This window comes from Butyrivibrio sp. MB2005, from assembly GCF_000424285.1.
Classification (GTDB): Bacteria; Bacillota; Clostridia; order Lachnospirales; family Lachnospiraceae; genus Butyrivibrio.
In genome coordinates this window covers 1-115343 of the sequence record NZ_AUJP01000010.1, presented here as the reverse complement: position 1 = coordinate 115343, position 115343 = coordinate 1, and the positions used below count along the sequence as shown (strand labels likewise).

Genomic DNA, 115343 nt, shown 5'->3' with positions numbered 1-115343 from the left:
TGGGCTCAAGTACTGCAATAAAAGCATACATTTTGCGCTGTGTTTCCTCGGCATAGCGGTTGGCAATCTGCTTCATTACGACATCCATGGAGCCGGTGGTGAAACCGATGGAAACCATTCTGGAGTAGAAGCGGTTAAGGATTCCGGATGCCTGCAGTGCCTCAGGAAAGCTGCTGCCGTTTGCTATGAGGGAACGACAGGTATCTATTTTGGCGCTCATTGACTCAGAATCAACAAGGTTACTTACAAGCCTTAAGCCTTCGTAGGTATCCATGCCGCTGGAAAGTGTCAAAACCATGCCGTTGGCAAATCTTGTGGTTGCCACCTCGTCATAGAGTTTTCTGATGGGCGGAATATGCATTCCTATTTTATGGAAAACTTCACGGCCCTTATTGGTTTTAACAAAGAATACGCACAGGGCTGCATTTAATGCCAGAACGATTATGAAAACAGCGGAATAGTTTTTTAGGGTAACTCCGATACTGAGAAGGGAGTTGGAAAAACTGTTCATGCTGGTTCCAAGCTGCGCAAAAACCTGACCGAATACAGGGAGTACACGGGTGATCAGAACAATGATAACCACAAGCATCATACCGATCATGATAAGAGGATAGGAGATTGCTCCTATGATGTTCTGTCTGATGGTATCTTCACGCTCGTAGTAATCTGCAAGGGAGTCCATGACAAGATCAAGATCTCCGGACTCTTCGCCTATCGTGACCATATGGATCACATAGCCGGGGAAAGCTCCTGACATCTGCAAAGCGATGTGGAATTTTTCGCCGGAATGAAGTATCTGCAAAATGGTCTTAAGGATCGAATCATCACCCTCAAACTTAAAGTCCTGAAGCATGATCTCGATGCTTTCTGCAGGGGCTATTCCTGCTTTTATAAGAAGAGCCATCTGTCTGCAAAAAACTGATATTTCATATTCTGAGAATTTCTTTGAAGAGGCTTTCATATCGTGTCTCCCTAATAAATATATTTTGTCTTGTAATTTTCTCCATCGCCGATGAAGTTGGCCAGTTTCTTGGTATCTGTGGTTGAAGCAAAGGTGGGATCCATAAGTGACCACTCTTTACCGTCAAATTGGATCATTCCGTTTATCCAGCCGATGTCCTTTATATAAGTGCTGAGCCATGCATGGTATGCAGTTCCTGCGTAGCCGACCTCCATTCTGGTGGGGATTTTCTGGCTCCTTAACATGGCTGTCATCAGAACTGCGTAGTCGATACAGATTCCTTTTCCTGTGGTGAGAACTTCGTCGATCTCAGGAAGATATCCGCTTTCAACGGTTTCTGCTTCGTGATAGTCGTAGGTCATGCTGGTGATAAGTGCGTTATAAACATTGGACACCACATCGAGATCGGTATTGGCGCTATAAGCCAGGTACTCGGCATAATCTATAGCCTGATTGTCCGCATTAAAGGTTACGTACTGATTGGGATAGAGGAAGGGTAAAAACTCATCATCCAGCGTAGCCTCTATCTCCTGGGTAAATACGGTTGCGTACTGGAGACCTTCGATGTTCTCAAATACTGATATCAGATAGGTTCCGTTACCTGCCTGAAGAGGGAATACCTCATCTTTTCCGCCATCCGTCGCCATATCGTAGGTGTAGGTGATCTCATCCGGGCCCGTGATCCTCAGCTTAACTTTTCCTGATTCTCCGGTGTAATGAATGATTACGTAGCCCTGATTAGTGTTGGATGCATCTACATGAGCATATTGATTCTCGTAGACTTCTTTGCCATCAGCTGTTGGAACAAGACAGAGAGGAGTATTGTCGCGGCTTCCTTTGACCAGAAGTGAAGTGTCGTAATTAGTGGAATCCGCCATAACCTCGGCTGCGTGTTTCCTGTCGATGTCAAGGGCGTGTCCTTCAGGAAGAGCAAAAAGCAGGATCGGTGAAGTGAGGATAAGTATCAGCATGGAAAGGCATAAGCAGATACAAAAATCCATAGTATCCATTCTGGATTTAAGAGATTTGTCATACACTGCGCCATCAAAGGAGAGCAGAAAGTGCGTGTCTTTACCCTGGGAGCCTATCACCTCTGCAAGAGCGCCGATGACGTCTTCTTCTTTTATATGAAATTTGTGTTTGCGATTTTTCTCATATTTCATTCTGTGCCATTATCTGCTTCATGAAGCTGTAGTATATGATTCCTTGCGCTCAAAAGATGGTTTTTTACAAGGTTTTTGCTGACGCCGAGAGCGTTAGCTATAGCTTTTTCATCAAGCTCTCTTATGTCATATAAAAAAATGATCTGCTGTTCTAAAAAGGGAAGGGATGAAAAATCATCGGGATTGAACAGCTCGTAGACTTCACTGCTGCATCCGTTCATGGTTTTTCTGTAGCATACATCAAAGGATATCCTTCGAAGCCATGCGCTGAATAAAGAAGGATCCTTTAGTGATAATATGTCATTTAAGACATTTTCATATATTTCCGTAACGGATTCAAGGGCTTCCTTGTCATCACCGAAAACATGCCTGCAGTAATTGAAGGTGTCATCCACGGTGAGACAGTAGAGCTTTGCAAAGCTCTCGGTATCGTCATTCCACATGTCCATTACGAGCTTTTGTAATTCTCCGGAATGGTCTTTGCTAAACATAAATGCTCCTAGTCAAGAACCTTTGAGTCTGATTCGTATTTTCTGTAAACTGCTGCGATGAGCACATAGAAATGCTCAGGAGAGATCTCATCCCCAAGAATCTGTGAATATCTCAGGCGAATGGGAATCTCGGAATTTAGGGTATTGTGGTTGTGAAGTCTTTTGCCCAGCAATTCCAAAAATGAATCGATGGATGTCTGGGTGCAGTTTTCAATCACAACTATGAATTCATTACCACTGTTTCTGCCGATTAGGCCGTATTGCATGCCCACAGATTCAAGTATGGTGCAGAAGGTGGAGATTGCTTTATCACCGCCTGCGCGTCCGTTTTTGTCGTTCAGCTCCTTCAGGTTGTCAAGTTGCATCAGCACGCAGCCAAGGTGAAGAAGCTTTTCCGGAGAATCGTATTTTGATGAGATTCTGTCGATACTGAATCTGTTGGGGAGACTGGTGAGCTTATCAAGGAAGGACAGGTCACTTAAGTCTTTTACAAAATCTATATTTTTCTTCATCAAAATAAAATCCATTAGAATCGCAAGGAAGCCGATTATAAGGCATAGCCATGTGATTATGAATGTGATCATAAAGATTATGTCGCCTGTGACAGAAGCCCTGAATTCGGAATTTAAAATCAGGATCAGAAGATATGAGATGCTAAGTATTATTAAAATCGCCATCATTATGATCTTGGCGAGTCGTATTTTTTTTATCATGCTGCGTTTGTAAGGCATTTGCGCTCCCTTCAAAAGCCGATAATAGCATATTTTCTTATTTAAATATTATAAAGGATAGGCAGTTTAATGAAAATGCGAAACCATTAACTATTGCTAAAGATATTTTAAATTATTCGGAAAATCATGCATGTAATAGATGTTTTACAGTATAATGTCAAAAAGAGGTGACATGATGATATTATACGCGGTGATTGTGGCATTACTGATACCGGCAGGTATTTTTGTATACAGGTATGTGGTAATGTGCGGGAAAATAAAGAAAAGATTGAAAGCTCTTGGCACAGCGCAGAAACAGCTTACTTTCCCAAAGAGCCTGCATCTGATACAGCTACAGGACATGCTCTATGAGAAAGAAACTGAGATGGCAGAGGAGTACTTCATAACAAAGTTCTAAGACTTAAAGTTTGATGAACTCCTGCTTTCTTTGACTGAACTTTGCATAGTGAGTAAAGCCGCAGGCTTTAACCATTTCTGTGGCTACATCGAAACAGCCTGCAATATGCTCCGGAACATGGGCATCAGAACCAAAGGTGATGATATCACCGCCAAGCTCACGGTAGCGAATAAGAATATCCTTTGAAGGATTTGGATTTGCAAGTGCATTTTTTGAGTACAGGGACTTGGTGTTTACATCAAGTCCTTTTCCGTTTTCTATAAGGTGCTTTAAGATTGCATCGAGAATATCTGCATAATCTGCGTATCTGTAGTTTTTATCAAAGGATGGCGCATAGCGGACAATATAATCAAGGTGCCCCAGAACGTCATAATTATTGAACTTTTCAAGGTTTTCCAGGGTGGACTCAAAAAACTCAAGGAATGCCTCTTTTTCAGATCTTCCTTCATAAAAAGAAGGATAGTAGGGATCTTTTCTGTGGCATACATGATTTGACGCAATGACAAAATCAAAGGGATAGGAATTTATATAGTCATTGTTTTTATCTGAAAGGTGCGGCTGCATACCAATCTCTATGCCCCAGTTAAGCTCGATTTTTCCTTCATAGGCAGGCTTTAAGGAAAGGAATTCCTGACGGTAAGCCTCCGTATTTACCTCAAAACCATCAGGCGGATTGTCAGGCATATCAGGGTAGTCAAAATCGTTGTGCTCTGTAAAGCATATAGCAGAAAGTCCTTTCTGAATGGCGCTTTCAATCATGTCCTTCATGGGAGCATCGCTGTCCCCTGAATTGTGTGTGTGCATATGAAAATCTGCTGGAAGTGAATTTATCATTATAATTCTCCGTGGGTGTGAATCTTTTTTGCCAAAACACATTATACAGCATTAGGCATTATGATACAGAGAAAAATCCATAAGTTTGCAAGGATCATACATGTGGCAGATGTTTATGATGCGCTGACATCTAAGCGTGCATACAAGGATTCCATGAATCCCGCCGATGCAATAGAGTACATAATGGCAAACGTTAAGCTGGATAGCGGCACAGTTGTAGATCTTATGAATAAACTTGATATTACAATTTTGCAAATATTGAACACTTGATGATTTATTTGCGTTTTTGCCTAAAGATTACTTGAAAAATCTGATAAAGTCAGATAAAATATATTTGCTGTCAAATTTTTGACAATCACATGTAAAGAATTAGTAACAGCAAATAATTTTAATATCATTTTAGGAGGACTTAAAATGGCAGTAAAGGTAGCAATTAATGGTTTTGGCCGTATCGGTCGTCTTGCATTCAGACAGATGTTTGAGCACGAGGGAACAGAGATCGTAGCAATCAACGATCTTACAGATCCTAAGATGCTTGCACACCTTCTCAAGTATGATTCTTCTCAGGGTAAGTATAAGTACGCTGACAAGGTATCATTCAGCGATCACTCAATCACAGTAAATGGTAAAGAGATCGAGATCTACAAGGAGGCTGATGCTAATAACCTTCCTTGGGGCAAGATTGGTGTAGACGTAGTTCTTGAGTGTACAGGTTTCTACACATCAAAGGATAAGGCTCAGGCACATATCAACGCTGGTGCTAAGAAGGTTGTTATTTCTGCTCCTGCAGGAAATGATCTTCCTACTATCGTATATAACGTTAACCACGAGACACTTACAGCTGATGATAACATCATCTCTGCAGCTTCTTGTACAACAAACTGCCTTGCACCTATGGCAAAGGCTCTTAACGACTATGCACCTATCCAGTCTGGTATCATGGCAACAATCCATGCTTACACAGGTGATCAGATGATCCTTGACGGACCTCAGAGAAAGGGTGACCTTAGAAGAGCTCGTGCAGGCGCTGTTAACATCGTTCCTAACAGCACAGGTGCTGCAAAGGCTATCGGCCTTGTTATTCCTGAACTCAATGGCAAGCTCATCGGCGCTGCTCAGAGAGTACCGGTTCCGACAGGTTCAACAACACTTCTTTTCGCTGTAGTTAAGAGCAGCACAGAAGTTACTAAGGACAGCATCAACGAGGCTATGAAGAAGGCTTCAGATCCTGAGACATTCGGTTACAACGAGGATGAGATCGTATCTTCTGATATCGTTGGAATGACTTATGGTTCACTCTTCGATGCTACACAGACAATGGTTACAAAGATTGGTGACGATCTCTATGAAGTTCAGGTTGTTTCATGGTATGACAACGAGAACTCATACACATCTCAGATGGTTCGTACAATCAAGTACTTCGAGAAGTTCGTTAAGTAATTTTTGTCTGAACTTTTAGAGAGATCTTATGTGAGGTCCGGTCCACTAGGACCGGACCTTGTTTGTTTCATTATTAAAATTCCAGGAGGAAAAAACAAATGGCACTTAATAAGAAATCTGTTGATGATTTCAGCGCAAAGGGCAGAAGAGTACTTGTTCGTTGTGACTTCAACGTACCTCTTAAGAATGGCGAGATCACAGACGAGACACGTATCAACGCTGCACTTCCTACAATCAAGAAGCTTATCGCAGATGGCGGCAAGGTTATCCTTTGCTCACATCTTGGTAAGGTTAAGAATGGCCCCAACGAGGGCGAGTCTCTTGCTCCTGTAGCAAAGAGTCTTTCTGCTAAGCTTGGCAAGGATGTTAAGTTCGTTGGCGATTACAACGTAACAGGTGCTGATGCAACTGCTGCTGTTGAGGCTATGGGTGAGGGTGATGTTGTTCTTCTTCAGAATACACGTTTCCGTGGCAAGGAAGAGACAAAGCCTTCAGATGCAGGCGAAGCTTTCGCAAAAGAGCTTGCAGATCTTTGTGATGATTATGTATGTGACGCTTTTGGTTCTGCTCACAGAGCACACGCTTCTGTAGCTGTTGTTACAAAGTATGTTCGTGAGAAGGGTGGCAACTGTGCAGTTGGTTACCTTATGCAGAAGGAAATCGACTTCCTCGGCAACGCTGTTGAGAACCCTGTACGTCCTTTCGTAGCAATCCTTGGTGGTGCTAAAGTTGCTGATAAGCTCAATGTTATCAATAACCTCCTTGAGAAGTGCGATACACTTATCATCGGTGGTGGTATGGCTTACACATTCCTTAAGGCTAAGGGATATGAAGTAGGTCTTTCTCTTGTTGATAACGAGAAGATCGATTACTGTAAGGAAATGATGGAGAAGGCTGAGAAGAACGGCAAGCAGCTTCTTCTTCCCGTTGATACAGTAGTATCAGGCGGATTCCCGGATCCTATCGACAATCCTGACATCGAGACAGCTATCGTTGAGTCCAATGCAATTCCTGCTGATAAGGAAGGCCTTGATATTGGCGTTAAGACAAGAGAGCTTTTCGCAGATGCTGTAAAGAATGCAAAGACTGTTGTTTGGAACGGACCTATGGGTGTATTCGAGAACCCTGTACTTGCTGAAGGTACAAAGGCTGTTGCTAAGGCTCTTGCTGATACAGATGCTACAACCATCATCGGTGGTGGTGACAGTGCAGCAGCAGTTAACCAGCTTGGTTTCGCAGACAAGATGAGCCACATTTCAACAGGTGGTGGCGCTTCACTCGAGTTCCTTGAGGGTAAGGAGCTTCCCGGCGTAGTTGCAGCGGACGATAAGTAATCACCTGGCGAGGTATTTTCGAGCCTGGTGTACTACTTAGTTCGATCGAGCGTGAGCGAGAGTCGAACTTCCTTGTGAATAATAAATTTGTATTTGAAGCCTAAATAAGTCTTGAGAGAGGAAAACAAAATGGCACGTAGAAGAATAATTGCCGGTAACTGGAAGATGAACAAGACTCCCAGTGAGGCTGTAGCTCTTTGTGCAGAGCTTAAAGATCTTGTAAAAAATGATGACGTTGACGTAGTTTACTGCGTTCCGGCTATCGATATCGTACCCGTAGTTGAGGCTGTTAAGGGTACAAACGTACATGTAGGAGCAGAGAACTTCTACATCGTTGACAGCGGTGCTTTCACAGGCGAGATTTCAGCTCCCATGCTGAAGGATGCAGGTGTTGAGTACGTTATCATCGGTCACTCAGAGAGAAGAGATATCTTTGGTGAGAATGATATTCTTATCAACCAGAAGGTTAAGAAGGCATTTGCTTCAGGTCTTACACCTATCCTTTGCTGCGGTGAGTCCCTTGCACTTCGTAAGGCTGACACCTACAAGGAGTGGATCGAGAGACAGATCACATGGGATCTTGATGGTGTAACAGCTGATCAGGTTAAGAAGCTTGTTATCGCTTACGAGCCTATCTGGGCTATCGGAACAGGCGAGACAGCTACAGCTGATCAGGCTGAGGAAGTTTGCGGACTTATCCGTGAGCTTATCGCTAAGCTTTATGATCAGGCTACAGCTGATGAAGTTCGTATTCAGTACGGCGGATCAATGAATGCCGGCAATGCTGCTGAACTTCTTTCAAAGCCCAACATCGATGGTGGTCTTATCGGCGGCGCTTCACTTAAGCCCGACTTCGGCAAGATCGTTAACGCTTAATAAAATAAGCTGATTAAGATTTATGAAACGGATTCAATTTGGAGCCAATTTCAAATTGAATCCGTTTTTAGCAGTAATCAGGAGAGTATTATGAAAAAAGATAACATTATCTTAATTGGAATGCCCACATCGGGTAAAAGCACAGTGGGCGTCATTCTGGCAAAGGTTCTTGGCTATAATTTTATAGATTCGGATATTGTGATTCAGGAAAAAGAGGGCCGCAGGCTTTCCGAAATTATTGAAGCGGAAGGCGTTGATGGCTTTATAGATATTGAAAATAGAGTAAATGCCGGCATTGAAGCTGAAAAGACTGTCATCTCAACCGGCGGCAGCGTGGTTTATGGTGAGGCCGCCATGCTGCATTACAAGGATATCGGAAAAGTGGTATATCTGAAGATAGATATGGAGGTTCTTACAAAGCGCCTGAGAGATGTGAAGCAAAGAGGCGTTGTAATGAAGGAAGGACAGACCATATCGTCCCTGTACGACGAGCGTTGTGAACTTTATGAAAAATATGCTGACATTATCATAGATGAGAAGAACAACACCATGGAAGAGGTGCTGTCCGATGTTTTGGCGGCGCTGTTCTGATATGGCCTGGAGGAGATGAAATGGAAAGAAGAAAAATAGTAGCCGGAAACTGGAAAATGAACATGACACCTGCCAAGGCAGTTGAGCTTATTGCAACACTTAGACCCCTTGTAGAGTCAAGCGATGTTGATGTTGTTTTCTGCGTGCCGGCAATTGATATAGTTCCTGCACTTACAGCAACCCGTGGAACAAACATTGAAATCGGTGCTCAGAATATGTACTTTGAGGAGAGCGGTGCATATACAGGTGAGATTTCACCTGAGATGCTTGAAGGAGCAGGTGTTAAGTATGTCATTCTTGGTCACTCAGAAAGACGTGAGTACTTCCATGAGACAGATGAAGAACTTAATAAAAAGGTAAAGAAAGCCTTTGAACACGGTCTTACTCCTATTCTTTGCTGCGGTGAGACTCTTTCGCAGAGAGAGATGGGCGTAACTTTGGACTGGATCAGAATGCAGATAAAATCAGATCTTGCAGGTGTCGATGCAGCTGATGTTGCTAAAATGGTTATTGCATATGAACCGATCTGGGCAATTGGTACAGGTAAGACAGCAACAACGGAGCAGGCTCAGGAGGTTTGCAAAGCTATCCGTGACTGTATTGCAGATATTTATAATGATTCTACAGCGCAGAGCGTGCGCATCCAGTATGGCGGATCTGTTAACACAGGAAATGCGTCGCAGCTTTTTGCGCAGCCTGATATCGATGGCGGACTTGTAGGCGGAGCATCCCTTAAGCCTGAATTTGGAAAAATAGTGAACTGTAAATAAACCATACTTCGCTTATTAGTGCGCATATTGAGTTATAATGTTTTAGCATTCTTTTAATGATTATTTAATAGATTTAGATGCGATAAGTCGTATATTATTAATATGATTTATTGCATTTAAATCTTTTTTTATTATGGAGGCAAAAGAGAATGGCTAAGAATGATGCATCTGAAAAGGTAAAGAGTAATATCAGTTTTAAAGACAGCATTAAGACCAAGCTGATAACGGTAATGATTCTGGCAGCTGCTATTCCATTGATAGTAGCAGTAATAGTAAGCTATAAGACATCAACTGATAAGGCCATGGAAGATGCCCAGGCTTCTCTGGAGTGGCAGGCAAGGTATTTATCCGGTAAATTTGTGAATATTTTGGATGCAAATATGAACATGATTAGGAGTATTGCAGGTAACCCTACAATTATTAATTATGTAACAGGAGAGGCAGGTATACCTGAAGATGCTGTAATTGCTACACTGTCTGAATGTGATGCAATTCTTGATGATGGAGATACTACTGTAATCACAGGTGCAGACGGCCAGCAGCTTGCCAGAGCAAAAGGTGATCTGGTCAATGTAGCTGACAGAGAATATTTCCAGAAAGCAATTGCAGGATCAATATATGTTTCTAATATTCAGATCAGTAAGACTACAGGAAAACGTATTATAACCTTTGCAGTTCCTATAAAGAATGGCGATTCAATAATTGGTATTGTTCAAAGAAACTTCGATTTGAATAATTTCCATGAAATGCTGGAAGCTGAAGCGGAAGATGCTTTCCTTGTTGACAGAGAAGGTATGGTAGCTGCTCACTCTCAGTATGAGATTGGTGAAGGCGCTCATGAAGAAGAAAGCAGAGCTCAGTCAGAATTCATGACATCCGGCAAGACCAGCGGTTTCTACTTAGATGATACAGGAAAAGGATATGTGGCTTATGTAGTAGAGCCTAAATCAGAGTACCGTGTTTGCTCAGCAACTAATTCCGATAAGGTTCTTTCCGCTGCAAGAAAATCAGCTACGATAGTGATAATTGTTGGTGTGATTCTTCTTGTAATGGCAATTGCCGTTTCCTTTATGATGGCAAATAGTTTTACCAGTCCGATAGCAGCTGTTGGTGCTTCACTTAAAGCGCTGGCAGATGGCAGATTTACTAAGGTGGATAAATTCGATGCCAGAAAGGATGAGTTCGGAGAAATTTCAAGAGATATGAACTCAGTTATAGAAACACTGGATGATATTGTTTCAAATATTAAGGAATCTGCATCCGGTGTAGGCACATCATCACAAGAGCTGGCTGATATGGCTAATCAGATTTCCCAGACAGCAGAGGATGTATCCAATGCGGTTCAGGAGATTGCATCAGGTGCTACACAGCAGGCTGATGAGATTCAGAGTGCTTCTGAGAACGTAGGCAGAATCGGTGACGCTGTATCCGATGTGCAGAATTCTACAGGAAACCTTTCAACCCTTGCTCAGAAGATGAAGGAAGCATCAGAAGTTTCCAGTAGATCCCTTGCATCCTTGCAGGATTCTTCATCTGATATGACTAATAAGATCGATGATATTTCCAATACTATTTCCGCTACACAGGAAGCAGTATCCAATATCAATGACAAGGTAGAAGGAATTGCATCTATCGCGACGCAGACCAACCTCCTTTCACTTAACGCTTCAATTGAGGCTGCAAGAGCAGGCGAAGCAGGTAAGGGCTTTGCGGTTGTTGCTGAAGAGATCGGTAAGCTGGCTGATGATTCCAAACAGATGGCTGATGACATCAGACGTGAGATGGATATACTTCTGGAACAGAGTAATGCGGCTGTTTCTGCAGCAGCAGATGTTAAGCAGGGGAACATGGATCAGCAGATTGCTCTTGGAGAGACCCTTGAAGCTGTTAACGGAATGCTGGAGGATATTGGCAGTACTGTCGGCGGCGTAGACCTTATCTCTCAGGGTGCTGATACCTGTGATTCTTCTAAGAATGCTGTTGTAGATACTATGAGTGCTCTTTCAGCTATCTCTGAAGAAAATGCAGCATCCTCAGAGGAGACCGGTGCTTCCATGCAGGAGCTCTCTGCAACAGTTACAACTCTTGCATCCTCTGCTGACGGACTTAAGAGTATTGCTGAGAAGCTCAACGAAGATATGAAGTTCTTCAAATAATTTGATTAATAAAAAATAGATGTATATATAGCTGCTCCCGATCACAAGGTCGGGAGCAGTTTTTGTAAAAACGTCATGTGAGAATGCTCTGTAAAATCCTTTCGAATAATACTTTCCAATAATGTGATAAACCTCTTTTCTGAAAGCTTAAATTATGCTATATTTTTATTGTTTTGGAGACATTGTTTTTATGGAGGAGACTAAACATGTTGGAAAAAGTTTTTAAACTCGAGGAGCATAATACTACGGTCAAAACCGAGATTATTGCCGGCCTCACCACGTTCCTTTCAATGGCCTACATTCTGGCCGTTAACCCCAGTATTCTTGGTGCAGTAATGAATGCAAACGGTGTATTTGTTGCAACTGCAATTGCTTCTGCAATCGCAACATTCTGTATGGCATTCCTTGCTAACTATCCTATCGCTCTTTCAGCAGGACTTGGACTTAATGCTTACTTTGCATTTACAGTTTGCCTTGGAGAGCTTGGCGGAGAGCCCGGTGCATTCAAGATTGCTCTTACAGCAGTATTTGTTGAAGGTATTATCTTCATCATCCTTTCAGTTTTCAAATTCCGTGAGCAGATTATCAACAGCATACCTCAGAACCTTAAGTATGGTATTTCTGCAGGTATCGGTCTTTTCATCGCATTTATTGGCCTTAAGGGTGCAAACATCATCGTAGCTGATGAGTCTACTACAGTAGCTCTTGGCAGCTTCTCAAACGCTGAGGTGGTTCTTGCTCTCGTTGGTCTTATTATTATCATCGTTCTTGAGCATTATCGTGTAACAGGTTCAGTTCTCATTGGAATCATCGCTACATGGATTCTTGGTATGATCGCTCAGGCAACAGGCTGGTATACAGCTGGTAACGTATTCCCTGATTTCTCAGCAGGTCTTCAGCTTGGTGCTGTTTCTGAGACTGCATTTAAGTTTGACTTCGGTTGGGCTGCATCACATCTTGTTCAGTTCATTGCTATCGTATTCAGCTTCCTTTATGTAGATCTGTTCGATACAGTTGGAACAGTAGTAGGTGTTGCTGACAAGGCAGGCCTTCTTGATGAGGATGGCAACCTTCCCAGAGTAGGTAGCGTATTCATGTCAGATGCTATCGGTACAGTTTGCGGTTCATGCCTTGGTACTTCTACAGTAACAAGTTTCGTTGAGTCAAGTGCAGGTGTTGCTGCAGGCGGACGTACAGGTCTTACAGCTCTTGTAACAGGTATCATGTTCCTTGTATCACTTGTACTTAGCCCTATTTTCCTTGCAATTCCCGGATTTGCAACAGCTCCGGCTCTTATCTATGTTGGTATGCTTATGGTAGCAAGTGCTAAGAACATCACATTTGATGGTGATGTAGCTGATACACTTGGTGCTTACATGGCACTTGTAATGATGCCTCTTTCATACTCAATCGCTACAGGTATCATGTTTGCAGTTCTTGCATGGGTAATCGTTAAGGTCCTCATCGGCAAGGCAAAGGACGTATCTCCTGTTATGTGGTTTGTATTCGTACTGTTTGCTCTGAGAGTAGTAGTACTTGTTACAAACTTCCAGTAATATAGGATTGATATTTACTCCCCGTCACTTCTAAGTGACGGGGATTTTTTGTGCCTTTGCATATCAGTTTTGGATTTCTGTTTCACATTATTGCGTCATTATTGTAATAAAATATCAGACAAAAGAATGAATTGTCAGATAATAAGAAAAGTGGTATAATCAATATAGGAATTTATGTGATGGGGAGACAAGGAGGTTGCGTTATGGCAGATATCACGATTAAAGCCGCTAACAGCGGTGCGATAAATGCCGCAAGACAATCAGTGTCTATCACGGCTAATAGGATAGGAAATGTCAAAAGCAAAGCATCAGATTCCGGAAGTAAACGAAAGGAATCTGCAAAATCCCGCAAGGATTTGATTTCCGTTTCACAAGATGGAGATACTGCTCACGCCAGCGATAAGGCAAAGCATAAGCTTGTTGAACAAAGCAAAGAGAATACTGCTTTGATACAGGCAAGAGCCAAAGCAGAGAGAACAGTTAATAATCTTTATATGAATATAGCCGGCGAGGAGATGGCAGATGACCTTACCGGTGATGCTACTGTTGAAGTGTCCAAGGTTCATCAGAAGGAACCTAATCGCTATATCGAGGAAATAAAGCGTGAGTTAAAGCGCGAAATAGTGGAAGCCAGTAATGATATTGGCGTAGAAGTAGAGACAGAAATAGCAGAGCCCATAGAGGTGCAAAGTCAGCCTGTTATACCGGATACCACGAGGCTTGAGACACTGGCTGCAACTATTGATACTGAGGGCACTAAATACGAACCACAGATCACATCATTTAAAGGATATTCGGACCAGCAACTTCGGCAGATGTATCTCAGCGGTACGATATCCAGATATGCCTATGATACTGAGATGACATCACGTACTGAAGAAGATCGTGAATTCTCAGACAGAGAGCAGGTTTTCAGAGAAGGAATAGTAAGGAATCTGGCAAACCGCGGAGCTCTTGATAGAAACTCTGATTCCATCGAGGAAGCTTTTTCCGATGAAGCGTCAGATACACTTACGGGAGAGCAGAGAATGGCAATTTTTAATGCAGCTGATTCCAGGGGCGAACAAGTAGAGCCGGATAAGGAAATGCAGCTTAGTATTTAAGATTGTACATGGTATTTTTCATAAAAATATGGAGCGTCCGCTACCTGGTTAAAGAACCGGGAGGCGGACACTTTTTTGATATATGCAGGCTTAAAGCCATTGACAGAAATAACTCTAAACACTAATATTATAACGTATGATATTCTAAGGAGGAAAAATCAGTATGTCACGCAAGGCAACTATTACACAGGAAGAAATCGTAAATGCTGCTTTTAAAATTACCGTTAAGGAAGGTTTTGACCAGATAACATCCAGAAAGCTCGCAGGTGCTGCAGGATGCTCAACACAGCCTATTTTCCGTATTTATGACAATATGGATGAGCTCAAGAAGGATGTTTTAGATAAAGCAATTAAGTATTTTGAAGATTTTTGCAGAGGAAGAGAGAAGAAGCACGATACTCCCTTTGTTGATCTTGGAATCAGTTATATAAGTTTTGCTCAGCAACACTCTAATCTCTTTAAGCTTCTCTTTGTATCAAGCGATGTAAAAGAGGCTAAGAGCATGTATGATATCGTAAACGGCGATGAGGAGAATATTGTTCGTGAAGTTTCCCGTGCAAGAGAGAAGGGCGTTCAGAACGCAGAACATCTTTTCATGAAGATGTGGATCTTTATTCATGGCGCAGGCTGCATGGCTGTTACAGGAGACTATGACCTCGAGGAGGCTGACTCTGTAGCAATGCTTGAGTCTGCTTACGAAGCTTTCAGTAAGGCGTAAGGTATACGGAGTTAGTTTTTCGAATGAAGAATGTTGTTGTTATCGGATGCGGGGCTGCAGGAATGATGGCGGCGATAGCTGCTGCGGAAGCTGGCGCATCCGTTATTATTTTTGAAAAAAATGAAAAGCCCGGGAAGAAGATTTATATCACCGGTAAGGGCAGATGCAATGTGACAAATGCCTGCGATATCAGTGAGTATTTTGATAAGATTCCTCATGGCTCAAAGTTTTTATACAGCGCTCTCTATGGCTATGACAATACGAGAGTTATGGAGCTTTTGCAGAATAACGGCTGCAAGCTGAAAACAGAGCGTGGAGACAGAGTTTTCCCGGTATCAGATCATTCGTCTGACATCATAAGTACCCTTGTGAAAATCCTTAAAAAGCTCAAGGTTGAGATCAGATATCAGGACGAAGTTACATGGATTCAGACAGATTCCGAGAACAGAGTAAAAGCGGTTGTTTCATCGGATTCCGGAATAACAGAAGCTGACGCTGTGATCATGTGTACAGGAGGACTGTCCTATCCTTCAACAGGCTCCACGGGAACAGGCCACAAGATTGCCAGAGAGCTGGGACATAAGGTTACAGAGATGAAGCCTTCACTTGTTCCTTTTGAGATAAAAGAGGACTGGTGCAAAGAGCTTCAGGGCTTGTCGCTTAAGAACGTGGCGGTTAAGCTTGAACAGCTCCCGCCTGCTGTGAAGGAAGCTGCAGGATCAGAAGGTGCATCCGGTGGCAAGAAGAAAAAGAAAATAGTCTATGATGGCTTTGGAGAGATGCTGTTTACTCACTTTGGTGTGAGCGGACCCCTTATCCTTACATCCAGCTGCTATTACGAGGAGAAGGATAAAAAGGGTAATCCCTTAGAATACGTGATTCACCTTGATTTAAAGCCGGCACTTACCATTGAACAGCTTGATAAAAGAGTTCAGAGGGAATTCGAGGTATCAAGAAACAGGCAGTTTAAGAACAGTCTGAATGGTCTTTTTCCTTCAAAGCTCATTCCTGTAATGATAAAGCTTTCAGGAATTGATCCCGAGAAGCCGCTTAATTCCATTACTAAAAAGGAACGTGCGGATTTTGTGGCACTTATAAAGGATTTACGGCTTACAGTTACAGGCACAAGGAATTTTAACGAGGCTATTATCACAAGAGGCGGCATATCAACAAGCGATATAAATCCCTCCACCATGGAATCCAAGAAGATAGGTGGGCTGTATTTTGCAGGTGAGATAATAGACGTTGATGCCCAGACCGGCGGATTTAATCTGCAGATTGCCTGGTCAACGGGACACCTTGCAGGAGAGAGTGCGGTGTCTGAGTGAGACCTGTGCAGTGTGGCTACGGCTGCACTTTAAGAAAATATTTTTATTAAGGAGAAACAAAAATGGGAAAGAGTATTGCAATAGATGGACCTGCAGGTGCAGGCAAAAGCACAATCGCTAAGATTGTTTCAAAGAAGCTTGGTTTTATTTATATAGACACAGGTGCGATGTACCGCGCTATGGCAGTTCATATGACAAGAAACGGCGTTTCCGGTGATGATGCCGCCGAGATAGAGAAAAATGTGGATTCTGCTGATATTTCTATCGGTCATGAGAATGGCGAGCAGGTAGTTTATCTTAACGGCGAGAATGTAAACAGTTTCCTTAGGACTGAGGAAGTAAGCGCTATGGCATCTAAGACCAGTGCAAATGCTAAAGTCAGAGAAAAGCTTGTTGAGCTTCAGCAGAAGCAGGCTAAGACCACTGATGTTGTAATGGACGGAAGAGATATCGGAACAGTGGTACTTCCTGATGCGGAGCTTAAGGTTTATCTTACAGCCAGCAGCAGAGTCCGCGCTGAGAGACGTTATAAGGAAATGGTTGAGAAGGGCGTAGAATGCGATCTTGACACCATCGAGGCGGAGATTAAAGAGCGTGACCACAGAGATATGACTAGAGAGAACTCACCTCTTAAAAAGGCAGATGATGCTGTTGAGGTAGATTCTTCATACATGACCATTGAGGAAGTAGCTGATAAGATCATCAGTCTCTATGAGGCTAAATAATTAACGAGGTAAACAGATGGAAGTAATACTTGCCGAACATGCAGGCTTTTGTTTTGGAGTAACAAGAGCTGTTGATGTGGTTTACGAGCAGATTGAAAAAAACAGCGGTAAACAGATTTACACCTATGGCCCCATTATTCATAATGAGACCGTTGTTTCCGATCTTGAGAAAAAGGGTGTAAAGGTTATCGAATCCTGCGAAGAACTGAAAAATATTAACGATGGAATTTTGATAATCAGATCCCACGGTATCAGAAAAGAAATTTATGAGATCATCGAGAAGCAGGGACTTGAACATATCGACGCCACATGTCCTTTTGTAAAACGTATACATAATATCGTTGAAAAAGAGAGCGCCGCCGGCAAAACAATTATTGTAGTCGGAAGTGCCAAACACCCGGAAGTAGACGGCATTGTAAGCTATGCGTCGGGCCCTGTTTACGTAGTAGAGACGCCTGAGGACGTTGACAACTTGAAGCTTCAAGAGGGAACTGAGATTTGTATCGTATCCCAAACTACATTTAATACAAATAAATTTCAAGAAACCGTTGATAAATTTTCTAATTCGCGCTACAATGTTAATGTTGTGAACACTATTTGTAGTGCAACCGAAGAACGTCAGACAGAGGCAGAGAAAATTGCCGGTCAGGTTGACGCTATGATAGTGATTGGCGGAGCGCACAGTTCAAATTCACGTAAGCTGTATGAGATATGCAGCAGGAAATGTGCTAATACATATTTCATCCAGACTATTGATGATTTGAATATGGATATTCCTAAAGACATCAAAGTAGTGGGAATTACCGCCGGGGCGTCCACCCCAAAGAACATTATCGAGGAGGTTCAGAAACATGTCAGAACAATCATTTGAACAGATGCTCAATGAGTCGTTCAAAACAATTCATACGGGGGAGGTCGTTGAAGGCACTGTCATTTCTGTTAAGCCTGAAGAGATTATTCTTAACATTGGCTACAAATCAGATGGCATTCTCACAAAGAATGAGTACAGTAATGATAACAGCATCGATCTGACTCAGGTGGTTAAAGAAGGCGACAAAATGGATGTCAAGGTTCTTAAGACCAATGATGCAGACGGTCAGGTTATCCTTTCATATAAGCGTCTTGCCCTTGACAGAGGAAACAAGCGTATCGAGGAAGCATTCAACAATCAGGAAGTACTTACAGCTAAGGTTGTTCAGGTACTTGATGGCGGACTTACTGTTGTAGTTGATGAGGTTCGTATCTTCATCCCTGCAAGTCTTGTTTCAGACACATACGAGAAGGATCTTTCCAAGTATGAAGGACAGGAGATCCAGTTTGTAGTAACAGAGTACAATCCGAAGCGTAGAAGATACATCGGTAACAGAAAGACTCTTATCACAGCTGAGAAGGCTGAGCAGGCTAAGAAGCTCTTTGAGACAATCGGTGTTGGCGACATCGTTGATGGTGTTGTTAAGAATGTTACAGACTTCGGTGCATTCATTGATCTTGGTGGAGCAGACGGACTTCTTCACATCTCAGAGATGTCATGGGGCCGTGTTGAGAATCCTAAGAAGACATTCAAGGTTGGCGATACTGTTAAGGTTCAGATTAAGGGAATCGATGGCAGCAAGATCGCTCTTTCAAGAAAGTTTGATGATGAGAACCCTTGGAAGGATGCAGAGACAAAGTATGCAGTTGGTAACGAAGTAACAGGTAAGGTTGCCAGAATGACAGACTTTGGTGCATTCATCGAGCTTGAGCCCGGCATTGATGCACTTCTTCATGTATCTCAGATCGCTAGAGAGCACATCGAGAAGCCTTCAGATGTACTTAGCATCGGCCAGGAAGTTACAGCAAGAATCGTAGACTTCAACGAAGCAGATCGTAAGATCAGCCTTAGCATTAAGGCTCTTACAGCTCCTGAGAAGGAAGATGAAGCTGCTGATGATGCAGATGTTGCAAGCGTTGATATCGACAAGGTTATCGCTGAGCAGGATGCAGAATAATAATTGATTTAAATAGCGAATAATTAATGGGACTGTAAAAGATGATTTATCATTTTTTACAGTCTTTTTTTGTTTAATAGGAAATTGCGCCTTGGCGGCGCAACCTTGAATTAAAAGGCCCGGCAAGACCGGGCCACGCAAAGCGGAGGTATGCTGATTGTTATTATCAGTCTACCTCATCAAAGAATTCATCATCTTCGTGCATAAAGTAATCCATATCGAGAAGGTCTTCATCGTCCATCTCACGGATTTCATCCGCCGACATGCCTTCCGGCGGGCATTGCATGTATTTCTCTCTAAGCTTTGCTATTAGTGCCTTATCAACCATGATCTATCCTCCTGTCATGCCTCATTTTAGCATGCCAGGGAATTGGTTTGAACAGGGGCGCGACATTTGGGACGGCATTTTCCCATTACCTTTTCATATAAGTCTTCGAGAGAAACACGTTTGTGATTGTAGTATAGTTCGAGGAATTTCATGGTGCTGTTACACTTTGGACACTTTAATGGATCATATCCGAAAGCAGATAAAATTCCTGAACGCCACTGCAGGAATGATTTATAGAAGGGCCTTTTTGAAGCATGAATCAGACGGCTTAGCTTTTTGTCTGATTCCCTATGACGACCATAAACGCCATAGTAACGGATCATCTTAAAGTCTTTTTCAGGTATGTGCTGTATGAGACGCTTGATGAATTCAATGGCTGGTATGGTCTCAGTTACAAGAACTTCATCTTCATGCCGATTGTAGTGGAAAGTGATAGTATCCTTTTCTTTATCATAGGAATCTATTCTTGAAAGCCCTATTACAGGGCGACCAAGGTAACGGCCTATATACTTGGCTACAGTATTCTTATCAGCAAGTGTTGGCTTTGCATAGATGTAGAAGCCATCCTTCTGATTTTTGTAAGAGAGTGCTTTTTCTCTTTTGAACTGAGCTTTCTTTTGAGGATCAGTGATGCGGTTTTCCATAAGGCTTAGAAGAGCTGTTTGGAAAGCATGGCGCATGTATTTGAAACTGAAGAAATCGACCTTGCGCCAGAAACCTGTATCACCTACTCCACCTTCGGAGATGAGGCAGTGTATATGAGGATTCCACTCAAGCGGCCTGCCAAATGTATGCAGTACAAGGATATAACCGGGAGTGAAGTTTTGTGATTTGTTCATCTTGTAAAACATCTGGTGAATCACACTACTTGCAGCGTCAAATAAGCAATTAAGAAGGTCTCTGTCTTCAAGAAAGTAGTGACGGAGTTCTTTGGAAATGGTGAATACACAGTGACGATGCTGGCAGTTTATCAGTTTGAATGACATAGCTTGGGCACGTTTCTGAGAATATAAAGCGCCACAAGTAGGGCAGAACCTTGAATGACAGCGGAAAGGGATGAACTTGAGAGTACCACATTCAGCACAACCATACATGGCACCACCATAAGATGGATCGCCACAATTGATCATTTTATCAATGTTTTCCATCTCGGTCTTTCTGGGATGGAGTGTATATTGAATTTCTTCATAGTGATCTCGAAACAATTCCTGTAGTGTATTACGTTTCATAGATATTATTATGAAGGACTTAGGGCAAAAAACAACCCCAACCCCTCATGAGTGAGGGGCAGGGGAGTTGAGGTGCCGTAGGCACTTTTTTACGTGCTAAACCATAGCATATCTAAATAGAAACCGCTTAGACATATAAAACGACCGCTTAGACATAAAGCATTGATGCAAAGGGAATGGAACATATAATATGGACGTACAAAACAAATCAGCGATGAAATATGATTGTGAATTTGCGTAATATACGATGTGAAATGAATCAGGACATATCGGGGTAATATCTTGGTATTTCTGGATGAAAGGCAGGTAAGTTCTATGAAGAAGAGAAACGTATTATTAGTTGCATTTTCTATTATTGTATCAATGATAATTACTTTTAACAGCGCTTGTCTGGAGGTGGCGGCAGCGGCAACTGCTTGTGGCAACGATCATGCTAGTTCTTATCAGATACGAGTGATTGAACGGACGCTGGATAAGCATACAATCAGGTCGTTCTGCCCTGTATGTAACAAATTGTTAGATGGAACAAATGGAACATATGATACGTTGCTAGAGCAATCTCACACTTTAACAAGCAGGACTTATACTCCTTCTAATGCAACTTCACATAACATAAATAGCATATGTGAAGTCTGCGGTTCATTTATTATCTCTGAAGAGCATACCTTTAATTCGAAAGGCGTGTGTACAAAATGTAACTATGATAAGAATAATCCAGACGGTGGTTCGACAAGTGGTTCAGGTGGTGAAGGCAATTCTTCAGGAGAAAATGGCGGCGGCTCCGGTGGAACAGGTACCGGAGAAGGCGGTGGAAATGGTGGCTCCGGTGGCGGAGGTGGCGCAGGTGCTATGACCGGAGAAAAAATAGCTCAGATACCGGAAGGTCAGACTCTTGTTTACAATGGTAAGAAACAGACAGGAGTAGCAGAAGGCACAGGTTATACCGTTACAGGTAATAAACAGAAAAATGCTGGAACATACAAAGCCACTGCAAAGCTGGCAAAAGGATATAAGTGGTCTGATGGGACAACAAAAGCCAAGACCATTAAATGGAAGATAAACAAAGCAAAGAATCCCGGAGTGCTGAAATTCAGGAAGAATCCTACAGTTAAGTATAAAAAGCTGAAGAAAACTAAACAAACGATCAAATCTTCAAAACTGTTCAAGCTTTCTAAGGCAGTGGGCAAAGTATCATATTCGATGGAAAAAGCTAATGTGAAGATTGGAGTCAATAGAAAGACCGGTGATCTGGTAATCAAGCCTGGGCTTCCTAAAGGAACCTACAATGTAACAGTTAAGGTTTCTGCAGCAGGAGATAAGAATTACAAGAAAGGTACTGCGACAGTAACACTTAAGCTTACAGTTAAGTAATCAGAAATGGCAGATAGGAAAGGAGCTTAGAATGGAGTGTAAAACTAATAAGTCAAGGTTAATTATGGTTACATTGTTTATTGTGGCGTTGTTTATGCTTTATCCTTCCCGTATTGTAAAGGCAAGCGATTATTACAATCTATGGGTGGGGGAGACACAGGTATCTTCAGATAATGCGGGAAATATTCTTGGAAATGGTACTGCCTCGTATAATCCCGATACTAATACCCTTACGCTCGAAGGTTCTAATATTACAAGCTCATATTCAAAAAATGGCAATACATACGGTATATATTCTGAATTAGACAGCCTTACTGTGAGTGGATATGGTAGCATAAGTAGCATAACAAATTCCTCAATTGGTATAGGAAGTAATCAGAACAACGCTACTTTAACGGTGAATGGTACAGGCACTGGAATAAATATCAGTACGGTCGCGTGCGGTATCTGTACAAATTATCAATCAGAAACTCTTAATCTTAAAGGTAAGATAACCACTGAGGCAACTGGTGGGTCTTCCAGAGGCATCTTCTCAGCGGGCACTGTAAACATCGTAGATGGAACTCTTTTTGCTAAAGGTAGTTGGGGAATAGAAACGGGATTTTTTTCTGATGGAAGTAAAGATATAAATATAGGCGCAAATGTCACCAAAGTAACGGCGACAATTTACCGTGAAGATTCTGTTTATTATCCATTAAGAACCTTTGGCAATATCAATATAAATCCGGCTCTTGCTATAACGACTCCGGCGGGAGGATACGTTGGTATGGGTGATTCCAATACCAAGGTAATATTAGCATCGGATGGCTCATATCCGAAAACAGTAGTAATAGAGCCTGTAGGAAATAACAACAATGGTAACAATAATAACAACACTAACAACAATAATGATACCGACAATAGCCATAACTCCGATACCACCAATAATGAAACAACCAAGCCTGCAACAATTCCTTCATTTAGGCTTAATACATCGTCAGTAGTCATTCAGAAGGGTAAGACTCTTAAGACTGTTAAAGCAACTCTTACAAATGATGAAATAAAATCAGTGGAATCTGCAAATAGCAAGATAGCGACAGTATCTTATAGCGGAACGACTCTTTCTATAAAAGGCATAAAGAAGGGTTCTACCAAGATTACGGTAACCACTAAATCGGGACTGTCATGTAAGCTGAATGTTAAAGTACAAACCGGAGAAGTTAAAACCACAAAGCTTAAGGTTTCGAAGAAATCAGTGAATCTTGCTTCAAAAGGAAGTATTGCAACTGTAAAAGCAACAGCTTCACCAGACTATGTATCTACAAAGGAAAAAATCACAGTCAAATCAAGTAATAAAAAGATCGCGACTGCGAAGATTGATCAGGAAACCGGCGAGATAACCATTACTGCCAAGAAAAAGGGCAGCTGCAAGATTACTGTAAAAGCCGGCAAGAAGACTGTAACAATAAAAGTAAAGGTGAAGAAATAATTTAAATGAATACTTTGGGGGACTTGTTAATAAGAAGATTGCCACTATCACAAATAATGGTGTGATAACCGGTAAAAAGAATGGGAAAGCCAAAATAACCGTAACTACCAAAGATAAAAAGAAGAAGTGTGTTATCACTTTGAAGGTTGTTAAGAAGGTTGCTGTAAAAGAGGTAAAACTTGACTATACATCTGTTGACTTGAAAGTAGGTGAGAGCAAGTCAGTTACTGCGACGGTTTTACCGCTGACGGCTGGGGGTCAGAAACGATGATAAGCCTTAGATCTGTTTATTATGGTGGAACAGCAGATCAACTTAGAACATTAATAGGGTATTCTACGGATGGATTTAATGGCAATAATTACAGACATATATTTGATGATCCTGTTGCTCAGGAAACCACAGGATTTACATATAATTATCCGTATTGTCAATGAAGTATGAAGTGTTTTTACCGCAGTTGTACTTGTTGAAAACATCCTTAAGTAAATAATAAAGTTATCCTACATTCCTCATGCAAAGAATCCTCACAATTTGTTACAATGGTATTGTCTGTTGTAATTGATGGTGATCTTGGATTTTTCGCATGAGGAATTGATGGCTAATGGATGAGAAAATTAGCATTCGTCTTGAGATTGATTCTGGATATGATAAGCCTCAGGTGGTGATCAGGGCATCTGAGAAGACAGAATTAGTTGAGAGGATAATTGAGAGCGTAAAACAATGCGCTGCAGATGATTCAGATAAAAAAATTGCGGTGCGCAAAGAGGACATGGACATTCTGCTTAATAAGAAGGATATTGTCCGTGTTTATACAGAGAGCCGTAAGCTTAAGGTGTGTACTGATTCAGATGAGTATGAAGTAAGGATTCCGCTGAAGGAATTAGAGAATGTACTGAGGTCAGATGCGTTTGTCAGAATCAGCCGGGGTGAGATAGTAAATCTTAAGAAGGTTTCCAGCTTTGATATGAGTATAGCGGGGACTATTAAGGTTATTTTTGTTAATGGTACACAGACCTGGGTAGCAAGGCGTTTTATGAAGCATATCCAGGAGAGGCTGGCCGTTCTGAGGAAAGGTGGTGATAAGCATGAGTAGAATAATGAAAAGAGCTCTCATCTTAGGCATCATCGGATTCTGGATAGGTATCCTTATAGGACTTACAGTATGGTATCTGTCAAGCCAGGGAGAACCCGGAGAGCTTACACTATCAGTACATTCGGTTCTGGAACTATTGGCCGGAGGATTATATGGTGCTATCAGTATGGGATCCTCTGCGGTATACGATGTAGATCGTTGGAGCATTTTGCGAGTTACATTTACTCATTTTATTATATCCTTCTCAGGTTTTTGGGTGCTGGCCGCGATTCAGGGATGGCTATTAATTAATAATCCATTTTTCTGGCTTGGTGTTATGCTGTTTATATGGGCTTACATTACAATATGGTTTGTGAATTTTCTTATTTACAGCCAAAAAGTTAAGGAGATAAATAATGCCCTTGAGGATATCAAGGATTTGAAGAATACAGATGAAAATGGATAAGACTAGGAATTTTACCGAAGGCCCGATTTTGGGACCGCTTTTAAGTTTTGCAATACCGGTGCTTTTCTTGTAAGGATTCCGGTTTCTTATTTTATGAGCAAAAGAGAGCCTGTATCACTTTTTCATATAGGTCTGGCTACTCCCTGCTCTACGCTGGTGCAGATTGTCCTATGTTTTATCTGCATGTTTTATCTTACAAAGAAGCTTAAGAAGTCGTGATACAATGAATGTTATATAATCATAATTTTGTTTATATATATTTAATTTTACACTCATGTATTTAGTGGGCTATACTAAAATCAGTAGTTATCATGGTAGGAATTATCCTATAAATTCTTGATTAGGGGGATTTAAAGATGGCTGTTGATTACGAATGGTTCAAAGGCGAAGTATATAAGCTTACAAAGATTGATCTTAATGCGTACAAAGAAAAGCAGATGAAGCGCAGGATCGATACACTTATCAGTAAGACTGAGTGTAAGGGCTATGATCAGTACATGGATCTCATTAAGAAGGATCAGACTGCCAGAGAGACATTTATCACTTATCTGACCATAAACGTATCTGAGTTCTACAGAAATATTGATCAGTGGAATCTTATGGATAAGCAGATGGTTCCTGAGCTTATCAATAAATTTGGTAAGAATCTTAAGATATGGAGTGCTGCCTGCTCTACAGGTGATGAGCCATATACTATAGTTATGCTGTTATCTAACCATATTCCGCTTAACCAGATAAGTGTTACGGCATGGGATATCGATACTGTTGCCCTTGCAAAAGCAAGAGCAGGCGTATATGATGACAAGGAAGTTAAGGCTGTTCCTGCAGAGATGAAGAAGAAATATCTCACACAGGAAGCCGGTGGTAAATGGCGCGTAGCAGATGACGTTAAGAAGAGAGTAAACTTCAAGCAGGCTGATCTGTTAAGAGAGCCCTATCCGAAGGATTATCATCTTATCGTATGCAGAAACGTGCTTATCTACTTTACAGAAGAAGCTAAGGACGAGATTTTCAGAAAGTATTATGATTCTCTCGCACCGGGCGGAGTTCTGTTTATCGGTAGTACCGAACAGATTATCAATTACAAGGAAATAGGCTTTATCAGAAAGAGCTCGTTCTACTACGAGAAACCTATGTAACAACGGAGGGAGTATGAAAGGTTTTTGGGGAAAAACACTAATTGGAATTACGATTATTTTAGGATGCAGTCTGTTTGTGCCACAGAGCAGCGTACAGGCTGCATCTTTGCGCGGTAAAAACAATGAGGAAAAGATTTTTTATTACCTCATGGAGAACATGGATTTTAACAATGCCGCAAGTGCCGGTGTTCTTGCTAACATCGAGAAAGAATCCAGCTTTAGGACAAATGCGGAAAGTGATAACGGAACAAGTTACGGGATATGTCAGTGGCATGGTGCGAGATACGAGAATCTGAAAAGATATTGTCGCAGAGAGGGCTATGATTACAAGGAGCTTGAGGGACAGCTTGAGTATCTGAAATCTGAGCTTGAGGGTGACTATTATTACAGAAACAGTGTGCTTGAGCCTCTAAAGGGTGTAAGCAACGATAAAAAGGGTGCTTACAATGCGGGCTACAGATGGTGCTATTACTTCGAGATTCCTGCTGATAAGGAGACCAGGGCAGAGCAGAGAGGCGACCTGGCAAAGACAGTTTATTATCCCAGATATAAGGATATAGTTCTTAAGCTGACTCCGGGACAGAAGTATAAGACAGATGAAGGAACCTTCATAGCTCTTACTGAGAATACATTCTGTTTTAAGAAGGTAGCAGATAAAAAGGCTGCGGTACTGAATATTCCAAACACAGTAACTATCGGTGATATCAAGGCCAAGGTTACTGAGATTGCATCAGGTGCCTGCAAGGGCAATAAAAAACTCACTACCGTTACCATCGGTAAGAATGTAACAAAGATTGGGAAGAATGCATTTTATAAATGCAAGAATCTCACATCCATAAACATTAAGTCCAAGAAGATTGCAGAGTTTGGCCCGGGATGTTTTGCAAAGATAAACAAAAAAGCAGTATTTAAGATCAATAAGAAGGTGATCAAGACTTACAAGTCTGTTCTGAAGGAAATGACACCGGATGGAGTAAAGTTCAAGAAGAGCTGATTGTTTAATCGCCAGAGAGTTTTCTTATCGAATGTGCTTTTGAGTGAGAGATTATTCGTGACTGCAGAGGGGGATGTTCATGAAGCATAATCTTATCTATCTTATTTATACGCTGGTTCTGTTCCTTGTGGGACTTGGCTTTTTCATAGTCGGAGAGTTTAACAGGGTTGAAAAGCCTGTGCTTAAGGATCCCGACATGATTGGCAGGGAGGAAGAAACTGAACCTGAGCCTCAGGGTGTGTCAGAACTGTCGGGAGATGAGGTTGAAATGCCGGTTCCCGAGCCGGAAGAAACCACCCTTGAGGATATTTCCCTGGACAATGAGCCTGAACATGATGAAACTGATGAATCAGGAGAAGAGGGTGAGGGCGAAGAGGAAGAAGAACCTGAAGAACCTATTTATGATGGCCATGAAGAGGAGAGAATAGAGCTTATTAAGGAGAACTACATAGAGACTGAAAAATATGACAGCAACAGATGGACTATTTATTTCAGCGTGGTTTTCTGGGTACTTTCTCTTGTTTGTGCAATACTGTATTTTACTTCATGATGGTGGATAGGATTTTGTTCTTTGAAAATGTAGATTTACTGATAATATGAAAAAAGGCTGGCCATAGCGCCAGCCTTTAATTATTCTAAGGAATTTATGCTTTCTTTGGAACCCAGGTTATCTCGTAGATACTTTCCATTATCTTGCGGAGTTCATCCTTCATTTTGAGACATGCACTGTTCTCGTCAGAAAATTTCATGAGACCGATTTTTTCCTTGTGATCCATGAAATACAGTTCCCAGATCTCGCCAACCTTGGTGAGACAGATCCTGCCATCATGCCCTTTCCCAAAAGTATAGAGCTTTGAAGGAACGAGATGTTCTTTAAAAAAACTCTGCAATTCTTTAACTGTCATATTCTCCTCCGTTCCGGCCGGTCGTTACACGAATCTGCCTACATGTAGTTTTCGATACTACATAGAATATACCACAAAACTACATGACGCTCAAGATGTCAATTACAAATTATTTTGTTGGAAAAAGAAACGATATTGCTTAAAATATATATGTGCATTTTTATAAATGGAGGGAGAATTCTTATGGGCAAATCAAAGGTATATTTTACTGACTTCAGAACTCATATTGGCGTGAGCCAGGGCGTTAAGCTTCAAAAACTGCTAAAAGTAGCGGGGATAGATACGATTGATTTTGAGGGTAAGTTTGTAGCTATTAAAATGCATTTTGGCGAGCTTGGCAACTTTTCATATCTTAGACCTAACTATGTGAAGGCAGTTGCTGACCTGATAAAGGAGCTTGGGGGAAAGCCTTTCCTTACGGATTGCAATACCCTTTATCCAGGAAGTCGTAAAAATGCTGTGGATCATCTCTATAATGCAGAGGTAAACGGATTTAACAGTGTTACCACAGGATGCTATGTAATCATCGCTGACGGTCTTAAGGGAACCGATGAGATAAGCGTTCCTGTACCAAACGGCGAATATTGTAAGGAAGCTATAATCGGTCACGCTCTCTATGATGCGGACATAATCATTTCACTGTCTCATTTTAAGGGGCATGAGATGACGGGCTTTGGCGGAGCTATCAAGAATATAGGAATGGGCGGAGGAAGCCGCGCAGGAAAAATGCTTCAGCATAACGACGGAAAACCTTCCGTAAATCCTGATATGTGTAAGAGTTGTAAGCAGTGCGCTAAGGAGTGCGGATCTGATGCTATTTCCTATGAGACAGGAAAAGCTGTGATAGATCAGGATCTGTGTAAGGGCTGCGGAAGATGTATCGGCGCCTGCGTTTTTGATGCAATCCATCCCAACAATGATTCAGCAAAAGAGTCTCTTTGCTGCAAAATGGCTGAATATACCGCAGCTATCGTGAATGATAAGCCCTCATTCCATATAAGCCTTATCATGGATGTATCGCCTAACTGCGACTGTCATGGTGAGAATGATGCGCCTATCCTTCCCAATATCGGAATGTTTGCATCCTTCGATCCTGTTGCTATAGATCAGGCTTGTGCAGATATGTGCCTTGCGGCAGAACCTGTAAGAAACAGTCAGCTTGGAGATAATCTCGCTAAAATGGACTGGCATCGTCATGATGACAATTTTCTTGATAACAATCCAAATGTAAAATGGAAGGAAACTCTGGCTCACGGCGAGAAAATAGGCCTCGGAAGCAGAGATTACGAACTTGTAAAAATCTGAAAATCAGAACCGGATGAGATAGTATCAACTCTGGTTCATTTGTGCTATGATTCATTATTGAAGCTATTTATTATTTTTATGAGGAGAATGGTATGGGAAAAAAGAACTTTTTAAAGAAACCGCCTATGGGGTGGAACAGCTATGATTATTACGATACTACCGTAACTGAGGAGCAGGTTAAAGCCAATGCCAAATATATGGCTGAAAATCTGAAGGAATTCGGTTATGAGTACGTGGTTGTAGACATTGAGTGGTATTCAAAGGATGCAGGCGCAAGACGTGCGGATTTCCAGTATATTCCCTTTGGAAATGATGAGATGGATCAGTTCGGAAGGCTCCAGCCTGCCGTAAACAGATTCCCTTCATCCGCTGATGGAAGTGGTTTTACACATCTTGCGCAGTACGTGCACGACCTGGGGCTTAAATTCGGTATTCACATCATGAGAGGAATCGCAAGACAGGCAGCTCACGATAAGTGCCCTATTCACGGAACACAGTTCACTGCAGATATGGCTGCCGATGCATGGTCTATCTGCGGATGGAATCCTGATATGTACGGTGTAAGGGCAGGTGAAGCAGGACAGGCATACTACGATGATCTTATTAAAATGTATGCTGACTGGGGCGTTGATTTTATTAAGTGTGATGATATCTGCGACAGCTTCCTGTATCCTGACAGCGGCAGAATAAAATTCAGTGGCTATGAAGAGACAAAGATGATTCACAGAGCCATAGAGAAGTGCGGAAGAGATATAGTACTTTCACTTTCTCCCGGACCTGCTCATGTGGACAGAAACTTCTTCTATGAAGAAAATGCCAATATGTGGCGTATTACAGATGACTTCTGGGATGACTGGCGTCTTCTCAAGGAGATGTTCTGGAGATGTGAGACCTGGAATGGCAGAACCTCCAAGGGCAACTATCCTGATTGCGATATGCTTCCTCTTGGACAGCTTGGCTACGGCTTTGGCCAGGAGAGAACTTCTAACCTTACCTTTGACGAAGTAAGAACCATGATGAGCCTTTGGTGCCTGTTCGGATCTCCTCTTATGATAGGTGCAGAACTCACTAAGCTTGATGACGTAAACAAAGCGCAGCTCACCAACAAAGAACTCCTTCGAGTAATGGACGGCAAACACAAAGGCTTCCAGTTCAGAAGAAGCGACGACGAAGCCATCTGGCTCAACATTGACGAAGATGGTACCGAGTTGTTCATCGGTATGTTCAATCTTACTGACAGCGAGAAAGAAGTAACCTGTGATACCGCCCAATTTACAACCGGCGCAGCCATCATCCATTCAGCCTCCAACATAAAGGACGTCTGGACCGGCAAAACCAATGACTGGGATTCTAATGAGCAGAGCATAATATCAGCAAAAATCCCCGCTCACGGCGTAGTAGTCTACAGGTTGTTCTAAACGTAGATTAAAAACATATTGTCTGCTCATTAGCAGCATATATAGGAATATATGACCTACGCATGATGTTATAACTCACAAACTATTTAAGTAAATTTTGAAATACATCTCCTGCCAGCTATTAAACATATATGTTCCACGAAGCTGCGTATAAAAACGTCGGTACTTGGATGGCGTTTTTTGCCATCTTAGTACCGTTACGTTTTTAACCGAGCGAGAGCGTCAGCAGAGAGGAATATATATGTTTATAAAGCAGGCAGGAGGCCCATTCACAAACTCCTTGACATAGTCAGGGAGTTTATTTTATTATGGAATTGCAACCGGTTTCAAATTTCATGAAAGCGTGTGAAATTATGGGAGCCATAGAGAATAAAAGTATCACAATATATGATATTGCCCGTGAGGCTGGTGTTTCACCGGCCACCGTGTCGCGCGTTATGACAAACAGCGCCAACGTACGTGCAGAGAAAAGAAACCGGGTTTTGCAGATAATCGAAAAGTATAACTTTAAGCCCAATGCACTCGCAAAGGGATTATCCGAAACCTCGACCAAATCAATAGGAATAATTGTGGCAGACGTAAGAAACCCTTTCTACGCCCAGCTTTTTGTTGCCTGTGAATCGGCAGCTCAGAAGGCTGGTTACACGGTTTCACTGTACAATTCCTTCGGTGTCACAGAGAATGAGATAGAGCAGCTTGAAATGCTCAGACAGCAGAAGGTTGACGCAATCGTACAGATAGGTGGACGAGTTGACGATCTTGAGACAGACAGGCACTATGGCGAAATCGTAAAGAAGCTGTCAGATACTGTACCCTTCATAGTTACAGGCCGCCTTGATGAAGGTATTCCCAGCTATAGCGTAGAGATTGATGCAAGAAGTGCCACAAGCCTTGTAATGGAACATCTGCTGGCTCTTGGGCATACCAGAATCGCAATAGTTGGTGGACGTCCCGATGTCAGATCCTCCAATGATAAAAAGGTTATTTATACAAATATTCTCAAGGAACACGGAATAGAGGTGAATCCTGACTATATCGTGGATGGCAGCTACTCCATAGAGGATGGCTATGAGTCCATGAAGAAGATAATGCAGCTTCCCAAGCTCCCTACGGCTATTATTGCCATCAACGATTTCACAGCTGCAGGTGTTGTCCGTGCCATAGGAGACAGCGGATATCGTATTCCACAGGACTTTTCTGTAGCCAGTTTCGATAATACTTATATCTCAGAGGTAATGATCCCTAAGCTTACCAGCGTGGATTATAACTACGAAAGTTTTGGTAAATGCCTTATTGAAACAGCCATTGCGGTTTCAAAGGGTGAAGAAGTTCCCCGCTGGCAGAACGTTGAGCCTACCCTGGTGAAGCGTGAGAGCAGCGGACCAAGCAGAGCCTAAGGCAAAAGGCGCTGTAATGTAGAATGGGTTTGGAAGACTGAAACAAGTTTGAAACACGTGAATAGATTTGAAACGCGTTTCAGAGTATATGAACAAAATATTAACGACAAAAGAATATAAAATGAACGCAAAAGGTCAATAGTTAAGAGGTGCTAATTTGAAGCACCTCTTTTTGTATATAATCAACAAATCTGAATCCGGTTTCAAAAAAATCATTGACGATATGACAGCACTATGTTTAAATACAACTATGAAACCGGTTGCAAATTGGTTAAAATAACAACGTATAGAACGTAAAAGGAAAGTGAATTTAGATGAGTAAATCAAATAGCGCGGAAGCAATAGCAGTACCGCACAAAAAGAGAGGCTTTTTTGGCAACATCATAAAATACAGAACTTTGATTCTGATGTGCATTCCGGCAATTGTTTTCTTCTTCATGTTCAGCTACATGCCGCTGCCGGGAATATGGGTTGCATTTGTAAAATACAACTATGGAAAGGGAATATTCGGAAGTAAGTTCATAGGACTTGCCAATTTCGAATTCCTTACATCATCCGGAAAGCTTTGGTCCCTTACAAAGAACACCATTCTTTACAACCTGGCTTTCATTATCCTGGGTAATGTGCTTGCGATCATCATGGCAATTCTTCTTAATGAGATGCAGGCAAAGATATTTAAGAAGGTTTCACAGACAATGATGTTCCTTCCTTACTTCATTTCACAGGTTCTTGTAGGAGTTCTGGTATTCAACCTTCTGAACTACGATACAGGATTTGTAAACGGAATACTTGAAGTTTTGGGAATGGAAAAATGGCAGCCTTACGCTGATCCAAATGTATGGCCGGTTCTTCTGGTTATCATTTATCTCTGGCAGCAGACAGGATATAACTCAGTAGTATACTTCGCAGCAATTTGCGGAATAGATGCAGAAATCATAGAGGCATCCAAGGTTGATGGAGCAAACGCGTTCCAGAGAATCAGATACATCATTCTTCCAAGCCTTAAGCCTACAATCATTATTTTGCTCTTGTTCGCACTTGGCGGAATCGTAAAAGGTAACTTCGGTCTGTTCTACAACATAGTAGGAACCAATTCACTCCTCTATGATACGACAGACATTATCGAGACCTTCGTTTACAGAGCTACAATGACAGACTTTAACTTCTCAACAGCTTCGGCAGTTGGTCTTTATCAGTCACTTGTTGGATTTGTAATCGTTATGGTAGTTAACGGGGTTATCAAGAAGATCGATCCTGAATATTCATTATTCTAATTGGGAGCAGAAAAATGGCAAAGAAAAAAGATTTAGATTTAATGGAAAGCGGGGCCAAGGTAAAAATTGGCGCAACCGATATGGTTGTCCGCGGAATAGGTTATTTCCTTACAACCTTTTACGCACTGGCCTGTATTTTTCCTTTCCTTATAATTTTGGCATCAAGCTTTACTTCAGAGAATTACATAAGACTTCACGGAGTACAGCTGATACCGCACGAGTTTACTTTCAAAGCATACGAGATGGTTACAAAGAGCGGACTTATCTGGAAGTCATACGCACTTACAATCACAATGACACTGGTTGGAACAATAGTAGGACTTTCAATCATCTCAATGACAGGATATGCGCTTCAGCGTAAGGATTTCCCTTTCAGAAATGCAATATCCTTCTACATTTACTTTACAAGCCTTTTCTCAGCAGGCCTTGCACCATACTACCTGCTGATGACTCAGACATATCACTTAAAGGACAGCTACTTCGCAGTACTTCTTCCTTTGATGATGTCACCCTGGCTGATCATTCTCATGAAGAACTTCGTTAAGCAGATTCCTCACGAGATCACAGAGTCAGGAAAAATCGACGGAGCAGGAGATATGGTCATTTTCGTAAGACTGGTTCTCCCCATGCTTAAACCGGCACTTGCAACAATCGGACTTTTCCTTGCACTTGGCTATTGGAACGAGTGGTATCAGTCATCACTTTTCCTTTCAAGTAAGGTAGATGTAAAGCCACTTCAGTACAGCCTTTACGAGATTGTTAACAAGACACAGGCTCTTAAACAGTCAGTAGCAGGCCAGTATATTTCACTTACCGATCTGCCTACAGAGACTGTAAAGATGGCAAACGCAATGCTTGCTACAGGACCTATCGTACTTCTTTATCCGTTTGTACAGAAATACTTCATCGGCGGTATCACCGTTGGTGCGGTAAAAGGCTGAGAACACTTGGCGAGGTATTTTCGAGCCTAGTGTGAACGTGTTCCGGCGAGCGTAGCGAGAGCGGAACTTCCTTATTTAGATCTTTACTCGAAACGAGTTCAGATATACACTATTCATTTTTAATAGGAGGGATTTGAAATGAAAAAAAAGGTATTGTCAGTTTTACTGAGTACTGCAATGGTATTCTCACTGGCTGCCTGCGGTGGTTCATCAAACGGTGGTGATAGCGCTGCAGACAAGACGGAGGCTACCACAGAAACAGCTGCAGAAGATACCGCTGCAGCAGAGACAGCTGAGTCAACAGAAGAAACAACAGAAGAGGCAGGCGAGGCTACAGAGGCAGCTGCATCTGATATTGATACTTCTGAGCACGTAGTTATCAACTACATGACAACAGGTGACAGACCTGATGGAAAGTCTGCTGAGCGTCTTGATGAGATGCTTGCAAAGCTCAATGAGATCCTCACCGAGAAGGTTAACGCTGAGCTTCAGATCTACTACATTGAGTGGACAGATTATCTTGCAAACTACAACCTTACACTTGCACAGATGGATGGTTCTGTAGACCTTGTTGGTACAGCATCTGACTGGCTTGATGCATGGCCGAATGCAAAGAACGGCGCTTTCCTTGCACTTTCAGAGGATATGCTTAAGACATATGCTCCCAAGACATGGGCTAGCGTACCTGCTGATCACTGGGAAATGTGTAAGTATGACGGTGACATCTATCTGATGCCCGAAGATAACTACGCACAGTGGACAAACCACGGATTTACATATCGTCTTGACTGGGCTAGAGATGCAGGCCTTGCAGACGGTGTACACAGCTGGGAAGACCTTACAACATACTTCAAGTTCGTAAAAGAGAATCATCCGGAACTCAAAGCAGTTTGGGATTCTGACGGAACACAGTATGCACAGATGGCTAACGGCTGGATTGCTTCACACACTAACTTCGTAGCTATCGATGGTCTTGCAACAGGCGCTCTTTGGGGTGGTACAAAGGATGATCTTTACACAGTTGTCACACCTGTTATGACAGAGACAGATTCACTTGTTGATTATGCAAAGATGATGAAGGAGTGGGATGAGATCGGTGTATGGCCTACAGACGTTCTTAACAACACATCTTCACAGAACAGAGATGAGTACCGTGTAGGTCAGGTTGCAGCTGAGCAGCACCACACACAGACATGGACAGATCTTTGCTCAAAGACAGAAGCTAACACAATTTATGCTGATGATGAGAAAGCTGAGTCAGGCTTCTTCTACTTCGGTGAAGAGACAGACAACGTAGTAGCACTTTCAATCACACACGGTGCTATGGCAGTTTCTGCAGCATCTGAGCACCCTGAGAGAGCACTTATGGTTTATGACCTTATCAGAAACGATCCTGAGTGCTACAAGCTCTTCAACTATGGTATTGAAGGGGTTTCTTATGAGATCAACGATGAAGGTCTCAGAACAACTCCTGAAGGATACGATTCCTCAACCGACAACATCAATGGTATGACTAACTACTGGTGGGGACGTAACGACGATATCGAGATCAGAGATGCAAGCCGTAACTGGGATAAGATCGATGAACTCTATGCTAAGTATGACAAGGTTAAGATTGACTATCCTTATGGACAGTTCGTACCTGATGTAGACAGCATTCAGGCTAAGATCGACAACTGTAACGAAGTTTACACAAACTACATGAAGCAGATCTCATTCGGTAAGTACACAGGTACTGCTGAGGAAATCGTAGCTGAGATGCAGGATGCTCTTGCACAGGCAGGTATCGCAGATGTAGCTGCTGAACTTCAGACACAGATGGATGCACTCTATAAGTAATCACCTGGCGCGATTCTTTCGAGCTTAGTGTACTACTTAGTTCTGGCGAATGCGAAGCATGAGAGCAGAACACTACTTGATACATTAAATCAAAAGGGAATACCGGTATACCATAGCTGGTATTCCCCTTTTTTTAATGAATAGGAATTATTAAATTATGAGTAGATTTCAAATAAAAGACAAGTTTTACCTTGATGGAGAACCATTTAAGATAATTTCAGGATCTTTTCACTATTTCCGTACTGTCCCTGAGTATTGGAGAGATAGATTATTAAAATTGAAAGCAATGGGTGGAAACACCGTTGAGACATATATTCCGTGGAACATGCATGAGCCCCAAAGAGGCGAATTTAACTTTGAAGGGATGCTGGATCTTGAGCGATTTATAAAGCTTACCGAAGAAGTGGGGCTTAAGCTGATACTTCGCCCTTCGCCTTATATCTGTGCAGAGTGGGAATTCGGAGGACTTCCTGCATGGCTCCTTAAAGAAGATGGCATGAGACTCAGAGTTAATTACGAGCCTTTCATGAAAGAGGTTGAAGCTTATTATGATGTTCTTTTACCCATCATCACAAAGTATCAGATAGATAATGGTGGCAATGTGATTCTGATGCAGATTGAGAATGAGTATGGCTATTATGCAAACGATAAGAGCTATATGCAGCGCATGATGGATATCATGAAAAAGCATGGTGTCACCATACCTTTTATCACAAGTGACGGACCTTATCCGGAGAGTTTAAATGGTGGCACTTTAGAAGGTGCGCATCCTACAGGTAATTTTGGATCGAGAACAGAAGAACGTTTTAAGGTTCTTGAGAACTTCACAAAGGGCGGTCCGCTTATGTGTGCCGAGTTCTGGGTTGGCTGGTTTGACCATTGGGGAAACGGCGGTCACATGACAGGCAATCTTGAAGAGAGTGTAAAAGACCTTGATAAGATGCTTGAGCTTGGTAATGTTAATATTTACATGTTTGAGGGTGGCACCAACTTCGGCTTCATGAACGGAAGTAACTACTATGATGAACTCACCCCGGATGTTACCAGCTATGACTACGACGGAATCCTCACAGAGGATGGACAGATAACAGAAAAATATAGAAGGTATAAGGAAGTTATTTCTAAATATACCGAGATTCCCGAGGTGCCTGAGCTTGAAGAATCAGTCATAAAAAGAGGTGCCTACGGCGATCTTAAATGTGAAGAGAAGGTAAGTCTTTTCTCGGTACTTGATGACATCAGCATTAAGAACACAAGCGTATATCCTGTCAGCATGGAGAAGCTTGATCAGAGCTATGGATATATTCTCTATCATTCAACTCTGGAAACAGAGGATGCCATTGCGAAAATCCGTCTTTGGGATACGGCTGACAGAGCTAATATTCTTGTAGACAAAAAGCCTCTCATAACACTTTACGATCTTGAACTTGCAAAGGAGGCAGAAATCTTATCTGATGAGGAAATCGCTAAGGCTATGGCACTTCCTGTAGAAGATCAGATGAAGCTGTCTCAGCGTGGCAAGGACCTTGATATCCTTGTTGAAAACATGGGAAGAGTTAACTTTGGTCCCCGTATGGAGCATCAGAGAAAAGGTATAGGTCAGTGTGTTCAGATAAACGGACACATGCACAATAACTGGGATATGTATACACTTCCTCTTGATAATGTAGATAAGGTAGATTTCTCTAAGGATTATATCGAGGGTACACCTGCATTCTATAAATTCACATTTGAAGCAGATGAATGTGTCGACACCTTCCTTGATTTTGAAGGTTGGGGCAAGGGTTGCGCTTTCTTAAACGGCTTTAACCTTGGAAGATATTGGGAGATTGGTCCTCAGAAGAGACTTTATATCCCTGCACCTCTTATCAAAAAGGGAAAGAACGAGATAATCATGTTTGAGACTGAGGGTAAGGTTAGAGATACCATCACTCTTAAGGATGAGCCGGATATAGGCTGATATATGAAAAGAATTAGCGGACAGGCTTTGAGCAATTCAGAGCTTGTCTGTTTTTTTCATTTCATGGATAAACTATGAAATCCTATTTAAAGATAGTATTGGCCATACAATCAGTGTTATTATTGTTAATGACTTAATCACTTTACTTAAATGGCGAAAGGAATACTTATATAATGGCAGAATTAACACAGAGAACAGATTATGATTTACTGGCACTGCAGGCTAAAGGAATGCTGGAGGAAGAGCCCTGGTATACAGCTGCCATGAGCAATCTCTCAGCACTTTTGATGGATACAATGGAAAAGCTCAACTGGGCCGGCTTCTATATAATGAGAGATGGAAGGCTTGTGGTTGGTCCCTTTCAGGGAAAGCCTGCCTGCATACATATTGCGGTAGGGAAGGGCGTTTGCGGAACTGCGGTAGCTGAGGATAAGCTGCAGCTTGTTCCCGATGTTCATCAGTTCCCGGGACACATAGCATGCGACAGCGCATCGGAGTCAGAAATTGTTGTGCCGATCCATCATAACGGAGAGATCGTTGCCGTGCTTGATATCGACAGCCCAATAAAGGAGCGCTTTGATGAGACAGACGCAGAGGGACTTCAGAAATTCGTGCAGATAATTGAAGAAAATATCAGTTGGGAATAATAGGAGGAAATTCACAATGATAGAAGCTCTTAAGGATTTTGATGCAAATAAAAAAATCGATGAAATCGTAGCATGGATAAGACAGTGGTTTGAGGAAAACGGAAGCGGAGCAAACGCTGTTATCGGATTATCCGGCGGCAAAGATTCCACAATTGTAGCTTCGCTCCTTGTGAAAGCTCTTGGAAAAGAGAGGGTTGTGGGCGTACTTATGCCTGACGGTGAGCAGAAGGACATAGATGACTCAAAAAGAGTAGCAGAGCTTCTTGGAATTAAGCATTTCATAGTTAATATTAAGCCTGCAACTGATGGCTTTTATGAGGCTCTTGAAAAGAGCGGTGCACAGCTTTCAAAGGATGCCAGAATCAATACTCCTCCGAGAATCAGAATGTCTACACTTTATGCAATTGCGCAGTCACTTCCCGGAGGCGGAAGAGTTGCAAATACCTGTAATAAATCAGAGGACTATGTTGGATATTCCACAAAGTATGGCGATGCTGCGGGAGATTTTAGTCCCTGCTCTGATTTTACAGTTACAGAGATGCGCATGATAGGTGATGCTTTGGGGCTCCCTAAAGAACTTATTCACAAAACACCTTCAGATGGCCTTTCAGGGATGTCTGATGAAGATAAGCTTGGCTTTACCTATGATGAGCTTGATACCTATATTTTTACAGGTGTTTGTGAGGATCAGGCCAAGAAGGAAAAGATTGAGCGACTTCACAAAATCAATCTTCATAAATTACAACTTATGCCTATGTATCATCAGTGATACTGTGCAGTCTTATTTTGACAACTTCGCTCAAAATGAGGCTGCATTTTCTTTGTGTTTAAAAATATAATTGCAAGTATATTCTATATAGGAAGGCAAATTTTCAAAAAATAGCGCAAAAACACGCAAAATAACTGTTTAATCCTTGCGCTATCACTGTTTAGCCCTTAGAATAGAAATATGATGTGAGGGGATAGTGTTAACGTTTGTTCTGAACACTGGCACATTAAATTCTATTTATTCAAAGAGGGGTAATCACTATGGCACAAACCAATATGTTGGCTATGATACTGGCCGGTGGTCGTGGAAGTAGATTGCATGACCTTACTAACAAGGTTGCCAAACCTGCTGTAGCGTATGGTGGAAAGTATCGAATCATCGATTTTCCGCTGAGCAACTGCGCAAACAGCGGAATCGACATCGTAGGAGTACTTACTCAGTATGAGTCTGTACTTCTGAACAGCTATGTTGCTGCGGGAGGCAGATGGGGACTGGACACCAAGGATAGTGGTGTTTTTGTTCTTACACCAAGAGAAAAAGCAGATTCAGGTCTGGATGTATATCGCGGAACCGCTGATGCGATTTCTCAGAACATTGACTTTATCGATGCCTATGATCCGGAATATCTTCTGGTTCTTTCCGGAGACCACATCTATAAGATGAACTATGATAAGATGCTGGCATTTCATAAGGCAAATAAGGCAGACGCAACTATTGCAGTGCGCGGAGTGCCTATTAAGGAAGCAAGCAGATTCGGTATCATGAATACCGGTAAAGATAATATGATCATCGAGTTTGAGGAAAAGCCCGCTAAGCCTAAGAGCAATCTGGCTTCAATGGGTATCTATATCTTCAACTGGAAGACCATGAGGAAGATGCTTATTGAGGATATGAAGAATCCCAATTCCAGCCATGATTTTGGTAAGGACTTCATACCTGTAATGCTGAGTGAGGGCAAGGCTCTCTACGCATACGAATTCTCAGGCTACTGGAAGGATGTTGGAACCATCGATTCCCTTTGGGAAGCTAACATGGATCTTCTGGACAGCGAGAATGAGCTGGATCTGGATGATACATCCTGGAAGATCTATTCCGAGGATACAGGAATTACACCTGCATATATTGCTGAGACAGCAAAGGTAGACAGGGCATATATTAACCAGGGAGCTGCCATTGGCGGAGAGGTTAAAAACTCTGTTATTTTCTCTAATGTTAAGATCGCACCCGGTGCCAAGGTTATTGATTCTGTGCTGATGCCGGGAGTAACGGTTTACGAGGGCGCGACAGTTACAAGGGCACTTGTAGCCGACAACGTAAAGATCGGTAAGGATGCCAGGGTTGGAAGCAGTAAGAGCGAGGAAATCCTTCTCGTAGCAAAGAATGTGAAGGGGGAGGATAAAAATGGCAAAGAATAAAGCTTTTGGTGTTATAAATTCAGCAGCAAATTATATAAGAGTAGAGGGACTTCATGATTACAGACCAATAGGTGCGTTTGCGTTCCTTGGACGTTTTCGTATGATCGATTTCCCTATTTCCAATTTCAGCAACAGTGGATTCGACAGAATTCATGTTTACCTTAACAGCAGACCACGTTCTATCGTTGAACATATCGGTTCCGGCCGTCATTACAACATCAACTCCAAGAGGGGCGGTATACAGATGATGTTCACACAGAACAACGGTGCAAGCTCAATCTACAACACAGATATCAACGGATATCTTGAGAACATTGAGCAGATTGAGCGTATGCATCAGGACTACGTTGTTATAGCACCCAGCTACATGGTTTTCAAACAGAACTTCCAGGAACTTCTGGATGAGCATGTTAAATCAGGAACGGATGTCACTGTCTTGTACCACAAGGTTGATCAGGCAAAAGAGTACTTCAGAGGCTGTAACTGCATCACTCTTAACAAGCAGAAGGGTGTTCAGAAAATTGAGCGCAACATGGGCACTGCAAAGGATAAGCTTATCAGCATGGATACCTATGTAATGTCCAAGGAGATGTTCATATATCTTATTAAGAAGGCTAAGAGAGAGTCTTCTGCATATTCTCTGGCAGATATGATCGGTCTCGAGTGCAATGATCTTGATATAAGAGGATATCAGCACAAGGGATACTTCGCAGCTATCACAAGTTTGGATGATTATTATCGTTCAAATATGGAACTGCTTGATTATGCAACGTCAACAGATTTCTTCAAGGCGGACTGGCCCTTCTATACAAGGACTACAGATGCATGCCCGTCACAGTATTTCCATGGTTCTAAAGTAACCAACTCTATGATATGTAATGCATGTCTGATCGAGGGAACTGTTGAGAATTCAATTATTGGACGTAATGTCCACATCGGTAAGGGAGCGATAGTTAAAAATTCAATCATACTTGCTTATTCAGATATAGCAGACGGCGTATATATCGAGAATGCTGTAATTGATAAGTGGGCTGATATAAAGAATGTCAAGAAGCTGGTATCAGATTCTATTACACCTGCGTATGTAAAGAGGAATGACATTTTGTAAAACTTCCCTCCCTATATAGAGAAGTCTTACTAAAATTACCGGCATGGCGCAAGCTGTGCCGGGTTTTTATAATATAGATGACCGGAGAATTTCCATAAATTATGAGGGCGGAATATGGACTTTCAGGGATATGTAAATCTTGTTAATAAGGCATGCTGTGTTATGTCCATAAAAAAGGACAAGGACGATATAGGCGAGATAAGGATAGTCTGCGCCAATGACATGTATAAAAAGTCTATGGGCGAGGACAGATATCATGACAATATGCTCTACAGCGACCTGGTGCCAAAGGACAGGAAATTTGACCAGTTTGTCTACGATACGGCAATAGAGGGAAAGCCCAGGCACACCTATGTTGAGACCAAGGCTTTGGAGTCATGGACCGATATGATACTGATTCCCCTTGTTCAGGATGAGGAATACGGTTATTGTCAGTTTATGTTTGAGTTTACCAAGGATCCCGATCCTGACAGGCTTGCCAATGTAAATATTGATACCGCAGCAGAGGTTATCAAGAATTGTGCTATTTTCAGGTCCGCGGATAATTTCCTTGTTGCGCTTTCAAGTGTGACGGAGAACCTCAGAAAAAAGAGCGATGCAGAGAGATGCGTTGTAATCGGCCTTCAGGAAGAGATTAAAAAGGTCTCGGTTCTCAGTGAGAGTATCATGGATGGCTATAAGCCCATGAGAGAAATCCTGCCTACGATCCCCTATGAGGTTGTAACCTCATGGATAGATACCGTGGGCGACAGTAACTGCGTCATTGTATCAACGGAAGCCGATATGGCAGCTCTTGAAAAAAGAAACCCTGAATGGGTTAAGAGCCTCAGACATGAAGAGGTTTACAGCATCTGCTTTTATCCTATGTTTCAAAACCAAAGGCCTATCGGATATCTCTATGTTGTCAATTTCGACACCATGAGACTTGCTGAGATTAAAGAACTGATAGAGCTTACTTCATTTTTCACAACATCTGAGCTCATAACCTATAACCTCATGAAAAAGCTTGAGGATATGAGCAGCCTTGATATGCTTACAGGCGTTGCCAACAGAAATGCCATGAATAACCGTGTGGATCAGTTTGTGGTTGATGCAAATCTGTCACATACACCTTACGGCGTGGTTTATATTGATCTTAATGGTCTTAAAAGGGTGAATGACAGATATGGCCATGAAGCCGGAGATCAGATGCTTCTTAACGGAGCGCAGATAATTGCTACGGTTTTCAGAGGTGATGAAGTATATCGTGCAGGCGGAGATGAATTTACTGTAATTTCTTTTAGCAATGAAGAGGAATTTTATGCTAAAGTAGAGAGGTTGAGGGATAAAATGTCTTATCCAAATGATATTACCTGTGCGGCGGGTTCTTATTATGCCCCTATCGGCGGAGATATCAGAAAAGCCATGAGCATAGCCGACGCAGCAATGTATCTGGATAAGGAAGTTTTTTATGAGGAACATCCCGAACTGAAAAGCAGATAAACAGCAATGATTTACAGGAGGCATTATGGGAGGATTTTTCGGAGTAGCATCACGTGAGAGTGCGGTTTTTGATCTTTTCTATGGAACCGACTATCATTCACATCTCGGCACACGCCGCGCAGGTCTTGCAGTATATGACAAGAAGAAGGGCTTTGACCGTTCTATTCATAACATTGAGAGATCTTATTTCAGACCCAAATTCGAGGACGACATGCTTCGAATGGAGGGTAATCTTGGTATTGGCTGCATTTCTGATTTCGAGCCGCAGCCGCTTATCGTACGTTCACACCACGGCACCTATGCCATTACAACCGTAGGTAAAATCAATAATATCGACGAGATTACCAATAAGCTTTTTGCGGATAACCGATCTCACTTCCTGGAGATGAGTGGAGGCGATATCAATCCCACAGAGCTTGTTGCTTCTATAATTAACCAGAAGGTTACTATCGTTGAGGGTATCCGTTACGCTCAGGAGATCATTAAGGGATCCATGACCATGCTGGTTATGACTCCTGATGGAATCTATGCTGCAAGAGACAGATACGGAAGAACCCCGGTGGAGATAGGCCATAAGGATGAAGGCTTCTGCGTATGCTTTGAGAGCTTTTCATACCTTAATCTTGGATATGATCCCTACAGAGAGCTTGGCCCCGGCGAGATAGCCTATATCACACCCGAGAGTGTGGAAATCGTTGCTCCTGCCTTTGAGGAGATGAGAGTCTGTACATTCCTTTGGATTTACTATGGATTCCCGGCATCTGCCTATGAGGGACTGAATGTAGAGGACGTCAGATACGGCTGTGGTAAAAAGCTTGCTCAGCGCGATATGCAAAGAGGACTTCACCCTGATCTTGTAGCGGGTGTTCCGGATTCAGGCGTAGCTCATGCAATTGGCTATTCCAATGCATCAGGCATTCCTTATTCAAGACCTTTTGTAAAGTACACACCCACTTGGCCAAGGTCATTTATGCCTACAGTTCAGGCAAGACGTGATCTGATCGCCAAGATGAAGCTTATTCCTATCAATCAGCTCATCAAGAATAAGAGCCTTCTTCTTATAGACGATTCAATTGTAAGAGGAACACAGCTCCGTGAGACCACAGAGTTCCTGTATAAGAGCGGTGCCAGCGAGGTTCATATAAGACCTGCATGTCCGCCCCTTATCTATGGCTGTAAGTATCTTAACTTCTCGAGATCCAATTCTGAGATGGAGCTTATAACCAGAAGAGTAATTGAGAAGCTTGAGGGCTATCCGAAGCCCGGAGAAGAGACTGTAAGAAAGTATACAGATCCCGATTCACCCCAGTACGAGGCAATGCTTGAAGAAATCAGAAAGGAACTCAACTTTACATCCCTTCATTACCATAGACTTGATGATATGGTAGAGGCTATTCCTATTGAACCCTGCAAGCTGTGTACATATTGTTGGAGCGGAAAAGAGTGATAAATACTACTTTTTACAAAGTTTCAATAGCTTAATTGTACAAGAATACTGAGAATTTTTTGAATAGTTTCACCAAAAAGCGATAAAATAGGGAAAAATTCGACTTCAAATGCTAAAAAAGGCTTGTTTTTCAATAATTTCAATGCTAACATAGTCAATGTAGTTAAATTTTCTTATTTTTGGAGGAAAAAAATATGAACAAGACAGAATTAGTAGAAGCAATTGCAAAGGAGACAGGTCTTTCTAAGAAGGATTCTGAGAAGGCTGTAAAGGCTTTCGTTGATGTTGTTTCAAAGCAGCTCAAGAAGAAGGACAAGGTTCAGCTTGTTGGCTTTGGTACATTCGAGACATCTAAGAGAGCAGCTAGAACAGGTAAGAACCCTCAGACTGGCGAAAGCATCAAGATTCCTGCTTCAATCGCTCCTAAGTTTAAGGCTGGTAAGGCTCTTAAGGATCTTGTTAATAAGAAATAATTTATACTTATGTATAGGCCGGCAGTCAGATGACTGCCGGTCTTTTCTTTTGCGGTAAATATGGGTAAAATAGAGATAAGTTTTGCTAAAGATATTTACTTATTTTTAGGAGGGTATGAGAATGGTTAGAGATGGTAAGGTTTGGATAGCAAATGCAGATGATGGTGAAGCGCTTTATCTGCTTCCTAAAATGGCTAACAGACATGGACTTATCGCCGGTGCTACAGGTTCAGGAAAAACTGTTACTTTGAAAGTTCTGGCAGAATCCTTCAGTGATATGGGAGTGCCGGTTTTTCTTGCTGATGTTAAGGGCGACCTGGCAGGCATGATAAACGAAGGCAGTGGCATGGAAGAGAGAATAGAGCGATTCGGTCTCTCCGGCACCGGCTATGAATATAAAAAATACCCGGTTAATTTCTGGGATCTTTTCGGAGAAAAGGGAATCCAGCTTCGCACCACGATTACAGAGATGGGCCCCATTCTTCTTTCGAGAATTTTAGGACTTAATGACCTTCAGTCCGATATCCTCACAATTGCGTTTAAAATAGCAGATGACAACGGATGGCTTTTGTTCGATACCAAGGATCTCAAGGCTCTGTTAAATGAGCTTTCAGAGCACAATAAGGACTATGCTGCAGAATATGGTAAGATGAGTCCTGTATCAATCAGCGCTATCCTCAGAAGTGTGGTTGCACTTGAGACTCAGGGAGGAGAGACCTTCTTTGGTGAGCCTGCACTTAACCTCACAGACTGGTTTACAACAGACACAAACGGAAGAGGAATGATCAATATTCTTGATTCCGAGAGCCTTATTCACAATGGTGTTCTTTATTCCACATTCCTTCTTTGGATGCTGTCAGAGCTGTTTGAGACACTTCCTGAGGTGGGAGATCTTGAGAAGCCCAAGATGGTATTCTTCTTTGATGAAGCACATCTTCTTTTCAAGGATACCTCAAAGGCTCTGCTTGATAAGATAGAGCAGGTTGTTAAGCTTATCCGTTCAAAGGGTGTTGGTGTGTATTTCATCACTCAGAATCCAAGGGATATTCCGGACGGCGTTCTTGCGCAGCTTGGTAATAAGATTCAGCATGCCCTTCATGCATATACTCCTGCAGATCAGAAGGCTGTTAAGGCAGCTGCTGAGTCCTTCCGTGAGAATCCTGATTTCAAGACCTTTGATGTAATCATGGAGCTTGGAACAGGAGAGGCCGTGGTATCCTTCCTTGATGAGGGCGGCATTCCTACGATTGCCAGAAGAGCATTTATCCTGCCTCCTCAGAGTAAGATCGGAACAATAGATGATTCTTCAAGAGACAATACCATTAAGGGAAGTCTTCTTTACAGTAAATATGCAAAAGCGGTAGACAGCGATTCTGCTTACGAGATGCTTCTTAGGAAGGGCGTATTAGACGCTGAGGAAGCAGCAAAAGCAAAGGCTGAAGCAGAAGCTGCCAAGGCTAAGGCAAAGGAAGAGGCCGCTGCTGCAAAGGCTGCTGAGAGAGAAGCTGCAGCTGAAGCAAGAAAAGAAGAAAGAGAAAAACAACAGGCTGCAAATGCCAAGAAGCGTGCGGCAAAATCAGTAGCATCCTCAGTTTCCGGAACTGTGGGAAGAGAGGTGGGCAAATCAGTGGGTGCCGGCTTTGGTAAGTTTGGTAAAACTCTTGGCGGTAATCTTGGCGCCAGCCTTGGAAGAGGTATTATAGGTACACTCTTCAAACTATAAACAGATTGAGAGCGATTTTATGTGGTTTCTTTTAATAGCGGCTTTTTTCATTTTTGCCGCTTGTGTATCCATTCATTTTAATGAAAGCATGTGTGATGTCCTGCCCGTTACAGGGGCAGGACTGATCCTGTCTTTATACATACTTGGATTATTTGATGCATTACCGGTTATATTTCCCGCGGCATGCATTTTTATTCTTGTATTTATTTTTGCAATCATCAGATCTGAATCAAAAAGGCGTAAGCTTCTTCTTTCAGAAATAGGGAAAAGACTCGTATCTCCGGCGACACTTACTTTTATTGTGGTGTCGGCAGTTGTTACATTTCTTACAAAGGATCAGATCTTTTCCTGGTGGGATGATATCAATTTCTGGTCCTCGGATGCGAAGCAGATTTTTTATCTGAATGGATTCCCGGGAAAATATGGGAATGTTTCTCCTGAATTTGGTGATTATCCCCCGGTTACATCCTTATTCAAATGGATATTTTTGCAGTTGTCAGGGGATGTATATAAAGAGGGTCTTCAGTTTTCAGGATATTATGTGCTGAGCTTTTTGATGCTTCTTCCTCTTGTTAAGTTTGTAGAGAAGGCAGGCAAAAAGCTCCTTACAGTTCTTTTTACTTTGGCAGTATTTATGATTCCCGGAATCGTTAATGGAATCGTATTTTATGGAACACCTGCGGATATCACCATGGGACTTGTGTATGGAGCACTTCTCTGCGCTATTTGGGACAGGGAAGGTCATACGAACATCTTCTATTTCGGAAGGATTGCCGTCTATACTTCAGTGCTGTTTTTGACAAAATCTGTGGGTATAGAGTGGGCTGTATTTGCACTGATTTTCTGGTTTCTTTTGTATAAAAAGGATTTTGGTATCTTCAAGGCAGCTGTTCCTGCAGCACTTTTTTACGGAAGCTGGCTTTTGTTTTGCCTGATAAACAGGCGTGTTGCCAAGGTAACGGGACTTGGAATAAAGATGGCAACAGGCTCTTATGCTGTGCCTGCAAATGCTATGGACAAGGCAAGATACTTTTTCCTTGGCCTTTGGACCATGCCTATGCATGCAGATCACAACATCACGTTTGATCTTCCGATTGGCGGAATGTTTATTGTGATTCTGGCAGCTCTTGTTTTGCTGATTAAAAAAGGTGCATTTAAGAAGGGTGAAGCAAAGGCGGTTTCGGTATTCTTTGGACTTACCTTTGTGGTTACCTACGGACTTATTTTTGTCGCCCATGTATCGCTGTTCCAGTCAGAGGATCAGTATCTTGATGCCTTTGCCATGACCAATTCCATCGCAAGGTACGGCGCACCTTTTATTTTGGGATGTATGTATCTTCTTATCATGGCTGCTCTTAAGTGGGCTGTGGCAGGAGAAGGCAGCACAGGAAAAATAAAAGCAGGGAATGGACTTTTAGGTTCATCTTATTTTGGAGTTGTATACTCTGTTATAGTGATTTTTATATTGCTGACTGCCGATTATACCGGAACAGCTTACGGGCTGCATGGCTATAGAGCTACAGTTGCCGATAAGGCAAAGTACAACTCTGACATGATAGATGAAGGCGCAGCGCATTTCCTTGAGACCATAGATGGAAGAGAGGAGCTGTGGGGGCACCGCGTTCTGAATATCAGAAGCAGCAGCTTTAATCACTGGGTACATGACACATATCTGAGTAAAGAAGCATCTCCTGTGCCTGTTATTTATGAGACACTTATGGATGATGATACGTTGCAGTCCATGACAGATAAGATTGTGAATTCTCATGCGGAATATCTGTATGTGGAGCCCCAGGAGAGAGAATCTCTTAAGGTTTTTGATTCTTTTATGAAGGATGGACAGCAGTTTAGCACAGGTCATGTGTATAAGATAGAGAGAATAAATGGTGGAGTTTTATTAAATGACTAATGAAGTAATACCGGTAATAATACCCTCATACGAACCGGACGAGAAGCTTATAAAGCTTTTGTCTGAATTAAAGGCAGCAGAAGTTTCGCCGGTTATAGTGTATGACGATGGCTCTGATGAATCGTTATATGGAGGCTATTTTAAGAAGGCTGAGATAGAATACGGTGCTGTGATTCTAAGGCATGCCGTGAATCTTGGAAAGGGTCGTGCTCTGAAGGATGCCTTTAATTACTGCCTTAATGAGTATAGGGATCTTATCGGAGTGGTGACTGCTGATTCCGACGGACAGCACAGCATAGAGGATATAAAGAAGTGCATGAAGGCTTTAAAGGAGAATCCGAAGGCACTTGTTATGGGCGTAAGAGATTTTGATAAATCCGGAATTCCCGCAAGGTCTGTCTTTGGCAACAAGGTTACAAGTAAGGTTATGTCCATACTGGCAGGGGTCAGTGTATGCGACACCCAGACAGGGCTGAGGGCAATTTCCAAGAGCTTTATGGAAAAGCTGCTTAGCTGCAATGGCGAGAGGTTTGAATTCGAGACCAACATGCTCCTTATGACCAAGGATGAGGAGATTAAGATAGTCGAAGTACCGATTAAGACAATTTATATTGAGGAAAATAAAACCAGTCATTTCAGACCCATACAGGATTCGGCTATGATCTATGCGGTATTTCTTAAGTTCCTTTTTTCATCCTTGTCATCAAGCGTAGTAGATATGGTGATGTTTGCCATATTCTGCGGGATTTTCAGAGGAATAGCGGGGATTCCTTTTGGATATATCATGGTTTCCACAGTATGTGCCCGCGTTATTTCGGCGATCTACAACTTTTTGATAAATTACAAGGTTGTATTTAAGGGGAAGGGAAGTAAAACAAGAGCCGCTGTTCGCTATGTGATACTGGCGGTTATCATCATGCTTCTTAGTGGAACACTGGTAAGCTTTTTCCACAGTATGGTACCGAATTCACCGGAATTATATGTAAAGATCCCGGTTGACTGCATTTTGTTTCTTATGAGATTTGTGGTACAAAGGGAAATCGTTTATAAGTAAAGGATATGTGTAATGAAGAATAACAAGAGACGTCCCAAGATGTCTAAGACCTATTCAACCGGAATGATAGTGCTTTTGTTTTTCTGCGCTATGTATATAATTATCTACCCACAGTTCGCCACCTGGCAGGAAGTGGAGGATGACGCGAATTCAGGAGTGGTATCATCCTTTGCGGTTGTAGAGGATGATAGCAATTCAGGAGTGACATCGTCCTTCGAAGAGACAAGGGATAATAGCGATTCAGGAGAGACCTCATCCTTAGCAGCTACCGAGGATGATGCCACAGCAGCGGCAATTGAGGCTATTGAACAGAAGAATGAATATCGCTACTTCAGGACTAAGAAGCAGCGTGACAGTCACTATGATAAGCACGGTATCGAGATGGGCTTTGACAGTCCGGAGGCATACCTTGATGCTGCCAATGCTCTTATCAATAATCCTGAAGCCCTTCATAAGTATGAGGCAGAGGATGGTGATGATGTCTACTATCTTGAAGCAACCGACGAGATAGCCTTTGTCTCCACAGACGGCTATATCCGTACATATTTTATCTGTAGTGGCAAAGACTACTACGATCGTCAGTGATGAAAATCTGCGCCGGAACTTTTACTGAAAACAAAGTTTCATCGCGGATTAATTTGTTGAGCGAAAGGAAACTGTTTGGTATAATTTGGTTTGTTGAGGGGAAGAAAAAAGTGATTTCTCAGTAAGGGAAGTTAAAGGGGAAATTGTAATGAAGAGATTTTGGGGGAAGTTTGTAATTTCAGGCGCAGTTTTACTGTGTCTTTTTTTAGTGTTTGGACGTTCGTCCATCAGTTCCCAGGCAAAAGTCATTGTTAATCCGGAAAAAGGAATGCTTTATAGTGGCAGAAGATTTAATACCATAATTAAAGAGCATGCCAATCAGGTAGTTATCGGGACATCAGAAGATACGATAATTGATTCAATTATATTTACAAATAATAAGAAAAGAATAGAAAAATTGCCTACCAAGGTGGCTGTAGGAAACGATGTCTATGCATATTTTACCGAAGACAGGAACGTAATATATGTATACAGCCCCGATAAGATTAAGTTTAATCCTGATTGTGACTTTATGTTTGCCTCATTCAGGACTTTGGATAATATAAGTTTTGATGATGAGGTAGTAGATACTTCTCAGGTAACAACCATGGAATGTATGTTTTACAGGGCAGGCCAGATCGGGTGGCTGTATTTGGATGATTTCGATACATCAAATGTAGAAGATATGCGTTCAATGTTTAGTGGATGTTATCGTTTAAATCACTTGGATTTATCGGCATTTGATACATCAAAGGTAAAAGACATGAATCGTATGTTCTTGAATTGTACATCCTTAAGTGGTGTAAATCTCAGCGGTTTAACGATCCGTGAGGACACCGATGTCACTTCCATGCTTAATACAGGCAGTGACTTCGCGTGTGTTATTTCGCCCAAAAAGACTGCCAAGTTCATAGATATGTATACAGAAATGGCAATAGACAATAACGATGATGAATATGCTGATTCTGACCAGATATATACAGCAATACCTCCTTCTGATAAAAGCAACATATACCGTAATGCAAGGTTACTGAAAAAGAAGCCTGCAGAACCGGACAGTCCCAAAGAAGATACAAAAACCAATACTAAAAATGCAGATAAAACTGCAGATAAAACAGCATCTTCCGGAAATACATTTTCAGATTCAGGAATCACTTATCAGATTATTGGCGATAAGAAGGTAATGGTTACTTCTATAACCGCAAAGGGAAGCGTTAAGCTTGGAAAGGTTACACATAACGGCGCAGAGTACAGTGTCTGCGCTATAGCTGACAATGCCTGCAAGGGTAATACACGAATTAAAAAGCTTACCATCACTTCAAAATTGGAATCTGTAGGAAAGAATGCATTCAAGGGCTGCAAGAAGCTCTCGAAGATTACTATTAGCTGCAACAAAAAGCTTAATGTCGGTAAAGGGGCTTTCAAGAAGCTTAAAAAGGGAGCAACAATTAAGGTTAATGGCGTGAAAGGAAGCGCAAAGAAAAAGGTTATTTCAAGAATCAAAAAGCAGACTAATGCATCTGTAAAGTAAGAGAGCAGGCCTGGGATAACAGGAAAGGTCTTAATGATTTTAGGGGAAATAGTTATGAGAAAGAACAGGGTAAAGATTTTAAATATAATAGCAACATTTTTTTGTGTGTTTATCATGCTTGGCGGTGTTTCTGTGGCTGTAAGGGCTGAGGCTAAGTTAAAAGCTCCCACAGAGGTTAAGTTTGTAAAAAATAAAATACATTACAAAGCTTCCTTTGATGGATATTATACGTCTCTTGTCACCTACAAGAAATCGGGCGGAAAAGAGTGTCTGCTTTCCGGAGTCTACAACAAGGAATTGAAGGCTAATGAAGTCTATGAGGAAGTCGATTACAGACTTTTGAAAAGATACAATTATTCAGGAACAATAAAGCTATATGTTTTTGCAAGTAAAAACTATGAATCTCAAAATTATTGCGATACATTGGAGGATTATCAGAAAAGAACCGATGCAGTAGTTGCTTCAAAAACATACACTTTGAGTGGCAGCGATAAGATGAAAGCGCCTTCTAATCTGAAAGTAAAAGTAGTAGATTACTATGGCATAAAATATGAAATATCATGGGATAACAAAGATGAAAAGAGTATGGCGATGTTTGTTGGTTCTCCGAACACAACCATGGTCACAATAGGTCAGATGAATTGCACGCATGTTGATGCCAGAAGCAAAGAAACAGAAATAGTTTTACGCCGTTTAACAGACGATCTAACTACTAAAATAAATTCGGATCTTGTTATAGTGGTGGGACCTGCGGTTGATCTTCCGCCCAAGGAAGAACCCAAAGATCCGGTACCAAAGCCTGCTCCAAAGCCTGCTCCGAAGGATGATGAGAAAAAGGAACCTGATAAGCCGCAGAATCCAAGCGCTACAAGCACGGGCGCGGACTCATCTCCAGCTACAACGCAAAAAGCAGAAAATGTCGACAGTAAGCTTAAAGTGCCTGCAATTAAGAAAGTCTCAGCAGGCAAAAAGCAGATGAAGATTACCTGGAAAAAGGTTGCCAAAGGCTTGAACGGATATGAGGTTCAGTACAGCACAGATAAGAGCTTTGGCAAAAAAGTAAAAACTATCACAATAAAGAAAACATCGACTACTTCAAAGGTAGTCAAAAAGCTAAAGAAGGGTAAGTATTATGTTCGCATAAGAGGCTATAAAAACAGCGGAAGCGGTAAGCTTTACACTGATTGGAGTAAGCCAAAAAGCGTCAGGGTTAAAAGTTAATTTATTAATTAAGTATAAATAGAAAGGGGCTTTATTTAGTAAAAATTTAGAACTTAATATCGTTAATTTTGTTAAAATATCTGTAGGTGTATTTTTGCATATCGAGTATCCTGATCAGGAGGAAAAAAGATGAATAAGGAACAATTCCAAAGAGCTAATCAAAGAGCACTTACAGTATGTATGATCATAGTCGTTGTTTGTGCCATAGCCTTCATCTATGAAGGAACAAGAACTGGTTTTACAGTAGGAAGAATTCTGGAGCTTATAGCTTTTGCAGTCAGCATTGTTATCATGAATGTGGCAGCTATAAAATTCAGGGATAACAGGATAGGAGCAGCAATGATCATGCTCGGTGCGACCGTTTCCTACATAATCGTTATGGTAGTTGAAGTGCAGATCGGTTGTGGAGTATTTGGTCTTGCCATACTGTTTTCATCTATGATCTATATGAATAAGAGAATCGTAATTGGCGGAAGTACAGCCATTGGAATTATGTCCGTCATTACGGCTTTTCGTGTAATTATTGCAAAGGGTGCAGTCAGCGCCGAGGTTGCAATCTTCGGAATTGCAACTCTCCTTTGCGTAATGGCAGCTTATTTCTCAATTTCACTTATTCTCGCATTTAATGAAGAAAATAACGCTACAATTCAGGAGCATACAGAAACTCAGGAAGCTACATCCAAGGAGATGAGCAAGATTGCAAGCAGAATCTCAAAGCTGTTTGATCAGGCTCAGGGTAATGTAGAAGAGCTTGAGCAGATCATTGAGAATACAAGCTCCGGAATGCGTGATATAGCTACATCTACAGAGAGTACAGCTCAGGCTGTTACCGATGAGGCTCAGAAAGTATCCGAGATCAAGGAACAGACAGCGGTTGCTGATACTCAGCGTGACAGAATGATAGAATCCTCCAAGAATACTCAGGAAATCGTTTCTCAGGTGGCTGAGACAATCGAAGTTCTCAGAGATAAGGCAAGAGGCGTTAGAGATGCAAGTAATGTTACTGCTGATTCCACAAAGGCAGTTATTGATAAGGTAGAAGAGGTTCAGAAGATTCTCGGATCCATCATGGCTATTTCCAAGCAGACCAACCTACTTGCGCTGAATGCTTCCATCGAGGCAGCAAGAGCAGGTGAAGCAGGAAAAGGCTTTGCGGTAGTAGCAGAAGATATCAGACAGCTCTCTGAACAGACCAATAACGCATCCAGTGAGATCACCAAGATCATCGGTGAACTTACAGAAGATGCCAATAAGGCCATGGAGAGTATTGATAACACTGTTGAATCCGTTGAACTTCAGAATGAAGTTATTCGAGATACAGCAGAGGCATTCGAGACAATTGATCGCAATGTTGCAGAACTTCTTTCAAATATTAACGATATCGGTGGCAGCATGGAGCTGATCAATGAATCCACCAATGAGATAAATGACAGTATCTCCAATCTGTCAGCTACCAGTGAAGAGGTTGCTGCACTTTCCAACGATGGACTTACAAATGCTCAGGAAGCTGTTAATAAGTTTGAAGCATTCAGAAAGGCTCTGGATGGTATTTATAAACAGGCAAACAAGCTTAACGAACTAAGTGACCCCGTAGATGATGCGGAGTAATACTTAGACCAAGGAGGACATCAAATGAGAGTATTATTTGCAGCCGGAAGAGTAAGAGAAGTAACTGATGTCGAAGTAGTTGGAATGGATGTGGGTGATGGACAGATCATCGGAACCCAGATAAATTTCATTATGGCGAACGGAAACAAGATTGAGTTCATCTACAGCCAGGATGTTCCAATTGAAGAATCCGGTCAGGATGCCATTGAATTCGTTCAGGAGCTGTATAAGAACGGCTATGCCGATTTCTCACAGCAGAGAGTAGAGATGCTCTAATTTCATAGAAAAACTCAGCCCCGGTAAAGACCTACCGGGGCATCTTTATGTCTTATTATTCTTCTAAAGATAATACAGTAAAGAATTTCTACATCAGCGATTCCAGAACCGAATTAGAAAAGCTGATGAATACTGTAAGAGCCAGACACACGATGATAAAGCTGATCATTCCGAAGTTAAGGAATGAATCCTTGCTGCAGATTCCGGGTACCGGGGACCCTTCAGTTGTCTTTAAAAGATTTCCTTTTTTAATAAACAGAATCAGGAATACAAGGCCTACAGCAGCAACGAAATATTGCAATCCGGAGTAAATGGCAAGTGCCGGTGTCAGGCTGGTATCCGGTGAAATCAAAAGCGGAACAAAGGCTCCAAAGAAGTTGAACAGTATGTGGAGACCGATGGTGTACTTTAACTGCCTTGTATATACATAGATGTAGCCAAACAATACTCCAAGTAAAAATGCATAGAAAAACTGGAAAACATTGGTGTGTATAAGACCAAATATCACGGCTGATACTATGATGGCGTTCCATTCGCCGTAGCGTCTTGCATAGCCGATAACACCATAGCGGAAGAGTATTTCTTCAAATATCGGCGCAAGGATTACTGTTGAAATAAGTACCGCCACAGGGTTCATACCAACGAGAACGGAATCAAGGATGTTTGACATATCAAAGCCTGTCAAACGGGTAAATATCGCTGCAAGACCTGCACCAATGGAAGATCCGATTATTCCCATAGGGAATGTAAACAAGAAAAACATGAGGAATTCTTTAACAGACAGATCTCTCTTCATGGTTTTTTCGTAGGGAGTGTAGAGATTAAGGCCCTTAAGGGGAACATCCCTGTACTTTTTGGCGTTGATTATCAATAGGGTAAGCGGTACTCCTATAAAGTAGCCGGGTAACATTGAAATAATTACAAGCATCAACGGGTCAGAAGCAAGACCGGCGGACATAGATGTTATATAGCCAAGATCCGTGTATTTGGACAAGTCACCGCCTGCCGATGCTGTGCTTATCATTTCAGCGAGTATTTTTATAAATGTATAAATCCCGGAAGATATTGAGCCAAGAACATTTGCGATTGCGAGATATGCAATCAATGCAAAACCAAGATGTGAAAATTTCTGTTTAACTGTGTTCATAATCCCCTCCTAAAACAGTCGTCATGCCGATTATAATAGATAAAAACCCTTGTGTAAAGCGAGGGAAAGTATGATATCATATGGACTATGAAAGAAAGAGACGAGAGCAGGGTAGGCATTCGCACGAAAAAGCGACATGAGTACCGCACCGAATTAAAAAAGTTCATAAGCGAGGGAATCGGACATTACAGATGCAGATTTGCCGAAGCTGCCTATGAAATGGGTGATATGTACAGGAAGGGAGAAGGAGGCTCTGTAGATATCGCGCAGGCTTATTCCTATTATCTTCAGGCTGAGTATGCAGTCACGCTTAGGCTACAGGTCAGAAGAGCCTCGGAGGATGAAGCTTTTCTTGCAAAGGTAAGGCTGGCTCTTACACAGCTTCGAAGAAAGCTTGGATATGGCAGTGAGAGGCTTTACTGCAGTACCCATCCTTTTGTGTTATATCAGGCACTTTCTGAGGGACATGAGCTGATGATCTCCTTCAGACGTATGAAAAGCGGCAGGATTAAAGTCGTTGCAGCCAGAATACCCAAAGCAGGACGCCGGGAGTCACCTCATGGCAGGATGCTGATCACCTATGACAGATTCCATTACTGTGAACTGAAGGATTTTGTAATAACCTATGCACAGAATGTTTCGGATATCTGGTATGTTGAATCCTCTGAGTGTATCAGAATAGATTCCATTAATCTCGTGATGAACGGACATGGAGGTAACAGAACTGAGTTTTACTACAAAGGTAAGCTGGTTGCGTTTATCTGTGCAGAAGATTATGTGGTAAGCTCCGGAAGACCAAGATACATGAGATTCTGAGAGCTGTTTTAGAGCAGAGTGATAAGGAAATTCAGCAGTGATAAACATTAAAAGTTAAAGGAAACGATAATTTTTCTAAAGTTTCCCGCAAAAAGCTTGTAATTTGCGGATTATCTGATAAACTAATAATTAGTTTCTGGCTTATAAAAGAAAGCAATTTTTGATAAAAAGACTGCAAATTTTGAAAAGCTTATTGATTTATCACAGTGATATGATAAAATCTTTTTATAACAATTGAATTTTAAATCGTTCTGCGGTTTTAATAGTATGAGGGAAAAGGACCGGTGCCCACGTGGCACCGGTCCTTTTGTGATACATGCGCCTTGCAGCGCGTAATATTCTTTTCTATAAATCAATCAGATTCTTCTGCCTTATCGAAGGTAGATTCTATCTTATTACTAAGCCATACAAGGTCCTGATCAAAGGCCTTAAGCAGAGCCTTGGAATACTTGTCTTTTCTTATGCTGTCAGTTTTCCTGATGGCAATAAGTGATTCGCGAACCTCGCTTATGAGCTCCATAGTGGTCTCCATTTCCTCGGAAAGAGAGGAGGCACCTCTGATACAGCCATCCATCACACTCTTTAAGCCTTCATTTTTACTGTTTATCTGCTTGTAGTTTTTGGATATTTTCTTGCAGAAGGAGTTGAAAGCCTTAAGGTAATCCTTTGTGGCAGAATCCTTCTTTTTCAGGGCCTCGCGAAACTCCTGGTTAAGGGTAGATAGGCTGCTGATAAGGATATTGGTGTAATTGGTGCTCTGTCTGTAGTATTCATTGCAATTTGATGAATACATATCCATATATTTGGTGCAGTCCCTGTGGGCAGACTCGATTGTGTGCATGGAGGAATGAACAGATTTAAAGCCGTTCTCCAATACACCAAGCTCTGCATCAAGAGACGCGGACAGCTCGTGAATTTTCCTGGAGAGATCACTTATTTCTCCGGCGATTTTGGTGGAGAATTCGCGGCTCTCTTCAGACATGTGAGTAGCATCTATAGTGGCATGAAGCGCAAGAAGATCTGCAGCTGCCGCCAGATCGCTGAGCTCCTTTTGCTTATCTGAGAGATTTTTAACCTGCTCATGGTACTGATTTATGGCAGAAACGGCATATTCTGTGGATTTTTTCAGAATGTGTGAAAAAGAGGAATAGCTTCTTATCTGCTCTACTATATCCTGATCGGGCATGTATTCTTCAGCCAGATTCTTCAAATTAATAGTGGGAATATCGATTTCAGCCATGAAGCTTCGCTGCTCGGGAGATTCAGGCTCTTCTTCAATGGCAGCGCTCACTGCTTCTGCGGCGCCTCTCACCTGTTCCATGGTCTTAAGGAGAGTGCCTACATCCTCTATGTGTCCCTTTTGCTTCTCTATCATATCAAGAAAATCATCGGTGAGCTGCTCAAAATCCTCATCCTGATCTATGCAAAATGCATTAAGGTCCTTTTCTATTTGATTGCGCCTGCCACGGAGAGCCAGGGGAATATCCCTGATGGGAGTAATAAGGTCAGAAAGCTTGCGACGCTTAACAACCTCCTGCTTGCTTAAGGTAGGAGCGAATTCTTCAAGCGGAATGTAGTCATTATCCAGTTCATCGAATGTATTTCGCCCAAAAAGTGCCAAAGCTTATCTCCCCAAAGATTTAATTTCATAGATATCTTTAGTATAGCTTATATTTTGACATTTGAAAATCATAAAATTTTCTCCAAAAACACAATTTATTGTAATAAAAACATTCCCCAAATACAAAATATGGTATAATTGGTTAAAGGGATAATACCCTGTGAGAGCAGGAAATGTTATCTATCATAAGCAGAGGGGAGAAGGTGCATGAAAAAGATCTATGTACTCGATACTAACGTCCTCATTCAGGCTCCACATGCGTTGAGGTGCTTCGACGATAATGATGTCGTACTGCCTCTTGTGGTACTTGAAGAACTGGATACGCACAAACGCGACGAGGGTGAGCGCGGTGCCAATGTCCGTGAAGTTATCCGCCTGCTTGAAGCACTGCGGGAGAAAGGAGATCTGACAAAAGGGGTAGAGCTGCAGGATGGCGCCATACTTAGAGTTGAGAAGAACTATAAGGATGTGGAGCTTCCAAAGGATATGGTTGAATATAAATCAGATAACCGTATCCTCAGAGTATGTAAGGGACTTTCAGATACGCAGAAAAAGAAAGTTATCCTTGTAACTAAAGACATTCTCATGAGAATCAAGGCACAGCTGCTTGGAATTCAGGCTCAGGATTTTACCACTGAGCAGGTTGTGTCCCATGGAGAACAGTACTCCGGCCGTATCAGAGTATTTGCACCGGAGGAGATCTTTAAGGAGTTCAGGAGAAAAGGCGTTCCGGTAGAGGCAGTGTACATCTGCGATGAAAAGGGGGAAAAGGTTAAGCCGGAGCTATATGAAAATGAATTTGTAATACTTCAGAGCGATCAGTCCACCAATAAGACACAGATGGGTAGGGTCGATCATGGAGTGATTAAGAAACTTGAGTTTGAAAAGGCGCAGCCTTATGGGGTTACGCCCAGAAATGCAGGACAGTACTTCCTCCAGGAAGCGCTTATGCAGCCTGCTGACAAGGCGCCGCTGGTAATTGTAAAGGGTATGGCAGGTACTGCCAAGACATTCTATTCTCTGGCTGTTGGTCTTGAGAAGATGATCAATCGTCCGACCGATGAATACAGACGAATCCTTGTATGCAGACCTAATTCTCAGTTTGATGATGATATAGGATTTCTTCCAGGCGATGAGCAGGACAAGATAGGACCTCTTATGAGACCTATAATTGATAACCTTGAACAGCTCATTGATTCAAGTGAAGAAGAGCGCTATAAGAATGAGAAGGAACTTCAGGATAAAACTGATGAGGTCTTCGAGAGAGGCATCGTTCAGTGCGAGGCTCTCAACTTCATAAGGGGTCGTTCCATTCTTAAGACCTATCTGATCATCGATGAAGCACAGAACATGACCCCGGCCCAGGCCAAGGGTATAATCACCAGAGCAGGTAAGGATACCAAGATAATCCTTCTTGGAGATCCTAATCAGATAGACCGTCCGTTCCTTGATGAGAGGACAAATGGTCTGTCCTATGCATCAGAGCACATGAAGGGTTCTGAGCTATGCTGGCAGATATCTCTTACCACAGAAGAGTGTGAGAGAAGCAGGCTTGCAATGGATGCAATAGGCAGAATGCGAGATAAGGTGATCATGTAAAAGTGCAGTAGTTGTAACAGACTGATTATTATGTAGAACCTAATAAAAGCTCTGTCAGTGTCTATAGGCTGACGGAGCTTTTTGCTATATATGAAACGAGCCGCAATTTGCTAAAAATGGTATAATATAAGAAGTGGTTATGGTTTTTGTTGTATAGGGGGATTCATATGCGAAACGACAATTATATAAGAATGAAAAGAATCAGTAAGGTTATTGGCGCTGATAATTCAAGTGACCATAGTTCCCAAATTTCTAAAAAGCTCTTTAAAGGCAGGAAGCTTGGTATCTTTGCTGCGGCAGCCATGCTTGTTATGACGTCCATCACTGTTCTTGCTACTACATATCAGATTGATACCACAAATATTTTTGATTATAACAACGAATCCATAAATGCTTTGTCAGAGCAGTTCCCTGCAGGGGAGTTTTTGTTTAAAGGAGGAGATGAGGTATCTGCATCATATAGCAATGTAGGTGAGTCTTCCTTCATCGATATCTATGTCTATAGGCAGCTGGAGAAGAGTGTTAAAAATATAAATCCGAGCTCTGATTTTAAACAGATATCACAGATTTCCTTTGCAACTCATGGTGCAGGCAGTGGTGACTTGAGCGCAACCGCGAAGATTCCGACTGCTAATCCTTATTATCTTGTCACAGGTGTACGTAATAATGAATCAAGGGCAGGTGACAAGAATGGCAGGTTTACTCAGATAAAACTTCAGTTCTACGTGATGCCACTTGATATTAAGCTGTCTTATTTCCCTGATGAAAAAGAAGAGTCATGGAATAAAATGACTATTCATGGTGACATTACAATAGAGGAGTGCGCCTTTGAGAATGAGGGCTATGAATGCATAGGCTGGAGCAGAACTCCCGGGGCTACGACGCCTGAATATGTTAAAGGCGATGTTATAAGAGCTACAGATCCCATACTTAAATCTCAGTTCTCTGCAACCGGTTCTTCCACAACAGCAGGAGGGCTTGGCCATATTACAGCTGATAACGAAGCTGAGCTTACGCTCTATGCTGTATGGAAAAAGTCTGACAGTAATGGATCAGACTCCGGTAATGGCGATTCTGCAGCAGGTAAAAAGGAAACCACTCAAAAGCTTGAAGCTGAGGGGGAGAACCTTCAGGTAAAGGGTGCAAACTATACGGTTACATCCGCAAGTGATATGACCGTTGCTTATGCAGGTCCTGTTAATAAGAAACAGACAAAATACACTGTGCCTTATAAGATTATTAAGGGTGATGCATCCTACACAGTTACATCCATTGCTCCAAAAGCTTTTAAGAACTGCAAAAATGCCAAGAAGATAACTATATCCAGTTCTATCGAAAAGATCGGAAACAGCGCATTTGAGGGATGCGGTAAGCTGACAAGCATTATCTTGCCTGATACTGTGAAGGAGATAGGCACAAAGGCATTCTATAATTGTAAGAAGCTTTCAAAATTCACAGTAAATTCCAAGAAGCTTAAGAAGGTAGGAAAGAACGCTCTTGGAAAAACAAAGAATGGGATAAAGATTAAATTCCCTGGTAAGTACAAGGCAAAATATAAAAAGCTCTTTAAAAAGTGCGGCGCAAAAGGTGCTAAATATTAAGTATTAAAATATCAGGGGAGGCCGTATGAACAGAACAATTTTTCATATTGATGTTAATTCGGCCTTTCTGTCCTGGTCTGCAGTTAAGCAGTTAAAGGATGATCCTGCAGCAGTGGACCTTAGAACGATTCCTTCAGTGGTTGGAGGAGATATAAAAACAAGACACGGTATAGTTACAGCCAAGTCAATTCCAGCTAAGAAATATGGAATTCAGACAGCTGAGCCCATAACCAGTGCCCTTCAAAAATGCCCCAAGCTTGTTTTGGTTAAATCTGATTTTAATACCTATAGGACATACTCAAGGGCATTTATAGCAGTTCTGCAGAGCTATTCTGAGATTTTGCAGCAGGTGTCCATAGATGAGGCATACCTTGATGTTACGGAATTAAAGAGCCTTGATGTAAGGAAAGCTTTGACGGAGCACTTTGAAGATTTTTTTGAAAATGATGAAGAGGGTTCAGCTTTAAGCCCTGATGAAAAGGGTAGGATACTTAATGAAATAAAGGATTCCCCGGAATTTGGAGAAGTATACCCTCTTAACGTGGCAGCAGCCATAAGATATGAGACCAGAACAAAGCTTGGTTTTACCGTTAATGTGGGGATTTCAAGTAATAAGCTTCTGGCAAAGATGGCAAGTGATTTTACCAAGCCTGACAAAACACACACTCTTTTTCCCTGGGAGATTCAGGAGAAGATGTGGCCGTTGGAAATAGGTGATCTTTACGGCTGCGGTAAGAAAAGCGCTGAAAAGCTAAGATCTATAGGAATTAAGACTATAGGAGATGCAGCAAAGCAGAGCATTGATTTTTTGAAGTCCCAGCTTGGTGATAAATTCGGAGACTATCTCTATGCAAGTGCCAATGGTATGGGCTCTGATACTGTTCATACGGAGCAGGAGGATGCCAAGAGCTACTCCAATGAAACCACACTTCCGGGGGATATTACCTCGGTGAATTTTGACAGCGATCTGCCGCCTGTAGTAAGGCATCTGTCGGAGAAGGTATCTGACAGACTTAAGAAGGATGGAGTATTTGGCGGAACTGTCACAGCGCAGGTTAAGACCTCGGATTTTAAGCGCTTTACAAGGCAGATAAGACTGTCTGAATCAACTGACAGCGCTGATACCATATATGAAAATGCCATGTATCTTTTGGGGAATCTTCTTAGCGGTGAAAATGGGCTTTTCGAAGAGGGCATGGGTATAAGGCTTGTAGGTGTGGGCGTAGATAATCTCGACAACGGAGAGTACAGACAGGTGAATCTCTTTGACTGGATGGCAACCGGCAAGGAGGAAGTTCGCAAGGAGAAGATCCGCAAGGAGAAGCTTGAAAAGCTTAGCGAAATGGAACGCCTTATAAAGGGCAAATTTGGCGATAATGCCATAAAAAAAGGAACAGGAAATGAGTCAGAATAAAGAGAGTAAAGCTGATAAAATTGCAGGAAACAGTGCGTTCAGGGTAATAAGAATTTTACTTGTGATAGTACTCCTTGGAATAGTCGTGTATGAAGGCATAATGTTTTACAGGGATCAGAAGGAATATGCAGTTGCAGTAAATGAGTATGACGATCTGAGGGATAATTACATCACAGAAAAAGAGGATACTATAGAGGACGTAGTTGTAACAGATGATAACGGCGAAATCATAGGAACCTATCCAAACCTTGATATCAATTTTGATGCGCTGGAGGAGATCAATTCTGATTTTATCGGATGGCTGTATTTCCCTGCTGTTTCCAAGATCAATTATCCTGTTGTTAAGGAACAGACCATAGATCAGTATCTTTACAGGACCTTTGACGGCAAATACAACAAAGCCGGCTGTATTTTCATGGATGTACTTAGTGATGAGAATTTCTGCGGCTACAGCGATATGGTATTTGGCCATAATATGAAAAACAATTCCATGTTTGGCTCCCTTAAGAGTATTTATAAGTCCGGCGGCGAGGATGTGATAAAGGATAATCCTTATGTCTATATCTACACCAAGGATCAGGTGCTTAAGTACCGGATTTTTGCTTATTACAGAACGACCCAGGGGTCATACAGCTACACGGAAGTGACAAATGAAGAAGAATATGATGACTATTTAAAATACATCAGCAGAAACACCATGTATGAGATTCCATCAGAGCTTAGCTTTGGGGATTATCCATCGCTTCTTACGCTTTCCACCTGCTCAGGGCAGTCGGGAAGCGGACAGAGATTTGTACTTCATACTGTGAAGGTACAGACCTTTGATAAATAGTCATTAGATTGGCCATGCTGTTTTTATAAAAATTTCATACCAGATAAGACTTAAAAATGACAGTAAAGTGGTAAAATATTTGATGTAGGTATTCTGAAGTTGTTGTTTTAATTATCAGGTGCGCCTATGAGGGGGAAGAAGTCATTCGCAAAGCTTATAGCGGCTGTTTTGACCACAGTCTTTATAACCTGTGGCTTTAATAAGTTCGCACCCGAGATTGCGCATGCTGCAACACCTGATTTTTCTGAGCAGATAAGCTCATTGCCGGTCGGCGATCATCCGGGTGTCCCTGCAAAAGATGCAGAGGAAGCTTTTGATTCTGATTATTCCGAAAAAAGATTATTAAAAAGAGCAAGTGCAGTTACTGTAGATCATGGATATTACTATGAAAGACTTGATAGTGATATCAAGAAGGATCTATATGACGGAATGTATATAGCTGCTGACAGTAGCAGGCGTCTTGCTTACGGAAGCTCGCTTCCAAGCCGTAATTCAGAGACAGCTGTTGCAGCTGTTGCTTATAAATTCTACACGGGAACAAGCAGCAGGATTGCATATTATACAGGAAGTACGCCGCTGTGTACTGAAATCGTCAATGAAGCTATAGAAGCCCTTTGCTATGATCACATGGAAAATGTTGAGTATTACATGTGTGAGGCAGAGGTCTATGAGTTTAAAAATGGAAGCACTTATAAGGATTATATCCTTATGAGGCCTTATACCAAGGACAATTACGAGCAAATGAACAGCCAGATAACGGCTAAAGCAAAAAACTATGCGGATCAGATGCGCTCATCTGGCCTTGTTAATTCATCGAATCCTGCACAGACAGTTTTAAATGCCCATGATTTTTTCATAAGCAGGGTGAGCTTTAATTATCCGGTATCCTATAACTCCGGAAATTCAGGATATTACAATAATGCCCACACAGCCTACGGCGCTTTGTGTGAGGGCAGCGCGGTTTGTGATGGTTATGCCACGGGATATGCTCTTTTACTTAAGGAGCTGGGTATTGAAGCAAAGGTGGTTACAGGTGCAGTCTATGCATCCGGAAGTGTTGGCGGCCATGCATGGTCTATGGTTAAGCTGGACGGCGAATGGTATGAAGAGGACACTACCTGGGATGATACTAATGATGTCATCACCCATATTTTTTATAATAAAACCACTGATCAGTACAGCAGCGGAATAAACGGCTATAAGCATATCAGAGTCCACCCCTATACAGGCATACTTATAGATAAGGCTTACGGAAGCAGATATGCCTATAGGGAAAACAATTATTCGGAAGATGAATCGGGAAATAGCGCCGAAGTAAAAGAAAATAGTGCTTCTGTAGAAGCGGAAGGTTCGGCTGATGGAAGCGCATCAGATAGAACATACCTGACAGGCGGAGTAGAATATAGGTTATCCTCTGACGGAGGAGCTGTACTATCATCCGGCAGTTCTTTTAATGAAAGAAAAATTATTATTCCTGATAATATCGTAATCAATGGAAATAAGTATCCTGTTACCGAGATTGCAGAGGAAGCTTTTGCAGGATGCACTAAGGTTAAAGAAATAAAGCTTGGCAGAAATGTGGAAATTATTGGAAATGGCGCTTTTAAGAACTGTAAGAATCTTACCACCATTGATATGTCTGCGTCCAAAGTTACTAAAATAGGCAGCAGGGCAACAGCAGGCTGTAAGAAGCTAAGCTCTGTGAAGGTTAATGGTAATTACCTTAAAAAACTGGGTTCCAAGGCTTTCCGGAATTCTGCGAAGAAGGTAAAGGTAGTAGTTTACGCCAAGAATAAGCGGATATTTAACAGTGTAGTCAAAAAGCTGAAGACAGCAGGACTAAAGACAGGCACATTTAAATATAAGAAGAAAAAGTAAACGGATCATCAGCTTTTGATGTACATCCAGGGTTAAAAAGGTTAGGGATTTTGTATGGCAATTAAATATGTAAGAAAAGTTGCATTGTTGATTTTTGCATGCGCAGCATTATTGATGCTCCCTGTAGGTAGTCTTGGTGTTAATGCCGGTAATAAACTTCCTACCGGGGGCTTAAGTATTGCCCCGGATGTAAATAACTTAGGCATTTTTGAGATTACGGATGAAGAAGCAAGAGAGCTTGATGAGCCTGCGGTTTTAAATGGCTTTGCAGCTTCAACGGGAGAGCACTATAAATATCTTTCCAGCGATGAAAAGACTCTGTATTTGGCATTGTATAATGCTATATCTCAGGGAAAATACATTCCTTATAATGTTAACGTATCAGATAATAAAGATGAATATGAGCAGTATGAGTATGTGATTGAAAAAACTACCACGAAGACTGGCTTTGATCCGGATTTCAGTGACCAATTAAACTGTGCAAAGCAGGCGCTTTATTATGATTATCCGGACAGGATTGAGTTCTTTATGTGCTGGCCTGTGTTTACATATGGATATGGTCATATAGTTGGAGATAAGACTGAAGTAAGCTTTTGTTTTATTCTAAAAGCGTTTTATGACAATACCCAGTTTGCGACGATTGATAGTCAGATAACGCAGGGGCTTAATAGCTATCTTAGTTATATAAGAAGCAATAACTTTGTAAGCAGCTGGCCGGCTGTTACAGAGCAGAGAGTATATGATTATTACTCTGAAGATATTGATTACGACTATGCCTGTGCTGCTGATAAAAGTGTAACCGGGGCATTTAATCTGTCTCATACTGCCTGGGGATCATTACATGAGCAATTCGCTGTCTGCGATGGCTATTCTGCAGGATTTGAAATGATCATGGACAGTCTTGGCATTGATTCCATGGTAATAGGCGGTATCGGTAATGGCGGAGGCCATGCCTGGAATATTGTTAAACTTGACGGTAGATGGTATGAGGTCGATACTACATGGGCAAATAATGGGGATTATGCCAAATGGTTTAACAGGACAACCTCTCAGTTTGCATCCATGTCACCAAGTCACATCAGAGTGCCAAACAGCGCTTATAGTGGCTACAAAATGCCCATAGCTTATGGGACACATTACACATACAGCTATGTTACAAATACCTCTGAAAGCGCCATGGAGCATGATCCATACGTTGAAGTAACCGGCGTAAGTATACCTGAGACAACAAAGAGTGTTCTTGTAGGTGATACGTTTACCCTTACACCCACGATAACTCCTGCTAATGCCGGAAATAGAAATTACTTCCTTGAGACAGATGATGAGAGTATTGTTGCTTTAAGCGGAAGTACTTTTATTGCCATGGAGGCAGGGACGACAATAGTCAGAGTTGTAACGGATGAAAATCGTCTTTCTGCAGAGTGTCAGGTAACAGTTAATCCCAAACCCAAGGATAAAGGCACAACCATTCAGGTTAAGACCACTGGCAATAACAGCGATTCATACAAGGTTACATCCTCAGATGGTATGACAGTTTCTTATACCAAGGCAGGAAATAAGAATGCCACAAGTATAACAATCCCTTCCACTGTCACAGATGAGAATGGCGTAACCTATACAGTTACAGAGATTGAAAGCAATGCTCTTAAGAATCTGAAAAAGCTTAAGAAACTGACAATTCCTGCAACGATAAAGAAGATCGGCAAGAACGCTCTTAAGAACACTACAAAGCTTAAGACTCTGAAGGTATACGGCAACGCCCTGGCTACCGTTAAGAGCGGCGCTTTTACCGGAATGAACAATAACTGTAAAATAACTATTTATTGTAAGAACAAAACGAAGTATAATAAACTCGTTCGTCTCTTTAAGAAGGCAGGTGCTAAAAAACAGAAGTATACCTTCAAAAAGAAGAAATGAAATAAAATAATATTTTTTCTAATCATAAATGCAAAAATGTTTGAAAAAATGATTGACATTTATGATAAAAGTGGTATGATATATTTAGTAGAAAACCACTTAGTTTTTATGGGAAGGAATTCATATGGAGAAGTTTAAGAGAGTTATAGCAACATTACTTGTAGCTGTATTAACACTTACAGTTGTGGCTTGCGGGGAGAAGCAGGTACAGACAATTGATGACATGGCTGCTGTCAGAGGTATCGATGAGGATATCGATACAATTTACATCGATGAGGGAGCTCTTATCCTTGCAGGAGAGGCTGATAGTAGTGAGGCAGCACTTGCAGCTGCTACAACAGCATTCAATCTTGTAAACCAGAAGCGTACAGCAGCAGGTCTTAGCATTCTTAATTGGAATGATCAGCTTACACAGGCAGCACTTGTTCGTGCTAAGGAGATCGTTGATGTATTCTCCCACAGCAGACCCAATGGAGATGCTTGGTACACAGTTGACAGTACAGTTATGTTTGGTGAGAACCTTGCAAAGCTTTACAACACAGGTGAGTCAGTAGTAGATGCTTGGATGGCATCACCTACACACGCAGCTAACATCATGGATGGTGGCTTCAAGTCAGTAGGTATTGCAGTATATCAGGCACCTAACGGAAATTACTACTGGGCACAGGAATTCGGATACTAATACATAGTTTTATATGGGACCTGAGGCAATACGCCCCAGGTCCTTTTTTATTGACATTTGCACCTATAAAATTGTATTATTAAAGCGTTATTCACTATGATAGTTTACAGTAACAGAGTGTAACGCAGAGGAGGAGTAAATTATGAAAAAGAAGATGCTTGCGGCAATTATTGCTGCATCCATGATGGTAACTATGGTTACAGGTTGTGGAGACAATCGTAAGACAAGCGATGACACAGTTAACACAGAGGTAGCTTCTGAGGAGTCTTCTGAAGCTGATGCATCTGCTGAGGATTCACAGGTAGAGGAAGCAGCAGATGAAGAGCAGGAAGCTGAGGTTACAGAAGAAGTTACAGAGGAAACAGCTGATGAGGCTGACGCTGAAGCTTCCGAAGAGGCTGACGCTGAAGCTTCTGAAGAGGCTAAAGGCGAGTATGTAATTGGTATTTCTCAGTTCGCTGAGCACGGTTCACTTGATAACTGCAGAGAGGGCTTCATTAAGGGCCTTGAGAACAAGGGAATTAAGGAAGGTGAGAACCTTACAATTCACTTCCAGAATGCTCAGGCAGATACAGGCACAGCAAGCCAGATTTCAGATGCTTTTGTAGCTGACGGCGTTGATCTTATCTGTGGTATCGCAACACCCAGTGCTATGAGTGCTTACAATTCAGCTCTCGGTACACAGGTTCCTGTAATTTATTCAGCAGTTTCTGATCCGGTAGCAGCAGAGCTTGCAAAAGAGGATGGAACACCTGTAGGAAATATCACAGGTACATCTGATGCACTTGCTGTAACACAGCAGCTTGATATGATCAGAAAGATGCTTCCCGATGCAAAGAAGATCGGTATTCTTTTCACAACAAGTGAGACTAACTCAGAGAGCACAATCGCTCAGTACAAAGAGCACGCTGCTGAGTATGGCTTTGAGATTGTAGACAGCGGTATCAACACTCTTGCAGACCTTGATATGGCTGCAGCTGATCTTGTTACCAAGGTTGATTGCATCAACAACCTTACAGATAACACAGTAGTTTCAGGTCTTCAGACAGTTCTCAGCTATGCAAACGAGCAGGGCATTCCTGTATTTGGTTCTGAGGTTGAGCAGGTTAAGGTTGGTTGCGTAGCAGCCATGGGTCTTGACTACATGCAGCTTGGTATCCAGACAGGTGAGATGGCAGCTAAGGTGCTTCTTGGCGAGAGCAAGGCAGAGGAGATGCCTTTCGAGGTTATCGACGAGCCCAGCCTCTATGTAAATACAGCTGCCGCTGAGAAGATCAGCATGACTCTTGATGAGAGCCTTGTATCAGAAGCTGCTGAAGTTTATGATACGATCGCTGACGGCACAGAAAGCGACAATTAAGAAATAAAGTAAAGAACAGGTGAAGTTATGGCTCTTCTGGTAAGCGTACTTGAACAGGGGCTCTGCTATGCGATAATGGCCCTTGGAATGTATATAACCTATAAAATTCTGGATTTTCCGGATATGACAGTAGACGGCGGATTCCCCTTCGGGATCTGCCTTGCTGTTGTTATGATAAGATTTGGCGTTCATCCGCTTTTGACACTTCCTATATGCTTTGCGGCGGGATGTCTTATCGGTGTCTGCACAGGTATCATTCATGTGGTTTTTCATGTCAGAGACCTGCTTGCAGGTATTATCATGATGACAGGTTTATATTCGATAAACCTTAGAATAGCAGGAAGAGCTAATCTTCCCATGTATGATTACTACACAATTTTCGATAACAGGTTTATAAATGGGATTTTTGAAAAGCTCCCGCCTGTTGTCGCTAAGTTCCAGTCAGTAATTATTCTTCTTATAATCACAGTTATTGTTAAGAGTATTCTTGATTGGTATCTCAGAACCCGTTCAGGACTTATGCTTCAGGCAGTAGGTGATAACGATGTCCTTGTTACATCCATGGGTGTTGACAGAGGTAAGGTCAGGATCATCGGTCTTGCTATTGCAAATGGTCTTGTGGCACTTTCCGGTTCCATTTACGCTCAGCAGCAGAGGTATTTTGATGTTTCCATGGGAACAGGTACTGCTGTAATCGGACTTGCAAGCGTTATTATCGGAACAGCCCTTCTTAAAAAGATTTCATTCTTTAAGGTTACAACAAGCGTTGTAATAGGTGCGATTGTATATAAAGCCTGTGTTGCTATTGCAATCAAGTGCGGACTTCAGTCCACGGATCTTAAGCTTATAACTGCGGTTCTTTTCCTTTTGATCCTTATTATCACGAGAGACAGGAAGAAAGTGAGGACCTGAGAATGCTGGAGCTTAAATCAATCTATAAAAATTACAATCCGGGCAGCGTCAATGAGATGTGCCTTTTCGATGATTTCAATCTGGTAGTTCCGGACGGACAGTTTGTAGCTGTTGTTGGAAGTAACGGTTCAGGTAAGACCTCAATGCTTAATATCATCTGCGGAAGCATTGCAGCTGATAAGGGCGAGGTTCTTGTAAACGGAGAGAACATCATTTCTCAGAAGGATTACATCAGACACAGGACCATCGGAAGAGTATATCAGGATCCTTCAAAGGGAACCTGTCCTTCCATGAATATCCTTGAGAATATGTCAATCGCCGATAACAAGGGCAAGATATTCGGACTTCAGCCGGGAGTAAATAAGAATCGTAAGGATTATTACAGAGAGATGTTAAAGAGCCTTGGACTTGGTCTTGAGGATAAGCTCTATACCAAGGTGGGTGCTCTCTCGGGCGGTCAGAGGCAGGCAGTTGCGCTTCTTATGAGTACCATGACACCGCTTGAATTCCTGATTCTTGATGAGCACACAGCTGCCCTTGATCCCAAGACAGCGGACATCATTATGGAGCTCACAGATAAGATTGTTCGTGAAAAGCACGTTACCACCATAATGGTTACTCATAACCTTAGATATGCGGTGGAATACGGCGACAGACTTCTCATGATGCATGAAGGATCAGTTATCCTTGATAAGGTCGGAGAAGAGAAAAAGAAGATGGATTCTGAACAGATCATGCATCTGTTCAATGAAATCAGTGTAGAGTGCGGTAATTAATTCAAAAACTTCCAATTCCGGAACTGGTAATGCTTCAGGATTGGAAGTTCTTTTATTTTATGGAATGCTTATTTGTTATTGCCACGCTGGCGAAATCCTGCTTTACCTAGAAAGTTTCCTGATATTTCTCATCGCAGTACTGGCAGCGATAGATTTCCTTTTCTTCATCTGCAAGATAGAAGATATGTGGCAGCCCCTGCTCGATAGATGATATGCAGCGGGGATTGTGACATTTGATGACGTCTTTTATCTGATGAGGGAGGAAAAGAGCTCTCTTTTCTACAATCTCGCCTTCTTTTATTACGTTAACAGTGATGTTGTGGTCGATAAAAGCCAGGATATCCAGGTCCAGAGTATCGATGTCACATTCTACCTTCAGAATATCCTTTTTACCCATGACATTACTTCTTGCGTTTTTTATAATAGCAACAGTGCAGTCTAGCTTATCAAGACCTAAGTGGTGATATATCTGCATGCTTCTGCCGGCTTTGATATGATCCAGAACAAAGCCTTCTTCAATTTTTCCTACATTAAGCATTTTTGTACCTTCCTTATATGTGTAGTTAAAGGGTGATCCTTAGAATATTCTAAGAAGATCGTGATTCATGTGGGCGTCTGTCTTGTCGAGAAGAGTAAGGATAAGAGCCATTCTCACATAGAGACCATACTGAACCTGCTTGAAATATGCAGCTCTTGGGTCCTTGTCAACTTCTACGGAGATTTCGTTTACTCTCGGGAGAGGATGGAGCACATGCATGTCCTTTTTTGCAAGGGCCATCTTTTCCTCATTCAGGATATAGAAATCACGAAGACGAATGTAATCTTCTTCGTTGAAGAAACGTTCCTTCTGAACTCTTGTCATGTACAGGAGATCAAGTCTGTCCATAACGTCTTCAAGTTTGATGACTTCCTCGTAGGTAATGCCGTTATCATTTAAGAGGTCTGTGATGTAGTCCGGAACCTTAAGCTCCTTGGGAGATATGAAAATAAAATGGATATCTTTGTATCTGACTAATGCATTTATCAGTGAGTGAACGGTTCTACCAAATTTAAGATCGCCGCAAAGGCCAATGGTAAATCCGTCAAGTGAACCATGAAGAGATCTGATTGTAAGAAGATCTGTTAGAGTCTGAGTGGGGTGGTGGTGACCGCCGTCACCGGCATTAATTACGGGAATAGTAGAATTTGCTGCTGCAACCATTGGAGCACCTTCCTTTGGATGACGCATGGCACATATATCAGCAAAACTGGAAATAACACGAATTGTATCGGCGACACTTTCGCCTTTGGAAACTGAAGAACTGCTGGCATCGGCAAAACCGATGATCTGACCTCCAAGTCTAAGCATTGCTGTTTCGAAGCTGAGTCTTGTTCTGGTACTAGGTTCATAGAAACAGGTAGCGAGGATATTACCATCGCATTTGTGTGAGTAGGCACTCATGTTTTTCTCGATGTCATTTGCAACGTCAAAAAGCTGATCCAGCTCTTCAACGGAGAAATCGAGAGGCCTCATCATGTGTCTAAGATTGTTCATAGATTTTGCTCTCCCATTTAACAGTATTCATTTATATTTCTGTTTTATTATAAACATTTGGCAGACATTGTCCACCATAAAAAAAGAATTTCTGATGTTACCAGAAATTCTTTTTTTGAATAACATATGACTTTCTAAATCAGTAGGTCAAAAATGTGGATACAGGAGCTGATCCGTCTATCGGAACATGGTAAATAACATTGTCAACGCCAAAGGGTTTGAAGTAAAGATACTTGGATGTAAGACTGAGAGAGTGGTAAACACCTTCGGCAATTACTCTGTTATTTGAACCGTCAAGGTTAATGACGCGAAGAGTCTGGTTGCCTGACTCGGATGTAGCATAGAAGATATTATTTTCGTTCATGTTGTAAAAATCAAGTCGCGACTCTGTCAGAACCTCAATCTCATTTGTCTGGAGATTCATGCGGGCAAGGCGATAATGGTGAGCTGCATCGATGTAGTACATGTAACCGCCCTGAATTATGGGCTGCCAAATGTTGCCCACAACTGCTGTACTGGTGGATTCGTCTGAGAGAGTATCCATTACATGAATATTGTGATCAAGGTCTACTCCTGTGTAATAGATCTTACCATCAAGAGCACAGGATGGATCTAACATTTCGCTGGTAACTAGCGCATCATCTTTACCATCAATGCGTATTCTGTGAAGACCTTTATCAGTGCCGAGAACAGTGTAGTAAATGTTACTGCCCACAAGCTGCATGCTACCGATTTTCTGACGGTCAAGAAGCTTTTGGTTTTCTCCATCTTTCTCACATCTGTAGAGCCCATAAAATGTGGAGACTTTTCCAAGACCTGTCAGGTCGTTGTTAAGAGATGTCTTGGATGGATCCAGGTTAAAGTACAGGAACTTTCCTGCACCGAGGATGTGATCGACCTTCATAACAGTAAGCTGCTTTAAATTTGTTTCATCCGGAGTCATGGAATATAGGCAGTCATACTCAAGTGGGTTGGAAAAATACACTGTGCCGTCAAGTTCAAGGAAGATACCGTTGTTGTAGAGATTTCCGGGAGTGTTTCCTACCGTATATTCATCATTCATCGGAACTCGCTTGGATAACATATACGCCACCGTTACTAATGATAATACGATAACGATTAACGAAAAAATGATAATTCCTTTTTTGCTTTCCATAGTCTGGGCTCCTTAGAGTAAAATTCTAAATGCAAACTATATATAATTAAGTATATCACGCTTTATAAAACATATTAACCACAATTTAGTTTTTATTTCCTTTGAGATTATGCGTTTTGTGGTGTAATATGAAATTGTGGGTTTTTATGCCCATGTATCAATAATTACAGCGGGAGATGCTTATGGATTTAAATGAACTTCGAATGAATATAGACGCAATTGATGAACAGCTTGTTAATCTTATCGAAGACAGAATGAGCGTGGCTGAGAAGATTGCTGAGTGCAAGATAGAGAGCGGTAAAAGCGTTTTTGATAAGGAACGCGAAGCCCAGAAGCTTGATAAGGTCATGGAGCTGGCAGGCAAGGCTGAGAACAGAGAGCCTGTGGGCGAGCTTTTTGAGAAGATCATGGAGGTCAGCAGAAAGAGGCAGTACGAAAGACTCAGCGAAAAGAATGCCACGGACGAAGCGGCAATATTTGATCCTGCAGCAGGAGATTTCTTAAACAGCGAAGGCATAGCAACAGATAATGAGCTTATTCTTTACAAAAATGCCACCACAAGGCAGAGCATCCTTCGCGATACACTTATTATCCTTTCCGATAGAAATTCATCAGCAAGAACCTTTTCCGAGGATGAAGAGGTTAGAAAAATACATGAATGCATGAATGTGCTTATAGATGAGTCTGCAAGAAGAGGTTTCTTTGGCAATCTTTGGCATACCTTCCTGACGCTCCTTTTGGTATCAGATGAGAATGCCTACAGTCTTGCCACAGAGATAAGAGGCGAGATGGGCGGATCCCTTCGTGATCTGGCACTTCACGATCTGGTGAGATTCAAGAAGTGGTTTGACATCGATTTTACAGAGATGATGGACAGACTTAGGGTACCGGAGTTTGCAGCACTTTTGGATTTTCAGAGGGGTAAAGCAGAGAGTACCTACAATACCAGGGTTAGAGACAGAATCTGTGAGCTGGCAGATACGCTCTCAGGCTGTGATACAGCAGAAGCAATGCTGGATGAACTGGCAGATTTTTATGGGGCATACGGAGTTGGTAAATTCGGACTTCACAAGGCCTTTAGAATAAGACATGTGGAGGATAGGACAGTTATAGAGCCTATCAGGAATATCAGACATGTTCAGCTTAAGGATCTGGTGGGCTACGAGATAGCAAAGCAAAAGTTAATTGAGAATACTGACAGCTTTGTAGCAGGTAAAAAGGCAAACAACTGCCTTTTGTATGGCGATGCCGGAACAGGAAAATCCTCCTGCATCAAGGCTATAGCCAATGAGTATTATGAAAAGGGACTTAGAATCATTGAGGTCTATAAGCATCAGTTCAAGGATCTTAATGATGTAATCGCCCAGATAAAGGGACGTAATTACAAGTTCATCATTTATATGGATGACCTCAGCTTTGAGGATTTTGAGACTGATTATAAGTACTTGAAGGCTGTTATAGAGGGCGGTCTTGAGAAAAAGCCTGAGAACGTACTCATCTATGCGACATCTAACAGAAGGCATCTTATCAGAGAGAGCTTCAAGGATAAGCCTTCAGTTATGGATGATGACCTGCATAGAAATGATACTGTTCAGGAAAAGCTTTCACTTTCCAACAGGTTTGGCGTTACGATTTATTTCGGATCGCCTGACAGGAAGGAATTTAACGAGATAGTAAGAGTTCTCGCGGACAGAGAAGGTATAAATATGAGCGAAGAAGAGCTTTACGCTGAGGCTCAGAAATGGGAGATGAGTCACGGCGGACTTTCAGGCAGAACCGCGCAGCAGTTTATAGATCATTTGTCCGGATTACAATAAAAATGAGGGGTAATAGCGTATGGCAACAGATGTATTTGCGGCAGTAGATTTGGGCTCATACGAGCTCGAAATGAAAATCTATGAGATGTCGCAGAAAAAGGGAGTTAAGGAAATCGATCATGTGCGGCACAGGATCGATCTTGGTACTGAGACCTATGCGACAGGACAGATATCCTCCACGCATATGGATGAGCTGATAAGGATCTTGAACGAGTACAGCAGGATCATGGACAGCTATGATGTTAGCAGATATCAGGCTTACGGAACCAGTGCCATGCGTGAGACCAAGGCTATAGATACAGTTCTGGAGCTTTTGCGTCAAAGAACAGGAATCGAGATCGATATTCTGAGTAATTCAGAGCAGCGATTCCTTGATTATAAATCTGTGGCTCTTAATAACGCTGATTTTTCAAAATTCCTTGAAAAACCAACTGCTATTGTAGACGTGGGTGGCGGAAGTATACAGATATCGCTGTTTGATAACGATACACTTGTTACCACGCAGCAGCTAAGGCTTGGCGTTTTAAGACTTCATTCTACTTTGCAGAGTATTCAGGCTGGCTACAGTAAATACCCTGCTCTGGTTCAGGAGCTTGTTGAATCTCAGCTTGCGGTATTCACCAAAATGCATCTGAAGGATAAGAAGGTTCAGAATGTAATACTTCTGGATGATTACGTATCACCTGTTCTTAAGAGAGTCAATCTTGGAATGGAAGAGACGGGATATGCACGGGTTAAGGTTTTCATGGAGTATATGTCCAAGCTGACCAAGCAGTCTATGTCTGATGTTTCCAGAAAACTCGGACTTCCTCAGGACAATATTCCTTTGATGTACGTATCGGGACTCCTTGTAAGTAACATTTGTAATGCATTGAATTCAGATACGATCTGGGCTCCCGGAGGAACTCTTTGTGACGGAATCGCATACGAGTATGCGGAGAGGAAAAAGTATCTTAAGAGTGCTCACGATTTCGAAAAGGATATTGTTGCCTGCGCTCTTAATATTTCCAGAAGATATATGGGAAGCAGACAAAGGAGCGAGACTCTTCAGACCATAGCGCTTGGAATTTTTGACAGCCTCAAAAAAATACATGGCCTAGGAAAAAGAGAGCGTCTGTTATTACAGATATGTACTATCCTGCATGATTGCGGAAAATACATAAGCATGGTAAATCTGGGAGACTGCTCCTATAACATCATAATGTCCACTGAGATCATAGGACTTTCCCATATTGAGAGATCAATAGTGGCCAATGTTGTAAGGTTCAATCATGATGATTTTGAATACTATAAGGATGGCGGATACCGATTCAGAGGAATCGATCATGACTCTTATCTGACTATAGCCAAACTCACTGCGATACTTCGAATTGCCAACGGCCTTGACAGAACACACAAGGAGAAGTTCAAGAATATCAAACTGGCACTTAAGGATACCAATCTTGAAATAACGGTTGATACAATGGCCGATACTTCCCTTGAAAGGGGACTGTTTGGTGAGAGAGCAGAATTCTTTGAGCAGGTTTACGGTATTAAGCCTGTTATCAGACAAAAAAGATTTGCTTAAAAGTGGGGTGAAGTCATGACATCTAAAAAGGATCAAAATATAAAGGATAATACACAGATAAATTTTTATAACGATGATTATTATATAAACAGAGAGCTCAGCTGGCTTCAGTTCAATAGCAGATGTTTGTCTGAGGCAAAGGATAAAGCTACACCGCTTTTTGAAAAGCTGAAATTCCTTAGTATAACAGCAAGTAACCTGGATGAGTTTTTCATGGTCCGCGTTGCGTCCCTTAAGGATATGATTCATGCGGGCTATAAGAAGCCTGATATTGCAGGTATGTCTCCTTCGCAGCAGCTGGATGCTGTAACAAGTGCAGTGCATGATTTTGTTAATCAGCAATATCATATTTATAACAGGCTCTTGATCCCTGAGCTTAGGGAAAACGGACTTGAGATAGTTAAGAACTATGACAAGCTGACGGCTGATGAGGCTAACTATATCGACCGTTATTTTGATGATTTTGTATATCCTGTTCTTACGCCCATGGCTGTGGATTCATCGAGACCGTTTCCTCTTATAAGGAACAAGACTCTTAATATAGGTGCTCTTGTACAGGGTAAGGAAGAGGGAGATGAGCTGGAATTTGCCATGGTTCAGGTGCCTTCTGTTCTTCCGAGAATCATGGAGATACCTGAGAGCGATGGCGTAAGGAAGGTTATGCTTCTTGAACAGATCATTCAGAGGAATATTCAGAAGCTTTTCCTGAACTATGATATCGTATGCTGTTATCCTTTCAGAGTAGGAAGAAATGCCGATCTGTCAATTGATGAGGATGAGGCAGAGGATCTTCTTAAGGAAATCGAGAAGCAGCTGAAGCGTCGCCAGTGGGGACAGGCAATAAGGCTGGAAATCGAGAAAGGCTTTGATAAGAGGCTGCTTAAGATTCTTATTGATGAACTGAAGGTTGAGGAGCGTGAGGTATATACCATAGATGGTCCTCTTGATCTTACCTTCCTGATGAAGATGTATGGTATGGAAGGCTTCGACTATCTGAAGGAGCATGGGTATAATCCTCCTGCGATTGTTCCGGGGCTTCCTGCTGATCGTGATATTTTCGAGTGCATAAGAGAAGGCGATATTCTCATGCACCATCCTTACGAGAGCTTTGATCCGGTTGTACGTTTTGTTGAGACAGCGGCATCTGATCCTCAGGTTCTTGCCATTAAGCAGACACTTTACAGAGTAAGTGGTAATTCACCCATCATCGCTGCTCTTGCCAAGGCTGCTGATAATGGTAAGCAGGTATCGGTACTGGTTGAGCTGAAGGCTCGTTTTGATGAAGAGAATAATATCGTATGGGCGAGAATGCTTGAGAAAGCAGGCTGCCACGTAATTTACGGACTAAAAGGTCTGAAAACACATAGTAAGATAACGCTTGTTGTTAGAAAAGAGGAGGACGGTATCAGACGTTACGTTCATCTGGCAACAGGTAACTATAACGATTCTACTGCGAAGCTCTATACGGATGTGGGCATGTTCACCTGCGCAGAAGCTTATGGCGAGGATGCTACCGCTGTATTTAACATGCTTTCAGGTTATTCAGAACCTCTTGCATGGAACAAGCTTACCATAGCGCCGCTTTGGCTTAAGGACAGAGTCCTTGATCTCATTCACAGAGAGGCTGATCACGCAAGGGCAGGAGAGCCTGCACATATCATTGCCAAGATGAATTCCATCTGCCACAAGGATGTAATCGCTGCTCTGTATGAAGCCAGCAGCGTAGGCGTAAAGGTTGAGCTTATTGTCAGAGGTATCTGCTGTCTGAGAACAGGAATACCGGGAGTCAGTGATAATATAACCGTCAGATCCATCGTAGGTAATTTCCTTGAGCACAGCCGCATATTCTATTTTGAAAACGGCGGAAGCCCTGAATACTATGCTTCAAGTGCTGACTGGATGCCAAGAAACTTAGAGAGACGTGTGGAGATAATGTTCCCTGTGGAGAATCCTGAGCTTAGGAAGAAGCTGTGGCATATATTGGATGCCGAGCTTAAGGATAATGTGAAGGCTCACATGATGAATGCACAGGGCGAATATGTGAAGGTTACCAGGAGAGGTGCTGAAGCACTCAACTCACAAAAGCTCTTTGGCAAGGAAGCAACTGAGCTTGGTAAACCAAAAGATATTGCAGAAAGCAGGGTTTTTGAACCTGAATATAGGGATGATCATGGACTATAAATATATTTTAGCCTCCGGCTCACCAAGAAGGCGTGAGCTTTTAGGACTCCTTGAAGTGGACTTTGAGGTTGTTCCTGCTACGGGGGAAGAGGTTATAAACAGCGATGTACCATCGGAAGTGGTAGTTTCCTTGTCGCAGCAAAAAGCTAAAGAGATATTTCATAAACTTTTAAGAGATAATAAAGATGCGCTCGTTGTAATTGGCGCAGACACTGTTGTATCATATAAAGAGAAAATCCTCGGAAAGCCTGATGGCAGGGAAACTGCAAGAGAAATGATAGGCATGCTTGAGGGAGATTCCCATGAAGTGTATACCGGCGTCACGGTGATGTATACGGATGACATTGGGAATGAAGAGAGTTTTTCCTTTTATGAATGCACAAGGGTTAATTGCTACGACATGAGCGAAGCTGAGATTGAGGGCTATCTTGATACCGATGAACCTTATGACAAGGCCGGAGCCTACGGAATACAAGGGGCTTTTGGTAAATTCGTAAAGGGAATAGAGGGCGATTACAACAATGTTGTTGGTCTGCCCACTGCAAGACTCTATCAGGCAATGAAGAAACATGGTTTAGTTTAGACGCATAAGTGTGGGATTAAATCTGTGATGTTTTTTCTGTTACATATTTATCCTTTATGCGGGAAAGAGAGAATCTATGCACGATTATGACGATGCTGTACTGAATTGTTTTCTGGAAAATCAGGGACAACTTTTTTCTGAGAATGTGGCTGACAGCCTGGAAGAGGCAGAGGCTTTTCTTGAGGACTGCATGGCGGTAGTCGTAGATTCACCTGAAGAAGTAGAGGAATACTTCGAAGAGGCCGGCCTTGATCCCGGTGATGGTGATGTTATGGATGCATCAGAGGTCTTTGATATTGGAGATGGAAGATATCTTATAGTTGAGGGGTGATTTCTTTTATCGGGGTTCCAATTTTATTATTTTAAATACATATTTTTATGGAGGATTCAGAAATGAAAAGTGTAATGAAAAAAGTTTTGCTCGGTGTTTCCGCGCTCAGCTTTGCTATGCTGCTTACTTTGTGCAGCGGGGTTAAGGCTGAGGCAAAGGTTACTACAAAGTATCCAACAGCGTATTGTTTGCAGGCGCCTAACAATGGGTATCTGTTGAGAGTTGGTGAGGACAGACAATATATTGTTGATGTCAAAACATCTAACAAGAATGTAGTTTCTCTTTCACCTGCGAAAAAAGGTGGCTCAGGCACCAATTACAACGCAAACAGACCAGGTACATGTACAATTACATATACTATGGAGAGAAACGGCAAGAGATATAAGGCTACTCAGAAATATATTGTTGTTAGAAAGCGCCCCTACAAGCAGGTTAAGCTTAATGGAAAAGATATAACCAAAACTGTTAACCAGGACAAGGGCTATAAGTCAATAAAGTGCAAGACTGAGGAATATACACTTAGTTGGAAGGTTGCTTCAGATCTTAAGGTTTGCAAGCCTGATAAGGTTCAGGAAGGTTCCGGTTTTTCAGGAGAAAGCCTTATAACCAAAAAGAGTGGAACAAAGAAGTTTAGCGGAAGAAACTTCCACCACATTTATTTGAAGGATAAGAAAGGCCATTATTTAGGCACATTCCTTTTCTATATTACGCAGAATGATTAAGGGGTATTTCCTTTATGAGGGGGAAATTAAATAAGATCATTTATGGCATAGTCATTTTTGCCATCTATTCATTTGAGCTGACCATGACCCTGCAGTTAAATGACAGGGTGGTCGGCGATATGAATAGCGCATATCATTATGCCGGTTCAGTTATTCTCGGAATAGGTTTTTTACTGTTCTATCTTAGTCGCAAATTCATTGAAAGTGACAAAATCAGAAAGATAATAACTTTATTAGTGACATTTTTATATTCTGCCGCAATGCTTTTTAGAGTAAGGGTATATGACGGCTTTTTCGTGGCGCTTATTTGCTCGGCATGCATAGGATTCCTTGGCGGAATGGTTTACTACATGCTGGCTGTTCTTGGAAGCATAATCGGATTTTCCGGGATTATTTTGGCATTTGGCTCAAGTCTGGCATTTTTACTGCAATTTTTATTGCAGGGATTTATCGATAAGCCTGTAATAATTTATGCGGTTATTATAGCGGGACTGCTGATTATGACTGTCTCATTTATTTATCCTATGGGGGATTTTGTATTTGAAAATATGCTGCCCTATACGGATGTTTCCGAGGATTGGAACGGATTTGTGAGAAAACGTCTAGTAAGGCATACCGGGTTATCAATCCTTGTCCTGTGCATATCTCTTGTGTGTGAACTTCAGTATATTGCTTCTCCTAATGTGGCTGCAGGGCTTTATGGGGTGCCAAGGCTTTTTTTACCAATCGGATATTTTATCATTGCCATAGCAGGTGATGCGTTTGGTTTTAGGATGGCAGAAGTGGTAATGCTGTGTGTTTCGCTTACTTCTTTTGCTGCGATGCCGCATAGTGACTTCCTCACAGGAAGAATGAGCCTTTTCTATATTCTGGCAGGTGCAACCATGGCATTTATAACCATGGGCTATTGGAATATAGCACCTAAGACGGAAAAACCTGATCTTTGGGCAGTGTTTGGCAGAATAATAGCTATATTTGAGGGGCTTTTGGCATATGTTTTAATCTTCGCGGTAAACGCAGGAGAATTCATGACAATGGTTCTGGTGGCGCTTCTGCTTATGGGCCTGTTTATTCTGTTCATGGATTATAAAGAAAAAGTACCTGAAACATCTCAGGAAGAAGTTAAAGAGGATGAGAATACAACGTTCGAGGCTTTTGCGGACCATTACAGGCTCACGCCAAAGGAACAGGATGTAATGCATGCGCTGTTAAAGTCTGATGCCAAGCTCAAGGTTATTGCTGAAGAGATAAATACCTCTGAGCGCATGATCTACAGATATATGAATCAGCTCTATGTAAAAACCGGGGCTGAGAATAGGGCAGGCCTAGTTAAGAGTTATTATGATTATGAAAAAAATCGGTCGTTATCATAAATGATAAAGCAGAGGTTTATATAGTTTATAAAAGCTTAAGAAATGGCGCAGATTTCGGTATCTGCGTCTTTTTTAGTCGGTAAAACATGGGCTTTTGGGTTTATAGCTATTTTAGAAAGTAACGTGGCATAAATCACCACGTAGTATTACAGACCGCTTTATATCTACTATAAGGGTAGATGTGATATCTGCTCATAGAAGATAGTGATGAATATTGATTGGAATCCCGGATTGGTAGAGATTTTTGTTTTTGTGATAATAGGAGGTAATAATAATGAGAACGAGAATTTTTAGAAATTGGAGTAAGTGTTTTTCCAGAATTCTATATGTATGTTTGTTCGCGTGTTGTTTAGCAATTCTTGTTCCTGTCATGAAAGCGAAGGCTGCTGAGATAAACTGGCCCATAACGACATACTCCGGGCAATATAAGGAGGAACTCGGTGAACCCTATCCATATTCACCGGGAGCTATTTATTTCTTTGATAAGAAGGACACGCTCTATGTGAACAAAGATAAGACTTTAACGCTGACATTTTCTAATACATATGGAAATTATCCTGTGTATTACTTCAAGTCTGATACATATGCTTATCCGATTGGAAGTGGTTATGGTTATGGCGATGGTTGGCAGATATGCACCTATGATGAGGCTTTCAATACTGTTGAAGATGGTAATACCATGACATTTTCATACGAAGGGAAGCCTACGACTAATACATATGTATATACCAGAGCAATTGGTTACGATGAGGAGGGAAATGAATCAAACAACCTTTGCGGCAGTAGAATAATTATTTTGACGATCAATTGGGGTGATTCCTCCGGAGAAGAAGCGACTTCCGAAGATAAAACACTTAGGGATACTACTGCAGAAAATTATGGAAAAAATTTTAAATATAGCGGATATAAGTATTCCATAATTTCCGACGAAGCGGTATCTCTTGTGGCAATTCCCAAGAATTCTTCAGGTGTTTTGAGACTAAAAGACAAAGTGCAATATAAGGGAAAGAAATACAAAGTGGCTTCTATTGGTGCTAAAGCGTTTAAAGTAAAAAACAGTGTGACTCATGTTGTTTTTGGTAAAAATATAGTTGAAATTGAGCCAAGTGCTTTTTCGAAACTATATTATCTTAGAAAAGTAACTCTTGGACAATCACTTGAACGTATTGGTGATAAGGCATTTTATTGTTGTAGCAATCTTCATGATATATATGTTAAATCACCTAATCTTGTCTTGATTGGGAAAAAGGCATTTTATAAGGCTGATAGAACCGCATGTTTCAGATTATCTTCATTAAAGTATGCACAAAAGAAAGCTATAAAGAAGCTTTTGAAGAAGAAATCTGTAGGTTATGTAAAAACATGGATTATACCTTAGAATAAGGGATTATTCGAAAAGATAAATCATACAAAAAAAGATAATTGCAATATATATAATAATATGATATTCTGTTGAGGCTGCGTCTGTTGACGCAGCCTCTTATGCTAATCAGAAAAGACAGTGTCATTCTGACACAAGTCATTTCCAATAAGTATTGAGAACAGTAGACTACCGGAAAAACATGGATTCAGGTCACATAGTATTTTAAGGAGGAGGCATATGTATTTGTATGACTAAAGAAGAGCTTATTAAACAAATAAGACAAAGTATTATTACGGAAAGGGACAAAAATGAACTAATTGCCATTGTAGAAGGAAAAAGACTGGCAAATTTATATTCAGATGCTGTAGTGAAAAAGGTGTTTTCTCCGGACTTGCATCCGGAACGCCTGGATTTTCTACTTCAGAGGATAATGAAAGATTCGAATATACAGGTTTTACATTCTGCAAAAAATGAGGGGCTTCAAAAGAGTATTTATTCCAAAAAACTTATAAGTGATATTCCTGCCTGGCTAAAAGATCACAAGATTGTAGATTTGGAAATACAGGCTGAGGCGCAAAACTTTATTATCAGCAGAGCAGATATCTATTCTTCAGAGATGCTTTTGGTTCAATATTCAGTTGATGAGGGACAGATGAAGGATGAAATGGATTATGAAAAAGCTAAAGGAGTAATAATCTTAGTGCTTATGGTAAAAAGCCCTGCTATGTTCAAAGAATTTGAATCTGATCGATACATTCATAGGGTAGAGTATGCTATGACTGATACCGGCATGAAATTACCTATGCTGAGACAGTTTGTGTTTGTTCAGCTTGATAAAGCTCTTGAAGAATACCTTGCTGATACGTACAATAAAGATGAAGACATAAAGTTGTTGAGATTGCTGGCCATGATTGCTGACATAAATAATGAAAAATTGATGAAAGAAACTATAGATGATGAATTCTTTAATCGTATAAGAAAAGAAGTTTCTGACTTCTCAGCGGATAAGGAGGTTCAGGTTATGTTATTAGAAGAAAAAATGGCTATTATCGATTATCGGTTAATGAAAGCAGAAGCGATAACTGAAGGCAGAGCAGAAGGCAGAGCAGAAGGCAGGGCAGAAGGCAGGGCAGAAGAACGTAGTGAAATTCAGGAAGTATATGGCTGGCTATTTAAAGAGGGTAGAGCCGGTGATGTTGAGAGAGCTACACAGGATTCTGATTATTATGATGTCCTTTTGAATGAATACAAGAGTAGAAAAAAGTAACTTTAAGAAGCACTCAAACATAATTAAGGCGGAGAATATACTGTTATAAGCATATTCCCCGCCATTTTCATTTATAAAACTAAATTGTCGAATAACCAAAGCCATTGCAGATAGCATCAACAGCTACGCCATCATTACAAAGCGGGCAGGCGTCAGGTGAGTAGCTGGCGTAATCCGGTAGGTCATGCACTGAGAAAAGTGACCTGATCGGTACACCCTGAATCTGAGTTGCGATTGAAAAAACAGCAGCAATGCCAACGGGCTCGCCCTTATAGAATCTGATGGATTCAAGAGCACTCTGCAGGGTTCCTCCTGTTGTTACAGAATCAATCAGGATCAGAACCTTCTTATTGTTGATCATATGTTGGTTGTTATCGCGGAACATGATCTGTCCTGTCGGATTAACCTCGGGACCTGTGATATACATGGTCTTATGGGAATTCATGGATATAACACCGCCCTCTGTCAGCTTGTTGGCGAGATATGAGCCAACAACCTCCATACCATCAAGACAGAGGATGGCATCGATAACATCAGAAGCCAGGAACAGCTCAGCAAGTGATTCACCGGCAGCTCTTGCTTCCTTCATTCTGGCTTTGGTGTCGCACATATCCAGAAAATAGTTTACATGGGAATGCGGGGTGATGAAGTGCCCCTTTGTGTAACGAAGAATTACGTCATTGTTTCTTGAATACTCGAGTTTCTTATAGCCTTGCATAATGCGTCCTCCTATTAGTAAAGCACTACAATAACTATTACTGCGAGGATATTACTGAGCAGATATCTGATTGCGCCTCCTCAGCGAAATCTTCGCAAGAATGAACAACGATATATCAATAATTGTATTTACTATATACATAATATCATATAAAATCATCAGATAAAATCGTTATATATACGTATATTTCTTATCGGAGGATTGGCATGAAAAAGAAGGATGTTTTAACATTTACAGAAGGCGCGAACAGGTGGGAAGATGCGATTCCCGTTGGAAACGGTTATCTGGGTGCTATGGTTTACGGCCATACATCAAGAGACAGAATACAGCTTAATGAGGATTCTTTGTGGAACGGTAAAGGTTTTGACAGAATAAATCCCAAGGCTCTGGAGAAGCTTCCGGAAGTAAGAAAGCTTATTTTCGAAAGAAAATTTAAGGAAGCAGAAAGACTTATGCTTTCGCATATGATCTCTTCACCATCCAGTATGACCAATTACTCCACGCTGGGTGAGCTTGATATATCGCTGAATCAGGAGCAGGCTTTTCCTGACAGATGGTTTCCTGAATCGGATGCTGAAAAATATAAGTCAGAGCTGGATATGATGAATGGAATACTTACCATATCCCATGAAGAAAAGGGCGTTTGCTATAAGAGGGAAGTATTTGCCAGTTATAAAAAGAGGGTTCTCTGTGTTCATATAGAAAGCGATAAGGAAAAGGCAATAAATCTGGATGTGGCCTTAAACCGTTATCCTTATAGGGATGAAAGAGTTCCTGATGACAGAAGACCAGGCAAGTTTTTAAGTGGTGGTATATGGGCAGCTCCAAGGTGTGACAGAATTTACACTGAAAATGGCAGACTTTTCATGGAAGGAAATGAAGCGGGAACGAAATTCGGGGCAGCGATCTGCCTGGTTACTGATGGTGCTATAGAAGACTGCTATTCAAGACTATCTGTTTATGATGCAACAGAAGTTACCATCTATCTGGCTGCGCTTACGGATAACAGAGCAGAGAACTATAAAGCAGAGATAGAGAGATTCCTGGACGACGCTGTAAAGATCTCATACAGCGAGATTAAAGCTGAGCATATGCAGGATTTTTCAGGATTTATGGAGAGGTGTTATCTTGACGTAGCTGAAGACGAGAGAGCATCAAAGTACTTTAGCTATGGAAGGTATCTTTTTGTGTCTTCAAGCAGAGTCGGATCCAATGCCATGAATCTTCAGGGTATATGGAACTACGAATTTGCGCCAAGCTGGGACAGTAAGCACACCATCAACATAAATCAGCAGATGAACTACTGGCCTGCAGAGGTCTGCAATCTGTCCGATCTTCATGAGCCTCAGTTCGACCTTCTTGCAAGGCTTGAGAAAAATGGTGAAGAATGTGCCAGAAAGATGTATGGCTGCAGGGGAATGGTATGCCATCACAACACGGATTTTTACGGTGACTGCGGAACACAGGATGTTTATCCTGCAGCAACCTTCTGGGTTGTGGGCTGTGCCTGGCTCGCAATGCATATTATAGAGCATTACAGATATACACTTGATAAGGAGTTTTTAAGAGAAAAGTATCCGCTAATCAGGAAAACAGCGCTGTTTTTTGTGGATTTCCTAATCCCGGATGAAGAAGGATATCTTGTAACCAATCCCTCCTGTTCTCCTGAGAACCGCTTCGTCATAGAGGAAGGCTATGATACTCCTCTTTGCGCAGGACCCGCCATGGATAATCAGATAATAAGGGCCCTTATGAAGGCGATGCTTGAAGCAGCAGATTTACTTGAAATAGATGAACCTCTTAAGGCAGATTTCGAGAATATCATTTCAAAGCTAAGACCAGATGGAATAGACAGCACAGGGAGACTGCTTGAATGGGCAAAAGAGGAGAAGGAGCTTACCCCGGACATGGCTCATGTATCCCATCTCTATGCTGTTTATCCCGGGGATGATATCACAGAGAAGACACCCGAGCTGTTTGAAGCAGCGAAAAAATCTCTGCTTTTCAGAATAAAGAGCGGCGCAAACAAAAAGGAGTGGCCCGGTTCATGGCAACTTGCACTTTTTGCCCGATTTAAGGACAGTGAAAATACAGACAAGAGCCTTCAATATCTGCTTGATCACTCTCTTACAAAGAGCTATCTGAACGCAACTGGTGTTTTTCAGATTGATGCAAACATGGGAATTCTTGCCGGAATGGCAGAGTGCCTCATCCAGAGCCATGACGGCATAACCCTTCTTCCTGCCCTTCCTGTAAGTTGGAAAAACGGAGAAGTTCACGGCTTAAGGGCAAGAGGAGATATAACTGTGAGCATCAAGTGGGAGAATTCACGCATCACAAAGGCTACAGTGGTAGCAGGACATGGCGGAAAAGTGCGCTTTAATAATGAAGTACCACAGACATCTCTTCCTGTAATAAAGAAGGAAGGAGGATTTGAAATAGATCTTCCAAAGGGAGAAATAATAGAACTAGCGTTTTGATTTTTTCTTGAGTTTAAATCTTGATATAACATAAGTTTGCAGGACGGAATTTTAAACGAAATAAAGTGTTTTTCTATGGCGTTTTAGATTGTGATATTCAGATTAAATATGACGTAATATCGATAATTATTACTAAAAAACCACTTAAAAAGTTTCGTAAAAGGAATAATTTATTACAAATAGGTTAATAAAAATACATTATTAATTCATAAAATGAAACAAAATCTTAAAAGGCAGAACAATTGATTAAATTTGCGGCAATTGTTCTGCTTTTATTTATTTCATGGGCTAAAATCCAAAAATTAAGGCGTATGTTATATTAAAAATAGATTAAATTTATAAACAAATTCTAAAAATTTTATAAATTAATTTTAGAAATCCCATTGAAAAATTTTTTCTATACATTATTATAGAAATTGAAATTTTTTTTCGGAGAGTGTTTTGATGAGTGACGAAATATTGAATAATTACGTCGAGGAAGATGAGATCGACTTTAGGGAACTCTTCTTCGTTTTAAGGAGGAAGTGGTGGCTGTTAATTACTTGTGCGATTGCAGGAGCAGCAATAGCTTTGGCATATACCTTATTCCTAATACAGCCAATATATACGTCTTCTTCTATGATTTATATTTTTTCCAAATCTACAACAATAACGTCAGCCATAGACTTACAGATAGGTGAGCAGTTAACGGTAGATTTTGAGATCCTGGGAAAGAGTCGCCCTGTAATTGAGAAAGTAATAAGTGATCTTGAGCTGGACACTACTTATGAAGATCTTTTAGAGACAGTTACAGTTGAGAATCCAAAAGATTCGCGCATTATTAAAATCACTATTGAGAATACAGATCCTCAACTTGCTTGTGATATTGCGAATTGCCTTGCAGACAATCTTGCAGCAAGGGTTGCAGAGGTAATTGACACAGATAAACCATCATCTGTAGAAAGTGCAGTTCCTGCCATTATACCTTCAAGCCCGAGTAAATCCAAGAATACTGCACTTGGTGGGATTTTGGGGCTTCTTTTAGCAGCGGCAATAGTTCTTATTCAGTACTATAGCGATATGTCAATTAAGGATGAAGATGATGTAAGGAAATATTTAGGAATGAGTACATTGGCATCCATTCCTTTTGAAAAAAGCATTTGTGCAGAACGCGATGGTAAGAAATCAAAGGGGCATAAAAAGAGAAGAAAATGAGCAAAAAGAAATATACGGTAATTGCTCTGCTAATAATTGTCTGCGGTATTTGTGCAGGAATAATAGGATATTACTTCTCTGAGTTTTTTCGTACTCGTAGTGAAATACAGGATCTTCAGGAAATTGCATATGAAAATGACGGATCTTCAAAGAAGCCGAATGAGAGGCCGGCAGACAATGCGGTGGTAACCGAATCCCCTGAAAAAAATGAAGATTCCGTAAGTAGTAACGATGAGAATTTAAATGAAATCCCGGTTGATATAGAGGCACTTCAGGAGACTAATCCTGATATATTGGCCTGGATAAGTATTCCGGATACTGTTATAGATTATCCGATCGTTCAGCATCCAAACAATGATGAATATTATCTTGATCATGGCCCTGATGGTATGTATTCATCTTATGGATGTCCTTTTATCGAGATTTGTGACCAATTACCTTTTGAGGAATTTAACACAGTAGTATACGGCCATAATATGAATGATGGTTCCATGTTTGCCGCTTTGCATAAATATGAAGACCGGGAATTTTATGATGGTCATCGCGATTTTTATATTTATACAGCTGATCATATTTATTTGTATACGATTTTTGCTGCGGTGATGTACAGCGATGCCAGAATACCGTATTACTATGATGATGCGGTTGAAACTGACAGGACAGCATTTTTGGAATCATTAAGAACAGATATTGTAGAAAAACGGAGTTATATTTCAGATGATCTTAATGTGAATAAGGATAGCAATATCATCACACTGAGTACCTGCGATAAGAAACTTCGGGACAACAGATTCCTGATTGTCGCTAAGCTTACACAAATAGATGGACAGGATGTCGAGTAATGATGAAGAAAAGAGAAGTATTAGTATTAGCCATTATTTTCGTTTGTGTGATTCTCTTTACGGGTATTGGTGGCTTCCTCATTTCGGAGAGAAGAAATAATAATGTTGTCAGAAAATCAGATAGCGCAGTAGCTGAACCAGCAGATAAAAATGAAGAAGACGATGCAGGCACGACGGATGAAAAAGATGAAAGCGATGTAAAACCTGAGGTATATACAAGGGATTCTTTTGACGGAAGTATTATCTATCAGGGCAAGCGCTATGAGAAAAATACTGCAATAGATACAGTTTTGTTTTTGGGAATTGATAATAGCAATCAGTCACGAGAAGGTGTAGATCTTGCTGAAGGCGGAAGAAGTGATACCATTATCCTTTTTGCCATAGACAATGAAAATAAGATCATCGCACCGCTCGAGATTAACAGAGATAGTATGGTTGACGTTGATATTTATGACAACGATGGCAACTATCTGGCGCAGGGCTTTGAGCAGCTTACAATGCAGTATTCATACGGGAAAAGTGCCAGAGAGGCTTGCAATTTAACTAAGAATAAGATTTCTGATTTATTGTGCAGGACCAGGATTGACGGCGTTATTTCTCTTACTGTTGATGGTATTAAGCCAATTGTTGATCAAATTGGCGGAGTTGATCTTAAGCTTGAAACAGATGAGACACAGTTAGATCCTTCTTATTGCAAGGGAGCATTTGTTCATTTGGATGGTGCGTCTGCAAGGGATTTTGTCCATATCAGAGATGCTGAAGTCAGAGGTAGTAATATTGAACGAATGTCCAGACAGACGCAGTTTATGCTTGCAATGTTTCAGAAAATCAGGATGCAGGGCGGATCAGTAATAGAAGAGATGGAAGATGCTGCAGGTGACAATCTTTATGAAGATGTTAATGCCGATATACTGACACATTTTACTGACTATGAATACTCCGAAGAGATACTGATGCTACCCGGTGAAAACAAGACAGATGGCATTCATGATGAGTTTTATATAGATGAAAATAAGCTTACTGAAATGATTTTGAAGCTGTTTTATATGGAATCGTAAATTGTTTTAGCAAGATTTTTATAAAGAATAAAGGAGAAATTGACATGAAAAAAGTGAAGTTTTTACCTATTGTTGCTGCTGCAGTAATAATGATATCAAGCTTGGGATATTCTACTCCCGTATATGCTGCAAGCAGAACGGAAACAGCAGAGGTGCTTGGAGTATCTCGTGATCCCCAGGAGACGCCACAGGTTCTTGGTGCAAGAAGGCGCCCTGATGAGTTAGGACCCGGATTATCTACCGGTGATATTACAGATAAGGATGCTCTTAATTCACTTTCTAATCTTGAAAATGTTGCAAATATAATTAGTGCCTATATAGGTGCAACTGTGGATTCAAGTGAGATTTCTATCCTTGATATGATGGAAATCACTCATGATGAGAGTGTTGAAGTTTCAAAGGAAAACCCGCTTTATATTACTTTTAGTTTTCCGGGAATCACTGCGGATTCAGAAGTATATGTATTCCACTATGGAAAAAATGGATGGGAAATTGTGCCAAGCACGGTTTCTGATGGACAAATCGTCGGAGAATTTACTGATCTGTCACCTGTTGCCATCGTAGCTAAATCTAGCACGCTGAAGGGCTCAGTTCTTGGTGCAAACAGATCAAAGTCTCCAAGAACAGGCGATAACAGAATGGCTTATATCCTTGCTAGTATAGCAATTCTTGGCATGGTTGGTTTCACAATAAAGAAAAAGGAAATCTAATGATCATTTTCAGGAGAGAAACACAGGAGCTTTTTGATCTTCACAGTCATATCATTCCGTATGTTGATGATGGTGCAGAGGATTTGGAAGAAGCGAAGAGTCTCATAAGGGAAGAGTATTCACAGGGAGTCCGTTTTATTGTAATGACGGTTCATCTGCGTAGTGGAATGTTTGAAACATCTGTTCAAAAGGTGAAAAGACATTTTAGTGAACTTAAGGAATGGCTACCGGAAACGGATATGTCTGACCTGGAAGTATGCTTTAGCCGTGAATACTATTGTGATGAGAGATTTGAAGCTTTACTTGATGCTTATATTCAAGGAAAAGATTTTGTGGAATTCGACGGAAAGCGTTATTCGTCAAAGGAAGAGATTATTCCTTTTGGGAATAAGAAATGTATTCTTTTGGAGTTTTCATCCGGTAGAAATCAAAAGGATGAATACGGAAAATTTATTAAAAAGGTCATGATGGCAGGATTGACGCCAATTATTGCTCATGCAGAGCGTTATCCTGCTGTGCAGGCTAACCCTGAGCTTATTTATGAACTACGAAAAGCAGGCGCATATATTCAAGTAAACTGTGATTCCATTCTTGAAAATGGTTCAAAAAGAGTATGCGAAACAGCCGATATTCTTTTGAAAAATGATTGTGTGGATATTGTATGTTCAGACGTACATGATATGTGCGGAAGAGTCATAAATATGAAGAAATGCTTCAATTATGTAAAAAAGAAATATGGGATAGAAACTGCAAAGTTATTGTTCCATGATAATGCCGAATATTTGATAAAGAATTACGAATATTTGGCATCAGCGTTTTAGGAGTTGTTTGATGTTGGATTTAAAACTTGAAAAGAAAGAGCTTCCTTTTGCCATGGCAGAGGAAATAAAAAATTTGAGGACAGGTATTACTTTCTGCGGTGCAGACATAAAAACGGTATTGTTTACCAGCAGTTCGCCTAATGAAGGGAAAAGTACAATTTCATTAGAGACTGCCAGATCATTTGCTGAACTTGGTAAAAAGGTTCTCTATATGGATTGCGATTTTAGAAAGTCTATTTTCAAATACAAAATTGAGGACGGAAAGATCGGTAAAGGCTTAACTCACTATCTCACAGGACAATGTGATTTTGAGGATATTATTTATAGGAATTATGGCAGGGGGGATGCAGAGTTCTATGTTATTCCTTCGGGCCCTAGCAGTAAAAGTCCAACAGAACTACTCGCTTCAAAAAGGTTTATAGAGCTTTTAGCGAAGCTTCGTAATGACTTTGACATGGTAATACTGGATACACCACCACTTGCAAATGTAGTTGATGCATCTATCATAGCTTCAAATGTAGACGGATCAATAATTTTAGTCGAAGCCGGTGGCATGAATTATCAGATTGTTCAGAAAGTGCGGGATAAGTTGGCATCATCCGGTGCTAGGATTCTGGGGGTCGTACTTAATAAGGTAGACAAAAGCAAAAAAGGCTATGGCTATTACAAGTACGGTAAAGGATATGGGTACGGATATAACTATGGCTACGGGGATAGCCGGTAATTCCATTTGAATTTACAGATGTAATAGTTGTTTTATCCGAGGGTATAAGAAAAAGGGGAGAACAGGTTGATGGAAAACAAGTTAAAGATATGTTTAGTTGGTTCTTCTGGGGGACATTTGGCGCATTTATATATGCTAAAAAAATATTGGCAGGATAAAGATCGTTTCTGGGTTACTTTTGACAAAGAAGATGCAAGGAGCCTTTTAGAGGGAGAGAAGGTTTATCCGGCATACTATCCTTCAAATCGTAGTATAAAGGCTCTTATAATTAATTCATTCAGAGCGATCAAAATTATAAGTAAAGAGCGTCCTACTCTGATTATTACTTCAGGTGCCGCTCCGGCAATACCATTTTTTTGGATTGGTAAATTGTTTGGTGCAAAAACTATATATATTGAAGTGTTTGACAGAATAGATGCACCTACGATTTCCGGTAGGCTTTGCTATCCGGTTACAGATAGATTTTTTGTTGAGTGGGAAGAAATGAAACGGGTTTATCCTAAGGCCATTAATTTAGGTAGTATTTTTTAGTTATATAGGAGTTTACAAAAATGATTTTTGTAACAGTAGGTACACATGAGCAGCCATTTAACAGATTGGTTGAATATATGGATAATTGGGCGAAGGATCATGATGAAGAGGTTATAATTCAGTCAGGATTTTCAACCTATGAGCCAAAATATGCAACCTGGCAAAAGCTTTTTCCGTTTCAGGAAATGAATGAAAAAATCGAAAAGGCAAGGATTGTTATAACTCATGGCGGACCGAGCTCTTTCATAGCACCACTTCAGATTGGCAAAATCCCAATCGTTGTTCCACGAATGAAGGCTTACAATGAGCACGTTAATGATCATCAGCTCCTATTTTGCAGAATTATCAATGAACGTATAAAGAACATCATTCTTGTAGAAGATGAGCAGCAGCTTGATGAAATCATAGAAAATTATAATTCATACGTTGATGCAAACACAGTTAAGCAGAAAAGCCATAATGAGGTATTCATTGAAGCTTTTGAGAAGAATATTAAGGAATTGGTAGATTAATGAAAAAGTTTGAGTAATGTCTGTTTAGCTAACAGTGCTTGTTAAATTGTGGTAAGGATCTTAATATACTACGACTTAAATATTTATTGAGATAATTATGAAGGAAGGATTTGGAGAATAGTATTTATCATTGGATTAGAAGATATGAGTAAGACAGTAAAAGTTTTAGAAGTATGCCAAAGAATGGAAGCAGCAGGAGTACAGTCATTTCTTATGAATATGTATCGGAATATCGATAGTGAAAATGTTCAAATGGATTATTTGGTTCATTATAAGGAAGATCAGTTTTTTGACGATGAAATAAGAAAGTTAGGTGGGAAAATATATAAGTTTTCTGTCAGGGAAGATTATAATATTTTTAAATATTGCTATGAACTGTTTCGTTTTTTTAGAATGCATCCAGAGTATAAAATTATACATGGGCATATGGATACATTGGGTTTTATTTATCTAGGGATTGCAAAAATATGTGGAGTTCCTGTAAGGATAGCTCATGCTCATAATAGTTTTGTTCAAAAAGGTATAAAAAGACCATTTAGATTATTGATGATAAAACTATATTCTATACCGGCAAATAGTCTTGCTGCATGCTCAAAAAATGCAGGAGAATTTATGTTCGGGAAATCCAATTTTAGTGTAATACATAACGCAATTGAAACTGAGAAATATAAGTTTAATAACAATTTAAGACTACAAAAACGTAAGATACTTGGCTTAGAGGATGATGACATTGTATTAGGGAATGTTGGTAGATTTCATATTTCTAAAAATCAAGTATTTCTCATTGATATATTAGCGGAATTAAGAAAGATTAATTCCAAATACAGACTATTGCTTATTGGGAGTGGTGAATTAGAGAATGAGATAAGGCATAGAGTGGCAGAGTATAATTTAGATTCTGCTGTTACGATATTGAGTAATCGAAGAGATGTAAATGAGCTGTATCAAGTAATGGATGCCTTCTTGATGCCATCTTTGTATGAAGGATTGCCGGTAACTGGAATTGAGGCTCAAGCTTCGGGATTACCATGTTTCTTTTCTGATTCAATTACAAAAGATGTTGATATTTCAAACAATACGATGTTTATATCTTTGGAATTAAAACCTGAAAAGTGGGCTTATATTGTAAATGAAAATTTAAAAAATTTCGATCGAAAAGATGTGTCTGAATTAGTAATAAAGAATGGGTACGATGTAAAGACTGAAGCAAAAAAACTTGAAATGAAGTATTGTGAATTAGTTAGTCAAAGGTAATATATGCGAGTATTAATTGTGAATTTAGCAAAGCCTAAAGAAGTTGCTACTTTTTTTTCTTATGGAATGGCAGAAGGATTAAAACAGAATAATATAGATGTATATGCAATAATGCAGGAAAATGTTCAAAATAAAGAACAGTGGAATGAGTTGTTGCCAAGCAACCATATTTATTATACACAGCTCAATAATGATATAGAATCGCACATAAAACAAGTGTGGGAGTTTTGGACTTGTGAGATTAAGCGTCTAAATGAATACTTTAAAAATATTGTATTTGATGTTGCACTAACAACATTTTTTGCTAATTGGTCAACTTTGTATTTCCCGCTAATTAAGGCGAGATATCGAATAGCAGTCTGTCATGATCCGTTTCCTCACAGTGGTGAAGGGAGGATAAATGCTTTTTTAGCAAAAAGATACTATAAACAAAATGACAAGCTAATAGTATTAACAGACAAATTTAGGTTACAAGCTAGTAAAAGGTATAATAAAAAAAATCAAGATATTATTGTGATTCCTCATGGACGTTTAAATGTTTATTCTTCTTTAGCAAGTAAGGAACCCAAAAAGTATTATGATTCTGAAAGTATTAACTTTCTTTTCTTTGGTAGAATTCAAAAATATAAAGGGATTGAAGTCTTAGGAAAAGCATTTAAGCTTTTGGTAAATAAGAAAAAAAATGTCACTTTAACTATAGCTGGAAATGGTGATTTTTCTCCATATAAGCAACTATATGATTCTTTGCCGAATGTTAATCTTCTCATTCGTTATATTGATGACAGTGAGGTTGAGGGCCTTTTTAAAAGTGAAAAAGTTGTCGCTGTTGTGCCATATCTTGATGCTACTCAGTCAGGAGTAATACCTATAGCAATGGAATATGGAGTGCCTATTATTGCTTCTGAAACGGGTGGTTTAAAAGAACAGTTGGATAATGGAAAAATCGGATTGTTTTTTGAACGTGGTAACGAGAATGATTTAGCAAGAAAGATGATGAGTATTGTTGATAATCCTGATATTTTTACTTGTCAACGAAAGCTAGAATATGATTACATTGAGTGCCTCAATTGGGATAAAGTTATGGGAGATTTTTTAAAGCAGATTAGTTATGATAAAAGATAATAGTAATCAATTGAAAGCATTAGTATGTATTATTCTTGTAAATTACAATGGCTTTGAGGATACAGTAGAGTGTGTAAAAAGCCTAAAAAAAATCACTTATCCAAACGTAAAAATAGTTGTCGTCGATAATGGATCTACTGAAAAAGCAACAAGTAGCCAATATCTATTTTTGAAAAGCAATTGCTACTTTATAAATAGTAAAGATAATCTAGGATTCTCTGGAGGGAATAATCTTGGTATTAAATATGCCAGTAGTTGGGCACCAGATTATTATCTCTTGCTAAATAATGATACTATTGTTGAACCTGATTTTTTGGATAAATTAGTAATGGCTTATCAATGTTATCCTGATAACGATAAATTAGGGCTTGTATGTGGCAAAATTAAATTTTATTCGCAGCCGAATTTAATTTGGTTTGCAGGTGGTTTTATTGATTATAAGACTGGTGATACTCATCATATCGGCTATATGGATCAGGATTATGGGCAATATGACTACAGTAAAGAAATAACTTTTGCTACGGGTTGTATGTGGCTTATTCCAAATCAAGTTATTGAAGAAGTAGGATTGTTATCAGAGGAGTATTTTTTATATTGTGAAGATACAGATTATTGTTGGCGATTATTAAATGCAGGATTTCAAATACTGTATGAGGGAAGTGCATGCATATACCATAAGGTTAGTGCTTCAACTGTAGAAGGCAGTTATTCACAGACTTATTATATGTTAAGGAATGGATTATATATTATCGATAAGTATATTCAGAATTCTTTTTGGGCGAAGACATATTTTATTTTAAGAAAAATAAGAAAAACCATTTTAGGAAGGATGACATGGAAGGCTTTAGGCAATGCATTTTTCGATTATTTTAGAAAAAATGAAGGTAAACGTAAGGAGAAATCGTAACAAGGAATGAAAAGACATAAGATATTAAAAAAGAGTACTTTCATTATTTCTATAATAATGTTGTTCTACTATCATTGGTTCTATCTGATTAAATATCCACGCATTATTTCTTTTCTATTTCAAGGACATAGATTCTATGTGATTTTTGGTACTATCGCATTATTTCTAGCATCGTATTACCTTTTGGCAAAACAAGCGATATTTAAAAACAGATATAAAAAGATTTTAATACAATGCCTTATTTACCTTGCAGCTTGGTTGATAGAGGTGTTTTACTCATGGGTGGCCTATGACCAAAGCATTGACGAGGCCGTAAGTAATGGCGCAAATTTGCTTATGGTATTTTTTTTTGTATCTTTCTTAGTAATATTTATTAGATATGGAAGCATAAGGTATATTTTCAATATAATAAACATATTTGTGTTTATATGGGCAATTATTGTTATTATTCAAAGTATCAACTATAGGATCAGTGGTAATGTGCTTTTTGATATGATTTCCTATTTTCAAAATACATCAGGGGTAGACTTGAAAACGTATAAAGGCAATTTAAGAGTATCGTTGTTATCATTTGGGAATATTTCGATAATATATAATTCCTTGCAAATTAGAATTTCAAGATTGAATAGGAAAAGCACCATTAAGGCTTTGATTATGGTGATTACTGAACTGTACGTTGTCATTTTTGTTCAGCAGACAAGAATGTATTCATTAACTTTACTTATTTGTTTTTTTGCTGTGCTACTTTTTAGAAAGAACAATTTAAGGGCATTTTTATCGAAAATGTTATTGGCTTTTTTTGTAAGTATTGTTATGGTTTATACTTCAGTGATAGCTAATTTCGTAGATAGTTTTAGTATTACTGGAAACAACAGATGGAGTACGCTGGCAAGATTAAGTGCTATAGATTATTTCTTGAGCTGTATTATGCAAAGACCTTTATTTGGTAATGGTTTTTTATCTGAAGAAAAATATTACGCTATCATTCATGGAACTAGTGGAGAGGCATATTATAGTGACCTTGGTTTACTTGGAATGATTGCTGAAACAGGTACTATGTCATTAATACTCTATGTATTTCCTGTTGCATTGATATTTTATAAGCTTACTATTTTGAAAAAAAAGGAAATGATCAATGATTTAGATATTGCTTTATTTACTTTTATTATAGGTACAAGTTTTACATTAATATTGACTACGGGAAGTAACTGCATAGCTTTTGGATTTTTGATTGCATATTTTGAATTCCGCACTTATTTCGAAACAAATGATTTTAGTCAGAATGGTATTGTTAATACAGTATAGAAAAAGAGGGATTTTATGGGAATAATAGACATGATTAAGAAACTGTATTTCAAAAGTTTATCTCCAGAAAAGAAAGCAAAATATTTGAAGGATAAAGTTCATTATTTAGGAGAAAATGTTCAAATATATACAACTGACATAGGTACAGAGCCATATTTGATTAGCATCGATGATAATGTAACTGTTGCTGCTGGAGTACATTTTATTACTCATGATGTTAGCTGTTTTCATGTTTCTAGATACCTAAAGTTGAAGAATCGATTAGATAAAGTAGGTTCAATAGTATTACACAAAAACTGCATGATAGGAGCTCATACTATATTGATGCCAGGGTGTAGCGTTGGCGAGAATTCAATTATTGCTGCCGGTAGTATTGTGACAAAAGCGGTACCAGATGGTGAGGTTTGGGGTGGTAATCCTGCAAAATTCATAATGACAATTGATGAGTATTCTAATAAGTTGTTGGAAATAAACAACAAATATCCATGGATGAAGAATGGAAAAGTAATTGCACCACATGGTAGTAGTAGGTTAGAAGAAATTCGTGAAAAGTATTTTTTTGTTGACAGTTTTAATTAGTAAATTGAGAAAGATAGATTATGAACGTGTTAATAGTTGGACAACATACATACAATTTTGGAGATGACATTGCAGGATTAGCTTTGCTTCAAAGGCTAGTATCAATAGATGAAGTAGGACACATTGATGTAATGTATAGGTTTCCTGGTAGCCATTTGCCAATTTTAGATTCAAAGATTACGCATATCACAGAATTTGTTCCAGAATTTAATATTATCAATCATGCAGGCTCAATTAGTGATTTATTATATTTTACTAGGTATAGCATATTGAAAAAAATAAGTCTCAACAAGTTACAAGTAGAAAAGAGATCGAAGCTTGTTAAAACAATAAAAAAAGCAGACCTGGTTATAGTTGCACCACTAGGTGCCAGTATTGGAAGTTATGTTGATAGAACCTTACTATATACTCTACTTATTTGCTCAAGTTTAAATAAATCAATACTTTTTCATTTAGATACAATAAATGATAGTAAAAAGTTTGTTTTCAATTTTATTGCAGAACAAATTCTGAGACAGAGCAATGTTTTTGTTAGAGAAAAACAGTCAGTAAGATATTTGAAGATGCGGGGGATAGACTCTTCGTTTGGCATTGATACTGCTTTTATGTTTAAAAATGAAATACAATACAACGAACATAATTACAATACATTATTATTGTCTGACATTAGTTCATGGCATATAAATTATAAAAAGTATCGTTGGGAAGTCAATGATTATATTAAGATAATTGTCAAGCCTTTTGCTGATTTCTCAATTGCTAACGGGAAAAGAGTTTGTATTTTAAAGCATGCAGAGATAGATAATGATTTTTTAAAAAAAATTACTTGTTATCTGCAAGATAATTATGTTGGCAATATTATTGATAATTCAGACATTGATTCACCCTATTTATATGATGCTATAATTCAGAATTCAAATTTCGTGGTTACCAGCAGATACCATGGCGTAATTTTGTCTGAAAAGTATTCTGTTCCATTTTATGCGTTAGCTTATGACTCTAAAACTGTTGAGGCTTGTGAATATGCAGGGTGTAATGATTCATATGATTGGATAGAAAATGTAATGAATGATGATCATTATTTTTTATCCAGATTAGAGATGATAAATAAGAATTATAAAAAAATAGAACAGAAATTGAATACATTTAATACTAGTAATATAAAAAAAACAGTCTATAATCCTACAGAATTTATAAAGAAGATACAAAATGAAAATGATAATAAATAAATATAAAAGTATACCTATTCAAGCCAAAGCATCTTTTTGGTTTTTGATTTGTTCTTTTTTACAAAAAGGTATATCAATGATAACTACCCCAATTTTCACACGATTGCTTTCTACATCAGAATATGGGCAGTTCAATGTATTTAATTCATGGATGGGGATAGTTACCATTATCATATCTTTAAATCTTTGTGGTGGAGTATATTTACAAGGATTAGTAAAGTTCGAAAAACAACGATTGGAGTTTTCTTCTGCAATTGAAGGACTAACATTAGTACTGTGTTGTATATGGACTTTTATTTATGTTATATTTAAAAATTTTTTTAATTCCTTATTCTCGCTTACTACTGCACAAATGTATCTGATGATTATTCTAATATGGACTTCATCAATATTGGGATTTTGGTCGGCTGAGCAAAGAACGATGTATAAATATAAATTGTTGGTTACAGTTACATTTCTTACATCTGTTCTAAAGCCTTTTATTAGTATTGTACTAATAAAATTCATGGATGATCATGTTACAGCTAGGATATTAGGAATTGCCTTAGTCCAAATGTTTATGCACACATGGATGTTTTTTTATCAAATGTTCAGAGGAAAACTTTTTTTCTCATCAAATATATGGGGATATGTTTTAAGGTTTAATATTCCATTATTGCCACATTATTTATCTCAAACAGTTTTAAATAGTGCTGATAGGATAATGATTCAGAATTTGGTTAATCCGAGCAGTGCTGGTATATATAGCTTGGCGTATTCTCTTGCACAAATTATGATTATATTCAATAATTCTTTAGTTAGTACACTAGACCCTTGGATATATCGTAAGATTAGAGATAGAAAAATAGAGGATATTGGACCAATTTCATATGTTACACTTATATTTGTTGGTGGTGTTAATATTTTTTTGATAGCCTTTGCTCCAGAAGCAGTGAAGGTGTTTGCTCCACCTGAATATTATGATGCTGTTTGGTGTCTTCCTCCAATTGCAATGAGTGTATATTTTCTATTTACATATGACTTATTTGCAAAATTTGAATTCTATTTTGAGAAGACAAAACTAATTGCTGCATCTACTGTAGGTGGTGCATTACTAAATATTATTTCAAATTATATTTTTATTAGATTGTTTGGTTACTATGCAGCTGCATTTACTACATTAGGATGTTACATTTTATACTCATTACTGCATTTTTGTGCTATGGAGAGCGTATGTAAAACAGAATTAGATGGAGTCTATCCTTATAGTAAAAGAAAGCTTATTGAAATAACGACTATTTTCCTACTCATAGGGACTCTATATATGCTTACATATTTTAATAATATTCTTAGATATTTATTTTCAGTATTGCTTATTATTCTAGTATTGCTGTATAGGAAAAGAATAACAAATGCAATACATGAGTTCATGCTAATACGTAAATCCTAACGTAAAAATTTTACCATGTGATGTGCGCTAATAAGTAGTATTATACCTGAGACATTCCGGTGTTCGAGGATTATTCTTACACCTCACAAATTAAAAGGATAAAAAAGCTATCCCTGCTCAATAGAGCAGGGATTAGTTATATAGCAAGTTAAGGTTAAATGCCATCCTTTTCTTTGGCATTAAGCTTAGCCAACAATTCAGTAATTTCAGCATCCTTCTTAGCTAATGCAGAATCCTTCTCAGCTAATGCAGCATCCTTTTCTGCTAAAGCTTTATCTTTTTCTGAAATGATAGTAGTGAATTTAACAGTTGCTTCAGATATGCCTTCTTCCTTTGCTTGTTTAAGATCATCAGCCATGATTTTTCTTAATACTTCATTCATGTTTTTGTATTCTTCTTTCATCACTTCGAAAAGTTTTTTGTTAGCCATTGAGCTAACCTACAGTACTGCGTGGATGTTTTTTATAGTGCCCCAATTAAAATAGGTGCAAGTCCGTCGTTATCATTATCGGTTTCGGTGATGATATCGGCGGATTTTTTTACGGCGTCGATGGCGTTTTGCATGGCAACGCCAAGGCCTGCAGCCTTGATCATTGAGATATCGTTTTCTTCATCACCTGCTGCGATGGTATCGGAGATTGAGATTCCAAGGTGATCTGCCAGTCTCTTTACAGCGCTTCCTTTTCCTGCTTCAGAATTAAATATCTCCAGATAGTAGGGATTGGAATAGAGGAGAGTAAGCCTGTCGCCTCCAAGCTCTTCAACTGCTGCCTTAAAGCGGTCGCATTTTTTCACTGTTTTTTTGATTACTGCTTTTCTTTGGCATTAAGCTTAGCCAACAATTCAGCAATTTGAGCATCCTTCTCAGCTATCGTAGCATCCTTTTCTGCTAAAGCTTTATCTTTTTCTGAAATGATAGTAGTGAATTTAACAGTTGCTTCAGATATGCCTTCTTCCTTTGATCGTATAAGATCATCAGCCATGATTTTTCTTAATACTTCATTCATGTTTTTGTATTCTCCTTTCATCCCTTCGAAAAGTTTTTTGTTAGCCATTGAGCTAACCTGCAGTACTGCTTTAGCGTTGCCTTTATCGCCGGGAATGCTGAAATTTGAGGCTTCTTCAATAAAAGCTATGATATCATCAATATCAGCATTTTTGGTCATTATTCTGAGAACCTTAAAAACGTCTTCTTCAAGTTCTTTTGTTATGACAATGTATAATGGTACTGATATAATGCCTTGTACTGAGTAGATACCACTGCTTGAATTGGTTACTTTGTATCCATCTTTTTTCAGCTGGCTTAATAGTGCTGTAGGTTTAGAATGCCTGAATATTGTGATGGTCAACTCATTGGATTGAATCTTATTATTTTTATGACTAAGCCCTTTATATAGAGCAGCATAGCCAATCACCTTCCATACTGTATCGATATTAAGCTCGTCATACGGATTCTTGTATTCAATGATGTTGTGAGTTTTAAAAAGCCTTCCGACGGCATTATCGATGATGATTCCGGGATTAAGTTTGAGTAGCAGGAAATCAATCCGGAGTGGCTGCTTTGAAAGAGAGTGTTCTCTTTCAATTGTTAACTGGTCTTTGTAATCTCTGAAAACCAGTTCCAAACCTCCGGCAAAACCGGAATGCCAGTCGATTTGTTCTTTTTGCTTATTCTTTTGTTTGTTTTTCACTCGAATTATAGCACCTCCAAAATGGGCAGACAATCAGAGCCTGTTCTATAGTTGTTACTTAATTTCTTAAAGAAGTGGGATTATTATCAAAAGGGTGATAATAGAAATGTCAGAAAGAAATGTAACCTGTTGCCATAGGATGTTGGCAACAGGAATAATGCTATCATATAAATCTTAAGAAACATGATCGAAAAGTCTTAAAGAATTATGAATTCATAGAATATTCACAATTATAGCGCCCCAAGCAAAATAGGCGCAAGTCCGTCGTTATCATTATCGGTTTCGGTGATGATATCGGCGGATTTTTTTACGGCATCGATGGCGTTTTGCATGGCAACGCCAAGACCTGCAGCACGGATCATGGAGATGTCGTTTTCTTCATCGCCGGCTGCGATTGTGTCAGCGATTGAGATTCCAAGGTGATCTGCCAATCTTGTTACTGCGCTTCCTTTTCCTGCCTCGGAATTAAAAATCTCCAGATAGTAGGGATTTGAATAAAGGAGAGTGAGTCTGTCACCTCCAAGATCTTCAACGGCAGCCTTAAAACGATCGCACTTAGCCTTATCGTGAAGTTCTATGCCGATTATCTTGCAGGGTTCTGCTGTAAGGTCTGCGCAAACATCAGAAGTAACCTTGTAAGGAGTTTTGATGACCCTTCTGTAGTATGCCAGTTCTTCATCCTCAGCGGGAGTGATGATGGTATCGTCATTGTAGGTATGAACGTGCATGCCATGCTCTTTTGCCAGGGCGAAGATCTGAGATACCAGATCATAGGGAATGCCTGATCTAAATACATCCTTTCCTGCATCACAGTCGTAGATCTCAGCTCCGTTAAAACCAATCAGATAGCTTCCGGGGAAAAAGAGGTTGTTCTCTCTTTGTACTGCCTTGGCACTGTCTATGGCACGGCCTGTGTTGATGGCAAAATGGTTGCCTGCAGAAGTGAAGCGAATAAGGGCATCCATTGTCACAGGGGATACTGTCTTTTCCTTTGTTAATAAAGTTCCGTCTAAATCAGTGAAAAAAATCTTACTCATAATATCTCCGTAAATAAATCAAAAACACTTTTTGCATTATATAACGACATGTACGCTGTGTAAATTTTATTTTTTTATAAGACTTCGTTTATTTTGATACTATTTTTAGAGAATATAATGTAATCATGTTAATGTACCATTATGGGAGACTCCGCTTATGAAGAAAAAAAGTGGTCTTTTTATAAGATTCTTAATTATATTCCTGCTGTTCATCATAATTACTATTGTGATCAGTGCTGCTGCCACATATTCCATTCAGAACAACACATACAGATTGCAGCAGGAGCAGCGTATAAAGGAAGTTACTCAGTGTCTTGCAGGATTGATCGACAGGGATGCAGATGAATTCGGACTGATGCAGGAATACTTCCTTGCTAACCATGAGAAAATAATTATTCCTTACGATTATGATGGTAATTATATTCCTGCAAGGGACGAGTGGGAAAATATATTCTCCAGCCAGTATCCGGGAGAAATATTTGAGAAAACAATAAAATTCGGGGATATGTCAGATGAGGCCAAGATAGCCTTCACTACATATAAATACGAGCAATGGCTTAATACATTCGAGAAATTCAACGAGATATTCGGCACCGAGTATGTATATTACCTTGTACCGACAGATACGCCGCCTCAGATGTATTACGTATTTGACGGCCTTCGCACTGAAAAGATAGTAGACGGCAAGAGCATAATGGAATTTGATTTTGATGTGGAGGTGCCAGAAAACGAGTATCCCAAGCTTTGGGAGACCTATCGTACCCGCATGAGCCCTAATGGCTATGACTCCTACGATAATGAGTACGGAAAGACCTATGGATACTACACACCGCATATAGCCTGCGGCGAGCTAAAGGGAATTGTTTGCGCGGACATAACCGTTAATTCAATGAACAAGGGAATCGTAGAAAGCACAATGCTTGAAGTCGTGCTTATGGCTATAATTCTCGTTACCTGCATGTTTTCCATGCTGTGGTTCATAAACTATCAATATATCCTTAAAATCAATAAAATGCAGAAGTATATGGACGAGTATGCTGAAAATAAAGAGGTTTCCGTTGCCAAGAAATTCGAGGAGTTAAGTGACGGTAAGCACGAGATCGCTTTTCTGGCCAGAAGAACCGCTGCCATGATAAAAGAGCTTGATGACTACATGGAGAATCTTACCAAGACCTCCAGAGAGCTTTTCTTCACAAAAGAGCATGCTGCAGAGATGACAGAGCTTGCGCACAAGGATGCTCTCACAGGAATCAGAAATAAAACAGCGTATGATAAAGAGATAATCAGGCTGGAGCGGGAGATTCTAAGGAATCCTGAAGTAAAATTCGGAATAGGCATGATAGACCTGAATTTCCTTAAGAAAATCAATGATACATATGGCCATGACAAAGGAAATGCTGCTATCATCAAGCTCTGCGATATTGTATGTAAGATATTCTGCCATTCACCTGTTTTCAGAGTGGGCGGTGATGAATTTGTGGTCGTTTTATGGGGAGACGATTATAATATAAGAGAAGAACTGATTGCAGAGTTTAAGGGAAAACTTGAGGAGTTTGCAAAGGACGACTCATTAGAGCCTTGGGAAAAGATTTCTGCCGCAATAGGTGTGGCCGAGTTTGACGCAGAGATAGATCACAGTGTTGATGATGTGTTCAAGCGGGCAGACGGGCTTATGTATGAAAATAAAAAAGAGATGAAGGCCATGAGAGGGGGCTAAAGATTCCGGGTCAAAAGCTTTTATCTATCAAACAGGAGAGGTATGAAAACAGTAGATCTTCACACACATTCAACCGCATCAGATGGGACATTTTCACCGTCCGAGCTGGTTGATCTTGCTGTAAAAAAGGGGTTATCGGCGATTGCACTTACAGATCACGACACAGTGGACGGACTTGAAGAGGCAATAAGGCATAGCGAAGAGAATTATCCTGATTTTGAAGTTGTTCCGGGAATAGAGTACTCGACGGTACGAAACGGTAAGGATGTCCACATCGTGGGTCTTTATATTGATTACAAGGATGAGGAATACAGAGCAGGACTTCAGGAATTCATAGATTCGAGAACCCGCAGAAACAGGAAAATATGTGAAAAGCTCACGGATGCTGGAATGCCTGTTACCTACGAGGAACTGGTGGAAGCCAATCCCGGGGCGGTTATAACAAGAGCCCATTTTGGAAGGCTTCTTTTGGCAAAGGGTTATGTGAAGAGCATAAGCGAGGCCTTTGACAGATTCATAGGTGACAGATGTCCCTGCTATGTGCCAAGAGAAAAAATAACACCGCAGATGGCCATAGAGCAGATACTTAAGGCAAAAGGTGTACCAATTCTGGCACATCCCGTATTGTACGGACTTGGAAAAGATGCCATGGATAAGCTTGTTCATGAGATGAAGGATGCAGGAGTTGTGGGAATAGAGGCGCTGTATGCCACCTATACACCCCAGGATGAGCGTGACATGAAGGGCCTTGCAGAAAAGTATGATCTGCTGATAAGCGGAGGCTCGGATTTCCATGGATCCAACAAACCGCACATAGACCTTGGAACAGGAACCGGCCGCCTTAGCATACAATATGATTACTTAGAAAAAATAAAAGACTATAAAAATAATAGTAACAGATAACTATAACGAAATTCTGATAGAGTGTAAAAAATAAGCCCGCAGTAGAATATGTGGTTTCAGGCGATTTTGAGCTCTCGAAACGAGCATGAAACCATATATTCTACTGCGGGCATGTTATATTAGTCATCTACATCGAAGTTTTCAAGAATGTGCTTTTTCTTTGGAGGCTTGGTATCGCCGTGTCTTACCATTATCATGGTGATGAATGCAAGGCAGGAAAATACAACTGCGTAAGGAAACAGCGTTCTGTAGGAGACATGCTCAAGTAAAAAGCCTGAGAATATCGGTGTAAATACCTGAGCTGCCATTGAAAACGTATAGTAAAGACCAGTATATTTTCCAATAACAGAGCTTTGCCCCATCTCAACAACCATGGGATAGGAGTTGACGTTGATCGCAGCCCAGCCAATTCCGATCAGTGCAAAGTAGAAATTTAGTACTGAGTTGTAGCCTGGCATAAGTGCAGCTGCCAGGTAGCAGAGAGTCATAAGGGTTACACCCAGAAGTATTGTGAGTTTTCTGCCTATCTTTGCAGAGAGAATACCGATTGGAAGATAGGCAAAAACTGCTGAGATTGTTGCTATCATCAGGCAGTCGGCATAGGCTCCGTTGTGCAGATCCCAGACCTCTGTAACATATCTTGAGAATGCCGTGGTAACGGCGTTGTATGCAGTGAACCATAAGAACACGGATAAAAGAAGGAAGGACATACTCTTTCTTACATCCTTTGGCAGAACCTCTTTTACTGATCCATCGGAGATATCAGGGTTGGATTCTGCCAGCTCTTTACTGATGGCACCTCCTTCGCCGTCAAAATCGGGCACATTTTCTCTGACCTTGGTTATAAGTTTGTTTTCAGGAATTGTGATAAACAGAAGAGCAACAGTTACCACCATGAAAATTATAAGTGATAACATCAGCGGTATGTAATTGGTATCAGCCTCATTTGCTGCGGATTTAAGCAGGACCTTGATCATAACAAGGGTGTATACTGCGCCGAGAGTTCCCATCAGGTTGATGATGGCGTTGGCCTTACTTCTGTGTACCGCAGGTGTCAGCTCCGGCATCAGAGCAACAGCAGGTGATCTGTAGGTTCCCATGGACAGAAGAAGGAATAGTAGGATCACTATGAAAAGTGCCAGATTATCTGATATGTGAGCAACATAGATTAGTAGGAACAGCAAAACAGCCGATGCTCCTGTACCTGCCAGAATAAAAGGCATTCTTTTACCGATTCTGGTATTTGCTCTGTCAGAGAGAGCACCGAACAAAGGCAGCATGAATAGTGCAAGTACATTATCAAGTGCCATGATCACGCCGGTCCAGGTCTCGCCCAGTCCGAAGTGGTAAGTTAGTATCTTTGGGATTTCGTTGTCGTAGAACTGCCAAAAAGAGCAGATAGACATAAATGCCAGACCGATCAGGATAGTTCTTTTGTAATTAAGCTTCATATTATTTCTCCTCCCAATCTTTATTATAAACGATTTCAGGGGCAAAAAGTGAATTTTGCCCCTGTTTGATAATACAAATTATTATATTTTTACATTATATTCTGTTTTCCTTCGATGACTTTTTCACCGGCAGGGAGAGCCTTGATAACATCAGAGTGTTTGCCCTTGGAAGAAGCTTCCTTTTCACCGTTAATTTTTTTATTTAATGTAACGATGTTGGTCTCCTTGACGGGTGCTTTATTTACTTTATGGTTTGCAAGTGGATATGAATATTCCATTTCTCCGGTCTTGGCCTTGAGCATGCCGTCTTTGATAGCGGTCTTTATTCCTGCCATAAGAGCAAGAGTCATATCATCAACGTTCTTTGCATTAACAGTTGGAAGCTTGTTTGTGTTATCCAGCTTCGCTTTATCTACATTCTTAAGTCTGAACTCGACCTGATTTTGGAATCCCATTGCATCCATAACTGCCTGAACATTTACAGGTGTCGGTTTCAGAGAAAATGTTCGCTCGAAAAGCTTTGCGGCTTTCATGGTCTGAAGCTGGTATTCCTGATCAAGCTTAACATTCATGATTTTTTTCTTTTGTTTATCATCCACATTGAGCTTTTCAATTTCTTTCTTGTGTTTATCAAATATATCAGTGGCGTTTGCGGCCATAATTTCACTACGCAGAAAAACTTTGGCAGTCTTACGTTCATTAAAGCTTTTCATCATTAAATTAAGACCGCCCTCCTTAAAATCAATGAGATTACTGCTCTCAATTGTACCAAGGGCTTCTTTGTCCTTCCAGGCAGTATTTACAATATCTGTTGCCTTATGGGCGTTTCTCTCACGGAAGTATTGCTTGGGAAAATCTATTAAATTAGCTGCCATACCGGCATAGTTGGCTTTCTCATTGTCTACGAAACTTTTTATATCATCGCGTTCAGGATTTCCGATTGATTTTTCAATTTCTTTAATCTTTCTATTCTGATCATCGATATTCATTTCGATGCCGGCTACCTTTTCTATGGCGGAAGTAAGTTTGTTCTCTGCCATTTTCAGGGTATTTGCCTTCTCTGCAAGCGCTTCCTTATCAATCTGATACTGATTATAGGTCTCAAGCTTTGTATTATAATCATTCATGCGATTGATATAATCTTTGCTGTGAGGAGCAAGACCTATTGCGTGGAAAAACCTTCTCCATCTGCTTTTTTCAACGGGCTTACGGGGCATGGTGATTTCCTGGGGATATTTATTAAAGTCCTTTTTTGCATTTTCGTGAGCATCGTATGCCTTCGAATGCTCATCCAGTGCTTCCATCTGTTCAGCAGTGGCAGTTTCCTTCTCCTTTGTAATATCATCGAGAATCTTTTTCTCTGCCTTGTATTTATCTACAGCTTCTTTGTTCTGATTTATCTGTTTATCAATTTCCTTGTTGTACTCAAGGTGTGATTCCTTATCAACGATTGCATGAATATTGCCTTTTTTGTCTGCAAAATATGCAGGTACTTTATCGACCTTTGAATTGAAGGTATTATCAAAATTCTTCAGGTCTTTGTTGTTATATTCTGCAAGGTATGCGTAAAGGAATGCAGCCATGGCGCTGCCGTAGCCTTTGGCTTGATTATTGGCAAACTCTTTTTCAGCAAGCTCCTGCACGTTTTTATTGTTCAAAAAATACTTTTCGGTAAAGGTTGTATGCTTTCCATCATCGCCCCTAATCATGATGTTGTTACCAACTTCAAGCATTTCCTGAACTGTTGGAACTTCTGAACCAAGACCGTAGGGAGTAAGCTTTTCTCCAATAACATATGCCAGCCTGGCACCGCTGACTGTTCCGTCATTGAAGAAATTAATAACGTTTTTGTCTTCTTCAGTAGCTTCTGCTCCGTTTCCGAAGGCTTTCAGAAGGCCATCAAAGTTTTTGGTGACTTCTTCCTTGTTTCTTTTGATAATATCGTCGTCATAGATGGATTCAATATGAATAACGCTCATTTTAGAGCTATAGGGAGTGTTCTTGATTTTTACGTCATTATAATCTCTATCATCCGCGAAGGTTGCATCAACCCCTTCAAGTTTATCCGGCATTTTTATATCCTCCTTCAAAAAAATTTCCTTTACAAATGTATATATGCATCTGCTTAAGAAATCCCACGGTAAAAGTTTTATTTACATTGCTTTTTTTTTATACATCAAATATAATACGTAAGTTGATTACATTATTATTAGTAGAAACACGATCGGAGGTAGTTTTTCAATATGATCAGTGCAAACAATGTCACATTAAGAGTCGGCAAAAAGGCTCTGTTTGAGGATGTAAATATTAAATTCACCGAGGGCAACTGCTACGGTATCATCGGTGCCAACGGCGCAGGAAAATCTACTTTCCTTAAAATATTATCCGGTAAACTTGAGACCACAAACGGAGATGTAGTAATAACTCCCGGTCAGAGACTTTCTTTCCTTGAGCAGGATCACTTTAAATATGATGAATTCACTGTTCTTGATACAGTAATCATGGGTAACGCCCGTCTCTACGAGATCATGAAGGAGAAGGATGCTATCTATGCAAAAGAAGATTTCTCTGATGAAGACGGAATCAGAGCCAGTGAGCTTGAGGCTGAATTCGCTGAGATGAACGGATGGGAAGCTGAGTCTGATGCTGAGAGCCTTCTTAACGGTCTTGGAATCGACACAGAGTATCATTACAAGCTTATGAGCGAGCTTGACGGTAATCAGAAAGTCAAGGTGCTTCTTGCAAGAGCGCTTTTCGGTAATCCGGACATCCTGCTTCTGGACGAGCCTACCAACCACCTGGATATGGATGCTATCGCATGGCTTGAGGAGTTCCTTATCAACTTTGAGAACACAGTCATCGTTGTATCCCATGACCGTTACTTCCTTAATAAAGTATGTACACATATCGCTGATATCGATTACAGCAAGATTCAGCTTTATGCAGGTAACTATGACTTCTGGTACGAGTCTTCACAGCTGATGATCCGTCAGATGAAGGAAGCTAATAAGAAAAAAGAAGAGCAGATCAAAGAGCTCAAGGAATTCATTGCAAGATTCTCTGCTAACGCAAGTAAGAGTAAGCAGGCAACATCCCGTAAGAAAGCTCTTGAGAAGATCGAGCTTGATACAATTAAGCCTTCTTCAAGAAAATATCCTTACATCGATTTCAGACCCGAGAGAGAGATCGGTAACGAGGTTCTTACAGTAGACGGTATCAGCAAGACCATCAATGGTGAGAAGGTTCTGGACAATATTTCATTCGTTGTTCAGCATGATGATAAGATTGCCTTTGTGGGTGGTAACGAGCTTGCAAAGACCACGCTTTTCCAGATCCTCACAGGTGAGATGGAACCCGATGAAGGAACCTATAAGTGGGGCGTAACAACATCACAGGCTTACTTCCCCAAGGACAACTCACACGAATTTGATAACGACTACACTATCACCGAGTGGCTTACAGGCTATTCCGAGGTTAAGGACGTAACCTATGTCCGCGGATTCCTCGGACGTATGCTTTTCGCAGGTGAAGACGGGGTTAAGAAGGTTAAGGTATTATCAGGAGGAGAGAAGGTTCGCTGCATGCTCAGTAAGATGATGATCAGCGGTGCAAACTGCCTTATTTTCGATGAGCCTACCAACCACCTTGATATGGAATCAATCACAGCTCTTAACCAGGGTATGATCAAGTTCCCCGGAGTTGAGCTTTTCGCCTGCCGTGACCACCAGGTCGTACAGACAACAGCAAACAGAATAATGGAGATCCTGCCTGACGGCTCACTTATCGATAAGCGCTCTACTTATGATGAGTATCTTGAAAGTGATGCAATGGCAAGAAAGCGTACAGTATACAGTACTAACGAAGAAGAAGATAATGATGATTGATCCATAGATCAACTTATCATATATCCTTCCATGAATTTGGAGGGGATCCTGCTCAGCAGGGAAACTAGTTGAAACATTGCGCAAAGCACCGAAGGAGGAGAATTATGCAGGAATACAGTCCGGTAAAAGAGGGTAAGGTCAGAGAGATCTATGACGTCGGGGATGCACTTATTATGGTTGCCACCGACAGAATCTCAGCTTTTGATGTAATCCTCAAGAACAAGGTAGAGAAAAAGGGCACAGTCCTTACTCAGATGTCAAAGTTTTGGTTTGATTACACCAAGGATATCGTCAGTAATCACATGATCAGCACAGATACAGCTGACATGCCTGAATTTTTCAGAAAACCGGAATTTACCGGCAACAGTATGCTCTGTAAGAAGCTTACAATGCTCCCCATCGAGTGCATCGTACGTGGCTATATTACAGGAAGTGGCTGGAACAGTTACAAGGAGAACGGAACTGTATGCGGCATCAAGCTTCCCGAGGGACTTAAGGAATGTGACAAGCTCCCTGAACCCATCTATACACCTTCAACCAAGGCAGAGATCGGTGATCATGACGAGAACATCGATTTCGAGCGCTCTGTAGAAGTTCTTGAGAGAGACTTCCCGGGACACGGTCAGGAGTATGCAGAGAAGCTTCGTGATTACACGATCGCTCTTTACAAGAAGTGCGCAGACTATGCTCTTACAAAGGGTATCATCATCGCTGATACCAAGTTCGAGTTTGGCCTTAATGAAGAGGGTGAAGTGGTTCTTGCTGATGAGATGCTCACACCTGACAGTAGCCGTTTCTGGCCTGTAGAGGGTTACGAGCCCGGTAAGTCACAGCCTTCCTTCGATAAGCAGTTTGTTCGTGACTGGCTTAAGGCTAATCCTGAGAGCGACTACAATCTTCCTGCAGACGTAATTGATAAGACAATTGCAAAATATGAGGAAGCTTACGAGCTTCTTACAGGTAAAAAACTCTGATATTTTAAGGATTATAATCCCCATCTGACAGTTTAATCTGTTGATGGGGATTTTTATCTTACAGCGTTTTCCTGAAGCTATAAGATAGAAAGCGTGAGGTGTCCGGATTTAATACCTTTTTAATAAAGTTAATGAAGGGTTAATAATAAAAATATGTTGCATAATGCTAAACTATATAGAGCAGAGAAAAACAATTTTTGCAAATTGCACTAAAAACTCTTGACATTTTGAATATTAGGGTAAATATAGATTCGGAGAAATAAAAAAAGGAAAAGCACCAGCCTTCATGTTAAGATTGAGTTTGCGACAAAAATCTAAAAAGGCGG

The 115343-nt window shown here is 40.6% G+C and carries 106 protein-coding genes and 1 pseudogene (1 of these 107 running past the window's edge); 87 read left to right on the top strand and 20 right to left on the bottom strand.

Annotated features, from left to right (window positions below):
- The 4 genes in view from G610_RS0106220 to G610_RS0106205 are tightly spaced (at most 11 nt apart) and all read right to left on the bottom strand, a layout consistent with a single transcriptional unit that may run on beyond the window.
- Positions 1 to 961, bottom strand: partial view of a type II secretion system F family protein gene (locus tag G610_RS0106220; protein WP_026524109.1) — the 5' portion only. It extends 89 nt beyond the left edge of the window; 961 of the gene's 1050 nt are visible here — the first part of the coding sequence; its start codon is at positions 959 to 961; its stop codon lies off the left edge, out of view.
- 11 nt (positions 962 to 972) lie between these two features.
- A complete protein-coding gene (locus G610_RS0106215) occupies positions 973 to 2124 on the bottom strand; it encodes a transglutaminase-like domain-containing protein (protein ID WP_051197726.1) in 1152 nt (383 codons plus the stop codon).
- Positions 2121 to 2615 (bottom strand): RNA polymerase sigma factor, encoded by a 495-nt coding sequence (locus tag G610_RS0106210; protein WP_026524107.1) that lies wholly within the window; start codon positions 2613 to 2615, stop codon positions 2121 to 2123. Before G610_RS0106210 ends, G610_RS0106215 begins: the two co-directional genes overlap by 4 nt.
- 8 nt (positions 2616 to 2623) lie before the next feature.
- On the bottom strand, positions 2624 to 3346 hold the full coding sequence (locus G610_RS0106205; protein WP_026524106.1) for a GGDEF domain-containing protein: 723 nt from the start codon (positions 3344 to 3346) through the stop codon (positions 2624 to 2626).
- Positions 3347 to 3518: 172 nt separating this feature from the next.
- Between G610_RS0106205 and G610_RS0106200 the strand changes: the two genes are divergently transcribed.
- Complete coding sequence (locus G610_RS0106200) at positions 3519 to 3743, top strand: hypothetical protein (protein ID WP_155830973.1); 225 nt, start codon at positions 3519 to 3521, stop codon at positions 3741 to 3743.
- Between the two features lie 3 nt (positions 3744 to 3746).
- Here G610_RS0106200 and G610_RS0106195 read toward each other — a convergent pair whose 3' ends face one another.
- The gene (locus G610_RS0106195; protein ID WP_026524104.1) at positions 3747 to 4577 is read right to left on the bottom strand and encodes a histidinol-phosphatase HisJ family protein; all 831 of its coding nucleotides are present in this window, start codon (positions 4575 to 4577) and stop codon (positions 3747 to 3749) included.
- A 60-nt stretch (positions 4578 to 4637) separates the two neighbouring features.
- On the opposite strand from G610_RS0106195, the gene G610_RS0106190 reads away from it, so the two are divergent.
- The 14 genes from G610_RS0106190 (at position 4638) to rpsA (ending at position 19162) form a co-directional block, all read left to right on the top strand.
- A complete protein-coding gene (locus G610_RS0106190) occupies positions 4638 to 4847 on the top strand; it encodes an HD domain-containing phosphohydrolase (RefSeq protein WP_026524103.1) in 210 nt (69 codons plus the stop codon).
- Between the two features lie 144 nt (positions 4848 to 4991).
- Positions 4992 to 6017: a type I glyceraldehyde-3-phosphate dehydrogenase gene (gap, locus tag G610_RS0106185; protein ID WP_026494260.1), complete on the top strand. Its 1026-nt coding sequence runs from the start codon at positions 4992 to 4994 to the stop codon at positions 6015 to 6017.
- Between the two features lie 98 nt (positions 6018 to 6115).
- Positions 6116 to 7351: a phosphoglycerate kinase gene (locus tag G610_RS0106180; protein WP_026524102.1), complete on the top strand. Its 1236-nt coding sequence runs from the start codon at positions 6116 to 6118 to the stop codon at positions 7349 to 7351.
- Positions 7352 to 7480: 129 nt separating this feature from the next.
- Positions 7481 to 8227, top strand: coding sequence for a triose-phosphate isomerase (tpiA, locus tag G610_RS0106175; protein WP_026492432.1), 747 nt, complete (start codon positions 7481 to 7483; stop codon positions 8225 to 8227).
- Positions 8228 to 8317: 90 nt separating this feature from the next.
- Positions 8318 to 8818: a shikimate kinase gene (locus tag G610_RS0106170; protein ID WP_026524101.1), complete on the top strand. Its 501-nt coding sequence runs from the start codon at positions 8318 to 8320 to the stop codon at positions 8816 to 8818.
- A 20-nt stretch (positions 8819 to 8838) separates the two neighbouring features.
- Positions 8839 to 9588, top strand: a complete 750-nt coding sequence (gene tpiA / locus G610_RS0106165) for a triose-phosphate isomerase (RefSeq protein WP_026524100.1) — start codon at positions 8839 to 8841, stop codon at positions 9586 to 9588.
- Between the two features lie 149 nt (positions 9589 to 9737).
- On the top strand, positions 9738 to 11744 hold the full coding sequence (locus tag G610_RS0106160) for a methyl-accepting chemotaxis protein (protein ID WP_026524099.1): 2007 nt from the start codon (positions 9738 to 9740) through the stop codon (positions 11742 to 11744).
- Positions 11745 to 11950: 206 nt separating this feature from the next.
- On the top strand, positions 11951 to 13300 hold the full coding sequence (locus G610_RS0106155; RefSeq protein WP_196808033.1) for an NCS2 family permease: 1350 nt from the start codon (positions 11951 to 11953) through the stop codon (positions 13298 to 13300).
- 203 nt (positions 13301 to 13503) lie between these two features.
- On the top strand, positions 13504 to 14403 hold the full coding sequence (locus G610_RS0106150) for a hypothetical protein (protein ID WP_026524097.1): 900 nt from the start codon (positions 13504 to 13506) through the stop codon (positions 14401 to 14403).
- Between the two features lie 163 nt (positions 14404 to 14566).
- On the top strand, positions 14567 to 15121 hold the full coding sequence (locus G610_RS0106145; protein WP_026524096.1) for a TetR/AcrR family transcriptional regulator: 555 nt from the start codon (positions 14567 to 14569) through the stop codon (positions 15119 to 15121).
- A gap of 23 nt (positions 15122 to 15144) precedes the next feature.
- Positions 15145 to 16449, top strand: coding sequence for an NAD(P)/FAD-dependent oxidoreductase (locus G610_RS0106140; protein ID WP_026524095.1), 1305 nt, complete (start codon positions 15145 to 15147; stop codon positions 16447 to 16449).
- Between the two features lie 62 nt (positions 16450 to 16511).
- Positions 16512 to 17174: a (d)CMP kinase gene (gene cmk / locus G610_RS0106135; protein ID WP_026524094.1), complete on the top strand. Its 663-nt coding sequence runs from the start codon at positions 16512 to 16514 to the stop codon at positions 17172 to 17174.
- Positions 17175 to 17190: 16 nt separating this feature from the next.
- Positions 17191 to 18045, top strand: a complete 855-nt coding sequence (gene ispH / locus G610_RS0106130; RefSeq protein WP_026524093.1) for a 4-hydroxy-3-methylbut-2-enyl diphosphate reductase — start codon at positions 17191 to 17193, stop codon at positions 18043 to 18045.
- Positions 18026 to 19162 carry a 30S ribosomal protein S1 gene (gene rpsA / locus G610_RS0106125; protein WP_026524092.1) on the top strand — a complete coding sequence of 379 codons (1137 nt, stop codon included), beginning with the start codon at positions 18026 to 18028 and terminating at the stop codon, positions 19160 to 19162. The genes ispH and rpsA overlap by 20 nt, the downstream gene beginning before the upstream one ends.
- A 166-nt stretch (positions 19163 to 19328) precedes the next feature.
- Here rpsA and G610_RS23305 read toward each other — a convergent pair whose 3' ends face one another.
- Positions 19329 to 19490 (bottom strand): hypothetical protein, encoded by a 162-nt coding sequence (locus G610_RS23305; protein ID WP_196809816.1) that lies wholly within the window; start codon positions 19488 to 19490, stop codon positions 19329 to 19331.
- A 26-nt stretch (positions 19491 to 19516) separates the two neighbouring features.
- Entirely contained in the window at positions 19517 to 20719 is a 1203-nt protein-coding gene (locus G610_RS19935; RefSeq protein WP_035797091.1) for an IS91 family transposase, read from the bottom strand.
- Between the two features lie 315 nt (positions 20720 to 21034).
- Between G610_RS19935 and G610_RS19930 the strand changes: the two genes are divergently transcribed.
- The 9 genes from G610_RS19930 to G610_RS0106070 all read left to right on the top strand — a co-directional run bounded on the left by G610_RS19930 (position 21035) and on the right by G610_RS0106070 (position 27780).
- On the top strand, positions 21035 to 22090 hold the full coding sequence (locus G610_RS19930; RefSeq protein WP_026524091.1) for a hypothetical protein: 1056 nt from the start codon (positions 21035 to 21037) through the stop codon (positions 22088 to 22090).
- Positions 22091 to 22121: 31 nt separating this feature from the next.
- Positions 22122 to 23558 carry an Ig-like domain-containing protein gene (locus G610_RS0106105; protein ID WP_026524090.1) on the top strand — a complete coding sequence of 479 codons (1437 nt, stop codon included), beginning with the start codon at positions 22122 to 22124 and terminating at the stop codon, positions 23556 to 23558.
- Positions 23559 to 23595: 37 nt separating this feature from the next.
- Positions 23596 to 23829, top strand: coding sequence for a hypothetical protein (locus G610_RS0106100; RefSeq protein ID WP_081667268.1), 234 nt, complete (start codon positions 23596 to 23598; stop codon positions 23827 to 23829).
- A complete protein-coding gene (locus G610_RS23010; protein WP_155830972.1) occupies positions 23826 to 23993 on the top strand; it encodes a hypothetical protein in 168 nt (55 codons plus the stop codon). The genes G610_RS0106100 and G610_RS23010 overlap by 4 nt, the downstream gene beginning before the upstream one ends.
- A 167-nt stretch (positions 23994 to 24160) precedes the next feature.
- Positions 24161 to 24652: a LytTR family DNA-binding domain-containing protein gene (locus G610_RS0106090; RefSeq protein ID WP_026524088.1), complete on the top strand. Its 492-nt coding sequence runs from the start codon at positions 24161 to 24163 to the stop codon at positions 24650 to 24652.
- A complete protein-coding gene (locus G610_RS0106085; RefSeq protein ID WP_026524087.1) occupies positions 24645 to 25097 on the top strand; it encodes a DUF3021 domain-containing protein in 453 nt (150 codons plus the stop codon). Before G610_RS0106090 ends, G610_RS0106085 begins: the two co-directional genes overlap by 8 nt.
- A gap of 356 nt (positions 25098 to 25453) precedes the next feature.
- Positions 25454 to 26236, top strand: a complete 783-nt coding sequence (locus G610_RS0106080; protein ID WP_026524086.1) for a CheR family methyltransferase — start codon at positions 25454 to 25456, stop codon at positions 26234 to 26236.
- A gap of 13 nt (positions 26237 to 26249) precedes the next feature.
- Positions 26250 to 27230, top strand: coding sequence for a phage tail tip lysozyme (locus tag G610_RS0106075; RefSeq protein ID WP_026524085.1), 981 nt, complete (start codon positions 26250 to 26252; stop codon positions 27228 to 27230).
- Between the two features lie 79 nt (positions 27231 to 27309).
- The gene (locus tag G610_RS0106070) at positions 27310 to 27780 is read left to right on the top strand and encodes a hypothetical protein (RefSeq protein WP_026524084.1); all 471 of its coding nucleotides are present in this window, start codon (positions 27310 to 27312) and stop codon (positions 27778 to 27780) included.
- 94 nt (positions 27781 to 27874) lie between these two features.
- On the opposite strand, the gene G610_RS0106065 is transcribed toward G610_RS0106070, so the two are convergent.
- On the bottom strand, positions 27875 to 28135 hold the full coding sequence (locus G610_RS0106065; protein ID WP_026524083.1) for a hypothetical protein: 261 nt from the start codon (positions 28133 to 28135) through the stop codon (positions 27875 to 27877).
- 183 nt (positions 28136 to 28318) lie between these two features.
- On the opposite strand from G610_RS0106065, the gene G610_RS0106060 reads away from it, so the two are divergent.
- The 22 genes from G610_RS0106060 (at position 28319) to G610_RS0105955 (ending at position 55496) form a co-directional block, all read left to right on the top strand.
- Positions 28319 to 29440: a DUF362 domain-containing protein gene (locus G610_RS0106060; RefSeq protein ID WP_026524082.1), complete on the top strand. Its 1122-nt coding sequence runs from the start codon at positions 28319 to 28321 to the stop codon at positions 29438 to 29440.
- Between the two features lie 92 nt (positions 29441 to 29532).
- A complete protein-coding gene (locus tag G610_RS0106055) occupies positions 29533 to 30858 on the top strand; it encodes a glycoside hydrolase family 27 protein (protein WP_026524081.1) in 1326 nt (441 codons plus the stop codon).
- Between the two features lie 308 nt (positions 30859 to 31166).
- A complete protein-coding gene (locus G610_RS0106050; RefSeq protein ID WP_242829618.1) occupies positions 31167 to 32255 on the top strand; it encodes a LacI family DNA-binding transcriptional regulator in 1089 nt (362 codons plus the stop codon).
- Between the two features lie 314 nt (positions 32256 to 32569).
- A complete protein-coding gene (locus tag G610_RS0106045; protein ID WP_026524079.1) occupies positions 32570 to 33529 on the top strand; it encodes an ABC transporter permease in 960 nt (319 codons plus the stop codon).
- Between the two features lie 14 nt (positions 33530 to 33543).
- Complete coding sequence (locus tag G610_RS0106040; RefSeq protein WP_081667266.1) at positions 33544 to 34470, top strand: carbohydrate ABC transporter permease; 927 nt, start codon at positions 33544 to 33546, stop codon at positions 34468 to 34470.
- A gap of 138 nt (positions 34471 to 34608) precedes the next feature.
- Positions 34609 to 36309, top strand: coding sequence for an ABC transporter substrate-binding protein (locus tag G610_RS0106035; RefSeq protein ID WP_026524077.1), 1701 nt, complete (start codon positions 34609 to 34611; stop codon positions 36307 to 36309).
- 157 nt (positions 36310 to 36466) lie between these two features.
- Positions 36467 to 38269 carry a glycoside hydrolase family 35 protein gene (locus G610_RS0106030; protein WP_026524076.1) on the top strand — a complete coding sequence of 601 codons (1803 nt, stop codon included), beginning with the start codon at positions 36467 to 36469 and terminating at the stop codon, positions 38267 to 38269.
- 173 nt (positions 38270 to 38442) lie between these two features.
- On the top strand, positions 38443 to 38916 hold the full coding sequence (locus G610_RS0106025) for a GAF domain-containing protein (RefSeq protein ID WP_026524075.1): 474 nt from the start codon (positions 38443 to 38445) through the stop codon (positions 38914 to 38916).
- A gap of 16 nt (positions 38917 to 38932) precedes the next feature.
- Entirely contained in the window at positions 38933 to 39685 is a 753-nt protein-coding gene (gene nadE / locus G610_RS0106020; protein ID WP_035797088.1) for an NAD(+) synthase, read from the top strand.
- A 260-nt stretch (positions 39686 to 39945) separates the two neighbouring features.
- On the top strand, positions 39946 to 41100 hold the full coding sequence (locus tag G610_RS0106015; protein WP_026524073.1) for a glucose-1-phosphate adenylyltransferase: 1155 nt from the start codon (positions 39946 to 39948) through the stop codon (positions 41098 to 41100).
- Entirely contained in the window at positions 41087 to 42208 is a 1122-nt protein-coding gene (gene glgD / locus G610_RS0106010; protein WP_035797086.1) for a glucose-1-phosphate adenylyltransferase subunit GlgD, read from the top strand. The genes G610_RS0106015 and glgD overlap by 14 nt, the downstream gene beginning before the upstream one ends.
- A 114-nt stretch (positions 42209 to 42322) precedes the next feature.
- A complete protein-coding gene (locus tag G610_RS0106005; RefSeq protein ID WP_026524071.1) occupies positions 42323 to 43690 on the top strand; it encodes a GGDEF domain-containing protein in 1368 nt (455 codons plus the stop codon).
- Between the two features lie 25 nt (positions 43691 to 43715).
- The gene (locus G610_RS0106000) at positions 43716 to 45137 is read left to right on the top strand and encodes an amidophosphoribosyltransferase (RefSeq protein ID WP_026524070.1); all 1422 of its coding nucleotides are present in this window, start codon (positions 43716 to 43718) and stop codon (positions 45135 to 45137) included.
- Positions 45138 to 45331: 194 nt separating this feature from the next.
- Positions 45332 to 45610 carry an HU family DNA-binding protein gene (locus tag G610_RS0105995; RefSeq protein WP_026494293.1) on the top strand — a complete coding sequence of 93 codons (279 nt, stop codon included), beginning with the start codon at positions 45332 to 45334 and terminating at the stop codon, positions 45608 to 45610.
- Between the two features lie 121 nt (positions 45611 to 45731).
- Positions 45732 to 47333: a helicase HerA-like domain-containing protein gene (locus G610_RS0105990; RefSeq protein WP_026524069.1), complete on the top strand. Its 1602-nt coding sequence runs from the start codon at positions 45732 to 45734 to the stop codon at positions 47331 to 47333.
- 19 nt (positions 47334 to 47352) lie between these two features.
- Positions 47353 to 49242 carry a hypothetical protein gene (locus tag G610_RS0105985; protein ID WP_026524068.1) on the top strand — a complete coding sequence of 630 codons (1890 nt, stop codon included), beginning with the start codon at positions 47353 to 47355 and terminating at the stop codon, positions 49240 to 49242.
- On the top strand, positions 49235 to 50296 hold the full coding sequence (locus G610_RS0105980) for a bifunctional glycosyltransferase family 2/GtrA family protein (protein WP_026524067.1): 1062 nt from the start codon (positions 49235 to 49237) through the stop codon (positions 50294 to 50296). Before G610_RS0105985 ends, G610_RS0105980 begins: the two co-directional genes overlap by 8 nt.
- 12 nt (positions 50297 to 50308) lie before the next feature.
- Positions 50309 to 50881 (top strand): hypothetical protein, encoded by a 573-nt coding sequence (locus tag G610_RS22020; RefSeq protein ID WP_051197724.1) that lies wholly within the window; start codon positions 50309 to 50311, stop codon positions 50879 to 50881.
- 148 nt (positions 50882 to 51029) lie between these two features.
- Complete coding sequence (locus G610_RS22015; protein WP_026524066.1) at positions 51030 to 52391, top strand: BspA family leucine-rich repeat surface protein; 1362 nt, start codon at positions 51030 to 51032, stop codon at positions 52389 to 52391.
- Positions 52392 to 52445: 54 nt separating this feature from the next.
- Positions 52446 to 53612 (top strand): hypothetical protein, encoded by a 1167-nt coding sequence (locus tag G610_RS0105965; RefSeq protein ID WP_026524065.1) that lies wholly within the window; start codon positions 52446 to 52448, stop codon positions 53610 to 53612.
- 129 nt (positions 53613 to 53741) lie between these two features.
- Positions 53742 to 55220 carry a methyl-accepting chemotaxis protein gene (locus tag G610_RS19915; protein ID WP_051197719.1) on the top strand — a complete coding sequence of 493 codons (1479 nt, stop codon included), beginning with the start codon at positions 53742 to 53744 and terminating at the stop codon, positions 55218 to 55220.
- A gap of 24 nt (positions 55221 to 55244) precedes the next feature.
- On the top strand, positions 55245 to 55496 hold the full coding sequence (locus tag G610_RS0105955; RefSeq protein ID WP_026524064.1) for a hypothetical protein: 252 nt from the start codon (positions 55245 to 55247) through the stop codon (positions 55494 to 55496).
- A gap of 88 nt (positions 55497 to 55584) precedes the next feature.
- Here G610_RS0105955 and G610_RS22010 read toward each other — a convergent pair whose 3' ends face one another.
- Positions 55585 to 56643 (bottom strand): CPBP family intramembrane glutamic endopeptidase, encoded by a 1059-nt coding sequence (locus G610_RS22010; protein WP_051197717.1) that lies wholly within the window; start codon positions 56641 to 56643, stop codon positions 55585 to 55587.
- Positions 56644 to 56730: 87 nt separating this feature from the next.
- On the opposite strand from G610_RS22010, the gene G610_RS0105945 reads away from it, so the two are divergent.
- On the top strand, positions 56731 to 57459 hold the full coding sequence (locus G610_RS0105945; protein WP_026524063.1) for an SEL1-like repeat protein: 729 nt from the start codon (positions 56731 to 56733) through the stop codon (positions 57457 to 57459).
- Positions 57460 to 57811: 352 nt separating this feature from the next.
- Here G610_RS0105945 and G610_RS0105940 read toward each other — a convergent pair whose 3' ends face one another.
- Complete coding sequence (locus G610_RS0105940; RefSeq protein WP_026524062.1) at positions 57812 to 59080, bottom strand: hypothetical protein; 1269 nt, start codon at positions 59078 to 59080, stop codon at positions 57812 to 57814.
- A gap of 207 nt (positions 59081 to 59287) precedes the next feature.
- Between G610_RS0105940 and G610_RS0105935 the strand changes: the two genes are divergently transcribed.
- From G610_RS0105935 to G610_RS0105890, 10 genes are all read left to right on the top strand, one after another.
- Positions 59288 to 60679, top strand: coding sequence for a PhoH family protein (locus G610_RS0105935; protein WP_026524061.1), 1392 nt, complete (start codon positions 59288 to 59290; stop codon positions 60677 to 60679).
- Positions 60680 to 60846: 167 nt separating this feature from the next.
- Positions 60847 to 62280, top strand: coding sequence for a leucine-rich repeat domain-containing protein (locus G610_RS0105930; RefSeq protein WP_026524060.1), 1434 nt, complete (start codon positions 60847 to 60849; stop codon positions 62278 to 62280).
- Positions 62281 to 62305: 25 nt separating this feature from the next.
- Positions 62306 to 63694 carry a DNA polymerase Y family protein gene (locus G610_RS0105925; RefSeq protein ID WP_026524059.1) on the top strand — a complete coding sequence of 463 codons (1389 nt, stop codon included), beginning with the start codon at positions 62306 to 62308 and terminating at the stop codon, positions 63692 to 63694.
- The gene (locus tag G610_RS19905) at positions 63681 to 64526 is read left to right on the top strand and encodes a class B sortase (protein WP_026524058.1); all 846 of its coding nucleotides are present in this window, start codon (positions 63681 to 63683) and stop codon (positions 64524 to 64526) included. Before G610_RS0105925 ends, G610_RS19905 begins: the two co-directional genes overlap by 14 nt.
- A 126-nt stretch (positions 64527 to 64652) precedes the next feature.
- Entirely contained in the window at positions 64653 to 66404 is a 1752-nt protein-coding gene (locus G610_RS0105915) for a leucine-rich repeat protein (RefSeq protein WP_026524057.1), read from the top strand.
- A 54-nt stretch (positions 66405 to 66458) separates the two neighbouring features.
- Positions 66459 to 68321, top strand: a complete 1863-nt coding sequence (locus tag G610_RS0105910) for a leucine-rich repeat protein (RefSeq protein ID WP_026524056.1) — start codon at positions 66459 to 66461, stop codon at positions 68319 to 68321.
- Positions 68322 to 68445: 124 nt separating this feature from the next.
- The gene (locus tag G610_RS0105905) at positions 68446 to 69003 is read left to right on the top strand and encodes a CAP domain-containing protein (RefSeq protein ID WP_155830971.1); all 558 of its coding nucleotides are present in this window, start codon (positions 68446 to 68448) and stop codon (positions 69001 to 69003) included.
- A gap of 142 nt (positions 69004 to 69145) precedes the next feature.
- A complete protein-coding gene (locus G610_RS0105900; RefSeq protein ID WP_026524054.1) occupies positions 69146 to 70363 on the top strand; it encodes an ABC transporter substrate-binding protein in 1218 nt (405 codons plus the stop codon).
- 27 nt (positions 70364 to 70390) lie between these two features.
- A complete protein-coding gene (locus tag G610_RS0105895; RefSeq protein WP_026524053.1) occupies positions 70391 to 71275 on the top strand; it encodes an ABC transporter permease in 885 nt (294 codons plus the stop codon).
- A 2-nt stretch (positions 71276 to 71277) separates the two neighbouring features.
- Entirely contained in the window at positions 71278 to 72051 is a 774-nt protein-coding gene (locus G610_RS0105890; protein ID WP_026524052.1) for an ABC transporter ATP-binding protein, read from the top strand.
- A 106-nt stretch (positions 72052 to 72157) separates the two neighbouring features.
- Here G610_RS0105890 and G610_RS0105885 read toward each other — a convergent pair whose 3' ends face one another.
- From G610_RS0105885 to G610_RS0105875, 3 genes are all read right to left on the bottom strand, one after another.
- Positions 72158 to 72589 carry an aspartate carbamoyltransferase regulatory subunit gene (locus tag G610_RS0105885; RefSeq protein WP_026524051.1) on the bottom strand — a complete coding sequence of 144 codons (432 nt, stop codon included), beginning with the start codon at positions 72587 to 72589 and terminating at the stop codon, positions 72158 to 72160.
- A 39-nt stretch (positions 72590 to 72628) separates the two neighbouring features.
- Positions 72629 to 73585: an aspartate carbamoyltransferase gene (gene pyrB / locus G610_RS0105880; RefSeq protein WP_026524050.1), complete on the bottom strand. Its 957-nt coding sequence runs from the start codon at positions 73583 to 73585 to the stop codon at positions 72629 to 72631.
- 139 nt (positions 73586 to 73724) lie between these two features.
- The gene (locus G610_RS0105875; protein WP_026524049.1) at positions 73725 to 74741 is read right to left on the bottom strand and encodes a DUF5050 domain-containing protein; all 1017 of its coding nucleotides are present in this window, start codon (positions 74739 to 74741) and stop codon (positions 73725 to 73727) included.
- A 176-nt stretch (positions 74742 to 74917) separates the two neighbouring features.
- Between G610_RS0105875 and G610_RS23890 the strand changes: the two are divergent.
- The 10 genes and pseudogenes from G610_RS23890 to G610_RS0105830 all read left to right on the top strand — a co-directional run.
- Positions 74918 to 75163 (top strand): annotated as a pseudogene (locus tag G610_RS23890) (chorismate mutase); the annotation flags it as partial.
- A gap of 93 nt (positions 75164 to 75256) precedes the next feature.
- A complete protein-coding gene (locus tag G610_RS0105870) occupies positions 75257 to 76558 on the top strand; it encodes an ATP-binding protein (RefSeq protein WP_026524048.1) in 1302 nt (433 codons plus the stop codon).
- A 19-nt stretch (positions 76559 to 76577) separates the two neighbouring features.
- Positions 76578 to 78125 (top strand): Ppx/GppA phosphatase family protein, encoded by a 1548-nt coding sequence (locus G610_RS0105865; protein WP_026524047.1) that lies wholly within the window; start codon positions 76578 to 76580, stop codon positions 78123 to 78125.
- 15 nt (positions 78126 to 78140) lie between these two features.
- Positions 78141 to 80306 carry an RNA degradosome polyphosphate kinase gene (locus G610_RS0105860; protein ID WP_026524046.1) on the top strand — a complete coding sequence of 722 codons (2166 nt, stop codon included), beginning with the start codon at positions 78141 to 78143 and terminating at the stop codon, positions 80304 to 80306.
- Positions 80296 to 80889 (top strand): Maf family protein, encoded by a 594-nt coding sequence (locus G610_RS0105855; RefSeq protein WP_026524045.1) that lies wholly within the window; start codon positions 80296 to 80298, stop codon positions 80887 to 80889. The genes G610_RS0105860 and G610_RS0105855 overlap by 11 nt, the downstream gene beginning before the upstream one ends.
- A 76-nt stretch (positions 80890 to 80965) precedes the next feature.
- Positions 80966 to 81220, top strand: a complete 255-nt coding sequence (locus G610_RS0105850) for a hypothetical protein (RefSeq protein WP_026524044.1) — start codon at positions 80966 to 80968, stop codon at positions 81218 to 81220.
- A 62-nt stretch (positions 81221 to 81282) separates the two neighbouring features.
- A complete protein-coding gene (locus tag G610_RS0105845) occupies positions 81283 to 81942 on the top strand; it encodes a hypothetical protein (RefSeq protein WP_026524043.1) in 660 nt (219 codons plus the stop codon).
- Between the two features lie 14 nt (positions 81943 to 81956).
- Positions 81957 to 83315: a helix-turn-helix transcriptional regulator gene (locus G610_RS0105840; protein WP_026524042.1), complete on the top strand. Its 1359-nt coding sequence runs from the start codon at positions 81957 to 81959 to the stop codon at positions 83313 to 83315.
- 274 nt (positions 83316 to 83589) lie between these two features.
- Positions 83590 to 84693 (top strand): leucine-rich repeat protein, encoded by a 1104-nt coding sequence (locus G610_RS0105835; protein ID WP_026524041.1) that lies wholly within the window; start codon positions 83590 to 83592, stop codon positions 84691 to 84693.
- Positions 84694 to 84925: 232 nt separating this feature from the next.
- Positions 84926 to 85945: a PD-(D/E)XK nuclease family transposase gene (locus G610_RS0105830; protein WP_026524040.1), complete on the top strand. Its 1020-nt coding sequence runs from the start codon at positions 84926 to 84928 to the stop codon at positions 85943 to 85945.
- Between the two features lie 79 nt (positions 85946 to 86024).
- Here the strand turns inward: G610_RS0105830 and G610_RS0105825 are convergent, their stop codons facing one another.
- A complete protein-coding gene (locus tag G610_RS0105825) occupies positions 86025 to 86663 on the bottom strand; it encodes a phosphoribosyltransferase family protein (protein WP_026524039.1) in 639 nt (212 codons plus the stop codon).
- Between the two features lie 206 nt (positions 86664 to 86869).
- Between G610_RS0105825 and G610_RS19900 the strand changes: the two genes are divergently transcribed.
- The 16 genes from G610_RS19900 to G610_RS0105745 all read left to right on the top strand — a co-directional run bounded on the left by G610_RS19900 (position 86870) and on the right by G610_RS0105745 (position 103360).
- On the top strand, positions 86870 to 89143 hold the full coding sequence (locus tag G610_RS19900) for a glycoside hydrolase family 95 protein (protein ID WP_051197714.1): 2274 nt from the start codon (positions 86870 to 86872) through the stop codon (positions 89141 to 89143).
- 444 nt (positions 89144 to 89587) lie between these two features.
- Positions 89588 to 90337, top strand: a complete 750-nt coding sequence (locus G610_RS0105815; protein WP_035797081.1) for a YveK family protein — start codon at positions 89588 to 89590, stop codon at positions 90335 to 90337.
- Positions 90334 to 91179 carry a class B sortase gene (locus G610_RS19895; RefSeq protein ID WP_051197704.1) on the top strand — a complete coding sequence of 282 codons (846 nt, stop codon included), beginning with the start codon at positions 90334 to 90336 and terminating at the stop codon, positions 91177 to 91179. The genes G610_RS0105815 and G610_RS19895 overlap by 4 nt, the downstream gene beginning before the upstream one ends.
- Positions 91179 to 92237, top strand: a complete 1059-nt coding sequence (locus G610_RS0105805; RefSeq protein WP_026524037.1) for an LCP family protein — start codon at positions 91179 to 91181, stop codon at positions 92235 to 92237. The genes G610_RS19895 and G610_RS0105805 overlap by 1 nt, the downstream gene beginning before the upstream one ends.
- A 44-nt stretch (positions 92238 to 92281) precedes the next feature.
- Complete coding sequence (locus tag G610_RS0105800; RefSeq protein ID WP_026524036.1) at positions 92282 to 92947, top strand: hypothetical protein; 666 nt, start codon at positions 92282 to 92284, stop codon at positions 92945 to 92947.
- A complete protein-coding gene (locus G610_RS0105795) occupies positions 92947 to 93768 on the top strand; it encodes a tyrosine-protein phosphatase (RefSeq protein WP_026524035.1) in 822 nt (273 codons plus the stop codon). The genes G610_RS0105800 and G610_RS0105795 overlap by 1 nt, the downstream gene beginning before the upstream one ends.
- Positions 93769 to 93778: 10 nt before the next feature.
- Complete coding sequence (locus tag G610_RS0105790) at positions 93779 to 94492, top strand: CpsD/CapB family tyrosine-protein kinase (protein WP_026524034.1); 714 nt, start codon at positions 93779 to 93781, stop codon at positions 94490 to 94492.
- A 69-nt stretch (positions 94493 to 94561) separates the two neighbouring features.
- A complete protein-coding gene (gene pssD / locus G610_RS0105785) occupies positions 94562 to 95023 on the top strand; it encodes a PssD/Cps14F family polysaccharide biosynthesis glycosyltransferase (protein ID WP_035797077.1) in 462 nt (153 codons plus the stop codon).
- 20 nt (positions 95024 to 95043) lie between these two features.
- The gene (locus G610_RS0105780; protein ID WP_026524032.1) at positions 95044 to 95535 is read left to right on the top strand and encodes a glycosyltransferase; all 492 of its coding nucleotides are present in this window, start codon (positions 95044 to 95046) and stop codon (positions 95533 to 95535) included.
- A 144-nt stretch (positions 95536 to 95679) separates the two neighbouring features.
- Positions 95680 to 96789, top strand: a complete 1110-nt coding sequence (locus tag G610_RS0105775) for a glycosyltransferase family 1 protein (RefSeq protein ID WP_026524031.1) — start codon at positions 95680 to 95682, stop codon at positions 96787 to 96789.
- An 18-nt stretch (positions 96790 to 96807) separates the two neighbouring features.
- Positions 96808 to 97911, top strand: coding sequence for a glycosyltransferase family 4 protein (locus tag G610_RS19890; RefSeq protein ID WP_196809815.1), 1104 nt, complete (start codon positions 96808 to 96810; stop codon positions 97909 to 97911).
- The gene (locus G610_RS0105765; protein WP_035797075.1) at positions 97898 to 98818 is read left to right on the top strand and encodes a glycosyltransferase family 2 protein; all 921 of its coding nucleotides are present in this window, start codon (positions 97898 to 97900) and stop codon (positions 98816 to 98818) included. Before G610_RS19890 ends, G610_RS0105765 begins: the two co-directional genes overlap by 14 nt.
- Before the next feature lie 6 nt (positions 98819 to 98824).
- Positions 98825 to 100123 carry an O-antigen ligase family protein gene (locus G610_RS0105760; RefSeq protein ID WP_026524029.1) on the top strand — a complete coding sequence of 433 codons (1299 nt, stop codon included), beginning with the start codon at positions 98825 to 98827 and terminating at the stop codon, positions 100121 to 100123.
- Between the two features lie 15 nt (positions 100124 to 100138).
- On the top strand, positions 100139 to 100702 hold the full coding sequence (locus tag G610_RS0105755; protein ID WP_026524028.1) for an acyltransferase: 564 nt from the start codon (positions 100139 to 100141) through the stop codon (positions 100700 to 100702).
- A 20-nt stretch (positions 100703 to 100722) separates the two neighbouring features.
- Positions 100723 to 101931 carry a polysaccharide pyruvyl transferase family protein gene (locus G610_RS0105750; RefSeq protein WP_026524027.1) on the top strand — a complete coding sequence of 403 codons (1209 nt, stop codon included), beginning with the start codon at positions 100723 to 100725 and terminating at the stop codon, positions 101929 to 101931.
- Positions 101912 to 103360 carry a lipopolysaccharide biosynthesis protein gene (locus G610_RS0105745; protein ID WP_026524026.1) on the top strand — a complete coding sequence of 483 codons (1449 nt, stop codon included), beginning with the start codon at positions 101912 to 101914 and terminating at the stop codon, positions 103358 to 103360. Before G610_RS0105750 ends, G610_RS0105745 begins: the two co-directional genes overlap by 20 nt.
- A 154-nt stretch (positions 103361 to 103514) precedes the next feature.
- On the opposite strand, the gene G610_RS0105740 is transcribed toward G610_RS0105745, so the two are convergent.
- The 4 genes from G610_RS0105740 to G610_RS22005 form a co-directional block, all read right to left on the bottom strand.
- The gene (locus G610_RS0105740) at positions 103515 to 103790 is read right to left on the bottom strand and encodes a hypothetical protein (RefSeq protein WP_026524025.1); all 276 of its coding nucleotides are present in this window, start codon (positions 103788 to 103790) and stop codon (positions 103515 to 103517) included.
- Positions 103791 to 103822: 32 nt separating this feature from the next.
- On the bottom strand, positions 103823 to 104155 hold the full coding sequence (locus G610_RS0105735; RefSeq protein ID WP_026524024.1) for an HAD-IIB family hydrolase: 333 nt from the start codon (positions 104153 to 104155) through the stop codon (positions 103823 to 103825).
- An 11-nt stretch (positions 104156 to 104166) separates the two neighbouring features.
- A complete protein-coding gene (locus G610_RS0105730) occupies positions 104167 to 105051 on the bottom strand; it encodes a hypothetical protein (RefSeq protein WP_026524023.1) in 885 nt (294 codons plus the stop codon).
- 230 nt (positions 105052 to 105281) lie between these two features.
- Positions 105282 to 106088 carry a Cof-type HAD-IIB family hydrolase gene (locus G610_RS22005; protein ID WP_026524022.1) on the bottom strand — a complete coding sequence of 269 codons (807 nt, stop codon included), beginning with the start codon at positions 106086 to 106088 and terminating at the stop codon, positions 105282 to 105284.
- A 157-nt stretch (positions 106089 to 106245) separates the two neighbouring features.
- Between G610_RS22005 and G610_RS22000 the strand changes: the two genes are divergently transcribed.
- Together G610_RS22000 and G610_RS0105715 are read left to right on the top strand one after the other, a co-directional pair.
- Positions 106246 to 107805 carry a GGDEF domain-containing protein gene (locus G610_RS22000; protein ID WP_026524021.1) on the top strand — a complete coding sequence of 520 codons (1560 nt, stop codon included), beginning with the start codon at positions 106246 to 106248 and terminating at the stop codon, positions 107803 to 107805.
- A gap of 42 nt (positions 107806 to 107847) precedes the next feature.
- Entirely contained in the window at positions 107848 to 108708 is an 861-nt protein-coding gene (locus G610_RS0105715) for a PHP domain-containing protein (RefSeq protein ID WP_026524020.1), read from the top strand.
- Between the two features lie 119 nt (positions 108709 to 108827).
- Here G610_RS0105715 and G610_RS0105710 read toward each other — a convergent pair whose 3' ends face one another.
- Positions 108828 to 110159 (bottom strand): MFS transporter, encoded by a 1332-nt coding sequence (locus G610_RS0105710; RefSeq protein ID WP_026524019.1) that lies wholly within the window; start codon positions 110157 to 110159, stop codon positions 108828 to 108830.
- Positions 110160 to 110248: 89 nt separating this feature from the next.
- The gene (locus G610_RS0105705) at positions 110249 to 112231 is read right to left on the bottom strand and encodes a hypothetical protein (RefSeq protein ID WP_026524018.1); all 1983 of its coding nucleotides are present in this window, start codon (positions 112229 to 112231) and stop codon (positions 110249 to 110251) included.
- Positions 112232 to 112402: 171 nt separating this feature from the next.
- Here G610_RS0105705 and G610_RS0105700 point away from each other — a divergent pair, with 171 nt between their 5' ends.
- Together G610_RS0105700 and G610_RS0105695 are read left to right on the top strand one after the other, a co-directional pair.
- Entirely contained in the window at positions 112403 to 114043 is a 1641-nt protein-coding gene (locus G610_RS0105700; protein WP_026524017.1) for an ABC-F family ATP-binding cassette domain-containing protein, read from the top strand.
- A 104-nt stretch (positions 114044 to 114147) separates the two neighbouring features.
- Positions 114148 to 115017: a phosphoribosylaminoimidazolesuccinocarboxamide synthase gene (locus G610_RS0105695; protein WP_026524016.1), complete on the top strand. Its 870-nt coding sequence runs from the start codon at positions 114148 to 114150 to the stop codon at positions 115015 to 115017.
- Positions 115018 to 115343 lie beyond the last annotated feature (326 nt).

Excerpts from the sequence above, each read along its gene's own strand:
- G610_RS0105980 (WP_026524067.1), top strand. The coding sequence starts at position 49,235 with ATGACTAATGAAGTAATACCGGTAATAATACCCTCATACGAACCGGAC.
- G610_RS0105745 (WP_026524026.1), top strand. The coding sequence starts at position 101,912 with ATGAAAATGATAATAAATAAATATAAAAGTATACCTATTCAAGCCAAA.
- G610_RS0105790 (WP_026524034.1), top strand. The coding sequence starts at position 93,779 with ATGTTGGATTTAAAACTTGAAAAGAAAGAGCTTCCTTTTGCCATGGCA.
- G610_RS19915 (WP_051197719.1), top strand. The coding sequence starts at position 53,742 with ATGAATAAGGAACAATTCCAAAGAGCTAATCAAAGAGCACTTACAGTA.
- G610_RS0106000 (WP_026524070.1), top strand. The coding sequence starts at position 43,716 with ATGGGAGGATTTTTCGGAGTAGCATCACGTGAGAGTGCGGTTTTTGAT.
- G610_RS19905 (WP_026524058.1), top strand. The coding sequence starts at position 63,681 with ATGAGTCAGAATAAAGAGAGTAAAGCTGATAAAATTGCAGGAAACAGT.
- G610_RS0105915 (WP_026524057.1), top strand. The coding sequence starts at position 64,653 with ATGAGGGGGAAGAAGTCATTCGCAAAGCTTATAGCGGCTGTTTTGACC.
- G610_RS0105840 (WP_026524042.1), top strand. The coding sequence starts at position 81,957 with ATGAGGGGGAAATTAAATAAGATCATTTATGGCATAGTCATTTTTGCC.
- G610_RS0105760 (WP_026524029.1), top strand. The coding sequence starts at position 98,825 with ATGAAAAGACATAAGATATTAAAAAAGAGTACTTTCATTATTTCTATA.
- G610_RS19900 (WP_051197714.1), top strand. The coding sequence starts at position 86,870 with ATGAAAAAGAAGGATGTTTTAACATTTACAGAAGGCGCGAACAGGTGG.
- G610_RS0106105 (WP_026524090.1), top strand. The coding sequence starts at position 22,122 with ATGGAGTGTAAAACTAATAAGTCAAGGTTAATTATGGTTACATTGTTT.
- G610_RS23010 (WP_155830972.1), top strand. The coding sequence starts at position 23,826 with ATGATAAGCCTTAGATCTGTTTATTATGGTGGAACAGCAGATCAACTT.
- G610_RS0105705 (WP_026524018.1), bottom strand. The coding sequence starts at position 112,231 with ATGCCGGATAAACTTGAAGGGGTTGATGCAACCTTCGCGGATGATAGA.
- G610_RS0105845 (WP_026524043.1), top strand. The coding sequence starts at position 81,283 with ATGAAAAGTGTAATGAAAAAAGTTTTGCTCGGTGTTTCCGCGCTCAGC.
- G610_RS19930 (WP_026524091.1), top strand. The coding sequence starts at position 21,035 with ATGAAGAAGAGAAACGTATTATTAGTTGCATTTTCTATTATTGTATCA.
- G610_RS0106155 (WP_196808033.1), top strand. The coding sequence starts at position 11,951 with ATGTTGGAAAAAGTTTTTAAACTCGAGGAGCATAATACTACGGTCAAA.
- G610_RS0105800 (WP_026524036.1), top strand. The coding sequence starts at position 92,282 with ATGAAAAAAGTGAAGTTTTTACCTATTGTTGCTGCTGCAGTAATAATG.
- G610_RS0106050 (WP_242829618.1), top strand. The coding sequence starts at position 31,167 with ATGGAATTGCAACCGGTTTCAAATTTCATGAAAGCGTGTGAAATTATG.
- G610_RS0105955 (WP_026524064.1), top strand. The coding sequence starts at position 55,245 with ATGAGAGTATTATTTGCAGCCGGAAGAGTAAGAGAAGTAACTGATGTC.
- G610_RS0105985 (WP_026524068.1), top strand. The coding sequence starts at position 47,353 with ATGTGGTTTCTTTTAATAGCGGCTTTTTTCATTTTTGCCGCTTGTGTA.
- G610_RS0105825 (WP_026524039.1), bottom strand. The coding sequence starts at position 86,663 with ATGCAAGGCTATAAGAAACTCGAGTATTCAAGAAACAATGACGTAATT.
- G610_RS0105905 (WP_155830971.1), top strand. The coding sequence starts at position 68,446 with ATGGAGAAGTTTAAGAGAGTTATAGCAACATTACTTGTAGCTGTATTA.
- G610_RS0106065 (WP_026524083.1), bottom strand. The coding sequence starts at position 28,135 with ATGACAGTTAAAGAATTGCAGAGTTTTTTTAAAGAACATCTCGTTCCT.
- G610_RS0106055 (WP_026524081.1), top strand. The coding sequence starts at position 29,533 with ATGGGAAAAAAGAACTTTTTAAAGAAACCGCCTATGGGGTGGAACAGC.
- G610_RS0106090 (WP_026524088.1), top strand. The coding sequence starts at position 24,161 with ATGGATGAGAAAATTAGCATTCGTCTTGAGATTGATTCTGGATATGAT.
- G610_RS0106170 (WP_026524101.1), top strand. The coding sequence starts at position 8,318 with ATGAAAAAAGATAACATTATCTTAATTGGAATGCCCACATCGGGTAAA.
- G610_RS0105885 (WP_026524051.1), bottom strand. The coding sequence starts at position 72,589 with ATGCTTAATGTAGGAAAAATTGAAGAAGGCTTTGTTCTGGATCATATC.
- G610_RS0105710 (WP_026524019.1), bottom strand. The coding sequence starts at position 110,159 with ATGAAGCTTAATTACAAAAGAACTATCCTGATCGGTCTGGCATTTATG.
- G610_RS0106080 (WP_026524086.1), top strand. The coding sequence starts at position 25,454 with ATGGCTGTTGATTACGAATGGTTCAAAGGCGAAGTATATAAGCTTACA.
- tpiA (WP_026524100.1), top strand. The coding sequence starts at position 8,839 with ATGGAAAGAAGAAAAATAGTAGCCGGAAACTGGAAAATGAACATGACA.
- nadE (WP_035797088.1), top strand. The coding sequence starts at position 38,933 with ATGATAGAAGCTCTTAAGGATTTTGATGCAAATAAAAAAATCGATGAA.
- G610_RS22015 (WP_026524066.1), top strand. The coding sequence starts at position 51,030 with ATGAAGAGATTTTGGGGGAAGTTTGTAATTTCAGGCGCAGTTTTACTG.
- G610_RS22000 (WP_026524021.1), top strand. The coding sequence starts at position 106,246 with ATGAAGAAAAAAAGTGGTCTTTTTATAAGATTCTTAATTATATTCCTG.
- G610_RS0106150 (WP_026524097.1), top strand. The coding sequence starts at position 13,504 with ATGGCAGATATCACGATTAAAGCCGCTAACAGCGGTGCGATAAATGCC.
- G610_RS0106075 (WP_026524085.1), top strand. The coding sequence starts at position 26,250 with ATGAAAGGTTTTTGGGGAAAAACACTAATTGGAATTACGATTATTTTA.
- G610_RS0105695 (WP_026524016.1), top strand. The coding sequence starts at position 114,148 with ATGCAGGAATACAGTCCGGTAAAAGAGGGTAAGGTCAGAGAGATCTAT.
- G610_RS0106005 (WP_026524071.1), top strand. The coding sequence starts at position 42,323 with ATGGACTTTCAGGGATATGTAAATCTTGTTAATAAGGCATGCTGTGTT.
- pssD (WP_035797077.1), top strand. The coding sequence starts at position 94,562 with ATGGAAAACAAGTTAAAGATATGTTTAGTTGGTTCTTCTGGGGGACAT.
- G610_RS0106160 (WP_026524099.1), top strand. The coding sequence starts at position 9,738 with ATGGCTAAGAATGATGCATCTGAAAAGGTAAAGAGTAATATCAGTTTT.
- G610_RS0106215 (WP_051197726.1), bottom strand. The coding sequence starts at position 2,124 with ATGAAATATGAGAAAAATCGCAAACACAAATTTCATATAAAAGAAGAA.
- G610_RS0105930 (WP_026524060.1), top strand. The coding sequence starts at position 60,847 with ATGCGAAACGACAATTATATAAGAATGAAAAGAATCAGTAAGGTTATT.
- G610_RS0106045 (WP_026524079.1), top strand. The coding sequence starts at position 32,570 with ATGAGTAAATCAAATAGCGCGGAAGCAATAGCAGTACCGCACAAAAAG.
- G610_RS0105910 (WP_026524056.1), top strand. The coding sequence starts at position 66,459 with ATGGCAATTAAATATGTAAGAAAAGTTGCATTGTTGATTTTTGCATGC.
- G610_RS0105805 (WP_026524037.1), top strand. The coding sequence starts at position 91,179 with ATGATGAAGAAAAGAGAAGTATTAGTATTAGCCATTATTTTCGTTTGT.
- G610_RS0105795 (WP_026524035.1), top strand. The coding sequence starts at position 92,947 with ATGATCATTTTCAGGAGAGAAACACAGGAGCTTTTTGATCTTCACAGT.
- G610_RS0105965 (WP_026524065.1), top strand. The coding sequence starts at position 52,446 with ATGAGAAAGAACAGGGTAAAGATTTTAAATATAATAGCAACATTTTTT.
- G610_RS0106085 (WP_026524087.1), top strand. The coding sequence starts at position 24,645 with ATGAGTAGAATAATGAAAAGAGCTCTCATCTTAGGCATCATCGGATTC.
- G610_RS0105855 (WP_026524045.1), top strand. The coding sequence starts at position 80,296 with ATGGACTATAAATATATTTTAGCCTCCGGCTCACCAAGAAGGCGTGAG.
- G610_RS0106030 (WP_026524076.1), top strand. The coding sequence starts at position 36,467 with ATGAGTAGATTTCAAATAAAAGACAAGTTTTACCTTGATGGAGAACCA.
- G610_RS0105700 (WP_026524017.1), top strand. The coding sequence starts at position 112,403 with ATGATCAGTGCAAACAATGTCACATTAAGAGTCGGCAAAAAGGCTCTG.
- G610_RS0105925 (WP_026524059.1), top strand. The coding sequence starts at position 62,306 with ATGAACAGAACAATTTTTCATATTGATGTTAATTCGGCCTTTCTGTCC.
- G610_RS0106015 (WP_026524073.1), top strand. The coding sequence starts at position 39,946 with ATGGCACAAACCAATATGTTGGCTATGATACTGGCCGGTGGTCGTGGA.
- G610_RS0106195 (WP_026524104.1), bottom strand. The coding sequence starts at position 4,577 with ATGATAAATTCACTTCCAGCAGATTTTCATATGCACACACACAATTCA.
- G610_RS0105740 (WP_026524025.1), bottom strand. The coding sequence starts at position 103,790 with ATGGCTAACAAAAAACTTTTCGAAGTGATGAAAGAAGAATACAAAAAC.
- G610_RS0106060 (WP_026524082.1), top strand. The coding sequence starts at position 28,319 with ATGGGCAAATCAAAGGTATATTTTACTGACTTCAGAACTCATATTGGC.
- G610_RS0105815 (WP_035797081.1), top strand. The coding sequence starts at position 89,588 with ATGAGTGACGAAATATTGAATAATTACGTCGAGGAAGATGAGATCGAC.
- gap (WP_026494260.1), top strand. The coding sequence starts at position 4,992 with ATGGCAGTAAAGGTAGCAATTAATGGTTTTGGCCGTATCGGTCGTCTT.
- G610_RS0106145 (WP_026524096.1), top strand. The coding sequence starts at position 14,567 with ATGTCACGCAAGGCAACTATTACACAGGAAGAAATCGTAAATGCTGCT.
- G610_RS0105755 (WP_026524028.1), top strand. The coding sequence starts at position 100,139 with ATGGGAATAATAGACATGATTAAGAAACTGTATTTCAAAAGTTTATCT.
- G610_RS0105765 (WP_035797075.1), top strand. The coding sequence starts at position 97,898 with ATGATAAAAGATAATAGTAATCAATTGAAAGCATTAGTATGTATTATT.
- G610_RS0105890 (WP_026524052.1), top strand. The coding sequence starts at position 71,278 with ATGCTGGAGCTTAAATCAATCTATAAAAATTACAATCCGGGCAGCGTC.
- G610_RS0106180 (WP_026524102.1), top strand. The coding sequence starts at position 6,116 with ATGGCACTTAATAAGAAATCTGTTGATGATTTCAGCGCAAAGGGCAGA.
- G610_RS0105900 (WP_026524054.1), top strand. The coding sequence starts at position 69,146 with ATGAAAAAGAAGATGCTTGCGGCAATTATTGCTGCATCCATGATGGTA.
- G610_RS22010 (WP_051197717.1), bottom strand. The coding sequence starts at position 56,643 with ATGAACACAGTTAAACAGAAATTTTCACATCTTGGTTTTGCATTGATT.
- tpiA (WP_026492432.1), top strand. The coding sequence starts at position 7,481 with ATGGCACGTAGAAGAATAATTGCCGGTAACTGGAAGATGAACAAGACT.
- G610_RS0105750 (WP_026524027.1), top strand. The coding sequence starts at position 100,723 with ATGAACGTGTTAATAGTTGGACAACATACATACAATTTTGGAGATGAC.
- ispH (WP_026524093.1), top strand. The coding sequence starts at position 17,191 with ATGGAAGTAATACTTGCCGAACATGCAGGCTTTTGTTTTGGAGTAACA.
- G610_RS0106040 (WP_081667266.1), top strand. The coding sequence starts at position 33,544 with ATGGCAAAGAAAAAAGATTTAGATTTAATGGAAAGCGGGGCCAAGGTA.
- G610_RS0106210 (WP_026524107.1), bottom strand. The coding sequence starts at position 2,615 with ATGTTTAGCAAAGACCATTCCGGAGAATTACAAAAGCTCGTAATGGAC.
- G610_RS0105865 (WP_026524047.1), top strand. The coding sequence starts at position 76,578 with ATGGCAACAGATGTATTTGCGGCAGTAGATTTGGGCTCATACGAGCTC.
- G610_RS19895 (WP_051197704.1), top strand. The coding sequence starts at position 90,334 with ATGAGCAAAAAGAAATATACGGTAATTGCTCTGCTAATAATTGTCTGC.
- G610_RS19935 (WP_035797091.1), bottom strand. The coding sequence starts at position 20,719 with ATGAAACGTAATACACTACAGGAATTGTTTCGAGATCACTATGAAGAA.
- cmk (WP_026524094.1), top strand. The coding sequence starts at position 16,512 with ATGGGAAAGAGTATTGCAATAGATGGACCTGCAGGTGCAGGCAAAAGC.
- G610_RS0105775 (WP_026524031.1), top strand. The coding sequence starts at position 95,680 with ATGAGTAAGACAGTAAAAGTTTTAGAAGTATGCCAAAGAATGGAAGCA.
- rpsA (WP_026524092.1), top strand. The coding sequence starts at position 18,026 with ATGTCAGAACAATCATTTGAACAGATGCTCAATGAGTCGTTCAAAACA.
- pyrB (WP_026524050.1), bottom strand. The coding sequence starts at position 73,585 with ATGAACAATCTTAGACACATGATGAGGCCTCTCGATTTCTCCGTTGAA.
- glgD (WP_035797086.1), top strand. The coding sequence starts at position 41,087 with ATGGCAAAGAATAAAGCTTTTGGTGTTATAAATTCAGCAGCAAATTAT.
- G610_RS0106190 (WP_026524103.1), top strand. The coding sequence starts at position 4,638 with ATGATACAGAGAAAAATCCATAAGTTTGCAAGGATCATACATGTGGCA.
- G610_RS0106070 (WP_026524084.1), top strand. The coding sequence starts at position 27,310 with ATGAAGCATAATCTTATCTATCTTATTTATACGCTGGTTCTGTTCCTT.
- G610_RS0106200 (WP_155830973.1), top strand. The coding sequence starts at position 3,519 with ATGATGATATTATACGCGGTGATTGTGGCATTACTGATACCGGCAGGT.
- G610_RS0105715 (WP_026524020.1), top strand. The coding sequence starts at position 107,848 with ATGAAAACAGTAGATCTTCACACACATTCAACCGCATCAGATGGGACA.
- G610_RS0105780 (WP_026524032.1), top strand. The coding sequence starts at position 95,044 with ATGATTTTTGTAACAGTAGGTACACATGAGCAGCCATTTAACAGATTG.
- G610_RS0106035 (WP_026524077.1), top strand. The coding sequence starts at position 34,609 with ATGAAAAAAAAGGTATTGTCAGTTTTACTGAGTACTGCAATGGTATTC.
- G610_RS23305 (WP_196809816.1), bottom strand. The coding sequence starts at position 19,490 with ATGGTTGATAAGGCACTAATAGCAAAGCTTAGAGAGAAATACATGCAA.
- G610_RS22005 (WP_026524022.1), bottom strand. The coding sequence starts at position 106,088 with ATGAGTAAGATTTTTTTCACTGATTTAGACGGAACTTTATTAACAAAG.
- G610_RS0105995 (WP_026494293.1), top strand. The coding sequence starts at position 45,332 with ATGAACAAGACAGAATTAGTAGAAGCAATTGCAAAGGAGACAGGTCTT.
- G610_RS0105935 (WP_026524061.1), top strand. The coding sequence starts at position 59,288 with ATGAAAAAGATCTATGTACTCGATACTAACGTCCTCATTCAGGCTCCA.
- G610_RS0105895 (WP_026524053.1), top strand. The coding sequence starts at position 70,391 with ATGGCTCTTCTGGTAAGCGTACTTGAACAGGGGCTCTGCTATGCGATA.
- G610_RS0105945 (WP_026524063.1), top strand. The coding sequence starts at position 56,731 with ATGAAAGAAAGAGACGAGAGCAGGGTAGGCATTCGCACGAAAAAGCGA.
- G610_RS0106205 (WP_026524106.1), bottom strand. The coding sequence starts at position 3,346 with ATGCCTTACAAACGCAGCATGATAAAAAAAATACGACTCGCCAAGATC.
- G610_RS0105830 (WP_026524040.1), top strand. The coding sequence starts at position 84,926 with ATGACTAAAGAAGAGCTTATTAAACAAATAAGACAAAGTATTATTACG.
- G610_RS0105850 (WP_026524044.1), top strand. The coding sequence starts at position 80,966 with ATGCACGATTATGACGATGCTGTACTGAATTGTTTTCTGGAAAATCAG.
- G610_RS22020 (WP_051197724.1), top strand. The coding sequence starts at position 50,309 with ATGAAGAATAACAAGAGACGTCCCAAGATGTCTAAGACCTATTCAACC.
- G610_RS0105835 (WP_026524041.1), top strand. The coding sequence starts at position 83,590 with ATGAGAACGAGAATTTTTAGAAATTGGAGTAAGTGTTTTTCCAGAATT.
- G610_RS0106025 (WP_026524075.1), top strand. The coding sequence starts at position 38,443 with ATGGCAGAATTAACACAGAGAACAGATTATGATTTACTGGCACTGCAG.
- G610_RS0106140 (WP_026524095.1), top strand. The coding sequence starts at position 15,145 with ATGAAGAATGTTGTTGTTATCGGATGCGGGGCTGCAGGAATGATGGCG.
- G610_RS0105875 (WP_026524049.1), bottom strand. The coding sequence starts at position 74,741 with ATGGAAAGCAAAAAAGGAATTATCATTTTTTCGTTAATCGTTATCGTA.
- G610_RS0105990 (WP_026524069.1), top strand. The coding sequence starts at position 45,732 with ATGGTTAGAGATGGTAAGGTTTGGATAGCAAATGCAGATGATGGTGAA.
- G610_RS0105860 (WP_026524046.1), top strand. The coding sequence starts at position 78,141 with ATGACATCTAAAAAGGATCAAAATATAAAGGATAATACACAGATAAAT.